General features: G+C 70.7%; 83 protein-coding genes, 2 tRNA genes and 2 pseudogenes (2 of these 87 cut by a window edge). 40 read left to right on the forward strand and 47 right to left on the reverse strand.

Annotated features, from left to right (window positions below; all coding sequences use genetic code 11):
* The 3 genes from acnA to AQJ67_RS47670 form a co-directional block, all read left to right on the forward strand.
* Window positions 1–2,347, forward strand: the 3' portion of a protein-coding gene (gene acnA / locus AQJ67_RS16825) for an aconitate hydratase AcnA (protein ID WP_062719576.1). The gene continues 371 nt to the left of window position 1, outside the view; 2,347 of the gene's 2,718 nt are visible here — the last part of the coding sequence; its start codon lies off the left edge, out of view; it ends in the stop codon at window positions 2,345–2,347.
* A gap of 349 nt (window positions 2,348–2,696) precedes the next feature.
* Window positions 2,697–2,897, forward strand: coding sequence for a DUF397 domain-containing protein (locus AQJ67_RS16830; RefSeq protein ID WP_062719577.1), 201 nt, complete (start codon window positions 2,697–2,699; stop codon window positions 2,895–2,897).
* A 389-nt stretch (window positions 2,898–3,286) separates the two neighbouring features.
* The gene (locus AQJ67_RS47670; RefSeq protein ID WP_159058777.1) at window positions 3,287–3,679 is read left to right on the forward strand and encodes a hypothetical protein; all 393 of its coding nucleotides are present in this window, start codon (window positions 3,287–3,289) and stop codon (window positions 3,677–3,679) included.
* Here the strand turns inward: AQJ67_RS47670 and AQJ67_RS16840 are convergent.
* Window positions 3,632–4,492 (reverse strand): helix-turn-helix domain-containing protein, encoded by an 861-nt coding sequence (locus tag AQJ67_RS16840; protein ID WP_062719579.1) that lies wholly within the window; start codon window positions 4,490–4,492, stop codon window positions 3,632–3,634. The two genes, AQJ67_RS47670 and AQJ67_RS16840, sit on opposite strands and share 48 nt — an antisense overlap.
* Window positions 4,493–4,988: 496 nt before the next feature.
* On the opposite strand from AQJ67_RS16840, the gene AQJ67_RS16845 reads away from it, so the two are divergent.
* Window positions 4,989–6,086, forward strand: coding sequence for a lytic polysaccharide monooxygenase auxiliary activity family 9 protein (locus AQJ67_RS16845; protein ID WP_062719580.1), 1,098 nt, complete (start codon window positions 4,989–4,991; stop codon window positions 6,084–6,086).
* A gap of 242 nt (window positions 6,087–6,328) precedes the next feature.
* On the opposite strand, the gene AQJ67_RS16850 is transcribed toward AQJ67_RS16845, so the two are convergent.
* Window positions 6,329–7,315 carry an acetylxylan esterase gene (locus tag AQJ67_RS16850; RefSeq protein ID WP_062720072.1) on the reverse strand — a complete coding sequence of 329 codons (987 nt, stop codon included), beginning with the start codon at window positions 7,313–7,315 and terminating at the stop codon, window positions 6,329–6,331.
* Window positions 7,316–7,500: 185 nt separating this feature from the next.
* Between AQJ67_RS16850 and AQJ67_RS16855 the strand changes: the two genes are divergently transcribed.
* From AQJ67_RS16855 to AQJ67_RS16875, 5 genes are read left to right on the forward strand one after another with little or no spacing between them, the layout of a single operon-like run.
* Window positions 7,501–8,493: an ABC transporter permease gene (locus AQJ67_RS16855; RefSeq protein ID WP_062719581.1), complete on the forward strand. Its 993-nt coding sequence runs from the start codon at window positions 7,501–7,503 to the stop codon at window positions 8,491–8,493.
* A complete protein-coding gene (locus AQJ67_RS16860) occupies window positions 8,487–9,359 on the forward strand; it encodes a carbohydrate ABC transporter permease (RefSeq protein ID WP_062719582.1) in 873 nt (290 codons plus the stop codon). Before AQJ67_RS16855 ends, AQJ67_RS16860 begins: the two co-directional genes overlap by 7 nt.
* A 36-nt stretch (window positions 9,360–9,395) precedes the next feature.
* The gene (locus AQJ67_RS16865; protein WP_062719583.1) at window positions 9,396–11,051 is read left to right on the forward strand and encodes an ABC transporter substrate-binding protein; all 1,656 of its coding nucleotides are present in this window, start codon (window positions 9,396–9,398) and stop codon (window positions 11,049–11,051) included.
* Window positions 11,048–11,734 carry a YesL family protein gene (locus AQJ67_RS16870; RefSeq protein WP_062719584.1) on the forward strand — a complete coding sequence of 229 codons (687 nt, stop codon included), beginning with the start codon at window positions 11,048–11,050 and terminating at the stop codon, window positions 11,732–11,734. Before AQJ67_RS16865 ends, AQJ67_RS16870 begins: the two co-directional genes overlap by 4 nt.
* On the forward strand, window positions 11,731–13,755 hold the full coding sequence (locus tag AQJ67_RS16875) for a beta-galactosidase (RefSeq protein ID WP_062719585.1): 2,025 nt from the start codon (window positions 11,731–11,733) through the stop codon (window positions 13,753–13,755). Before AQJ67_RS16870 ends, AQJ67_RS16875 begins: the two co-directional genes overlap by 4 nt.
* Here the strand turns inward: AQJ67_RS16875 and AQJ67_RS16880 are convergent.
* Both AQJ67_RS16880 and AQJ67_RS16885 read right to left on the reverse strand, forming a co-directional pair.
* The gene (locus tag AQJ67_RS16880; protein WP_062719586.1) at window positions 13,749–15,764 is read right to left on the reverse strand and encodes an alpha-glucuronidase; all 2,016 of its coding nucleotides are present in this window, start codon (window positions 15,762–15,764) and stop codon (window positions 13,749–13,751) included. The two genes, AQJ67_RS16875 and AQJ67_RS16880, sit on opposite strands and share 7 nt — an antisense overlap.
* A 19-nt stretch (window positions 15,765–15,783) precedes the next feature.
* A complete protein-coding gene (locus AQJ67_RS16885; RefSeq protein WP_079055997.1) occupies window positions 15,784–19,593 on the reverse strand; it encodes a GH92 family glycosyl hydrolase in 3,810 nt (1,269 codons plus the stop codon).
* 364 nt (window positions 19,594–19,957) lie between these two features.
* On the opposite strand from AQJ67_RS16885, the gene ngcE reads away from it, so the two are divergent.
* From ngcE to AQJ67_RS16930, 9 genes are all read left to right on the forward strand, one after another.
* Window positions 19,958–21,424 carry an N-acetylglucosamine/diacetylchitobiose ABC transporter substrate-binding protein gene (ngcE, locus tag AQJ67_RS16890; protein ID WP_062719587.1) on the forward strand — a complete coding sequence of 489 codons (1,467 nt, stop codon included), beginning with the start codon at window positions 19,958–19,960 and terminating at the stop codon, window positions 21,422–21,424.
* Between the two features lie 49 nt (window positions 21,425–21,473).
* Window positions 21,474–22,397, forward strand: coding sequence for a carbohydrate ABC transporter permease (locus AQJ67_RS16895; RefSeq protein WP_062719588.1), 924 nt, complete (start codon window positions 21,474–21,476; stop codon window positions 22,395–22,397).
* 200 nt (window positions 22,398–22,597) lie between these two features.
* Window positions 22,598–23,530, forward strand: a complete 933-nt coding sequence (locus AQJ67_RS16900) for a carbohydrate ABC transporter permease (protein WP_062719589.1) — start codon at window positions 22,598–22,600, stop codon at window positions 23,528–23,530.
* A 210-nt stretch (window positions 23,531–23,740) separates the two neighbouring features.
* Entirely contained in the window at window positions 23,741–24,940 is a 1,200-nt protein-coding gene (locus AQJ67_RS16905; protein WP_048583725.1) for an ROK family transcriptional regulator, read from the forward strand.
* Window positions 24,941–25,073: 133 nt separating this feature from the next.
* On the forward strand, window positions 25,074–26,171 hold the full coding sequence (locus AQJ67_RS16910) for a sugar ABC transporter substrate-binding protein (protein WP_062719590.1): 1,098 nt from the start codon (window positions 25,074–25,076) through the stop codon (window positions 26,169–26,171).
* Between the two features lie 178 nt (window positions 26,172–26,349).
* Window positions 26,350–27,141, forward strand: coding sequence for an ATP-binding cassette domain-containing protein (locus tag AQJ67_RS16915; RefSeq protein WP_062719591.1), 792 nt, complete (start codon window positions 26,350–26,352; stop codon window positions 27,139–27,141).
* Complete coding sequence (locus tag AQJ67_RS16920) at window positions 27,138–28,433, forward strand: sugar ABC transporter permease (protein ID WP_062719592.1); 1,296 nt, start codon at window positions 27,138–27,140, stop codon at window positions 28,431–28,433. The genes AQJ67_RS16915 and AQJ67_RS16920 overlap by 4 nt, the downstream gene beginning before the upstream one ends.
* Window positions 28,434–28,860: 427 nt before the next feature.
* Entirely contained in the window at window positions 28,861–30,789 is a 1,929-nt protein-coding gene (gene dxs, locus AQJ67_RS16925) for a 1-deoxy-D-xylulose-5-phosphate synthase (protein ID WP_062719593.1), read from the forward strand.
* A 147-nt stretch (window positions 30,790–30,936) separates the two neighbouring features.
* A complete protein-coding gene (locus AQJ67_RS16930; protein WP_062719594.1) occupies window positions 30,937–32,460 on the forward strand; it encodes an amino acid permease in 1,524 nt (507 codons plus the stop codon).
* 53 nt (window positions 32,461–32,513) lie between these two features.
* On the opposite strand, the gene AQJ67_RS16935 is transcribed toward AQJ67_RS16930, so the two are convergent.
* Together AQJ67_RS16935 and AQJ67_RS16940 are read right to left on the reverse strand one after the other, a co-directional pair.
* Complete coding sequence (locus AQJ67_RS16935) at window positions 32,514–32,885, reverse strand: PIN domain-containing protein (RefSeq protein WP_062719595.1); 372 nt, start codon at window positions 32,883–32,885, stop codon at window positions 32,514–32,516.
* 29 nt (window positions 32,886–32,914) lie between these two features.
* Complete coding sequence (locus AQJ67_RS16940; RefSeq protein WP_062719596.1) at window positions 32,915–33,799, reverse strand: NAD(P)-dependent oxidoreductase; 885 nt, start codon at window positions 33,797–33,799, stop codon at window positions 32,915–32,917.
* A 353-nt stretch (window positions 33,800–34,152) separates the two neighbouring features.
* On the opposite strand from AQJ67_RS16940, the gene AQJ67_RS16945 reads away from it, so the two are divergent.
* The 5 genes from AQJ67_RS16945 (at window position 34,153) to AQJ67_RS16960 (ending at window position 47,461) form a co-directional block, all read left to right on the forward strand.
* The gene (locus tag AQJ67_RS16945) at window positions 34,153–38,313 is read left to right on the forward strand and encodes a LamG-like jellyroll fold domain-containing protein (RefSeq protein WP_107122913.1); all 4,161 of its coding nucleotides are present in this window, start codon (window positions 34,153–34,155) and stop codon (window positions 38,311–38,313) included.
* Window positions 38,314–38,500: 187 nt separating this feature from the next.
* Entirely contained in the window at window positions 38,501–45,409 is a 6,909-nt protein-coding gene (locus AQJ67_RS16950; RefSeq protein ID WP_062719597.1) for a polymorphic toxin-type HINT domain-containing protein, read from the forward strand.
* Window positions 45,399–45,857 (forward strand): hypothetical protein, encoded by a 459-nt coding sequence (locus AQJ67_RS16955; RefSeq protein WP_159058778.1) that lies wholly within the window; start codon window positions 45,399–45,401, stop codon window positions 45,855–45,857. The genes AQJ67_RS16950 and AQJ67_RS16955 overlap by 11 nt, the downstream gene beginning before the upstream one ends.
* A 94-nt stretch (window positions 45,858–45,951) precedes the next feature.
* Window positions 45,952–46,368, forward strand: a complete 417-nt coding sequence (locus tag AQJ67_RS50690) for a DUF6188 family protein (protein ID WP_425264159.1) — start codon at window positions 45,952–45,954, stop codon at window positions 46,366–46,368.
* A 76-nt stretch (window positions 46,369–46,444) separates the two neighbouring features.
* Window positions 46,445–47,461 carry a PLL family lectin gene (locus tag AQJ67_RS16960; protein ID WP_062719599.1) on the forward strand — a complete coding sequence of 339 codons (1,017 nt, stop codon included), beginning with the start codon at window positions 46,445–46,447 and terminating at the stop codon, window positions 47,459–47,461.
* A gap of 280 nt (window positions 47,462–47,741) precedes the next feature.
* On the opposite strand, the gene AQJ67_RS16965 is transcribed toward AQJ67_RS16960, so the two are convergent.
* The 4 genes from AQJ67_RS16965 to AQJ67_RS16980 all read right to left on the reverse strand — a co-directional run bounded on the left by AQJ67_RS16965 (window position 47,742) and on the right by AQJ67_RS16980 (window position 54,713).
* Entirely contained in the window at window positions 47,742–49,868 is a 2,127-nt protein-coding gene (locus AQJ67_RS16965) for a 3-hydroxyacyl-CoA dehydrogenase NAD-binding domain-containing protein (RefSeq protein WP_062719600.1), read from the reverse strand.
* Complete coding sequence (locus tag AQJ67_RS16970; RefSeq protein WP_062719601.1) at window positions 49,865–51,091, reverse strand: thiolase family protein; 1,227 nt, start codon at window positions 51,089–51,091, stop codon at window positions 49,865–49,867. Before AQJ67_RS16970 ends, AQJ67_RS16965 begins: the two co-directional genes overlap by 4 nt.
* 221 nt (window positions 51,092–51,312) lie before the next feature.
* The gene (locus tag AQJ67_RS16975; RefSeq protein WP_062719602.1) at window positions 51,313–52,347 is read right to left on the reverse strand and encodes a LacI family DNA-binding transcriptional regulator; all 1,035 of its coding nucleotides are present in this window, start codon (window positions 52,345–52,347) and stop codon (window positions 51,313–51,315) included.
* The gene (locus tag AQJ67_RS16980) at window positions 52,344–54,713 is read right to left on the reverse strand and encodes a glycoside hydrolase family 2 protein (protein ID WP_062719603.1); all 2,370 of its coding nucleotides are present in this window, start codon (window positions 54,711–54,713) and stop codon (window positions 52,344–52,346) included. The genes AQJ67_RS16975 and AQJ67_RS16980 overlap by 4 nt, the downstream gene beginning before the upstream one ends.
* A gap of 150 nt (window positions 54,714–54,863) precedes the next feature.
* Here AQJ67_RS16980 and AQJ67_RS16985 point away from each other — a divergent pair, with 150 nt between their 5' ends.
* The 3 genes from AQJ67_RS16985 to AQJ67_RS16995 are packed head-to-tail and all read left to right on the forward strand — an operon-like array spanning window position 54,864 to window position 57,957.
* A complete protein-coding gene (locus AQJ67_RS16985; RefSeq protein ID WP_062719604.1) occupies window positions 54,864–56,174 on the forward strand; it encodes an ABC transporter substrate-binding protein in 1,311 nt (436 codons plus the stop codon).
* Window positions 56,174–57,130: a carbohydrate ABC transporter permease gene (locus tag AQJ67_RS16990; RefSeq protein ID WP_107122898.1), complete on the forward strand. Its 957-nt coding sequence runs from the start codon at window positions 56,174–56,176 to the stop codon at window positions 57,128–57,130. The genes AQJ67_RS16985 and AQJ67_RS16990 overlap by 1 nt, the downstream gene beginning before the upstream one ends.
* On the forward strand, window positions 57,127–57,957 hold the full coding sequence (locus AQJ67_RS16995; protein WP_062719605.1) for a carbohydrate ABC transporter permease: 831 nt from the start codon (window positions 57,127–57,129) through the stop codon (window positions 57,955–57,957). Before AQJ67_RS16990 ends, AQJ67_RS16995 begins: the two co-directional genes overlap by 4 nt.
* A gap of 81 nt (window positions 57,958–58,038) precedes the next feature.
* On the opposite strand, the gene AQJ67_RS17000 is transcribed toward AQJ67_RS16995, so the two are convergent.
* The 8 genes from AQJ67_RS17000 to AQJ67_RS17035 form a co-directional block, all read right to left on the reverse strand.
* Complete coding sequence (locus tag AQJ67_RS17000) at window positions 58,039–59,319, reverse strand: ribonuclease D (protein WP_079055998.1); 1,281 nt, start codon at window positions 59,317–59,319, stop codon at window positions 58,039–58,041.
* 288 nt (window positions 59,320–59,607) lie between these two features.
* The gene (locus AQJ67_RS17005) at window positions 59,608–60,129 is read right to left on the reverse strand and encodes a hypothetical protein (protein ID WP_062719607.1); all 522 of its coding nucleotides are present in this window, start codon (window positions 60,127–60,129) and stop codon (window positions 59,608–59,610) included.
* 131 nt (window positions 60,130–60,260) lie between these two features.
* Window positions 60,261–61,466, reverse strand: coding sequence for a putative T7SS-secreted protein (locus tag AQJ67_RS47675; protein WP_062719608.1), 1,206 nt, complete (start codon window positions 61,464–61,466; stop codon window positions 60,261–60,263).
* A 10-nt stretch (window positions 61,467–61,476) separates the two neighbouring features.
* Window positions 61,477–61,788: a WXG100 family type VII secretion target gene (locus AQJ67_RS17015; protein ID WP_062719609.1), complete on the reverse strand. Its 312-nt coding sequence runs from the start codon at window positions 61,786–61,788 to the stop codon at window positions 61,477–61,479.
* 174 nt (window positions 61,789–61,962) lie between these two features.
* Entirely contained in the window at window positions 61,963–62,670 is a 708-nt protein-coding gene (locus AQJ67_RS17020; protein WP_062719610.1) for a hypothetical protein, read from the reverse strand.
* 128 nt (window positions 62,671–62,798) lie between these two features.
* Window positions 62,799–63,119, reverse strand: a complete 321-nt coding sequence (locus tag AQJ67_RS17025) for a DUF4333 domain-containing protein (RefSeq protein WP_062719611.1) — start codon at window positions 63,117–63,119, stop codon at window positions 62,799–62,801.
* A gap of 354 nt (window positions 63,120–63,473) precedes the next feature.
* The gene (locus AQJ67_RS17030; protein ID WP_003997051.1) at window positions 63,474–64,136 is read right to left on the reverse strand and encodes a response regulator transcription factor; all 663 of its coding nucleotides are present in this window, start codon (window positions 64,134–64,136) and stop codon (window positions 63,474–63,476) included.
* Window positions 64,137–64,382: 246 nt separating this feature from the next.
* Window positions 64,383–65,060, reverse strand: a complete 678-nt coding sequence (locus tag AQJ67_RS17035) for a DUF3000 domain-containing protein (protein WP_079055999.1) — start codon at window positions 65,058–65,060, stop codon at window positions 64,383–64,385.
* 104 nt (window positions 65,061–65,164) lie between these two features.
* Between AQJ67_RS17035 and hemE the strand changes: the two genes are divergently transcribed.
* Window positions 65,165–66,220 carry a uroporphyrinogen decarboxylase gene (gene hemE / locus AQJ67_RS17040; protein WP_062719613.1) on the forward strand — a complete coding sequence of 352 codons (1,056 nt, stop codon included), beginning with the start codon at window positions 65,165–65,167 and terminating at the stop codon, window positions 66,218–66,220.
* 6 nt (window positions 66,221–66,226) lie between these two features.
* Here hemE and AQJ67_RS17045 read toward each other — a convergent pair whose 3' ends face one another.
* The gene (locus tag AQJ67_RS17045; protein WP_062719614.1) at window positions 66,227–67,048 is read right to left on the reverse strand and encodes a rhomboid family intramembrane serine protease; all 822 of its coding nucleotides are present in this window, start codon (window positions 67,046–67,048) and stop codon (window positions 66,227–66,229) included.
* A gap of 125 nt (window positions 67,049–67,173) precedes the next feature.
* Here AQJ67_RS17045 and AQJ67_RS17050 point away from each other — a divergent pair, with 125 nt between their 5' ends.
* Entirely contained in the window at window positions 67,174–67,509 is a 336-nt protein-coding gene (locus AQJ67_RS17050) for a hypothetical protein (protein ID WP_079056000.1), read from the forward strand.
* 120 nt (window positions 67,510–67,629) lie between these two features.
* On the opposite strand, the gene AQJ67_RS17055 is transcribed toward AQJ67_RS17050, so the two are convergent.
* Complete coding sequence (locus AQJ67_RS17055; protein ID WP_062719616.1) at window positions 67,630–69,039, reverse strand: FAD-dependent oxidoreductase; 1,410 nt, start codon at window positions 69,037–69,039, stop codon at window positions 67,630–67,632.
* Window positions 69,040–69,066: 27 nt separating this feature from the next.
* Window positions 69,067–70,089 (reverse strand): DUF4349 domain-containing protein, encoded by a 1,023-nt coding sequence (locus AQJ67_RS17060; protein WP_062719617.1) that lies wholly within the window; start codon window positions 70,087–70,089, stop codon window positions 69,067–69,069.
* A 161-nt stretch (window positions 70,090–70,250) separates the two neighbouring features.
* Here AQJ67_RS17060 and hemG point away from each other — a divergent pair, with 161 nt between their 5' ends.
* A complete protein-coding gene (hemG, locus tag AQJ67_RS17065; protein ID WP_062719618.1) occupies window positions 70,251–71,711 on the forward strand; it encodes a protoporphyrinogen oxidase in 1,461 nt (486 codons plus the stop codon).
* Between the two features lie 4 nt (window positions 71,712–71,715).
* Entirely contained in the window at window positions 71,716–72,447 is a 732-nt protein-coding gene (hemQ, locus tag AQJ67_RS17070) for a hydrogen peroxide-dependent heme synthase (RefSeq protein ID WP_062719619.1), read from the forward strand.
* A 95-nt stretch (window positions 72,448–72,542) separates the two neighbouring features.
* Here hemQ and AQJ67_RS17075 read toward each other — a convergent pair whose 3' ends face one another.
* The 5 genes from AQJ67_RS17075 to AQJ67_RS17095 all read right to left on the reverse strand — a co-directional run bounded on the left by AQJ67_RS17075 (window position 72,543) and on the right by AQJ67_RS17095 (window position 78,582).
* Window positions 72,543–74,192: an alpha/beta hydrolase gene (locus tag AQJ67_RS17075; protein ID WP_062719620.1), complete on the reverse strand. Its 1,650-nt coding sequence runs from the start codon at window positions 74,190–74,192 to the stop codon at window positions 72,543–72,545.
* Between the two features lie 97 nt (window positions 74,193–74,289).
* Window positions 74,290–75,102, reverse strand: a complete 813-nt coding sequence (locus AQJ67_RS17080; RefSeq protein WP_062719621.1) for a TIGR04222 domain-containing membrane protein — start codon at window positions 75,100–75,102, stop codon at window positions 74,290–74,292.
* 100 nt (window positions 75,103–75,202) lie between these two features.
* A complete protein-coding gene (locus tag AQJ67_RS17085) occupies window positions 75,203–76,024 on the reverse strand; it encodes a DUF4142 domain-containing protein (protein ID WP_062719622.1) in 822 nt (273 codons plus the stop codon).
* Between the two features lie 283 nt (window positions 76,025–76,307).
* Window positions 76,308–77,675 carry an MbnB/TglH/ChrH family RiPP precursor modification enzyme gene (locus tag AQJ67_RS17090; RefSeq protein WP_062719623.1) on the reverse strand — a complete coding sequence of 456 codons (1,368 nt, stop codon included), beginning with the start codon at window positions 77,673–77,675 and terminating at the stop codon, window positions 76,308–76,310.
* A 190-nt stretch (window positions 77,676–77,865) separates the two neighbouring features.
* Complete coding sequence (locus AQJ67_RS17095; RefSeq protein WP_062719624.1) at window positions 77,866–78,582, reverse strand: aminoacyl-tRNA hydrolase; 717 nt, start codon at window positions 78,580–78,582, stop codon at window positions 77,866–77,868.
* A 38-nt stretch (window positions 78,583–78,620) separates the two neighbouring features.
* Between AQJ67_RS17095 and AQJ67_RS17100 the strand changes: the two genes are divergently transcribed.
* Window positions 78,621–79,514 (forward strand): ABC transporter ATP-binding protein, encoded by an 894-nt coding sequence (locus AQJ67_RS17100; protein WP_062720076.1) that lies wholly within the window; start codon window positions 78,621–78,623, stop codon window positions 79,512–79,514.
* Window positions 79,511–80,182 carry a hypothetical protein gene (locus tag AQJ67_RS17105; RefSeq protein ID WP_062719625.1) on the forward strand — a complete coding sequence of 224 codons (672 nt, stop codon included), beginning with the start codon at window positions 79,511–79,513 and terminating at the stop codon, window positions 80,180–80,182. The genes AQJ67_RS17100 and AQJ67_RS17105 overlap by 4 nt, the downstream gene beginning before the upstream one ends.
* Before the next feature lie 8 nt (window positions 80,183–80,190).
* On the opposite strand, the gene AQJ67_RS17110 is transcribed toward AQJ67_RS17105, so the two are convergent.
* The 8 genes and pseudogenes from AQJ67_RS17110 to zapE all read right to left on the reverse strand — a co-directional run bounded on the left by AQJ67_RS17110 (window position 80,191) and on the right by zapE (window position 89,150).
* On the reverse strand, window positions 80,191–80,382 hold the full coding sequence (locus tag AQJ67_RS17110; RefSeq protein WP_062719626.1) for a hypothetical protein: 192 nt from the start codon (window positions 80,380–80,382) through the stop codon (window positions 80,191–80,193).
* Window positions 80,383–80,400: 18 nt separating this feature from the next.
* Window positions 80,401–81,258 carry a polysaccharide deacetylase family protein gene (locus tag AQJ67_RS17115; RefSeq protein WP_062719627.1) on the reverse strand — a complete coding sequence of 286 codons (858 nt, stop codon included), beginning with the start codon at window positions 81,256–81,258 and terminating at the stop codon, window positions 80,401–80,403.
* Window positions 81,259–81,359: 101 nt separating this feature from the next.
* A pseudogene (locus AQJ67_RS17120) lies at window positions 81,360–82,825 on the reverse strand (serine/threonine-protein kinase).
* A 62-nt stretch (window positions 82,826–82,887) separates the two neighbouring features.
* Complete coding sequence (locus AQJ67_RS17125; protein ID WP_062719628.1) at window positions 82,888–84,276, reverse strand: PhoX family protein; 1,389 nt, start codon at window positions 84,274–84,276, stop codon at window positions 82,888–82,890.
* Between the two features lie 90 nt (window positions 84,277–84,366).
* On the reverse strand, window positions 84,367–85,212 hold the full coding sequence (locus tag AQJ67_RS17130) for a slipin family protein (protein WP_062719629.1): 846 nt from the start codon (window positions 85,210–85,212) through the stop codon (window positions 84,367–84,369).
* A 122-nt stretch (window positions 85,213–85,334) separates the two neighbouring features.
* The gene (locus AQJ67_RS17135; RefSeq protein ID WP_062720077.1) at window positions 85,335–86,789 is read right to left on the reverse strand and encodes a SulP family inorganic anion transporter; all 1,455 of its coding nucleotides are present in this window, start codon (window positions 86,787–86,789) and stop codon (window positions 85,335–85,337) included.
* Between the two features lie 8 nt (window positions 86,790–86,797).
* On the reverse strand, window positions 86,798–87,376 hold the full coding sequence (locus AQJ67_RS17140; protein WP_062719630.1) for a carbonic anhydrase: 579 nt from the start codon (window positions 87,374–87,376) through the stop codon (window positions 86,798–86,800).
* Window positions 87,377–88,040: 664 nt separating this feature from the next.
* Window positions 88,041–89,150 carry a cell division protein ZapE gene (gene zapE, locus AQJ67_RS17145; protein WP_062719631.1) on the reverse strand — a complete coding sequence of 370 codons (1,110 nt, stop codon included), beginning with the start codon at window positions 89,148–89,150 and terminating at the stop codon, window positions 88,041–88,043.
* Between the two features lie 37 nt (window positions 89,151–89,187).
* Here zapE and AQJ67_RS17150 point away from each other — a divergent pair, with 37 nt between their 5' ends.
* From AQJ67_RS17150 to AQJ67_RS17170, 5 genes are all read left to right on the forward strand, one after another.
* Window positions 89,188–90,006, forward strand: a complete 819-nt coding sequence (locus AQJ67_RS17150) for a pyrimidine reductase family protein (protein WP_062719632.1) — start codon at window positions 89,188–89,190, stop codon at window positions 90,004–90,006.
* Between the two features lie 149 nt (window positions 90,007–90,155).
* Entirely contained in the window at window positions 90,156–90,629 is a 474-nt protein-coding gene (locus tag AQJ67_RS17155; RefSeq protein WP_208614985.1) for an indole-3-glycerol phosphate synthase, read from the forward strand.
* A gap of 170 nt (window positions 90,630–90,799) precedes the next feature.
* Complete coding sequence (gene murC / locus AQJ67_RS17160) at window positions 90,800–92,191, forward strand: UDP-N-acetylmuramate--L-alanine ligase (RefSeq protein WP_062719633.1); 1,392 nt, start codon at window positions 90,800–90,802, stop codon at window positions 92,189–92,191.
* Between the two features lie 13 nt (window positions 92,192–92,204).
* A complete protein-coding gene (gene msrB / locus AQJ67_RS17165) occupies window positions 92,205–92,612 on the forward strand; it encodes a peptide-methionine (R)-S-oxide reductase MsrB (RefSeq protein WP_062719634.1) in 408 nt (135 codons plus the stop codon).
* Window positions 92,613–92,713: 101 nt separating this feature from the next.
* On the forward strand, window positions 92,714–93,460 hold the full coding sequence (locus AQJ67_RS17170; RefSeq protein ID WP_062719635.1) for a PP2C family protein-serine/threonine phosphatase: 747 nt from the start codon (window positions 92,714–92,716) through the stop codon (window positions 93,458–93,460).
* A 314-nt stretch (window positions 93,461–93,774) separates the two neighbouring features.
* On the opposite strand, the gene AQJ67_RS17175 is transcribed toward AQJ67_RS17170, so the two are convergent.
* The 7 genes from AQJ67_RS17175 to AQJ67_RS17205 all read right to left on the reverse strand — a co-directional run bounded on the left by AQJ67_RS17175 (window position 93,775) and on the right by AQJ67_RS17205 (window position 101,718).
* Complete coding sequence (locus AQJ67_RS17175) at window positions 93,775–94,788, reverse strand: lysylphosphatidylglycerol synthase transmembrane domain-containing protein (RefSeq protein ID WP_062719636.1); 1,014 nt, start codon at window positions 94,786–94,788, stop codon at window positions 93,775–93,777.
* Between the two features lie 287 nt (window positions 94,789–95,075).
* The gene (locus tag AQJ67_RS17180) at window positions 95,076–97,376 is read right to left on the reverse strand and encodes a coiled-coil domain-containing protein (RefSeq protein ID WP_062719637.1); all 2,301 of its coding nucleotides are present in this window, start codon (window positions 97,374–97,376) and stop codon (window positions 95,076–95,078) included.
* Between the two features lie 3 nt (window positions 97,377–97,379).
* Window positions 97,380–97,451: transfer RNA gene (locus AQJ67_RS17185), tRNA-Pro, on the reverse strand.
* 3 nt (window positions 97,452–97,454) lie between these two features.
* Window positions 97,455–97,526, reverse strand: a tRNA-Tyr gene (locus AQJ67_RS17190).
* Window positions 97,527–97,644: 118 nt separating this feature from the next.
* Window positions 97,645–98,148 carry a hypothetical protein gene (locus tag AQJ67_RS17195; RefSeq protein ID WP_062719638.1) on the reverse strand — a complete coding sequence of 168 codons (504 nt, stop codon included), beginning with the start codon at window positions 98,146–98,148 and terminating at the stop codon, window positions 97,645–97,647.
* Window positions 98,076–101,339: a S1 family peptidase gene (locus AQJ67_RS17200; RefSeq protein WP_107122899.1), complete on the reverse strand. Its 3,264-nt coding sequence runs from the start codon at window positions 101,337–101,339 to the stop codon at window positions 98,076–98,078. The genes AQJ67_RS17195 and AQJ67_RS17200 overlap by 73 nt, the downstream gene beginning before the upstream one ends.
* A 37-nt stretch (window positions 101,340–101,376) precedes the next feature.
* The gene (locus tag AQJ67_RS17205) at window positions 101,377–101,718 is read right to left on the reverse strand and encodes a CU044_2847 family protein (RefSeq protein ID WP_159058779.1); all 342 of its coding nucleotides are present in this window, start codon (window positions 101,716–101,718) and stop codon (window positions 101,377–101,379) included.
* Window positions 101,719–101,848: 130 nt separating this feature from the next.
* On the opposite strand from AQJ67_RS17205, the gene AQJ67_RS17210 reads away from it, so the two are divergent.
* Window positions 101,849–103,345 carry a glycoside hydrolase family 3 N-terminal domain-containing protein gene (locus AQJ67_RS17210; RefSeq protein WP_062719641.1) on the forward strand — a complete coding sequence of 499 codons (1,497 nt, stop codon included), beginning with the start codon at window positions 101,849–101,851 and terminating at the stop codon, window positions 103,343–103,345.
* A gap of 24 nt (window positions 103,346–103,369) precedes the next feature.
* Here AQJ67_RS17210 and AQJ67_RS17215 read toward each other — a convergent pair.
* Window positions 103,370–104,694, reverse strand: a pseudogene (locus AQJ67_RS17215) (glycoside hydrolase 5 family protein).
* An 8-nt stretch (window positions 104,695–104,702) separates the two neighbouring features.
* Between AQJ67_RS17215 and AQJ67_RS17220 the strand changes: the two are divergent.
* Together AQJ67_RS17220 and AQJ67_RS17225 are read left to right on the forward strand one after the other, a co-directional pair.
* The gene (locus AQJ67_RS17220) at window positions 104,703–105,737 is read left to right on the forward strand and encodes an N-acetylglucosamine kinase (RefSeq protein WP_062719643.1); all 1,035 of its coding nucleotides are present in this window, start codon (window positions 104,703–104,705) and stop codon (window positions 105,735–105,737) included.
* A complete protein-coding gene (locus AQJ67_RS17225) occupies window positions 105,734–107,977 on the forward strand; it encodes a glycoside hydrolase family 3 N-terminal domain-containing protein (RefSeq protein WP_062719644.1) in 2,244 nt (747 codons plus the stop codon). Before AQJ67_RS17220 ends, AQJ67_RS17225 begins: the two co-directional genes overlap by 4 nt.
* Here the strand turns inward: AQJ67_RS17225 and AQJ67_RS17230 are convergent.
* The 5 genes from AQJ67_RS17230 to AQJ67_RS17250 all read right to left on the reverse strand — a co-directional run.
* Window positions 107,941–108,819: a carbohydrate ABC transporter permease gene (locus AQJ67_RS17230; RefSeq protein ID WP_062719645.1), complete on the reverse strand. Its 879-nt coding sequence runs from the start codon at window positions 108,817–108,819 to the stop codon at window positions 107,941–107,943. The two genes, AQJ67_RS17225 and AQJ67_RS17230, sit on opposite strands and share 37 nt — an antisense overlap.
* Window positions 108,816–109,847, reverse strand: a complete 1,032-nt coding sequence (locus AQJ67_RS17235) for a carbohydrate ABC transporter permease (RefSeq protein ID WP_062719646.1) — start codon at window positions 109,845–109,847, stop codon at window positions 108,816–108,818. The genes AQJ67_RS17230 and AQJ67_RS17235 overlap by 4 nt, the downstream gene beginning before the upstream one ends.
* A gap of 2 nt (window positions 109,848–109,849) precedes the next feature.
* Entirely contained in the window at window positions 109,850–111,220 is a 1,371-nt protein-coding gene (locus AQJ67_RS17240; protein WP_062719647.1) for an extracellular solute-binding protein, read from the reverse strand.
* 146 nt (window positions 111,221–111,366) lie between these two features.
* Window positions 111,367–112,104, reverse strand: coding sequence for a hypothetical protein (locus AQJ67_RS17245; RefSeq protein WP_062719648.1), 738 nt, complete (start codon window positions 112,102–112,104; stop codon window positions 111,367–111,369).
* Window positions 112,101–115,343, reverse strand: partial view of a glycoside hydrolase family 38 N-terminal domain-containing protein gene (locus tag AQJ67_RS17250; RefSeq protein WP_062719649.1) — the 3' portion only. It continues 999 nt past the right edge of the window; only the last 3,243 of its 4,242 coding nucleotides appear in the window; its start codon lies beyond the right edge, outside the window; its stop codon occupies window positions 112,101–112,103. The genes AQJ67_RS17245 and AQJ67_RS17250 overlap by 4 nt, the downstream gene beginning before the upstream one ends.

A 115,343-nucleotide genomic window follows, 5' to 3' on the forward strand; every position in this document is an offset into this window, starting at 1 on the left:
CTCCGTCATCGCCGACAAGTTCGGCACCTCGGACGCCTTCAAGCAGAACGTCGACCTGGAGTACGGCCGCAACAAGGAGCGCTACCAGTTCCTGCGCTGGGGCCAGACCGCCTTCGACGACTTCAAGGTCGTCCCGCCGGGCACCGGCATCGTCCACCAGGTGAACATCGAGCACCTGGCCCGGACGGTCATGGTCCGCAACGGCCAGGCCTACCCCGACACCCTCGTCGGCACCGACTCGCACACCACCATGGTCAACGGCCTCGGCGTCCTCGGCTGGGGCGTCGGCGGCATCGAGGCCGAGGCCGCGATGCTCGGCCAGCCGGTCTCCATGCTGATCCCGCGCGTCGTCGGCTTCAAGCTGACCGGTGAGCTCACCCCGGGCACCACCGCCACCGACCTCGTGCTGACCATCACCGAGATGCTCCGCAAGCACGGTGTCGTCGGCAAGTTCGTCGAGTTCTACGGTGAGGGCGTCGCCGCGACCTCCCTCGCCAACCGCGCCACCATCGGCAACATGTCGCCGGAGTTCGGCTCCACCGCCGCGATCTTCCCGATCGACGACGAGACCATCAAGTACCTGAAGCTCACCGGCCGTTCCGAGCAGCAGCTCGCGCTCGTCGAGGCGTATGCCAAGGAGCAGGGCCTCTGGCTGGACCCGAAGGCCGAGCCGGACTTCTCCGAGAAGCTGGAGCTCGACCTCTCCACGGTCGTCCCCTCCATCGCCGGCCCGAAGCGCCCGCAGGACCGCATCGTCCTCGCCAACGCCGCCGAGCAGTTCAAGCTCGACGTCCGCAACTACGTCGACGTCGTCGACGAGGCGGGCCAGGAGTCCTTCCCGGCCTCCGACGCCCCGGCCGTCGCCCCGAACGGCGCCCCGTCCAACCCGGTCACCGTGACCGCCCCCGACGGCTCGACGTACGAGATCGACCACGGTGCGGTGACGGTCGCGGCCATCACCTCCTGCACCAACACCTCCAACCCGTACGTCATGGTCGCCGCCGCGCTCGTCGCGAAGAAGGCCGTGGAGAAGGGCCTGACCCGCAAGCCGTGGGTCAAGACCACCCTCGCCCCGGGTTCGAAGGTCGTCACCGACTACTTCGACAAGGCCGGTCTGACGCCGTACCTCGACAAGGTCGGCTTCAACCTCGTCGGCTACGGCTGCACCACCTGCATCGGCAACTCCGGCCCGCTGCCGGAGGAGGTCTCCAAGGCCGTCAACGACCACGACCTCGCGGTCACCTCGGTCCTCTCCGGCAACCGGAACTTCGAGGGCCGGATCAACCCCGACGTCAAGATGAACTACCTGGCCTCCCCGCCGCTGGTCGTCGCGTACGCCATCGCGGGCTCCATGAAGGTGGACATCACCCGTGACGCCCTGGGCGCCGACCAGGACGGCAACCCGGTCTTCCTGAAGGACATCTGGCCCTCCGAGGCCGAGGTCAACGACGTCGTCGCCAACGCCATCGGCGAGGACATGTTCTCCAAGTCGTACGAGGACGTGTTCGCCGGTGACGCCCAGTGGCAGGCGCTGTCGATCCCGACCGGCGACACCTTCGAGTGGGACGCCGAGTCGACCTACGTCCGCAAGCCCCCGTACTTCGAGGGCATGACGATGGAGACCACCCCGGTCTCCGACATCTCCGGCGCCCGCGTCCTCGCCAAGCTCGGCGACTCGGTCACCACCGACCACATCTCGCCCGCCGGCGCCATCAAGGCCGACACCCCGGCCGGCAAGTACCTCACCGAGCACGGTGTGGAGCGTCGTGACTTCAACTCCTACGGCTCCCGCCGAGGCAACCACGAGGTCATGATCCGCGGCACGTTCGCCAACATCCGCCTGCGCAACCAGATCGCGCCGGGCACCGAGGGCGGCTACACCCGCGACTTCACGCAGGAGGGCGGCCCGGTCTCCTTCATCTACGACGCGTCGCAGAACTACCAGGCCGCCGGCACCCCGCTGGTCATCCTGGGCGGCAAGGAGTACGGCTCCGGCTCGTCCCGTGACTGGGCGGCCAAGGGCACGGCCCTCCTCGGCGTCAAGGCCGTCATCACCGAGTCGTACGAGCGCATCCACCGCTCGAACCTCATCGGCATGGGCGTCCTGCCGCTGCAGTTCCCGGCCGGCCAGAACGCCGACTCGCTCGGCCTGACCGGCGAGGAGACCTTCTCCATCAGCGGCGTGACCGAGCTGAACAACGGCACCACCCCGAGCACGGTCAAGGTCACCACCGACACGGGCGTCGAGTTCGACGCGGTCGTCCGCATCGACACCCCCGGTGAGGCCGACTACTACCGCAACGGCGGCATCATGCAGTACGTGCTGCGCAACCTGATCCGCAACTGATGTGCCCCTTGGCGTGAGCGCCTAGGGTTCTGGCCGTCGCTCTTCACGGGGCGGCGGCCAGTTTTGATCCCAGGCGGTGGCCAACCTGCCTGCCCTCGGGCCTCGCGTGCGTGAACTCCCCTTGACACCATGGCACTTGGGCCAACTGCGCCACAATCAGGTTCTCTGGAAGCCAACTTGGGAATGCAGTCAGTGGGCCATCGGGCCTGCGGATGCCGTGTGTCATCGCTCGGGCGCCGTGTGCGGTTCCCAGCCCTGGCGCAGGGGTATTCACCTGCGGTAGTGCACAAACGTCCACTAACATGGATGAGCACCGTTTCAGGCGCATCGGGGGAGCAGGAGGGCCGAGGTGGCGCATAAGGGGAAACCCTTGTGGCGCAAGAGCAGCTTATGCGGCAATGAGAACGAGTGCGTGGAGGTCGCCGTGGGGGAGGGCCGAGTGCTTGCGCGCGACTCCAAGAAGCCGAAGCGTGCGCCGCTGTGCTTCACCACCCCCGCCTGGACGGAGTTCCTACTTGCGTTGACGCAGGGGGAGCTGGACGGCCTGTGACGTTCTGGACAAGCCATCGGCGGTAGGTAGGGGGCCTCTATGGGTGCCGAGGCATCTTCAGTTCAATACTCGGGGAACGGTGGACGGAAGCGGTACGCGGGCGTGAGCGGAGCCGTCACCTTCTCCCTCAGCGCCGGCGCGCTGGCGACGCTAACCGCCGCTCTCGCGTCCCTGCTGGTCGACAGTGTCCTCGTCAAACGGGTGCTGTGGGTGGCCGTGGCGGTGGCCGTGGCCGTCGGGGCGGGAGTGTGGCGGGCCGGATGTGCCGCTATGACGTCACCTGATTCTGATCGCCGTCCGCAGGGTTCGCGGACGAGTTCTCCTGGGTAGCGCCCGCGGCCTGACGGCGCTTCAGTATCCGCTTCCACCACCAGGCAACCAAGCCAGTGATGCCGGACGTCACCAGGAATGTGGCGGCGATCGTGCCGATCCGCGACCAGGGCAACCTGAGCTCACCGGCTGCCTGGACGACGAGGACCACTGCCCCGACCACGACGATCAGCGCGACCAGGCCCAGCAGTCCGATTCCGGGGCACGAGCTGGATCTTTATGGCGCCGCGGGCGTTGTCTATCTCTATGAGCCTCCGTGTCTGCGCTTCGTCCTGTATGGCTTGCAATTTGACGTCTTCGTCACTGGTTGCCCCGGCGAGTACGTTCTGCAGGCCCTGCCATATCGACCTGAAGACCACTTTGGTCCTCCCCCTGGCTGCACCACCAGAAATGGCACCGCGGATCTAGCGGGCCGCGAGGTCTTGCTTGATGCGACCGATCAGGTCGAGTGACTCGGTCTCGCCGAGCGCCAGATGCGTGATCGTCTGGAAGCACTCCTGGTAACGGGCCAGCAGTTCCAGGTCTTCGCCGCCGGTCATGCTGCCCGCGGCGTGCTCCAGATACAGCAGATCGTCGTCGTCGGGGAAGCCCAACAGGACGAAGCTGCCCAGCGTGCTGTAGTGGGCCCCGGCCTCGAAAGGCAGGACGCGGATCGTGATCCCGTCCCGTGCGCCGAGGTCGAGCAACTGCTGCAACTGCTCGTTCAGTACCGCCTTTCCGCCGATCTGCCGCCGCACCGCCGCCTCGTCCAGGATGAAGGTGGCGTCGGGGCCGGCGGATCCGTCGAACATCCTCGTCCGCCGTTCCATCCTCAAGCCCACCACCCGCCCGATTCGTTTGGGGGTCAGGCCGTGCGGCTTGAGCAGCGCCTCGGCGTACCCGGGGGTCTGCAAATGCCCGGGGACGACGATGGGGTGATACGTCTGAAGTGACGTCGCCGCGCTCTCGTAGCCCAGGTACTGGGCGTACTGCGGTGTGACGACGTCGTGGTACTTGGACCACCAGCTGGGGCCCTTGCTCCCTCGGGCCGCCTCCTCGAGTTCGCGCACCGTGGACGGGTCGGTGACGCCGTACAGCGTCAGCAGCGCCCGCAAGTCGCTCACGGACACGCTGACGGTTCCGGTTTCCACCCGGATGAGCTTGGACTGCGACCACTCCACCCGCTCGGCGGCCTCACGCTGGGTCAGGCCGGTGGCTTCGCGCGCCTGCCGCAAGGCAAGGCGCAGCTTGCGCCGGTTGAGGCTGGGGTCCACAGGGGAAGTCATCGCCGCTCCTTCAACCGTGCACGTACCCTGGCTGACCGCGGGCGTTGTGCCGACGGTGTGCGGCCGGGCTGCCGGGCGGCGTGAGCTGCACCGCTGTCACGGTTCCCACTCATCGCATGAACGGTCGGGGCGGCGTTTGTGCTCCCGGGAGACGCTCTCCGGCGTCAGGTCGTGGAAGCAAGGGGGCTCAGTCGGCGCACGAAACCCGGTGGCGGCGCGTCAAATTGCGCCGGGCGCACGGAGCCTGGACTGCTCCTTGGTTCGCGCACCTCACCCCCCGGCATCGCCAGGGTCGTACCCGCCTGGTGGGGATCTTGTGCGTCAGGCGTTTACAACCACGCCCCTCGGCGCTACCTTCCGCAACAGACGGGGTGGGAGCGCTCCCACAGTGACGGACCGGAACCCGTCACCCCGGACCGTTCCCGCCCCGCGTATCCGTACGCACACCCACACAAGACCCGCACGGCCCGTGCCTGACGGAACGGACTCGACTGTCATGATCCTGACAAAGCAGGGGGCGACCGGGACCACCCCGCCCCGCCGATTAACCCTCCCCACCCGCGCCAGAGCCCTCTTCCTCGTCCTGGTCTCCCTGCTCGCGACCATCCCCGCCGTGGCCCTCGTCATGACCGCCGGCGGCGAGGCGGAGGCCCACGGCACCCCTATGAAGCCGGGCAGCCGTACCTTCCTGTGCTGGCAGGACGGGCTCACCGACACCGGTGAGATCAAGCCCGTCAACCCGGCCTGCAGGGCGGCCCAACAGGTCAGCGGCACCACGCCGTTCTACAACTGGTTCTCGGTGCTGCGCTCCGACGGCGCCGGTCGCACCCGCGGCTTCGTGCCCGACGGCGAGCTGTGCAGCGGCGGCAACACCAACTTCACCGGCTTCAACGCCCCGCGCGACGACTGGCCGCTCACCCATCTCACCTCGGGCGCGACCGTCGACTTCTCCTACAACGCCTGGGCCGCGCACCCGGGTTGGTTCTACGTCTACATCACCAAGGACGGCTTCGACCCGAAGCAGGCCCTCACCTGGGACGACATGGAGGAGCAGCCCTTCCTCTCGGTCGACCACCCGCCGCTCAACGGCTCCCCGGGCACGGTCGAGGCCAACTACTCCTGGTCGGGGCAGCTCCCGGCGAACAAGTCGGGCCGCCACATCGTCTACATGGTCTGGCAGCGCTCGGACAGCGCGGAGACCTTCTACTCCTGCTCCGACATCGTCTTCGACGGCGGCAACGGAGAGGTCACCGGCATCAAGGATCCCGGCAACCCGACCGACCCGGTGCCCGGCGAGTGCTCCGCCACCCGCCGCACGACCGGTACCTGGTCCGGCGGCTACCAGTCCGAGGTGACCGTCACCAACTCCGGCGACGTCCCGATGCTCGGCTGGATGGTCGACTGGACGCTGCCCACGGGACAGAAGGTCGAGAGCCTGTGGAGCGGCAACGCGACCTATACCGGGCAGGACGTGATGGTGCACAACGCCGACTGGAACGGCTCCCTCGATCCAGGTGAGAGTACGACCTTCGGCTACGTCGTCTCCGGCTCCGGCGGAGACATTACGAGCAGTCTGCCCTGCCGGGTGGGCTGAACCGCGGCTCGGGGCGGACCCGGTGGACGGTCATTCGGCGTCCACCGGGTCCGCGAGCCGGACGGGCCCGAGGGGGGGAGCGGGACCGTCCGGATGGTGCGTGGCGGGGGAGACCAAGGTCGGGCGACAACGTTGTCGGAATGGTCTGCGCATGACTCTATCGCCTCAACGGACAACGACGTCAAGCCAGTTGCTCTGCGCGCGCTCCCACCCCACGTCGCTGCTGCTCTGAAGGCCTCCTGTCACTCCAGCACTTCGGCCAGCCAGTCCAGTTGGCGGCGTACGTGCACCGCGTCGCCGCCCTCGTGGCCGTTGAACCGATAGGGGTGGATCTCCTTGCGCGGCTCGGTGCCCGACAGTTCCGCGTAGCGGTTGAAGGCGCCGTAGGCCCCGCTGGGCGGGCACACCGTGTCGCGCAGGCCGACGCCGAAGTGGGCCGGGGCGTGGGCGCGGCGGGCGAAGGAGATCCCCTCCAGGTAGGAGAGCGTGGTGTAAGCGGCCCGCTCCGCGTCCCGGTGCACCGAGAGGTACGCGGCGATCTCGCCGTACGGCGACGCGTCGGTGAGGTCGAGGGCGCGGCGGATGCCGCACAGGAACGGGGCGGTGGCCAGGAGTGCGGTGAGGCCGGGGACGAGCCCGGCGACGGCGAGCGCGAGTCCGCCGCCCTGGCTGTTGCCGACGGCCGCGACGCGGGTGCCGTCGACGCCGGGCAGGGCGCGGACCGCGTCGACCGCGCGTACCGCGTCGGTGATCAGCCGCCGGTAGTGGTGGTCCCGGGGTGAGAGCAGGCCGCGTACCGCAGGGCCGGGGCCGCCCGGTGCCGTGGCGTGCGGGTCGGGGGTGGCGCCGCCGTTGCCGTACTGGTCGCCCTGGCCCCTGTTGTCCATCAGCAGATGCGCGTACCCGGCGCTCACCCAGGTCAGCCGCTCATGCGGGAGACCGCGGCCCCGGCCGTAGCCGGCGTACTCGACGACGGCCGGCAGGGGTTCGCGTACCCCGGCTGGTCTGCTGAACCAGGCCCGCACCGGGTCGCCGGCGAACCCGCGGAAGGTCACGTCCCAGGTCTCGGTGAGCCGCAGGCCCGTCTCCACCGGTTCGCACGCCACCAACACCTCGTTCCGGTCCGCCTCCTTGAGGGTGTCGTGCCAGAACTCGTCGAAGTCGGCGGGCTCCTGGAGGTCGGGTCGGTAGCGCTCCAGGTCCGTCAACGGCAGGTCGAACGCGGGCAACATGGCCTCCGATTGTTGCGCTTCGTCATCAGAATGTTTCGTAACTTCCGGCTCGTCCCGGTACCGGCCTCCTCAACTGGCGTTCCCTGTCAGCCCCATTGACAGCCATTACACCCGCCCCTAACCTCGCCGCAAAGTTGCCGGTACGACTCCGAAACTTTCGGTGCCACCGGGAGGCCACCTGCATGAGCACGTCCACCAGATCGGCTCCACCGCCCGGCACCCAGGAGCCACCGCCGACCAAGGCACCACGCCGCCCCGGGCGGCGGACGCCACGCACCGGATGGCGGCGGGCGCTGCGCCGGGACTGGCAGCTGTACTCGCTCGCCGTGCTGCCGCTGCTGTTCTTCCTCGTCTTCCGCTATCTGCCGATGATCGGCAACGTGATCGCCTTCCGGCGCTTCGAACCGGGCGGCTCGATCTTCGGCGAGCAGTGGGTGGGCCTGCGCTATGTCGAGATGTTCCTCAGCGACCCCACCTTCTGGCAGGTCTTCCGCAACACCCTCTGGCTCGGCGGACTCACCCTCGTCTTCTGCTTCCCGATCCCGATCGTGCTCGCCCTGCTGCTGAACGAGGTGCGCAGGCGCTCACTGAAACGGTTCGTGCAGTCGGTGTCGTATCTGCCGCACTTCCTGTCGATCGTGATCGTCGCGGGCATCACCCTGCAGATGCTCGCCACGGACGGCCCGATCAACCACGCGCTGGGCTGGTTCGGCCACGACCCGATCCGGTTCATCCAGGAACCCGAGTGGTTCCGCACCGTCTACGTCGGCTCCGAGATCTGGCAGACCGCCGGCTGGGGCACGATCCTCTACCTCGCCGCGCTCACCACCATCGACGAGGACCTCTACGAGGCCGCCCGCATCGACGGCGCCAACCGCTGGCAGCAGATCTGGCACGTCACCCTGCCCGGCATCCGCCCCACCATGATCACGCTGCTGATCCTCAACATCGGCACCTTCATGGCCGTCGGCTTCGAGAAGGTCCTGCTGCTGTACAACCCGTTGACCTATCCGAAGGCCGACGTGATCTCGACCTACCTCTACCGCGCGGGCGTCGAGTCCAACAGCTTCAGCTACGCCGCCGCCATCGGCCTGTTCGAGGCGATCATCGGCCTGGTCCTCATCACGTCCGCCAACACGCTCTCGCGCCGCACAGTGGGGACCAGCCTGTGGTGAAGCCGAGCCGTTCCTACCGGGTCTTCCAGGGCGTCAACGGTGTCGTCCTCACCCTGGTCGTGATCGTCACCCTGTACCCGTTCGTCAACATCATCGCCCGCTCGTTCAGTGCCGAGCGGCAGATCAGGGCCGGTGAAGTGACCCTGTGGCCCGAGGGGTTCAACCTCACCACGTACAAGATCGTGTTCCAGGACGCCATGTTCTGGCGGAACTACGGCAACACCGTGCTGTACACCGTGGTCGCCACCGCCGTCGCCATGATCCTGACCACCTGTTACGCCTACGTCCTGTCGAAGAAGCAACTCAAGGGGCGCGGCGTCCTGGTCGGGGTCGCCGTCTTCACCATGTTCTTCACCGGCGGCCTGATCCCCAACTACGTCCTCGTCACGAGCCTCGGCCTGAAGAACAGCGTCTGGGCCATCGCGCTCCCCAACGCCATCAGCGTGTTCAACCTGCTGGTCATGAAGGCCTTCTTCGAGAGCCTGCCGACCGAACTGGAGGAGGCCGCGCAGATCGACGGCCTGAGCACGTACGGCATCCTGCTGCGGATCGTGCTCCCCCTGTCGAAGGCGGTCGTCGCGACGATGGTGCTGTTCTACTCGGTGTCGTTCTGGAACTCCTGGTTCAGCGCCTTCCTCTACATGGACAAGTCCGAGCTGATGCCGGTCACCGTCTATCTGCGCAACCTCATCTCCGGCGCGACCACGGGCGGCAACGCGGGCGCCGCCGACGCGCAGCTCAGCCAGGTCGGCGCGAACATCCAGGCGGTCACGATCGTGCTGACCTCGCTGCCCATCCTCTGTGTCTATCCGTTCGTCCAGCGCTACTTCGTCTCGGGCGTGATGCTCGGCGCGGTCAAGGGCTGACGGTCCAGGGCTACCAAGGGAGTAACCGTGTCATCCGTGCACAACGCAGGCCAGCTGTCACGGCGTCAGATCCTCGCCGCCGCCGGTTTCATCGGACTCGCCACCCTGACCGGATGCGGCAGCGGCGACGACGGCGGGGACTCCAAGGACCTGTCGAAGAAGAGAGACGGCGCCATGAAGGACTACCGCGTCGGCCAGCAGTTCAAGGCGACCAAGGCGCTCTCCTTCTCAATCCTGCACAACAACAACCCGGTCTACCCGATGAAGGACGGCTGGCTGTTCTGGAAGGAGCTCACCCGGCGCACCGGCGTCACCTTCGAGCCCGTCGCCGTGCCCCTGGTCGACTACGAGAAGAAGCGCAGCGTGCTGATCGGCTCGGGCGACGCCCCGTTCCTGATACCCAAGACGTACCACCCCGCCGAGGTCGCGTTCGTGTCGTCGGGCGCGGTCCTCCCGGTCAGCGACTACACGCACCTCATGCCCAACTTCCGGGATAAGGTCAAGCGTTGGAAGCTGGAGCCGGAGCTCGACTCCATCCGGCAGTCCGACGGCAAGTTCTATCTGCTGCCCGGCCTGCACGAGAAGCCCAGATCCGGCTACTCGCTGGCGCTGCGCACCGACGTCCTCGACCGGCTCGGACTGAGCCTGCCCACCACCTGGGACGAGGTGTACGAGGTCTTCAAGGCGATCAAGGCGGAGTACCCGGACCGCTACCCGTTCTCCGACCGCTGGAGCAAGAACACGCCCTACCCGGCCGCCGCCCTCTTCAGCTACCTCGGCCAGGCCTACGGCGTCCGCGCCGGATGGACGTACGACAACATCGACTGGGACGCGGACGCGGGGAAGTTCGTCTTCACCGGGGCGACGGACGCCTACCGGCAGCTGATCGAGTACGTGCGCAAGCTGGTCGCCGAGAAGCTGGTGGACCCGGAGAGCTTCACCCAGACCGACGACGAGGCCGCGCAGAAGCTGCTGGGCGAGAAGTCCTTCGCGATCAGCGCCAACCCGCAGGTCCTGGTGCAGGAGTACCGGTTCAACCTGGAGAAGCAGGTCAAGGGCGCCAAGATCGAGATGATCCCGGTGCCGCTCGGGCCCGCCGGTCCGGTGGTGCTGGGCGGAGTCCGGCTGGAGAACGGCATCATGATCTCCAGCGAGGCCCTCAAGAGCGACAGCTTCGTCGCGATGATGCAGTTCGTGGACTGGCTGTGGTACTCGGACGAGGGTCAGCGGTTCGCGCGCTGGGGCGTCGAGGGCGTCACCTACACCCACTCCGGCGACCAGTACCAGCCCAAGCCCGGCATCAGCCTCATGGGCTCCGACCCGGACGCCCCCAAGGACATGCAGAAGGACTACGGCTTCTACAACGGTGTCTTCACCTACGGCGGCAGCTGGGAACTCGTCTCCTCCATGTTCAGCCCCGACGAGAAGAAGTTCCAGGACGCCATGTCCCAGCGCGAACAGACACCCATCGCCCCGGCCCATCCGCTCCAGTCCTTCGAGCAGGAACAGGCGTCCCTGTGGGAGACCCCGCTCAGGGACCACGTCACCCAGAACACCCTCAAGTTCGTCCTCGGCAAACGCCCCCTGTCCGAATGGGACGCGTACGTCGCCGAGCTGAAGGCGAAGAACATGGAGAAGTTCGTCGACCTGCACAACGCGGCGTACGAACGCTTCAAGAAGGACAACGGGTGAGCAGCGGCGCGCCCACGGCCGACTTCGGCGCGGGAGCCCTCTCCCGCGCCGCCGCCCTGATCCACACCCTGGTCACCGTCGAGGCCTTGCTGCTCCTCGCCGCCGCACCCGGATTCGCCGGCCTGCTCCTGGTCGGCCCCGACCCGGCCAACCTGCCCCTGGCCGCCGTATGCCTGCTGCCGCTCGGCCCGGCCCTGTCCGCCGCCCTGTACGCCCTGCACCACCGCAGCCGGGACCTCACCGAACTGCACCCGGCCCGGACCTACGCACGCGGCTGGCGCCTCAACGCCCTGCCCGCGCTCAAGCTCTGGACGCCGCTGCTCGCCTGGCTGACGGTCATCGCCTTCACCCTCACCCACTTCTCCGCCACCGGCCTGCCCGGCTGGTGGGCGGTCCTGCTCGGTGTGATCGGCGTCGGCTCCCTGCTGTGGGGCGCGCACGCGTTGCTCCTCACCTCCCTGTTCACCTTCCGCACCCGTGACACCGCCCGCCTCGCCGCCTACTTCCTGGTCCGGCACGCCCGCACCACCCTCGCCGCCGCCTCCCTGCTCGTCCTGGTGGCCGCGTCGACCGCCCTGCTGACCGAGGCCCTGCCCGCCCTGCTGGCCGCCCCGCTGCTGCTCTCCCTGCTGCACAGCAGTCGCCCGGTGATCGCCGAGACCCAGGAGGACTTCACCGCATGACAGCGCCGCGCACCCCGAAGATCCCGTACGGCGGCGACTACAACCCCGAGCAGTGGCCCGAGCCGGTCTGGGACGACGACCACCGCCTGTTCACGCAGGCCGGCATCGACACCTTCACGGTCGGCGTCTTCTCCTGGTCCCTCACCCAACCCGCCCCCGACACCTACGACTTCACGGTCCTCGACCGCGTCCTGGACCGCGCGGCCACCGAGAACCGCCGGATCTGCCTGGCCACCGGCACCGCCGCCCTCCCGCCCTGGCTCGCCAAGCGGCACCCCGAGGTCAACCGCACCGACTTCGAGGGCCGCCGCCACCGCTACGGCCAGCGCCACAACTTCTGCCCCAGCTCACCGGCGTACCGCGACCACGCCACCGCCATGGCGGCCCGCCTCGCCGAACGCTACGCCGATCACCCCGCACTGCTGGCCTGGCACATCAACAACGAGTACGGCGGCGCCTGCTACTGCGACCTGTGCGCCGAGGCCTTCCGGGAGTGGCTCCAGCGCAGGTACGGCACCCTCGACGCCCTCAACGACGCCTGGTGGTCGACCTTCTGGTCCCACCGCTTCACCGACTTCGCGGAGATCGAGCCCCCGAGCGCCCTCACCGAGCACTGGCGCGGCCCCGACCACACCGCGTTCCAGGGCATCACCCTCGACTACTTCCGCTTCACCACCGACGCCCTCCTCGGCTGCTTCCTCGCCGAGAAGGAGGTGATCCGCGCCCACGACCAGGACACACCCGTCACCACCAACTTCATGGGCATGTTTCGCCCCCTCGACTACCACCGCTGGGCGCCCCACCTCGACTTCGCGTCCTGGGACAGCTACCCGCCCCTCGACGCCCCGCCGACCTGGCCCGCCCTCGCCCACGACCTGATGCGCGGCCTGAAGGACGGCGCGCCGTTCTGGCTGATGGAGCAGACCCCCTCCACCACGGCCTGCCGTGACGTCAACCCGCTCCGCCGACCGGGCGAGTTGCGGCTGGCCACCCTCCAGGCCGTCGCCCACGGCGCCGACGCCGCCCTCTACTTCCAGATGCGCGCCTCCCGCGGTGCCTGCGAGAAGTACCACGGCGCGGTGATCGGCCACGCGGGCCGGGACGACACCCGGGTCTTCCGTGAAGTGGCCGAACTGGGAAGGGAGTTGGAGGCTCTGGGTGACGCGACTCTCGGCGCCCGCACCCCGGCCCGCACCGCCCTGCTCTTCGACTGGGACAGCTGGTGGGCCCTGGAGATCTCCGACGGCCCCTCCCGGCTGGTCCGGTACCAGGAGGTGGTCCACGCCTACTACCGGGCCGCCCGCGAGGCCGGCGCGGACGTGGACGTCGTCCCGGTCACGGCCGACCTCACGGCGTACGACGTGCTCCTCGCCCCCGTCCTGCACATGGTCAAGGGCGACCTCGCGGAGCGTCTGGAGGCCGTCGCGGCGCGCGGCGGCACGGTCCTGACGACCTTCCTCTCAGGCCGCGTCGACGAACACGACCGCGCGTTCCCCACGGACGTGCCCGGCCCGCTCGCGCCTCTGATGGGCGTCCGTGTCGACGAGTGGGACTCCCGGGCACGGGACTTCGTGCAGCCCGTCCGGCTGGGGGAGCTGACCTGTGAGGCCCGCCTGCTCTTCGAGATCGTGCTGCCGCGCGGCGCCGAACCGGTCGGCACCTATGGCACCGACTTCTACGCCGGCACCCCGGCCGTGACCCGGAACCGCTTCGGCGGGAGCGGAGGCGAAGGCTGGTATGTCGCCACCGCCCTCGACCAGCCCGGCGTCGACTGGATCGTCCGCCGCATCCTGACCCGCCACGACCTGCTCGGCCCCTACGCCGACCACCCCGCCCTGGAGACCGCGACCCGGGTCGCCCCCGACGGCACCCGCCTCCACTTCCTCCTCAACCACGCCCCGGAGCCGGCCCACCTCACCGCCCACACCACCGCGACCGACCTGCTGACCGGCAAGCGGATCGAGGAGGGCGAGCCCCTGACCCTCGACCCGCTCGGCACAGTGATCCTCCGCGGTCAGTAGATGCGGCGCCCATGTGCGTCGGCCACACCTGACTTGCGGAAGAAGTAGCTGTTGACCTGATCGCGCCACTCGCGGGCACTGCGGAGCTGCTCCTCGAACCGCTCCGTCACCCGCGCATGGCGCGCCGGGTCCACGAGATCCACCAGCGAGGCCCACACCCCCAGCGCCGCCTCCACCTCCTCCACGCCCTCGAAGTGCGTGTCGTAGATGTGCTGGATCACCGTCTTGCCGCTGTGCAGCATGTGCTCGTACGACATGTGGTGGAAGAACAGCAGCAGCTCGTCGGGGCAGGTCTCCGGCGACTCGTACACCTCGGCCCACGGCTTGGCGTACTGCCCCGCGAACCCGGTTCCCGTCGCCACGCTCCGGTCGACGCCGATGCCGTCGCGGTCGGCGAAGTGGTAGGTGCCCCAAGGGCTGTACTCGTAGCCGTCCACGCTCGGCCCGTAGTGGTGGCCGGGCTGCACCATCCAGCCGACCCCGAGCGGCGCCGTGTACTTCTCGTACGTCCGCCAGGAGTGGGACAGCACCGCGTAGACGCCGGCCTCCAGCCGCGCGCTCTCCTCGGATCTCGTGGGTGTGTAGGTCAGCCTGATCCACTCGTCCAGGAGCCCGTAGGGATTCGCGTCCGGCTGCCAGGCCAGCCGCCCGAAGGTGTAGAGGTTCGCCTGGGCCAGCGGATGCCCGGTCCAGAACGGGTCGTCACCGACGTTCGACACGGCGACGAGCCCCCCGCGCGCCAACTCCCCGACCGTGGACTCCCCGTCCGCCCGGAACCGCAGCGCCTCGCTCCACATCGGCCCCAGCCAGCACACATGCCGCTGCTGCCCGGTGTACTCCTGCGTGGCCTGCACCTCCACCGCCAGCCGGGTACCCGGCATCGCGCCGATCAGCGGCGAGATGGGCTCCCGCACCTGGAAGTCCATCGGCCCGTGCTTCACCTGGAGCACGGCATTGGGGGCGAACTGCCCGTCCAGCGGAACGAAATGGTCGTACGCGGCACGCGCCCGGTCCGTCGTCCGGTCCCGCCAGTCCTGGCGGTGGTCGTAGACGAAGGCCCGCCAGTGCACCGTGCCGCCGGGCCCCGCGGCGGAGCCGCTATCGGATGCAGTCAGCGCTGCCGCCAGCATGTTCGCGCCGTCCGCGTGACTGCGGCCGTACGCGAACGGCCCCGGCTGGCCCTCGGAGTCGGCCTTGACCACGTACCCGCCGAAGTCGGGAATCGCCTCGTACACCCGCGAGGTCGTCTGCGCCCACCAGTCGCGCACGCCCTCGTCCAGCGGATCGGCCGTCGGCAGCCCGCCCAGCACCATGGGCGCCGCGAAGGTCACCGACAAGTGGACGCGGATGCCGTACGGCCGCAACGCGTCGGCGATGGCGGCGACTTCGCCGATCCGGTCGGTGAGCAGACGGGCCTCGACCGCGTGCACGTTGACGTTGTTCACGGCCACGGCGTTGATCCCGCAGGCCGCGAGCAGCCTGCCGTAGGCCCGCACCCGGCCCAGCAGCTCGCCGCGCGCCCGGCCGTCCGCCCAGAACAGCGAGCCGCCGGCGTATCCGCGCTCCACCTGGCCCATCACCGGGTGCACGGCCACGTTGTCCCAGTGGTCCAGCATCCGCAGCGCGACGGCGGGACGGTGGGCCTGCTTCTGCCGGTCCTGGGTGAACGCGCGCTCACCGAGCCGCACGACGTGGAACAGCCCGTACAGCAGCCCCGTCTGACCGAACGCGGTGACGTGTGTGACGCCGTTCTCGCGCCGGCAGGTGAACCCCTCGGAGCCGAGGCCCTCGGGGCCGGTCAGTTCGAGCACCAGGTCGTACGCCGTGCCGTCCGCGCCCGCGTCCGCGCCCGCGTCACGCACCACCCGCCCCCCGAACCGCCGGCAGGCCTCCGCCACCTCCCCGTGCACCGTGTCCACCAACGGACCCGCGCCACGGATCAGCGTCCGCCGGGTGCCGATCGGCCGGAACGCCCCGTCCGGCAGCCAGGCCGGATCGACACCCTGCATGAGACCCCAACTCCCTTTGTCAGCCGAGCAGTTCGACCTCTGCCAGCACCGCCTCGCCGTCGAGCACCAGGCGATACTTCCCGTACGTACCCGGTGACCCCACGGAGAACGCCCGTGTCTGCCGGTCCCAGGTGAAGGATGCCCCGGAGCGCCGGTCGAGGGTCCGCCACGTCGCCCCGTCGTCCTTCGCCCCCTGGAGGGTCCAGCCGGTCGGCGCCTTCGTCCGGTCCGACGGCGACGTCAGGGTGTACTGCACGGCCTTGGCACCGCCCTCGGACAACGGCAGCTCCACCGACGTGACGCTCGCCTCCGTCCCCGAGGTGTTGTCGAACAGTGCCCCGTCACCCTTCAGCACGTCCGCGCGGGGCGTCGGCACCTCGTCGTCCTTGGTGATGGAGACCGGCGCCGCGTTCTTGCCGGTGCCCCAGGACGAGGGGTTCGGCCCCATGTCGAACTCCAGGACCCCGCCCTTCGCGATCAGCGAGTGGGGGAGCGCAGTCGACCTCCAGGGAACGCCGTTGACCCTCAGGCCCTGGACGTACACGTTGCGGGCGCTGTTCCCGGGCGCCTTCACGACCAGCTTCCGGCCGTTCTCCAGCTGGACCGTCGCCTTGGTGAACAGGGGCGACCCGATGGCGTACTCGCCGCTGCCCATCACCAGCGGGTAGAAGCCCAGCGCGGAGAACAGGTACCAGGCCGACTGCTCGCCGTTGTCCTCGTCACCGTGGTAGCCCTGCCCGATCTCGCTGCCGACGTACAGCCGCGACAGCACCTCACGGACGTTCTTCTGCGTCTTCCAGGGCTGACCCGCCGCGTTGTACATGTAGTTCGCGTGATGGGCGACCTGGTTGGAGTGGCCGTACATGCCCATCCGGACGTCCCGCGCCTCCGTCATCTCATGGATGACGCCGCCGTAGGAGCCGACGAAGTCGGGCGAGGCCGTCTCCGGGGTGGCGAAGTACTCGTCGAGCTTGTCGGCGAGGCCGCCGCGGCCGCCGTAGAGGTTGGCGAGGCCCCGGCTGTCCTGCGGGGCGGTGAAGGCGTAGCCCCAGCCGTTGGTCTCCGTGTAGTCGTAGCCCCACACACGCGGGTCGTACTTCGAGGACTCGACGCGCCAGTCGCCCTTCGCGTCCCGGCCCTGGAAGAAGCCGGCCTCGGAGTCGAACAGGTTGACGTAGTCCCGGGCGCGGTTGAGGAAGTAAGCGGACTCCTCCTTGTACCGCCTGTCGCCGGTCTTCTTGTACAGGGCCTGGCCCATCCGCGCGATGCCGTAGTCGTTGAGGTAGCCCTCCAGCGCCCACGACAGGCCCTCGTGCGTCTCGGTGCTCGTGTAGCCGAGGAAGGGCGAGGTCTCCATGCCCTTGCGGCCCACACCGGACGACGGGGGCACCACGGTCGCGTTCTTCACGGCCGCGTCGTACGCCGACCTCGCGTCGAAGTCGACGCCCTTGACGTAGGCGTCCGCGAAGGCGACGTCCGAGGAGGTGCCGGTCATCAGGTCGGCGTAGCCGGGGGAGGACCAGCGGGAGGTCCAGCCGCCGTCCTTGTACTGCTGCACGAAGCCGTCGACCATCTCGCCCGCCTGGCTCGGCGTGAGCAGCGAGTACGCCGGCCAGGTGGTCCGGTAGGTGTCCCAGAAGCCGTTGTTGACGTACACCTTGCCGTCCACGATCTTCGCGCCGGTGTGCGTCGGCGTGTCCGGACCCGGCATCGGCGAGAACGGGGACGCGTACCGGTCCTTCCCGTCGACCTTCTCGAAGCCCGAGTTCGGGTACAGGTACAGCCGGTACAGGCTGGAGTACAGCGTCGTCAGCTGGTCCGGCGTCGCGCCCTCCACCTCGACCTTGCCGAGCAGCCGGTCCCACTGGCGCTGGGCGCGCGCCTTCACCGTCTCGAAGGAGGCGCCGTCGACCTCCTGACGCAGGTTGTCCTTCGCCTGGTCGACGCTGATGAGGGAGGTGGCGAGGCGGAGCGTGACCGTACGGTCGTCACCTGCGTCGAAACGCAGGTGGCCCTTCACCCCGCCGGCGGAACCGTCGGTCACCGGCTTGTCGAACTCGCCGTACACGAACAGCCGGGTCGCACCCGTCGACAGCCCGGACTTCACGTCCGAGTAGCCCGTGAACGTCCCGCTGTCCTTGTCGAGCGTGAGCCCCGCCTGGTCCGTCACGTTGTCGAAGAGCACGCTCGCGTCGTCACCCGGGTAGGTGAAGCGCAGCACCGCCGCGTGGTCGGTCGGCGCCATCTCCGCCTTGAGCCCGTTCTCGAACCGCACGCCGTAGTAGTACGGCCGCGCGGTCTCGTTCTCGTGCCGGAAGGCCAGCTCACGCGCCTCACGCCCGCTGTCCGGGGTGCCGGCGGCGGCCGACGGCATCACCTGGAAGGTCTGCCGGTCACCCATCCAGGGGCTCGGCTCATGGCTGGCGCTGAACGCCTGGATCGTCGGCAGGTTGTCGGCGTTGTTGGCCCGGGCGTAGTCGTACAGCCAGCTCAGCGAGCCCGCGTTCGTCACCGGCGTCCAGAAGTTGAAGCCGTGCGGCACGGCGGTCGCCGGGAAGTTGTTGCCGCGTGAGAAGCCGCCGCTGGAGAGGGTGCCACGGGTGGTGAGCGCGTAGTCGGACGGGTGCGCCTTCGGCTTCTCCGGCGCTACGGCCTTCAGCGCGATGTCGTCCAGCCAGCCCCGGAACTTCGCCGGGCCCGTGGGGGAGTCGTAGGCCACCAGGATCCGGTCGACGGTCTTGCCGGCCGCGACCGACCCGATGCGCGAGGCCACGTTGTTCCACTGGTTGACGTACAGGACCTTCGCCGCGCCCTGCCCGCGCGGCGACAGGGCGAAGCCGTGCTGGTCGGTGGCGCCGAGGTCGCTCAGATGGGTGCCGTCGGTGAAGGCGAGGTCGACGGAGACGTTCGTGGCGTCGTAGTCGCGGTCGCCGTCCGCCATCGCCGGGAAGATCCGGTAGGACAGGCGGGTTTCGCGGCCGACGGCCACGTTCACGTCGTAGACCTTGTTGTACGAGTACGCCTTCCCGTCCGCCGTATGCCGGCCGGCGTAGCGCAGCGCCCGCTTGCCGGTGAAGCCGGCGCCCGCCTTGGCGGTCGGCGAGCCGCTCGGGCCGCGGTCGACGAGGGAGAGCATGTCCTGCGGGACCGGGCCGTCGCCGCCGCCCGTGGAGAACTGGACGTCGGCGAGCTGGAGGATGCCGTCGGCGCCGTTGTTCCCGCCGACCTCCAGCCGGAAGTGCTGGTACTCGGCCGGCTCCGTGAGGTCGTACGTCTTCGTCTGGAACCGTTCGGCGAACGTCTCACCCGAGCGGGTGTCGAGGGTCTTCCAGTCCTTGCCGTCCGCGGAGCCCTTCAGGGTCCAGTCGCGCGGGTCCCGTTCGGCGTAGTCGTTGGCCGAGGTGAGGGCGTATTTCGCTATTCCCGCCGGTTTATCCAGGTCGAACTCGACCCACCCGGTGGGCTCGAAGACCAGCCATTTGCTGCTCGGCTCACCGTCGGTGAGATTCTCCTTCACCTCTCCGCCGCCGGTGTTCTCGCCGCTCGCCCGTACGTCCGTGACATGGTCGGTCACATTGCCCGGAATGCCGCTGCTGTAGCCGCCGTCGACGCCGGAGGCGCGCTTGGTGCCGTCCGGTGCGGTGTCGACGGTGTTGAGCCAGTCGGGTGCGGGATCGTCCGCCTCGAAGGAGGAGGTGAAACTCCGGTCGGCCGCCGCGGGAGCGGCGGGCAGGGCGACCGCCGCGCCCTGTGAGCCCACGGTCAAAGCGAAGGCGGCCGCCGACACGACCGCCGGTCCACCCCATCTGTGCCGAGCTCTCTGCTGCATAAGCGGGTACCCTCCCTGCGCACGGGACAACGTTGTCAACATCGCTGCGCAAGGAACAGTTGTGGCTCAAGTGCTCTGTCGTGTCAAGGGTGTTGGATGTGCCATTCGAGGGCAATGACAGGGATTTTTCCGCCAAGGAACACACAGGCCGCTCATATTTCCGGCAGGTCTCAACTCGGAAAAGACCACCGGGGAACCTTGCATTCGATCTTGCTCCGTTGGCGGGAAGTGGACTATACCTGTCGGCGATTCACACGATTCGCACTTCCTGCACGACCCAGCCTGCACGACCAGCTCGACCCGACCGCGGTGCCGGGAGGATCCGGTTCACCGCCTGAGTCCTGGAGAAGGCGAGGACTTGAGCATGGGATCCACTTCCGCCGAGAACCCTGAGAACAACGGCTCCGCAGGTGTGGGGCGCCGCGATCTGATCAGGCGGTCCGCCGCGCTCGGTCTGATCTCCGTTCCGACCATGGCCTTCCTGTCGGCGTGTGCCACCGGAGGTGGCGGCGGCAGCGACGAGGAGAGCAAGGCGCCCGGTGGCGCCAAGTCCGCCACCAACCCGCTCGGGGTCAAGGAGGGCACCGCGCTGGAGGCGTTCATCTTCAAGGGCGGTCTGGGCGACCAGTACGCCAAGGACGCCGAGGCCGATTACAAGGCCAAGTACAAGGCCGACGTCAAGCACACCGGCACCCAGCAGGTCGGCCCGAAGCTCACCCCGCGCTTCGCCGGCGGCAACCCCCCGGACGTCATCGACAACTCCGGCGCCGACCACCTCGACATGAACAAGCTGTCCACCCAGGGCCAGCTCCAGGACCTCAAGGCGCTGCTGGACGCGCCCTCGCTGGACGACGCGAGCAAGAAGATCTCGGACGTCATCCACCCGAGCACCATCGACAAGGGCAAGCACGGCGACACCTTCGACGTGCTCTACTACGCCTTCACCATCTACGGCACCTGGTACTCGCAGAAGGCCCTCGACGACAACGGCTGGGAATACCCCAAGTCCCTCGACGACATGGTCAAGCTCTGCGGCGAGATCAAGAAGAAGGGCATCGCGCCCTGGACGTACGCCGGAAAGTATCCGTACTACGTCCACTTCAACCTGTTCGCCCAGATCGCCAAGATCGGCGGCATGGACGGCTGGATCGCCATCGACAACCTGGAGCCGAACGCCTGGACCAGCAACGACGCCGTCAAGCAGGTCGTCGAGCACTACGAGGAGCTGGCCGCGAAGAAGTACTTCCTCGCGGGCAGCCAGGGCCTGACGCACATTCAGTCGCAGACCGCCTGGAACAAGGGCAAGGCCGTCTTCATCCCCAACGGCTCCTGGGTGGAGAACGAGGCCGCCCCGACCACGCCCAAGGACTTCCAGATGTCCGTCGGCGCCCTCTTCGACGGCTCCAGCGGCGACAAGCTGCCGCACGGCACCCTGCGTGCCGAGCCCAGCGAGCCGTACATCGTGTCCGCCAAGGGCAAGAACCCGGCCGGCGGCATGGAGCTGCTGCGCATCATGCTCTCCAAGAAGCACGCGCAGAACTTCGCCACCAAGGTCAAGTCGCTCACCTGTGTGGTCGACGCCACCGAGGGCATGACTCTCTCGCCGGGTCTGGCGTCGGCGAGCAAGGCGTTCAAGGACGCCGGCGACAACGTCATCAGCCTCCAGCTCCAGGAGTGGTACCCGTCGCTGACGGACGAGAAGATCGGCGGTCTCACGGGACAGCTGCTCGCCGGTGAGATGAAGGCCGCCGAGTGGATCAAGAGGACGCAGGAGTACTGCGACGCCGTGCGGAAGGACGACTCCGTCAAGAAGTTCCAGCGCGAGAAGTAAGAGTCCGGTCCGGCACAACGGCACTCAACGGGAAGGGCCGGGAAGCACCATGCAACACGGCAAATACCGATTCATCGTGGGCTTCCTGGCCCTGCCCGTCATCGTCTACGCGATCTTCGTGATCTCGCCGTTCGTCCAGGCGTTCCAGATCTCGATGACCGACTGGTCGGGGCTTGTCGGCACGGCGAAGTTCGTCGGATTCGAGAACTTCGAAAAGCTCTGGAACAACGAGGACTTCTGGAACGCGCTGCGGCACAACGTCTACATGCTGATCGCGGTGCCGTTCGTGACGCTGGGACTCGGCCTGTTCTTCGCCTTCATGCTCAATGTCGGCGGAAAGCGACGTAAGAACGAAGTCATCACCGGTGTCGCGGGTTCGAAGTTCTACCGGTTCGTCTTCTTCTTCCCGCAGGTCATCTCCATCACCATCATCGCCGTCATCTGGTTCAACATCTACAACCCGGACCCGCAGGACGGCATGCTCAACTCCCTGCTGGGCGCGGTCGGTCTGGACGGCTGGCAGAACGCCTGGCTGGGCGAGAAGAGCCTCGCCCTGCTGTGCATCATGGCGGTGATGATCTGGTCCCACGTCGGCTTCTACGTCGTGCTGTTCTCGGCGGCGATGGCGTCCATCCCGCGGGACATCTACGAGGCGGCGCTGCTGGACGGCGCGGGCCGCTTCCCCACCTTCTTCCGGATCACCCTGCCGCTGCTGTGGGACACCGTGCAGACCGGCTGGGTGTACATGGGCATCATCGCCCTGGACGGCTTCGCCCTGGTGCAGATCATGTCGGTCAACATGGGCGGCCCCGACGGCGCCACGGACGTCATGCCGCTGCGGCTGTATCTGACGGCGTTCCGCGACAGCCAGTTCGGCTACGCGTCCGCGATGGGCGTCGCGATGCTCATCGTCACCATGACGTTCGCAGTGCTCACCCTGCGCTTCGCGCGGCGTGAGCGGATCGAGTTCTAGGGCCTGTCCGGCGGGTCAGGCTGGAGGAAAGATGCGGAACCTCATGAACGCAGGTGAGCGGGGTCTGGTGCGTGCAGCTGCAAGGCGGAGGAGGGCGGCGACGCGGAGCGTCGGCAACCGACGACAACGCGGCAGATGTGCGTGCCAGACCCCGCGTCTCCAGCATGACCCGCTGGACAGGTCCTAGGGGGTACGGGGCGATGACGACCGACACGAACACCGGCACCGTCACCAAGGCGGACGAACCGGACCGCCCGAGCGTCAGCAAGAAGCTCGGCGCGACCGACGGCCGCAGCTCCGAGGGCGGTGTCCTGCACGTCTTCTCGCACGGCATGCTCGTCCTGTGGGCGCTGATGGTCGGCGTACCGCTGCTGTGGGTGCTGTGGAGCTCCTTCAAGACGAGCAACGGCATCCTCTCCGACCCGTGGGGGCTGCCGACCGCGCTGCACTTCGAGAACTGGGCCAACGCCTGGAACAAGGCGAACATGGGCCAGTACTTCGTCAACACCGCGATCGTGGTGGGCGGTTCGGTGATCGGCACCATGGTGCTGGGCTCGATGGCCGCCTATGTGCTGGCCCGGTTCACCTTCCCGGGCAACCGGTTCATCTACTTCATGTTCGTGGCCGGCATGTCCTTCCCGGTCTTCATGCTGGTCATCCCGCTCTTCTTCGTGCTGCGGGACTTCCCGGGCAGTTCACTGCTGGCGACCTACCAGGGGCTGATCCTGGTCTACATCGCCTATTCGCTGCCGTTCACGGTCTTCTTCATGACCGCCTTCTTCCGCACGCTGCCCACGTCGGTGGCGGAGGCCGCGCTGATCGACGGGGCGTCGCACACGCGAACGTTCTTCCAGGTGATGCTGCCGATGGCCAAGCCGGGCCTGATCAGCATCGGCATCTTCAACTTCCTGGGGCAGTGGAACCAGTACCTGCTGCCGATGGTGCTCAACCAGAACGAGGACAAGTACGTACTCACCCAGGGTCTGGCGATGATTGCCCTCCAGCAGGGCTACGAGAACGACTGGGGCGCCCTGATGGCCGGCATGATGATCGCGATGCTGCCGGTCCTGATCGTCTACTTCATCTTCCAGCGACAGGTGCAGGCGGGTCTGACGGCCGGTGCGCTGAAGTAAACGCTCTCTGTTCGCTCCAGGGTGAGCGCCGCATCACCCCACGTCACACGTGAGCCGCCCTACACCGGGGTGGCTCACGTGTGCGCGCACACACTCCCGGATCCGGTTCAACCTCTTGACGGGAGGCAACCCGAACGGCTCAGCTTAGAGTTCACTAGTTGGACACGTAACGGGGCCTCACCGAAGCGGCCCCGCGCGCAGGAGGTCGTCGTGGAGACTCCGGGGTCGCAGTCGTCGCTGCACCGAGCCAACCTGGAGCGGGTGGTCCGGGCCGTCCGGCTGGCCGGATCCCTCACCCAGGCGGAGATCGCCAGGACCACAGGGCTGTCCGCGGCGACGGTCTCCAACATCGTCCGGGAACTCAAGGACGGCGGAACGGTCGAGGTCACGCCCACATCGGCGGGTGGCCGCCGGGCCCGCAGCGTCTCGCTGAGCGGTGACGCCGGCATCGTCATAGGGGTCGACTTCGGCCATACGCATCTGCGCGTCGCGGTCGGGAACCTCGCCCACCAGGTGCTCGCCGAGGAGTCCGAACCGCTCGACGTGGACGCCTCCTCGACGCAGGGCTTCGACCGGGCCGAGGAGCTGGTCAACCGGCTGATCGAGGCGACCGGCGTCGACCGGTCCAAGATCGCCGGGGTCGGCCTCGGCGTGCCCGGCCCGATCGACGTCGAGTCCGGCACCCTCGGCTCGACCGCCATCCTGCCGGGCTGGACCGGCACCAAGCCCGCCGAGGAGCTGCGCGGCCGGCTCGGGGTGCCCGTGCACGTGGACAACGACGCCAACCTCGGCGCCCTAGGCGAGCTGGTCTGGGGCAGTGGACGGGGTGTGCGGGACCTGGCGTACATCAAGGTCGCCAGCGGTGTCGGCGCCGGTCTGGTGATCAGCGGCAAGATCTACCGGGGGCCCGGCGGCACGGCGGGAGAAATCGGGCATATTACCCTTGATGAATCCGGCCCGGTCTGCCGCTGCGGAAACCGGGGCTGTCTGGAGACCTTCGCGGCCGCGCGCTATGTGCTGCCGCTCCTCCAGTCCAGCCACGGCACGGATCTGACCATGGAGGGTGTCGTACGGCTGGCCAGGGACGGAGACCCGGGCTGTCGTCGGGTGATCGCCGACGTCGGCCGCCACATCGGCAGTGGAGTCGCGAACCTCTGCAATCTCCTGAACCCGAGCCGCGTGGTCCTCGGCGGTGATCTCGCCGAGGCCGGTGAGCTGGTCCTCGGGCCGATCCGGGAGTCCGTCGGCCGCTACGCCATCCCCAGCGCGGCGCGCCAACTGTCCGTTCTCCCCGGGGCACTTGGTGGTCGTGCGGAGGTGCTCGGAGCCCTCGCCCTCGCGCTCAGCGAGATGGGTGATTCAACCCTTTTGGACAGCACGCTGCACGCGGCCGCTCCTGCCTTCACTTAGAGAACGGATGGCACCGTTGCCAACCCGTTAAGGATTTACTTCTTGACGTCGCACGTGTGGCCGAGTTGACTTCCAGCCACCTCGGCCGCAACGACGCGGCCTCGTCAGGGAGGTTTCTGAAGTGAACACGCGTATGCGTCGTGCCGCTGTCGCCGTTGCCGCTGGTGCGATGGCCGTTTCGCTGGCTGCCTGTGGCAGCGCCGAGGAAGCGGGCGGCGGCAACGACTCCACCGCTTCCGCCGCCAAGGGCGACAACATCAAGGTCGGTCTCCTGCTCCCGGAGAACCAGACCGCCCGCTATGAGAAGTTCGACCGGCCGTTGATCGAGGAGAAGATCAAGGAGCTGACGAACAACAAGGCGACGATCGACTACAACAACGCCAAGCAGGACGCCAACCTGCAGGCGCAGCAGGTCGACACCATGATCACCAACAAGGTGGACGTCCTCATCCTGGACGCCGTCGACGCCAAGGCGATCAAGAACTCCGTGCAGAAGGCCGTGGACCAGGGCATCAAGGTCGTCGCCTACGACCGCCTGGCTGAGGGCCCGATCAGCGCCTACACGTCCTTCGACAACGTGTCGGTCGGCAAGACCCAGGGCGAGGCCCTGCTGACGGCCCTGGGCGACAAGGCCAAGGACGGCCAGATCGTCATGATGAACGGCTCCGTCACCGACCCGAACGCCGCCCAGTTCAAGGAGGGCGCGCACTCCGCCCTCGACGGCAAGGTGAAGATCGGCAAGGAGTACGACACCAAGGAGTGGAAGCCGGAGAACGCCAACGCCAACATGGAGGCGGCGATCTCGGCACTCGGCAAGGACAAGATCGTCGGCGTCTACTCCGCCAACGACGGCATGGCGGGCGGCATCATCACCGCCCTGAAGGCCGCCGGCATCGACGTCCCGGTCACCGGTCAGGACGCGGAGCTCGCCGCCGTGCAGCGCATCGTCGCCGGTGAGCAGTACATGAGCGTCTACAAGCCGTACGCCCCCGAGGCCACCGCCGCCGCCGAGATGGCCGTCGCGCTCGCCCAGGGCAAGTCGCTCGACTCCATCGCCAAGGACAAGGTCGACAGCGGCAGCGAGAAGGGCGTCCCGTCCGTGCTCGTCCCCGTCACCTCGCTGACGAAGGACAACATCAACGACACCGTCATCAAGGACGGCGTCTACACCGCCGCCGAGATCTGCACCGGCAAGTACAAGGCCGCGTGCACGGAACTCAAGATCGGCTGAGTCAGGTCCCTTTCCAGGTGCGGGAATTCGTCCTTGAATTCCCGCACGGGACATGACCGCACAAAGACTCCTCCGGTGCCCCGCGCATACGTCAGCCCCGCAAGCTCGGCGCGGGGCGCCGGACGGATCCTCTCTCACTCTTCTGCACTACCTTCCGCCGGGTCAGGCGGCGAAGGAGATGGTTCACGTGTCCGCTACGCCCGTGCTGGCGTTGCGCGGGGTCTCCAAGCGATTCGGTGCCGTCCAGGCGCTCACCGACGTAGAGCTTGAGGTCCACGCCGGTGAAGTGGTCGCCCTGGTGGGCGACAACGGAGCCGGAAAGTCCACGCTGGTCAAGACGATCGCCGGCGTGCACCCCATCGATGAGGGCGTCATCGAATGGGAGGGCAAGGCCGTTTCGATCAACCGGCCGCACGACGCCCAGAGCCTGGGCATCGCGACGGTCTACCAGGACCTCGCGCTGTGCGACAACATCGACGTCGTCGGCAACCTGTACCTGGGCCGTGAGGTCCGCAAGTGGGGTGTCCTCGACGAGGTCGAGATGGAGCGCCGCTCGCGCGAGCTGCTCCAGACGCTGTCGATCCGCATCCCCAGCGTGCGTATCCCGATCGCCTCGCTCTCCGGCGGTCAGCGCCAGACCGTGGCCATCGCCCGCTCCATGCTCGGCGAGCCCAAGCTGGTCATCCTCGACGAGCCCACCGCCGCCCTCGGCGTCGAGCAGACCGCCCAGGTCCTCGACCTGGTCGAGCGGCTGCGCGAGCGGGGTCACGCCGTGATCCTCATCAGCCACAACATGGCCGACGTCAAGGCCGTGGCGGACAAGGTCGCCGTACTGCGCCTGGGTCAGAACAACGGCGTCTTCGAGGTCAAGACGACCTCGCAGGAGGAGATCATCTCCGCCATCACCGGCGCCACCGACAACGCCGTGACCCGCCGTGCGGCGCGCACGAACGGGGAGGTTTCCAAGTGAGCATCGACAAGACCTCCACGACGCCGCAGGACGAGCACGAGGTTCTCAACACCGAGGCCGCCGCGGCCGCGGTGACCGCGGTCGACCCCCGCCTGCTGGTGCAGGAGCAGGGTCTGGCCGGCTATGTGACCGAGTTCCGGCGCAAGATCAAGGCCGGTGAACTCGGCTCCCTGCCGGTCATCCTCGGGCTGGTCGCCATCTGCGTCATCTTCCAGAGCCTGAACTCCGCGTTCCTGTCCGCGCAGAACATCAGTGACATCACCGTCACGATGGTCGGCACCGGCATGATCTCCGTCGGCATCGTCTTCGTGCTGCTGCTCGGCGAGATCGACCTGTCCGTCGGTTCGGTCAGCGGTGCCTCCAGCGCCATCGCCGCCGTCCTCGCGGTCAACCAGGGCTGGCCCGAGTGGGCGGCCGTGCTGTTCGCCATCGCGGCCGGTGCCGTGATCGGCGCCGCGCACGGGTTCTTCTTCGCGGTGCTGGGCGCCCCCGCCTTCGCGGTGACGCTGGCCGGCCTGCTGTTCTGGCTCGGCTTCATGCTCCAGACGCTGGGCGAGAACGGCACGATCAACCTCGACAGCGACGGGCTGATCGGCAAGCTCACGACGTACTTCTTCACGGACGTGGCGGCCGCGTACGGTCTGGCGGCCGTGGTGACCGCGCTGTTCTTCGTCACCTCCTTCCTCAGCAACCGACGTCGTGAGGCCGCGGGGATCCCGTTCCGGCCGCTGACCGACACGGTCCTGCGGACGGTGCTGCTGGGCGTGGTCTCCTTCGCCGCGGCGATCATGTACAACCAGTACAAGGGCCTGCCGCTGGCCACGGTGATCTTCCTGGTGTTCCTGTTCGCCACGGACTTCCTGCTGCGCAGGACGTCGTACGGACGCAAGATCTTCGCGCTCGGTGGCAGTGTCGAGGCCTCGCGCCGTGCCGGTATCAACGTGACCGCGGTGCGGATCTCCGTGTTCGCGATCTCGGGCGGGTTCGCGGCGATCGGTGGTCTGTTCCTGGCCTCGAAGATCGCGTCGGCCAACCAGAGCGCCGGTACGGGTGACCTGCTGATGAACGCCATCGCCGCGGCGGTCATCGGTGGTACGTCGCTGTTCGGTGGGCGTGGGCGGACGTGGAACGCGCTGCTCGGTGTGCTGGTGATCGTGTCGATCCAGTACGGGCTCCAGCTGGAGTCGATCGCCGAGCCGGTGAAGTACATGATCACCGCGGGTGTGCTGTTGACCACGGTCGTGATCGACTCGATCACTCGTAAGACGCAGAAGACCGCAGGTCGCGCGTAGCGCTCCGCGCGGAACGGTGGGGCGCCGTAGGGGCGTGGGTGAGATTGCGGGTGCCGGTCCGTTGTGGCTGGTCGCGCAGTTCCCCGCGCTCCTTTGCGGCGTTGTGCGTCGTGCCCGCGCGGCGGTGGCCGCAGGTAGACATAGCCCCGCGCTCCTTTGCGGCGTTGTGCGTCGTGCCCGCGCGGCGGTGGCCGCAGGTAGACACAGTCCCGCGCTCCTTTGCGGCGTTGTGCGTCGTGCCCGCGCGGCGGTGGCCGCAGATGGACACAGTCCCGCGCTCCTTTGCGGCGTGGTAACGCAGGGCGTTACCGGGTAGGTCCGTTTGCGTGACCATGGAGAGGTGGGCCGGGAACCTTCCGGCTGGGCGGAACATTAGACTCGACAAGCCCGGCAACAGCTCGAAAAGCTCTACTGCAAGGAGGCACGGGTGCCGCTGCTGACCCGCATCACGGGACCGCGCGATCTGGACCGGCTCAGCCCTGAGCAGCTGGACCAGCTGGCAGAGGAGATCCGGACCTTCCTCGTCGAGGCGGTTGCCAAGACCGGCGGCCACCTCGGCCCCAACCTCGGTGTGGTGGAGCTGACCATCGCCCTGCACCGGGTCTTCGACTCGCCCAGGGACAAGGTGCTGTGGGACACCGGTCACCAGTCCTACGTGCACAAGCTGCTCACCGGCCGCCAGGACTTCAGCAAGCTCAAGATGAAGGGCGGCCTGTCCGGCTACCCCTCGCAGGCCGAGTCCGAGCACGACGTCATCGAGAACAGCCACGCCTCGACCGTCCTCGGCTGGGCCGACGGCCTCGCGAAAGCCAACCAGCTGCGCAAACGCGACGACCATGTCGTGGCCGTCATCGGTGACGGCGCGCTGACCGGCGGTATGGCCTGGGAGGCGCTGAACAACATCGCCGAGGCCAAGGACCGCCCCCTCGTCATCGTCGTCAACGACAACGAGCGGTCGTACGCGCCCACCATCGGCGGTCTCGCCAACCACCTGGCGACCCTGCGCACGACCGACGGCTACGAGCGCTTCCTCACCCGCACCAAGGAGATCCTCGACCGCACCCCGGTCGTCGGCAGGCCCCTCTACGAGACCCTGCACGGGGCCAAGAAGGGCCTCAAGGACTTCATCGCGCCGCAGGGCATGTTCGAGGACCTCGGCCTGAAGTACGTCGGCCCGATCGACGGCCACGACATCGAGGCCCTGGAGTCGGCCCTCGCGCGCGCGAAGCGCTTCGGCGGCCCCGTCATCGTGCACTGCCTCACCGAGAAGGGCCGCGGCTACCAGCCCGCCCTCCAGGACGAGGCCGACCGCTTCCACGGCATCGGCCCCATCCACCCCGACACCGGCCTGCCGATCAAGGCCTCGGGCGCCGACTGGACGTCCGTCTTCGGCGACGAGATGGTCAAGCTCGGCAAGGAGCGCGAGGACATCGTCGCCATCACGGCCGCGATGCTGCAGCCCGTCGGCCTGAAGAAGTTCGCGGACACCTTCCCGGACCGCATCTACGACGTCGGCATCGCCGAGCAGCACGGCGCCGTGTCCGCGGCCGGCCTCGCGACCGGCGGCGTGCACCCCGTCTTCGCCGTCTACGCCACCTTCCTCAACCGCGCCTTCGACCAGGTCCTCATGGACGTGGCGCTGCACAAGTGCGGCGTCACCTTCGTGCTCGACCGGGCCGGCGTCACCGGCACCGACGGCGCCTCCCACAACGGCATGTGGGACATGTCGATCCTCCAGGTCGTGCCCGGCCTCAGGCTCGCTGCCCCGCGCGACGCCGACCAGGTCCGGGCCCAGCTGCGCGAGGCCGTCCAGGTCAAGGACGCGCCGACCGTCGTCCGCTTCTCCAAGGGCGCCGTCGGCCCCGCCGTGCCCGCCGTGGGCCGGGTGGGCGGCATGGACGTCCTGCGCGAGCCGGGCACGGACAGGCCCGACGTGCTGCTCGTCTCCGTCGGCGCCCTCGCCCCCATGTGCCTGGAGATCGCCGGCCTGCTCGACAAGCAGGGCATCACCACCACCGTCGTCGACCCGCGCTGGGTCAAGCCCGTCGACGAGGCCATGGCCCCGCTCGCCGAGCGGCACCGCGTGGTCGTCACCGTCGAGGACAACTCCCGGGTCGGCGGCGTCGGCTCGGCGGTCGCCCAGGCCCTGCGCGACGCGGGCGTCGACCTCCCGCTGCGGGACTTCGGCATCCCGCCGCGCTTCCTCGACCACGCCTCCCGCGCCGAGGTGATGGCGGAGATCGGCCTCACCGCCCCGGACATCGCCCGCCAGGTCACCGGGCTGGTCGCCAAGCTGGACGGCCGGTTCGACCGTACGGCGGCCGAGGTCGACTCGGTGGAGCCCGCGCGCGACTGACGTCGACTCACAGGGCCGCAGGGGCCGGTTTCGCCACCGTGAAGGGTGGTGAAACCGGCCCATCTGTGTGAATCCGCCCGCGTCGGGGCATGCGTACCACGCCCCCTCTCGATCATGTCGAGGACGACAAGCGTGGGAGGTACGACCGTGAGCAGCACACTCTTCCGGACGAAGAGAGTCGAGCAGTCCATCCTCGACACCGAGGAGCCAGAGCACGCGCTCAAGAAGTCCTTGTCCGCGTTGGATCTGACCGTCTTCGGCGTCGGCGTCATCATCGGCACCGGCATCTTCGTGCTCACCGGCACCGTCGCGAAGAACAACGCCGGGCCCGCGGTGGCCCTGGCGTTCGTCGCGGCCGGTGTCGCCTGCGCGCTGGCCGCCCTCTGTTACGCGGAGTTCGCCTCCACGGTCCCGGTCGCCGGGTCCGCGTACACCTTCTCGTACGCCTCACTGGGTGAACTGCCCGCCTGGATCATCGGCTGGGACCTGGTCCTGGAGTTCGCGCTCGGGACGGCGGTGGTGGCCGTCGGCTGGTCGGGCTACATCCAGTCGCTGATGGACACCGCCGGCTGGTCGATGCCCGAGGCCCTCGGCAGTCGGGAGGGCGCCGACACCTTCGGCTTCGACATCCTCGCGGCCGTCCTCGTCCTCATCCTCACCTGCATCCTCGTGGTCGGCATGAAGCTGTCCGCGCGGATCACGTCCCTGGTCGTCGCCATCAAGGTGACCGTCGTCCTCGTCGTGATCATCGCGGGTGCGTTCCTGATCGACGGTGACAACTACGACCCGTTCATCCCGAAGGCCCAGACGGTGGACGCCGGCAGCAGTCTCGACGCCCCGCTGATCCAGCTCATGTTCGGCTGGGCCCCCTCCAACTACGGCGTGATGGGCATCTTCACCGCCGCCTCGGTCGTGTTCTTCGCCTTCATCGGCTTCGACGTCGTGGCGACCGCCGCCGAGGAGACCAAGAACCCGCAGCGTGACATGCCGCGCGGCATCATCGGTTCCCTCATCATCTGCACCACGCTGTACGTCGCCGTGTCGATCGTCGTCACCGGCATGCAGCACTACAGCCAGTTGTCCGTGGACGCCCCGCTCGCCGACGCCTTCAAGGCCACCGGGCATCCCTGGTTCGCGGGCTTCATCAGCTTCGGAGCGGCGGTCGGCCTGACGACGGTCTGCATGATCCTTCTGCTCGGCCAGACCCGCGTCTTCTTCGCGATGAGCCGGGACGGACTGCTGCCCCGGTTCTTCTCCCACGTCCACCCGCGGTTCAAGACCCCGCACCGCCCGACCATCCTGCTCGGCGTGATCATCGCGATCCTCGCCGGCTTCACCCCGCTGAACGAACTCGCCGCCCTGGTGAACATCGGCACCCTGTTCGCCTTCGTGGTCGTCGCCATCGGCGTGATCATCCTCCGCAGGACCCGCCCCGACCTGCACCGGGCCTTCCGCACCCCGTGGGTGCCGGTCGTCCCGATCCTGTCGGTGTGCGCCTCGCTGTGGCTGATGATCAACCTGCCCGCCGAGACATGGGTCCGCTTCGGGATCTGGATGGCCGCGGGTTTCGTCGTCTACTTCCTCTACGGCCGCTCCCACAGCCGTCTCGCACTGCACGAGGAGACGACCGTGGCCGAGGTGGAGAAGGGGCACGGCAAGGACACCGAGTAGCCGAACCCGACGCCGGCTCGACCCGACGCCACGGGGCCGCGTACGACAGCCGGCTACGGCCGGACCGTACGCGGCCCCGTCACATCCGCCCCCAACTCCGTGACCCTGCGCCGCAGTTCCCGGTCCGCCGTCACCACCAGGCAGGCCCGGCCGCCCGCCCGTTCCACCAGCTCGACCATGTGGTCGTCCCCGCTCCCGGCAGCGGACTCCACCCGCACGCCCGGCACGGACTCCACGCCCCGGGCCGCCCCCTCCACCACCAGCACGATCTCCACGGGCCCCGCACGCCCCGGCACCCCGTCCGCGGCCAGCCGGTCCCGCAGCCGCTCCGCGGCCCCCCGTCGGTCCCGCCACCAGCCGTCCGGCACCGACCCGACGACATTCGCGGCGTCGACGATCACGAGCAGGGGAGCGTCCTCATCCATGGGGGCAAGGGTCGCACGCCAGCCGGGCCCTACTTCCGCTCCTCGAAGCTGGCGAAGTACGCCGCCGCCATGTCCTCGTCCCCGTGCCCCTGCGCAGCCGCCCGCTCGAACCGCTCCGCGCTCGCCGCGGCCACGTCCAGACGGGCGCCGTACCGCTCACCCGCCTCCACGATCAGCCGCGCGTCCTTCGCCGCCGTGCGCACCGCGAAGGCGGCCGGGGACAGCCCGTCGTTCAGCACGAGCCCGGTCTTGGCGCGCAGGTACCCCATGTCGAGCGGACCGCCGTCGATCACCTCGAAGAACCGCTGGGGATCCACGTCCAGGGCCTTGGACAGCGCCAGCACCTCACCGGCCGCGTTCGTCACCGCCAGCACCCAGCTGTTGGCGACCAGCTTCAGGCGGGTCGCGGTGCCCGCCCCGCCGTCCTCCCCGGTCCACACCGTCCGGGCACCCACGGCGTCGAACACCGGCGTCACCGTCGGCCGGCCCTCGACCGGCCCCGCCGCCAGCACGGTGAGCTGCCCGGCCTCGGCGGGCTGGCGGGTGCCGAGCATCGGGGCGTCGTAGAAGACGAGGTTGTGCTCGCGCGCGAAGTCGGCCAGGTGGGCGATCCCTTCGATGCCGGCGGTCGTCGACTGCACCCAGGCGGCACCTGGGCGCAGGGCGGGCGCGGCCTCGCGCATGACGTCCAGCGTCGCGGGACCGTCGTGCAGCATCGTCAGGACGACGTCGGCGCCCCGGACCGCCTCGGCCGGTGTGCCGGCGACGACGGCGCCGTCGTCGGCCAGGGGCTCGGCCTTGGCGCGGGTGCGGTTCCAGGCGCGGACGGTGTGCCCGGCCCGGGCGAGGTTGCGGGCCATCGCGGCGCCCATGATGCCGGTGCCCAGGACGCTCACGGTGAGCTTGTCGGTCATGACGTCGAATTCCTGTTCTCGTACGGACGTTGCTATCAGTGATGTGATCAAGATCATGGCCACCCGCGTGAGGCGGTTTCCGTATGCCCTGATTCTCCTCTCGATCACCACGCGTGCGCCGGAGTACAGTCCGTCAGCTTGTTCTCATCAAATCTTCATATAGGGGGGTGAGGTGTGTGAGCACCGAAGGGAAGTCACGAAGACGCGTCGTGGGCGGCGCGCTGTCCGTGGCACTGGGACTGGGTCTCGTGGTGGCACTGCCACCTGCGGCGACCACCAGCGCATCGGCCGCGACACCGCGGCAGACGTCCGGACAGGGCACGGGCAACGAGACCCTGTCGGAAGCCGAAGCGATGGCCAAGGCCAAGCGGACCGGCACGGATGTGGAGATCGTGTCGCTGCGCGGCGAGAGCAGCGAGGTGTATGCGACACCGGACGGCAAGCTTGAGGCGCGGGAGCACCTGCGCCCCGTACGCGCCCGGGTCGACGGCGCGTGGCAGCCGATCGACACCGGCCTCGCGAAGCAAGCCGACGGCACGGTCGCGCCCGGGGCGACCACGGTACGGCTGGAGTTCTCCGGCGGCGGCGACAAGCCCCTGGTGCGCATGGAGCGCGCCGGACGTGAGCTTGCCCTGTCCTGGCCGACGAAACTCCCGGCACCGGAACTCGACGGGGACACCGCGACCTACCGAAACGTTCTTCCGGACGTTGACCTGCGCATGGGCGCGCAGGAGGACGGTTTCACCCAGCTGCTCGTCGTCAAGTCCGCCGCGGCGGCGGCCAGTCCGGAGCTCAAGGAGCTGCGGCTGAAGCTGTCCGCCCAGGACCTGGACGTACGCGAGACGGCCACGGGCGGTCTGGAAGCCGTCGACGAGGCCGCGGGCAGCACGGTGTTCGAGGCGCCCAGGCCCGTCATGTGGGACTCCAGCCCGGGGAAGAGCGCGACCGCCGCCAAGTCGACCGCCGCCGCCAAGCCGGCTGGCGGAGCCGAGCGTGCCAAGGCCACCGTCGCGGCCGGGGACGCCAAGGCCGGCCCGACGGGCGGCAGCGGCGCCGGGGCCGACGCCGGTGAGTCAGGGAAGCTCGCGCCCGTCGGCGTGGAACTGCCCACCACCGGCCGTGAGCTGGTGCTCAAGCCGGACTCGGACGTGCTGAAGGGCCCGGACACCAAGTACCCGGTCTACATCGACCCGCAGTGGTACTCGCCCAAGCGGTCCGCGTGGACGATGGTGTCCAAGTACTGGGCGTCGTCACCGCAGTGGAAGTTCAACGGCGAGTCGACCGCCGGCATGGGCTACTGCGGCTGGCACTACTGCCAGCCGTACGACACCAAGCGGCTCTTCTACCGCATCCCCGTCTCCAAGTTCGCGGGCCGCAGCATCCTGTCCGCCGAGTTCGTGGTGCGCAACACCTGGTCGGCGTCGTGCTCGGACCGCGGGGTGCAGCTGTGGCGCACCAAGGGCATCAGCTCGTCGACCACCTGGAACTCCCAGAACGACTCGGACTTCTGGATCGACCACCTCAAGACGGAGAGCTTCGCCTACGGCTACGACGGCTGCTCCGCCAAGGACGCGGAGTTCGACGTGCGCTCCGCCGTCCAGACGGCCGCGAATGGCAAGTGGTCGACGATGACCTTCGGTCTGCGGGCGTCCAGCGAGACGGACGAATACGGCTGGAAGCGCTTCTCGGACGACGCGTTCCTGCGGGTCAAGTACAACCGCCCGCCGTCCCAGATCAAGATGTCGCAGCTGACGGCGGAGTACGGCGGCACCTGCAAGAAGCCCACCTCCCCGGCCCGCGTGCGCACGCTGGGCAAGGTCTACGCGAACAACGTCACCGACCCCGACGGGGACAACATCGCCGTCCAGTTCCAGGCCAAGTGGGACTCGGGTGACGGCAAGGGCCTCATCGCCCGGTGGAAGCCGGCGCTGACCTCGTACAAGAAGTCGGGTTCCGACTTCTCCATCACGCTGCCCTCGGTCACCGCGAACAAGACGGTCCACTGGTACACGCGTTCCTACGACGGCGGCCAGTACTCGCCGTGGTCGTACACCGGTGACCCCACGGGCTGCTACTTCGTCTACGACACCAAGGTGCCCAAGGCCCCGACGATCGCGTCCGGCGAGTACCCGGCCTCCGACCCGGAGAACCCCGAGGACCCGTGGTACGACGGCGTCGGCAAGTACGGCTTCTTCGACATCGACTCGCCCGAGACCGATGTGACGAAGTACTGGTTCGGCATCAACGGCGACCCGACCTCGAAGAACACCCTGAGTACGTCCTCCGGTGCGCTGAGGACGGCCGACGTGCTGCCCGCCAAGCCCGGGCTCAACTTCATCACCGCGCAGGCGTTCGACTCGGCGGGCAACGACAGCGAGATCCGTACCTACCAGTTCCGGGTCAAGGCCGGACAGCCGGAGCGGGCGACCTGGCAGCTGGACGAGGGTGCCGGAGCGAGCGCGGCCCAGGGCTCGGCGCCGCAGCGCACCGCCGAACTGCGCGGCGGTGTCACCCTCGGCGTGGCCGGGGCCAAGGGGAGCGCGGCGTCGTTCGACGGCGTCGACGACTACGCGGTCACCGACATCCCCACGGTGGACACCTCGACCGGCTTCTCGGTCTCGGCCTGGGCGAAGCTGTCGGCGATGCCGGACCACGCGGCGATCATCGCGGCGCAGCCCGGCAACCACTCCCCGGGATTCGAGCTGTACTACTCGAAGACCTACGACCGGTGGGCGTTCAACCAGTACACCTCCGACACCGCGAGCGCGGGCATCGTACGGGCCATGCAGGCGTCGCCGGGCGGCGTCAAGGCCGGTGAATGGACCCACCTGGTGGGCTCCTACAGCTCGACCAGCGACGAGATGAACCTGTACGTCAACGGACAGCTGGCCGGAACCACGACGTACGACTCGCCGTGGGACGCTCGGCGCGGGCTCCAGATCGGCGCCGGCTCCTACAGCGGGCAGCCGGGGTCGTTCTTCCCCGGGGCGATCGACGAGTTGCAGATCTTCGACAAGCCCGTGTCGTCCGGGGAGGTGACCCGGCTGTACGGCAAGGACTCGCTCATCTCGGGCCGCAGCGCACGGGCGGTGTTCCCGCTGGACGAGCAGGCCACGGACAGCGCGGGCAACGCCACGACCGTCCTGACCGGTGCCGCGGAGGTCGCGTCCGCGACGTTCTCCGGAGGCGTGACGCCGGGGCAGACCGGCATCGCGGGCAAGGCCCTGACCCTCGACGGGACCGACGACTACGCCTCCACCGGGCGGCCGCTGCTGAACAACCAGCGCAGCTTCGCGGTCTCCGCCTGGGCCAAGCTGCCCAAGACCAAGCCCGACCACGCCGCGGTCGTCGTGACCCAGGCGGGCACCCACCGGCCCGGCCTTGAGCTGTACTACTCCAAGACGTACGACCGGTGGGCGGTCAACCAGTACTCGGCGGACACCTCGACCGCCACCCCGATCCGGGCGATGCAGGCCGACGGGCAGACCGCCTACGGCGACACCTGGACCCACCTGGTGGGCGTGCACGACACCGTCGCGAACAAGCTCACCCTGTACGTCAACGGCGTCAAGGCGGGCGAGACGGACATCCAGGCCGGCTGGTACGCGGGCGGCGCGGTGCAGATCGGCGCCGGTTCCTACGACGGCGCGCCCGGCTCGTTCTTCGCCGGCCAGATCGACGAGGTGAGCCTGTTCGACCGGCCCGTCTCCGCCGACGAGGTCCGGCAGATGTTCCGGCAGCGGCCGCTGGTCAAGGGCCGCTGGCTGCTCGACACGGTGGCCACCGGCACCCCGGCCACCAGCCCCGACGCCTCCGCCGACAACCGGGCGCTGACCGTGGGCGGCGGCGCGCAGATCGGGAACGCCTGGGTCGACGACGGCGCCCTCCAGCTGGACGGAGTCGACGACCACGCCGCGACCGCCACGCCCGTCCTCGACACGACGGCCAGCTTCACGGTGATGGGCTGGGCCACCGCGGCCGGTGCCCCGACCCGCAGCGCCGCGGTCCTCAGCGCACCGGGCACGTCCAACAGCGCCTTCGCGATCCGGCACGTACCGGCCGCCGAGGGTGAGGCGGGCGCCGGGCGCTGGCAGATCTCGCTGCCGGACTCCGACGCGGCGGGCGCCAACGTCGTACGCACCGAGAACCAGCAGTTCTACGACGCACGGGACTGGAACCATCTGGCGCTCGTCTACGACGGCTTCGCCAAGGAGGCCCGGCTCTATGTGAACGGGCAGCTGGAGGAGGTCGCCTGCGCGGACGACGACGGTGACGGCGAGTCCGACGACACCACCTGCGCCGACCGTCTGTCGTGGTCCGAGAACGTCCTGACGTACAAGGCGACGGGCGGACTCCAGATCGGCCGCGCCCGCACGGCGGGGGCGTGGGGCGAGTACTGGCCCGGAGCCATCGACGACGTCTGGGCCTTCCAGGGGACGCTGAGCGACTCCCAGATCGCCCATCTGTCACTGGGCATGCCGGGTGTCGCCACCGAGGTACCCGGCACCGACTGACCGGAAGCGGTGCCGGCCCGTCGCCCTGTGCCGACGGGCCGGCACCGCGCCGCCGCCCGGGTCCCGCCCGGGCCGCCACCGGCTTCACACGAGCTGTCACACATCAAGGGGAACGATGAGGGATACGGGACGACCGGGCCGCGCGGCCCGATGGAGACGGAAGACCGCACTGGCTTCCGGAATAGTCATGATCGCCACGGTGCTCCAGGGCATCACCGCGCCCGCGAACTCGGGAGCCGTGGCGGACGACGGACGGGGCCGCCCGGCCCTGCCCAAGGCGGAGCGGCCCGTGGCCGGTTCCGCGGCGAAGATGAAGCCCCGCACGGTGGAGCGCGGCCCGCGCACCCCGCGGACCGCGCCCAAGGCCGAGTGGCCCGGGGCGGGTTCGGGCCGGGTGACACTCACCGGGACGCCGACGGGAGCGAAGGCCTCGGCAGGCGCGAAGGGCTCGGCGAGCGCCAAGGGTGGGAAGGGTGCGAAGGGCGCGGCTCAGGCTCCGGTCAGGGCCGGCAAGCTGCCCGTCTCCGTCGGCGCCGCCAAGGCGCGCGGCGCCGCCGGTGCGGTGCGGGTCGAGCTGGCCGGGCGGGGGCAGACCAAGAAGGCCGCGATCGACGGGCTGCTCGTGACGCTCGCCCCCGAGCGCACGAACTTCACCGACGGCGCCGCCCAGGTGCGCGTCGACTACCGCGACCTCGCCCAGGCCTACGGCGGCGGCTACGGCGCCCGGCTGCGCCTGGTGCAGCTGCCCGCCTGCGTCCTGAAGACGCCGGAGCGGGCCAAGTGCCGTACCCAGAAGCCCGTCGAGACCGTGAACGACACGGAAAGCGGCGCACTCACCGCCCCGTCCGTGCGGCTCGCCTCCGCCCAGTCGACCGTGCTCGCCGCCGTCGCGGACGACAGCGCGGCCACCGGCGACTACAAGGCGACCACGCTCGCGCCGTCCGCGACCTGGCAGACCAACCTCAACACCGGTGACTTCGCCTGGTCCTACGACATGGGCGTCCCCGAGGTGCCCGGCGGGCTGAAGCCGAGCATCGGTCTCGGCTACTCCTCCGGCTCGGTCGACGGCCGCACCACCGAGACCAACAACCAGTCCTCCTGGATCGGCAGCGGCTTCGACATGTGGCCGGGCTACATAGAGCGCCGCTACAAGCCGTGCGCCGAGGACGGTGTCGAGAACAGCGACGGCATGAAGCCCGGCGACCTGTGCTGGGGCTACGACAACGCCTTCATCAGCTTCAACGGCAAGGGCGGCGAGCTCGTCCCCACCGGCACCGACGGCGAGTTCAAGCTCCGCCAGGACGACGGCACCCGGATCGCCCGGCTGACGTCCACCAGCCGCGGCAACGGCGACGACAACGGCGAGTACTGGCGGCTCACCGACCCCGACGGCGTGCGCTACTACTTCGGCTACCACCGGCTGCCCGGCTGGGCCGACGGCAAGAAGACCACGAACTCCACGTGGACCGCGCCCGTCTTCGGCGACGACACGGGCGAGGCCTGCCACGCCGCCGCCTTCGCCGACTCCTGGTGCCAGCAGGCCTGGCGCTGGAACCTCGACTACGTCGTCGACCCACGCGCCAACGCCATCGCGTACTACTACACCCAGGAGAAGAACTCCTACGGCCGCAACCTGAAGGCCGCCGACGACACCCGCTACACCCGCGGCGGCTACCTCGACGAGATCCAGTACGGCCTCAAGTCGTCCTCGATGTACGGCACTCCGGCGCTCGCGAAGGTCACCTTCACCAACGCCGAACGCTGCCTGCCCGACGCGCAGACCACCTGCTCGTCCATCACCAGCGACTCCGCCTACTGGTACGACACGCCCTGGGACCTCAACTGCGACGAGGGCAAGGACTGCGACAACGGGCGCCTCTCGCCCACGTTCTGGACGCGCAAGCGCCTCAGCGAGGTGACCACGCAGGTCATCGACGCCGCCGGCGCCTACCAGAAGGTCGACTCCTGGAAGCTGGCCCACCGCTGGGGCATGGCCGACATCGACTACCAGCTGCTGCTCGACTCGATCCAGCACACCGGCCACACCGCCACACCCACGATCACCCTGCCGAAGACCACCTTCAGCTACACCCAGCTGGAGAACCGGCTCGACAAGACCGGTGACGGCTTCGCCCCGTTCATCAAGTCGCGCCTGTCGACGATCGCCGACGAGTACGGCGGCCAGATCGACGTCAACTACTCGGCGCCGGCCTGCGACTTCGCCGCGCTGCCCACCCCGCAGACCAACACCACCCGCTGCTTCCCGCAGTACATCGGCGGCAGCTCCACGGAGGACCCCGAGCGGCACTGGTTCAACAAGTACGTCGTCACCTCCGTCACCGCCACCGACCGCACCGGCGGGGCGCCCGACCAGGTCACCCGGTACGAGTACATGGGGCCGGCCGCCTGGCACTACGACGATGACGACGGCCTGACCAAGGAGAAGTCCAAGACCTGGTCCCAGTGGCGCGGCTACGGACACGTGCGCGTCAAGACCGGCGGCCAGGGCGGCGACGCGGCGATGAAGTCGCAGTCCGACTCCTACTTCCTGCGCGGCATGGACGGCGACCGCGAGTCCCCGACCGGCGGCACCAAGAACGTCAGCGTCCCCCTCGGCGAAGGCGAGGGCGACCCCATCACCGACCACGAGGCGCTCGCCGGCACCACCTACAAGACGGTCGGCTACTCCGGCAACGGCGGCAAGGTCCTCACCAAGACCGTGAACCGCCCCTGGTACCACCAGACCGCGAAGAAGACCCGCGACTGGGGCACGGTCACCGCCAACTTCACCGGCATCGCCAGCTCCAAGACCTGGACCTCCCTGGACGACGGGGCGGGCACGTCCTGGCGGACCACCTCCACCGCCACCTCGTACGACACGGTGGCCGGACGGGTCACCCAGGTCGACGACTTCGGCGACAACACCACCGCAGCGGACAACCGCTGCACCCGCACCACGTACGCCACCAACAGCACCGACAACATCCTGGGCCTGCCCGACCGCGTCGAGACCGTCGCGAAGTCCTGCGCCGACCCCGTCGACCGCTCCAAGGAGGTCATCTCCGACGTCCGCTCCGCCTACGACGGCGGCGCCTACGGCGCGGCCCCGACCAAGGGCGACGTCACGGCCACGGCCCTGCTGAAGAAGCACGACGGCACCACGGCCACCTACCTGGAGTCCGGGGCGACCTTCGACTCCTACGGCCGGGTCCTCACCAGCACCGACCTGACGGCGAACGTCACGGTCACGGGCACGGGCGCCCCCGTACGCACCGCGCGCACGGACGGCCGTACCACCACCACCGACCGCACGCCGAGCACCGGGTTCGTCACGAAGACGACCACGACCACGCCACCGGCGAAGGCCGGCGACGCCACCACCGCCCTGGTCAGCTACGCCACCCACGACCTGCGCCGCGGCCTGCCGCTGACCCAGACCGACGCCAACGGCAAGATCACGACCTTCACCTACGACGCGCTCGGCCGCTCCTCGAAGGTGTGGCTGGCCGACCGGCAGACCACACTGACGCCGACGTACGAGTTCGACTACCTGGTCACGGAGGGGCAGCCGGTCGCGGTCTCCACCAAGGCGCTGGGCACGAACGGCAGCCAGGTCGCCGCGTACAGCCTGTACGACGGTTTCCTGCGCCAGCGTCAGACACAGAAGCCGGGCCCGGACGGCGGGCGGCTGCTCTCCGACGTCTTCTACGACGAACGCGGGCTGACCGCCAAGACCTTCGAGACGTACTACGCCACCGGGGCCCCCTCACGGACCCTGTTCAAGCCCGCGGACGCGCTCTCGGTCGAGACCCAGACCCGCACCACGTTCGACGGCATGGGCCGGCCGACCGTGAGCGAGCAGGTCGCGGGCAACGGCGACGGCGGCACGGTGCTCGGCACCACCCGGACGATCTACGGCGGTGACCGCACCACGGTCATCCCGCCGGAGGGCGGAACCGCCACCACGAGCGTCACTGACGCCCGCGGGCGCACCACGGAGCTGCGCCAGCACCACACCCGCTCCGAGCAGGCCGCGTTCGACACCACCCGCTATACGTACACCCCACGCGGCGAGCTGGAGACGCTGACCGACCCGGCCGGCAATGTCTGGCGATACACCTACGACCTGCTCGGCAACCTCAAGACGACCGTCGACCCGGACCGGGGCCCCAGCTCCACCGAGTACGACGACCGCGGCCAGGTCCTGTCCATCTCCGACGACCGGTCCACCGACCTGTACTACGTCCACGACGGGCTCGGCCGGCAGACCGAGCTGCGCGAGAACAGCGCCACGGGCAAGCTGCGCGCCAAGTGGGTCTACGACACCATCAGCGGCGCGAAGGGCCACCTGGCCGAGTCCACCCGCTACGTCGGCTCCGAGGCGTACACCAACAAGGTCGTCGCCTACGACCGCCTGTACCGCGTGCTGCGCTCGACCGTGACGATCCCCGCGAGTGAAGGAGCGCTCGCCGGTACCTATCTGTCGGCCACCGCGTACAACGTGGACGGTTCGGTGCGCACGACCGGCTCCCCGGCTGCCGGCGCCCTGCCCGCCACCACGGTGGCGTTCACCTACGAGGACCAGACCCAGCGGCCGATCGCGCTCAGCGGCAGCCAGGGCATCGACGTCGCCACCAGCTACAGCCTCACCGGCAGGCCGCTGCAGTTCGAACTGTCCAACAACGGCGGCAAGAAGACCTGGGTCACCAACACCTACGAGTGGGGCACCGAGCGTCTGGCCACCTCCCGGGTGGACCGCCAGGACGTGGCGGGCGTCGACCGTCACAACACCTACGGCTACGACCAGATGGGCAACATCCTGTCCGTCTCGGACGTCTCCCGTTCCGGCACGGACACGCAGTGCTTCGACTACGACTACCTGCGCCGCATGACCACGGCCTGGACCCAGTCCACGACCACCTGCGCTACGGCACCCAGCGGACAGACAGTCGGCGGCCCCGCGCCGTACTGGCACTCCTACACCTACGACAAGGTGGGCAACCGGGAGACCGAGACCCTGCACGACGTCACCGGTGACACGGCGAAGAACACCGTACGCACCTACGACTACCCGGACCCGGGCAAGCCGCGTCCGCACGCCGTGAACACGGTGACCCAGACCGGGCCCGGCGGCACCGCGCAGGACTCCTACGGCTACGACGAAGTCGGTAACACCGACACCCGCACCCTCGCGGGCACCACCCAGGACCTCGACTGGGACGCCGAAGGCCATCTGGTCAAGGTGACCAAGCCGGTCGAGGGTCAGCCCGACGACGTCACCGAGTACGTCTACGACGCGGCCGGCAACCGCCTCATCGCCCGCACCTCGAAGGAGAACACGCTCTACCTCGGCGCCACCCGGATCACCGTGGCCAAGGGGAGCACCACTGCCAAGGCCACGCGCACGCTGGACCTCGGCAGCGGGCACCAGGCCGTGCTCGACAACGACGGCTCGGTCTCGTTCACGGTCGCCGACCACCTCGGCACGGGGCAGCTGGCGGTCGACGCGGGAAGTCAGCAGCTGACGCAGCGTCGCATGCTGCCCTTCGGCGGAACCCGCGGCACCGAGCCGAGCAACTGGCCCGGAGTCCAGGGCTTCGTCGGCGGCGTGGACGACACCGATTCCACCGGGTTGCAGCACCTCGGCGCCCGCGAGTACGACCCGGCGACCGGCCGGTTCCTCTCGGTCGACCCGCTGCTCACCCCGGGCGACCCGCAGGCGCTGAACGCGTACGCCTACAGCAACAACAGCCCGCTCACCTTCAGCGACCCCGACGGCCTCGGCTGCATCCACGGTGCGCCCGGCGGTGGAGCGGACGGAATCTGCGCGGGCGTCGAAGGCGACACCGACGGCGTCATCAACGGCACCTCCAACAACTGTCAGCGGACGCAGTCCTGCTACGACACCGCGGTCAAGATGTCGCAGGAGGCCAGGCGGAACGGCACGTACGGCAAGAAGCCGATCATCATCGCGCCCAAGGGTGACTCGATCACCATTCAGGGCGTCTACATCCCGACCCAGGCGGAGCTCGCCGAGCACTTCCCGTACTACCACGAGCGCCTGGACTACCAGCACAACCTCCAGAACTGGGCGCGAGCACGGTGCTCGGGTCTGAATGTCGCGGGCTCGGAGTTCTGCTCCGCCGTGGGCAAGCTCGGCTGGTTCGGCGACCAGAACGGGCCGGGGATCCTTGAGGTCCTCGGCGTCGACGACTACATCGGCTGCATCCAGGGCTCCGGCAGCGCCTGCAAGGCCGCGGCGATCGACGCCGGCATCGCGGTGGGCACCGGACTGCTCGGCAAGGGCGCCAAGGTCGTCTTCAAGGGCTTCAAGGCGGCCCTGAAGAAGACGGACAACATTCCCATCCAGTGCCTCGTCGGAGGCGGCCGGCACAGCTTCACGCCCGGCACACACGTGCTGATGTCCGACGGGTCCAGCAAGCCCATAGAGGACGTCCGGCTCGGCGACAAGATCGTGGTCACCGACCCGGAGAGCGGTCTGACCACGACACGGACCGTCGTCGCCACCATCATCACCAAGGACGACAAGCACTTCGTCGACCTCACGGTCGCCCGCGAGGGCACCCGGGGCACGCAGTCACTGACGTCCACGACGACGCACCCGTTCTGGTCGCCCTCCGAGGGCACCTGGATCGACGCCGGCCACCTCGTCCCGGGCATGACGCTGCGCACCGTCGACGGCGGCACGGTCCGGGTCGAGAAGACCCGCGAGTACCACAAGCTCCAGCGCACGCACGACCTCACCATCGACGACATCCACACGTACTACGTCGTCGCCGGTACGACCGCGCTCCTCGTGCACAACGACGACGGCGGGTTCGACTGGGAGAAGGGTCTGTCGGAGATCAAGGAGACCTGGGACGGCGGTGACCTCGACGACGACGGCAAGCACTCCCCGCGCGGCAACCAGGCCGAGAACAAGGAGTTCAGGGACGCGGTGAAGAAGATCGAGGGCGAACTCAAACGCGACATCACCCCCGCGGAGCGCCGCATGCTGCACGACCGGATCACCGGCCAGGGCTACGGCTACCATCGCATCGTCGAGGAAGGCAGGGGGCTGTTCGGTGGCTGCTGAGCTGAGGGTGGACGAGATCACCCGAATCCTGACGGGTACCGTCGTCCACTCGGTCGGCCGGGCTGTGGACATGGGCGTCGTCGAGTTCCACGGCCCTGACGGCGAGGAGATCATGGTCCATATGCAGTGCCCGTTCCGGATCGTGCACGACTCGCGGATCGTCCTGGGATCCGCGGACATGCGGTATGCGCAGAAGGGCGCGGGTGAGCAGGCCTTCGACGAGTTCCGCATGATCTACGATGCTCGCGCCACGAAGATCAACAAAATTCTCGGCCAGCTTCACCCGTCCGTCACCGGCGTGACCGGGGGCGAGTCGGGTGAGCTCACCGTGGCCTGGGAGCAGGGCTTCCGGCTCGAGGTGTTCCCGGACTGCTCCGGGAACATCGAGGCATGGCGGGCCTTCGTCCGTGGTGACGCCCACTACGGATTCCCGCCGGAGACCATCTGACGCGGTCCGGCATCACCACTCGGCCCCCTGCTCCCGGTACTCGGGAGCAGGGGGCCGCTTTTCGAGCACTGACAATTCCGGAAGGGTTCTGGAGATGAATCCATGTCAGGAGTTCCGGCCCGACCCGTCCTCGTGGATCCTGGGGCTGCGAGGTCTCCCGGTCACCGCGGTCCGGCACACAGGGGATCCTCCCCGGCGAGTACTGGCCCTGGCCGCCGGCGCGGAGCTGACATTCGACGCAGCGGCGGATCTGACGCACGGGTCGGCATCCGCCCCAGGTGCCGTATCGGTCCCTGCCGAGCAATGGGCAGAACTGGTGGGTGCGACCGTGCTGTCGGCGGTGGCGTTCACGTCCGGCGGGCTGCGCGTCGTATTCGATAGCGGGCACCATCTGAACGTCCGTGGAGGTGACCCCGAGCTGGTGGTCCGCGTTCGAAAGCCGGGCGACTTCGACTGGGCGTATCGGGGCGGAATCGGCGTTATGACGCACCACGGCGCTGACGGTCCCTGAGGAGAGAACGGACGCCGTGCGCCGAGAAGCCTGGGGCGCCCCCCGACCGCACACCCGCCCCGCATATGGTGATCCGGTGAACGGCGACTGGCTCATCCGCGGCCGCGACGGCCGCCTCAGCGTCTATCTGCCGGCCGGCGAGGCCATCCTGTGCAGGGCGGAACTCGGGCCCGGCGGCCCCTGGGAACCCCCGCGCAAGGTCGGCGGCGACCAGAAGCTGCGCCCCGGTCCCGCGGTCGGCCAGGGCACCGACGCCTACGCCCATCTGGCGGCCTGGCGTCCCACCAAGGCCGGCGAGGCAGGCCTCGTCCACTCCACGCACTTCCGTCCGCGCCTGGCCGCCCTGGACTGGATCTCCATCGGCCACCCGAACCAGACCGGCGACCGCACCGGCACCCCCGCCGTCACGGTCGACGCGCAGGGCCGGGCCCATGTCTTCGTCCGGAACGGGGGCGGCGGCGTCAGCATGCGCGGCCAGAAGGAGGCCGGCGGCTGGGGCCCCTGGCGTGACCTCAAGGGGCGTGACGTACAGGACGACTTGGCCGCCGTGACCGGCGAGTCCGGGCTCGTGGAGCTGTATGCCGCCGTCCCCGGAGCCCTCCTGCACTGGCAGCAGGAGAAGCCGGGCGCCGTACCCGTCCTGGAGGAGGCGATGGAGACCCCGGTCCGCCCGGGCACCCTGCACGCCCTGGCCACCTCCGCGGAGCACACCACCCTCTTCTTCGCCGACGACTCCGGCGACCTGCGCGCCTGGCGACCCGGCACCAAGCCGGTGCCCCTGCTGGCCTCCGCGGGCCCCGGCCCGGTCTCCGCGATCCGCTGCCAACTCGACGGCCACGACTGCACGTTGCTCGCCCAGCGCTCGGCGAGCGGCCGCGTCGCCTTCGCCGCGTATCCGACGGAGCAGGAGTCGGCCGGGGCATGGTGGACCGAGTCGGGGCCGCAGTTGCCCGCCGACGCGGTAGTGGCGCTGGCGGTGGACGAGGACGAGCGGGTGGTGGCGGCCACGATGTCACCGTCGACGGGCCATGTGCTGATCACCCGGCGCAAGGACGAACCGGGGCTGGCGCTGGAGGCGTGGCGGGAGATCTGAGGCGCCCGAGAGGGGGCTTGTGTACGGCGGCTGCGGGCCGTATGCGGTTGCTCGCGCGGCTCCCCGCGCCCCTGGGGCGGTCGGCGGGCTGTCGCCTTGAAGGCGCTTCCGGCGATTTCCGAGCGCCGGTCCCGCTGAACTCAGCCCGTCCCGCGTTTGAGGACGAGGCCGTCAGGCCGAGACGGGGGTCTGGGGGCGGAGCCCCAAGTGACCTGCCGACAACACCGGTGCCCCGCACGCCAACCAGGCATGCGGGGCACCGGCGTTCACAGCGGAGCGCCTACGCCGGAACCGACGCCACGCCCGGCGCCAGGAACTTCTTGCCGTTCACGCGCTCGGAGACACCCTCGCGGTCCAGGTACGGCGTGATGCCGCCCAGGTGGAAGGGCCAGCCGGCGCCCGTGATCAGGCAGAGGTCGATGTCCTGGGCCTCGGCGACGACGCCCTCGTCGAGCATGAGCCCGATCTCCTGGGCGACGGCGTCGAGGACACGGTCACGGACCTGCTCCTCGGTCAGGACGGAGTCGCCCTGCTTCAGCAGCGCGGCGACCTCCGGGTCCAGCTCCGGCTTGCCGGAGTCGTAGACGTAGAAGCCGCGCTTGCCCGCCTTGACGACGGCCGCGAGGTTCGGGGAGACCGTGAAGCGGTCCGGGAAGGCCCGGTTGAGGGTCTCCGAGACGTGCAGACCGATCGCGGGACCGACCAGCTCAAGGAGGACGAGAGGAGACATCGGCAGGCCCAGGGGCTCCACCGCCTTCTCCGCCACCTCGACCGGCGTGCCCTCGTCGATGACGTTCTGGATCTCGCCCATGAAGCGGGTGAGGATGCGGTTCACGACGAACGCCGGGGCGTCCTTCGTCAGCACCGCGGTCTTCTTCAGCTTCTTGGCGACGGCGAACGCCGTGGCCAGCGAGGCGTCGTCCGTCTGCTCGCCGCGGACGATCTCCAGCAGCGGCAGGACCGCGACCGGGTTGAAGAAGTGGAAGCCGACGACCCGCTCGGGGTTCTTCAGCTTCGACGCCATCTCGGAGACCGAGAGGGAGGAGGTGTTTGTCGCGAAGATGGCGTGCGCCGGGGCGACCGCCTCGACCTCCGCGAACACCTGCTGCTTGACGCCGATCTCCTCGAAGACGGCCTCGATGACGAAGTCGGCGTCCGCGAAGCCCTCGGCCTTGTCCAGGATACCGCTCACCAGCGCCTTGAGGCGGTTGGCCTTGTCCTGGTTGATACGGCCCTTGCCGAGCAGCTTCTCGATCTCGGCGTGGACGTAGCCCACACCCTTGTCGACGCGCTCCTGGTCGATGTCCGTGAGGACGACCGGGACCTCCAGGCGGCGCAGGAAGAGCAGCGCCAGCTGCGAGGCCATCAGGCCCGCGCCGACCACGCCGACCTTGGTGACCGGACGGGCCAGGTTCTTGTCCGGGGCGCCGGCCGGGCGCTTGCCGCGCTTCTGCACCAGGTTGAACGCGTAGATACCGGACCGCAGTTCGCCACCCATGATCAGGTCGGCGAGCGCCTTGTCCTCGGCGTCGTAGCCCTGCTGGAGGTCGCCGTTCTTGGCGGCGGCGATGATGTCGAGGGCGCGGTAGGCGGCCGGAGCGGCCCCGTGCACCTTCGAGTCCGCGATGAAACGGCCCTTGGCGACGGCCTGGTCCCAGGCCTCGCCGCGGTCGATCACCGGACGGTCGACCTCGACGTCGCCCTTCAGCACCTGGGCGGTCCAGATCAGCGACTGCTCCAGGAAGTCGGCGCCCTCGAAGATGGCGTCGGCGATGCCCAGGTCGAAGACCTGCTGGCCCTTGAGCTGCTTGTTCTGGTTGAGGCTGTTCTCGATGATCACCGAGACGGCCTTGTCGGCGCCGATCAGGTTCGGCAGGATCGTGCAGCCGCCCCAGCCGGGCACCAGGCCGAGGAACACCTCGGGCAGCGAGAAGGCCGGGAGGGCCTTGCTGACGGTCCGGTACTTGCAGTGCAGACCGACCTCGACGCCACCGCCCATCGCGGCACCGTTGTAGTACGCGAAGGTCGGCACGGCGAGGCCCGCGAGGCGCTTGAAGACCTCGTGGCCGCCCTTGCCGATGGCGAGCGCGTCCTTGTGCTCCTTCAGCAGCTCGACGCCCTTGAGGTCGGCGCCGACCGCGAAGATGAACGGCTTGCCGGTGATGCCGACACCGACGATGTCACCGGCGGCGGCCTCGGCCTCGACCTGGTCGATGGCGATGTCGAGGTTCGCCAGCGACTGCGGGCCGAAGGTGGTCGGCTTGGTGTGGTCGAAGCCGTTGTCCAGCGTGATGAGCGCGAAGCGCCCGGCGCCGTACGGCAGGTCGAGGTGGCGTACGTGCGCGGACGTCACGACCTCGTCGGGGAACAGCTCGGCCGCTCCCTTGAGAAGCTCAGCGGTGCTCACTTGTCGCCTCCGGCGTCCTTGTGGTGCGGGTTCTCCCAGATCACCGTGGCGCCCATGCCGAAGCCGACGCACATGGTGGTGAGGCCGTAGCGGACCTCCGGCTGCTCCTCGAACTGGCGGGCCAGCTGCGTCATCAGCCGGACGCCGGAGGAGGCCAGCGGGTGGCCGTAGGCGATGGCGCCGCCGTACTGGTTGACGCGGGCGTCGTCGTCGGCGATGCCGTAGTGCTCCAGGAAGGCGAGGACCTGGACCGCGAAGGCCTCGTTGATCTCGAAGAGGTTGATGTCCTCGATGGACAGGCCCGCCTTGGCGAGGGCCTTCTCGGTGGCCGGGATCGGGCCGTAGCCCATGACCTCCGGCTCGACGCCCGCGAAGGCGTAGGAGACGAGACGCATCTTGACCGGCAGGTTGTTCTCGCGGGCGAAGTCCTCGCTCGCGATCATCGACGCGGTGGCGCCGTCGTTCAGACCGGCCGCGTTACCGGCGGTGACCCGGCCGTGGACGCGGAACGGGGTCTTCAGGCCGGACAGGCTGTCCAGCGTGGTGCCCGGGCGCATCGGCTCGTCGGCGGTGACCAGGCCCCAGCCCGTCTCACCGGCCTCGGCGTTGGTGCGGCGCACCGAGACCGGCACCAGGTCCTGCTGGATCTTGCCGTTGGCGTACGCCTTGGCGGCCTTCTCCTGCGAACGCACCGCGTACTCGTCGGCGCGCAGCTTGGTGATGGTCGGGTAGCGGTCGTGCAGGTTCTCGGCGGTCATGCCCATGAACAGGGCGGACTCGTCGACCAGCTTCTCGCTGACGAAGCGCGGGTTCGGGTCCACGCCCTCGCCCATCGGGTGGCGGCCCATGTGCTCGACACCACCGGCGATGACGGCGTCGTAGGCACCGAAGGCGATCGAACCGGCGACGGACGTCACGGCGGTCAGGGCGCCGGCGCACATGCGGTCGATGGAGTAGCCGGGCACCGACTGGGGGAGACCGGCGAGGATGCCGGCCGTGCGGCCCAGGGTCAGGCCCTGGTCACCGATCTGCGTGGTCGCGGCGATGGCGACCTCGTCGATCTGCTTCGGGTCGAGCCCGGGGTTGCGACGCAGCAGCTCCCGGATCGCCTTCACGACGAGGTCGTCGGCGCGGGTCTCGTGGTAGATGCCCTTCGGGCCCGCCTTGCCGAACGGGGTGCGGACGCCGTCTACGAAGACGACGTCCCTGACGGTACGAGGCACGATGGCTCTCCTCCAGGGTGCGGGATGGCACTACTGCTGCGCGGCACGCTGAGCGCGCGCTCAGGCCCATGCTACTTACGGGTAACGTAGCTGCACAGTCCTGGGGGCGGGAGCGGCGAACGTCACATACAAACTCCGGTGGTGGGGAGCTGGGAGCGCCCCTTCAGGGGCGCGGGGAACTGCGCGAGCAACCCACCACAACCCGCAGCCCCGTACGCACCTCACCGAGGCGGCGCTGTGGACCCCCGAGGAGTCAGCACAGGCGTAGCCACCGGATGCGACCCCACCCCACCCCCCATGATCACCCCGAACAAGGTCCGAGCCACCTCCGCCCCGAACCCGTGCACGTCATGACTCATCGCCGACAGCGTCGGATGCGTCAGCCGGCACAACTGCGAGTCGTCCCACGCCAGCAGCGACACGTCCTCCGGCACCCGCAACCCCATCTCGGCCGCCACCGACAAACCGGCCACGGCCATGATGTCGTTGTCGTACACGATCGCCGTCGGCCGGTCCGCCCCGGACGCGGCGAGCAGCGACCGGGTCGCCCGCGCCCCCGCGTCGCCCGAGAAGTCCGTCGCCACCTGCCACGCGCCGGCCAGCGCCAGCGCCCCCGCCGCCTCGTCGAAGGCCGCCGTACGGATGGACGTGTGCCCGAGGGCCGCCGCACCGCCCACCCGGGCGATCCGCCGGTGCCCCAGCGCGGCCAGATACCGCACCGCCTCCGTCACGGCGGTGGCGTCGTCGGTCCACACCGACGTCAGCCCGCCCGTGAGCGACGGGTGCCCGACCGCGACGACGGGCATGCCGACCCGCTGCGCCATCGCCACACGCGGGTCGTCCGCGCGGAAGTCGACCAGGATCGACCCGCCGATCTGCCGCCCCCGCCACCACGACTCCTGCAGTCCGGTCTCCTCCTCCACGGTCCGCACGAGCCGCAGCAGCAGCGAGCAGGAGTGCTCGGTCAGGACGCTCTCCACGCCCGAGACGAACTCCATGTAGAACGGTTCGAGACCGAGCAGCCGGGCAGGCCGGCAGATCGCCAGACCCACCACGTCCACCCGCGACCCGGCCAGTGTCCGCGCGGTGAGGTTGGGCGCCCAGCCCAGTTCCCGCGCGGCCCGGAAGATACGGTCCCGGGTCGCCTCCGACAGTCCCGGCTTGTGGTTGAAGGCGAGGGACACTGCCCCCTTGGACACGCCCGCGCGCGCGGCGACGTCCTTGATGGTGACGCGGGGGGTCGGCGTTGCCGTCATCGGCTGGGCTCCATGCAGTACAGGGCCGATCGTGCGGCCTCGGCGTCAGGAGTCTCCCAGTGACGCACACCGATGGTCACCTGTTCGCCGGGCAGCAACGTGACCAGTCCCCGGTCGGCCACCGCGTCCGGATCCAGCCGGTCGGCCTGGAGGAGCAGATCGCGGACGAGGGTACGGGCCGTCACCGTGACCCCGCCCGGCGCGAGCGCCACGTCGAACTCCGGGAAGGGGTACGGCACTTCACGGTCGAGCGCGGCGAAGTGCACGGCCCTCAGCCCGCCCGCGTCCGCGACCAGGAACTCCTTCGGCCCGCCCGGCTCCAGCTCCCTCGGCACCCCCACCCGGGCCACCGCCCGCGCCCCGGCGGCGAACTCCAGGTTCGCCTCGCCGACCACCACCCCCTCGACGGACATCCGCCGCAGCCGCACCGCACCCGCCCACTCCTGCGCGGCCTGGTTGACGAAAGCCAACTCCAGCTCACCGTCCCGTACTTGAAGGGTCAGCAGTCGGTCCGCGTACAGCCGCCGCAGCTCGTGGTACAGCGGCTTCTCCCGCCCGTCCCCGTCGATCGCGGCCCAGGACGTCACCGGCCAGCAGTCGTTCAGCTGCCACACGACCGTGCCCGCGCAGACCGGCCAGTGCGACCGCCAGTGCTCGATCCCGGCCGCGACGGCCCGCGCCTGGTTGACCTGGGTGAGGTAGTGCCAGCGGTCGAAGTCCCCTTCGGGGAAGCCGAAATGCCGCTCAAGGCCCCGCCTCAGCTTTCCGTTCCCGTCGTCCGCCTTCTGGTGGTGCAGCATGCCGGGGGAGTCCGGCGCGAGCTCCTCACCCGGCAGCGCCCGCCGCAGCGTGGCGTACGCGGGCGGCGCCTGCCAGCCGAACTCGGCCACGAAGCGCGGCACGCTCAGCCGGTAGTCGGCGTAGTCCTCCCGGTTCCACACTTCCCAGGAGTGGTGCGTGCCGTGCGCCGGGGCGTTCGGGTGGTGGTCCCACGAGCCGGACCACGGACTGCCCGCCGTGTACGGCCGCGTCGGATCCAGCTCGGCCACCACCCGCGGCAGTACGCCCAGGTAGTACCCCTCGCCCCAGGACTCCCCGGCCAGCCGGGGCTCCCACTCCCAGTCCCGGAACCCCCACAGGTTCTCGTTGTTGCCGTTCCACAGCACCAGCGACGGGTGCGGCATCAGCCGTACGACGTTCTCCCGCGCCTCGGCCTCCACCTCCCCGCGCAGCGGCTGCTCCTCCGGATAGGCCGCGCACGCGAAGGGGAAGTCCTGCCAGACCAGCAGCCCCAGCTCGTCGCAGGCGTCGTAGAAGTCCTCGCTCTCGTAGATCCCGCCACCCCAGATCCGTACGAGGTCCACGCCCGCGCCGGCCGCCTGCTCCAGCCGCCCGCGGTACCGCTCCCGGGTCACCCGGGACGGGAACACGTCGTCCGGGATCCAGTTGACGCCCCGCGCGAAGAGCCGCTCGCCGTTGACGACGAGGGTGAAGCCGGTGCCGTGCGCGTCGGGCCGGCGGTCCAGCTCGACGGTCCGGAAGCCGATCCGCCGGCGCCACACGTCCAGCACGTCGTCGCCGTGCAGCAGCGTCAACTCGACGTCGTACAAGGGCTGTTCGCCGTAGCCGCGCGGCCACCACAGTTCCACGTCCGGCACGGTCAGCCGTACGGCACCGCCCGTGCCCACGACCTCGGCCCGCGCCCGCACCCCGCCGACCGTCGCCTCGACGGTGAGCGGCGCCTCGACCCGGGTCCGCTCGACGTCGACGGCCAACTCGACCCGCCCCGTGTCCTCTTCGACGGTCACCAGGGGCCGCACCCGGGCGATCCGGGCCGTCGACCACTGCTCGATCCGCACCGGCCGCCAGATCCCGGCCGTCACCAGCGTCGGCCCCCAGTCCCAGCCGAAGGAGCAGGCCATCTTGCGCAGGTACTGGTACGGCTCGGCATAGGCGGCCGGCCGTTCGCCCAGCTTGCCGCGGACCGCCTCCGCCTCGGCGTACGCGGAGGCGAAACGCACCGCGAGCCGTCCGCTCAGCCCCGTCACGTCGAAGCGGTACGAGCGGTGCATGTTCCGTACCCGGCCCAGCAGCCGGCCGTCGAGCGAGATCTCGGCGACGGTGTCGAGCCCGTCGAAGACGAGGTCGGTCTGCTCGTGACGGGACGGAACGGCGAGGTCGGTCTCATAGGTCCAGTCCCGCCGCCCCACCCACGCCACCTCGGTCTCGTCCCGCCCGAGAAAGGGATCCGGGATCACCCCGGCCGCCAGCAGATCGGTGTGCACACAGCCCGGCACGGCGGCGGGGAGCGCGGCTCCCTCGTGCCGCAGGGTCCATCCGTCGGTGAGCGGTGTGGCCTGAAGCATCCGCACTCCTAAACCGATTCATCCCAGTGCTGGGACGGAATTTGGCATCGTTGGCGAGATACGGACTTTACCGGTTAAGAAAACGTTGTCAGAGTACGGAACCAGCCAACCCGCTCGTGCTCTTCCGTCCCCAGAACGGAGCTGACGCACATGAACCGCCGTACAGTCCTCGCCGCCGCCACGGGTGCCCTGCTGCTCTCGGCGTGCACCGGCACCGGAGGAAGCTCACAGGGCGCCGACGCCAAGGCGGCCGACGACCCGTCGAAGGTGAGCGGCACCATCACCGTCCTCACCCATCGCACCGACCTCGTGCAGGACGGCACGATGAAGAAGTACGCCGCCGAGTTCAACAAGACGTATCCCAAGGTGAAGGTCGAGTTCGACGCCATCACCGACTACGAGGGCGAAGTCAAGATCCGTATGAACACGGAGAACTACGGCGACGTCCTCATGATCCCCGCGGTGATCGAGAAGAAGGACTACCCCAAGTTCTTCGCGGCGCTCGGCACTCAGGCCGAGCGGAGCAAGGAGTACCGCTTCACCGACTACACCACCGTGGACGGCAAGGTCTACGGCCAGAGCCCGCTCGGCGCGGTCCCCGGCTTCATCTACAACAAGAAGGTCTGGCAGGAGGCCGGAGTCACCGACTGGCCGACCACACCGGCGGAGTTCCTCGACGACCTGAAGGCGATCAGGTCGAGGACCGAGGCGATCCCGTACTACACCAACTTCAAGGACATGTGGCCGCTGACCCAGTGGACGCAGGTCAACGGCTCGGTCAGCTGCGACGAGCAGGCCACCACGAAGCTCGCCGAGGGCGACCCGTGGGCCCAGGGCGCCGACGTCCGGACCGCCGACACACTGCTCTACGACATCGTCCACGAGGGGCTCGTCGAGAAGGACCCGACGACCACCAACTGGGAGGCGTCCAAGCCCAAGCTGGCCAAGGGGGAGATCGCCACGATGTGGCTCGGCTCCTGGGCGGTCATCCAGATGCAGGCCGCGGCGAGGCAGGCCGGCACCGACCCGGACGACATCGGGCTCATGCCCTTCCCCGCCCAGAAGGACGGCACCTTCTGCGCGACGGCCCAGCCCGACTACAACCAGGCCGTCAACATCCACTCCGAGCACAAGGAGGCGGCCCGCGCCTGGCTCGACTGGTTCACCGACAAGTCCGGCTACGCGGCCGACAACCTCGCCCTGTCCCCGCTCAAGTCCGCGCCGCTGCCCACCATCATGAAGCCGTACGAGGAGGCGGGGGTGAAGATCCTCGACCTCGACGACACCAAGGGCGCCGTGGTGAAGTCCATCGACAACCAGTCCGAGATCGGCATCTACAAGCCCGACTACCGCCAGGACCTCGTCGACCTCGCCCGCGGCGCCACCAAGGGCGACCTGGACGGCTTCCTGAACGACCTCGGCGGGAAGTGGACCGAGACCCAGCAGTCACTGGGGTCCTGATGACGGACACGACGACCGAGAAGGGGGTCGTCAAGGCCCCCACGGGGGCGGTGGGCGCCGCCCTCGAACCAGCCCCCGCCCCGCGCCCGGCACGTCTGTGGCGCGGGGCCACGCCCTGGCTCTTCCTGCTCGCGCCGCTCGCCCTGCTGATCGTCTTCACCTACGCGCCGATCGCCAACATGGTCGCGTACAGCTTCACCGACTGGGACGGCGTCAGCCCCGAGCTGCACTACACGGGCGCCGAGAACTACGCCGAACTCTTCACCCGCTCCGACCTGTTCGAGGTCTTCTGGGTCAGCGGCTACTACCTGGCGGCCTCGGTCTTCCAGATCGTCGCCGCCCTCTACTTCGCCACGATCCTGAGCTTCAACGTCCGCTTCCGGAACTTCTTCAAGGGCGTGCTGTTCTTCCCGTACCTGATCAACGGAGTCGCGATCGGCTTCGTCTTCCTCTACTTCTTCCAGGACGGCGGCACCCTCGACTCGGTCCTCGGCCTCTTCGGCGTGGAGACGGACCGCGCCTGGCTCGGCACACCGGAGTCGGCGAACACCTCCCTCGCCGCCGTCTCCGTCTGGCGCTACCTGGGCCTGAACTTCGTCCTCTTCCTCGGCGCGATCCAGTCGATCCCGGGGGAGCTGTACGAGGCGGCCGAACTGGACGGCGCGAACCGCTGGCACCAGTTCCGCTACATCATCGCCCCCGGCATCAAGCCGGTCCTGAGCCTGACGGTGATCCTCTCGATCTCCGGCTCGCTCTCGGTCTTCGAGATCCCGTACATCATGACCGGCGGGGCGACCGGCACCGAGACCTTCGTGATCCAGACCGTGAAGCTGGCCTTCCAGTTCAACAAGACGGGGCTCGCCTCGGCTGCCGCGGTCGTCCTGCTGCTGATCGTCCTGGCGGTGACCTGGGTGCAGCGCCGCCTCGTCCCCGACGACAAGGTGGACCTCGCATGACCCGCCACGCGCTGGCCCGCACGCTGGTGTACCTGTCCCTGATCGCCGCGACGGTGGTGGTCCTGCTGCCCCTGGCAGCCGTGGTCCTGACCTCGCTGAAGTCCGAGCGGGAGATGGCGGACGACAGCGGAGCCCTGGCCCTCCCCGGCAACCCGCTGAACTTCCACAACTACGCGACGGCGTTCGAGGACGGCCGAATGCTCTCGGCCTTCGCCAACACGGCGGTCATCCTGCTCTTCGCCATCGGCGGCACGGTCCTCATCGGCTCGATGACGGCGTACGCCATCGACCGCTTCACGTTCCGCTTCAAGAAGCTGGTCGTGGCCCTGTTCCTGGTCGCCGCCCTGGTCCCCGGCGTCACCACCCAGGTGGCGACCTTCCAGATCGTCAACAGCTTCGGCATGTTCGACAGCCTCTGGGCGCCGATCGTCCTCTACATGGGCACGGACATCGTCTCGATCTACATCTTCCTGCAGTTCGTCCGCTCGATCCCGACGTCCCTGGACGAGGCGGCCCGCCTGGACGGCGCCAACGCGTTCACGATCTACCGCAGGATCATCTTCCCGCTCCTGAAACCGGCCGTCGCGACAGTGGTGATCGTCAAGGGCATCACCACCTACAACGACTTCTACATCCCGTTCCTCTACATGCCCTCGGAAGATCTTGGCGTGATCTCGACGTCCCTGTTCCGCTTCAAGGGCCCCTTCGGCGCCCACTGGGAAACGATCTCGGCAGGAGCGGTCCTGGTGATCCTGCCGACCTTGATCGTCTTCCTGCTGCTGCAACGATTCATCTACAACGGCTTCATGCAAGGTGCGACGAGGTGAGGTGCTTGTAGGGGCGCGGGGAACTGCGCGAGCAACCACAGCCGACCCGTAGTCGCCGTACGAGAGAACCTCCTACGGCGACTAGGCGCACAAGGCAGCAACCAAAACCGGCGTGACCTGCTCAACCTGCCAGGCCCGAGCACCGTAGCCAGCCAGCGCCTCCGCAACCGACCCGGCGTCGACAACCTTCGGCGGCTCCCAGCAAACCCGCCGCACCGTATCCGGCGTGATCAGGTTCTCCTGCGGCATATTGAGCTGCTCCGCCAACGCCGACACCGCAGCCCGAGCCGCGGAGAGCCGAGCCGCCGCAGCAGGATCCTTGTCGGCCCAGGCACGGGGCGGCGGCGGCCCGGTAACAGGCTGCCCCGGCGCCGGCAACTGCGCCTCGCTCAAAGCCTTCGCACGATCCACCGCGGCCTGCCACTGCTCCAGCTGCCGCCGGCCCATCCGATGCCCGAACCCGTTCAGCGCGGCCAGGGCATGCGCGTTCGCGGGCAGGGCGAGCGAGGCCTCCACGATCGCCGCGTCGGACAGCACCTTGCCCGGCGACACGTCCCGCTTCTGCGCGATCCGGTCCCGCGTCTGCCACAGCTCCCGCACCACGCCCAGCTGCCGACGCCGCCGCACCTTGTGCATGCCGGACGTGCGCCGCCAGGGGTCCTTGCGCGGTTCGGCAGGCGGCGCGGCCGCAATCGCGTCGAACTCCTGCTGCGCCCACTCCAGCTTGCCCTGCCGGTCCAGCTCCTTCTCCAGCGCGTCACGCAGATCGACGAGCAGCTCGACGTCCAGCGCCGCATACCGCAGCCAGGGCTCGGGCAGCGGGCGGGTCGACCAGTCGACGGCCGAGTGGCCCTTCTCCAGGACGAACCCGAGCACGCTCTCGACCATCGCGCCGAGGCCGACCCGGGGGAACCCGGCGAGCCGCCCGGCCAGCTCGGTGTCGAACAGCCGGCTCGGCAGCATGCCTATCTCCCGCAGACAGGGAAGATCCTGGGTGGCCGCGTGCAGCACCCACTCCACACCGGAGAGCGCCTCGCCGAGGCCCGAGAGGTCGGGGCAGGCGACGGGATCGATCAGCGCCGACCCCGCCCCCTCGCGGCGCAGCTGCACCAGATACGCGCGCTGGCCGTATCGGTAGCCGGACGCGCGTTCGGCGTCCACGGCGACGGGACCGGAGCCGGCGCTGAACTCGGCGATCACCTCGGCGAGCGCGGCCTCGTCCGCGATCACGGGCGGAATGCCCTCGCGGGGCTCCAGCAAAGGGATCGGCGCCTCCGTAACAGAAGATCCGCCGTCGTCCGGAGGGGCGCCTCCGGTGGTTCGCAGTGAACTGTCTGCTGCGGTGTCTTGGGCGTCGGTCACCTGTCAAGGGTATCCGCAAGGCTGACCGCCTGACCTGCGCCTTCTGGACACGTTGGCGCTGACCTGCGCAAACACCTCCGGCCGTGTCCCACGGCCCACCGATGCTTCTCGGCCACGTGGGGACTAGGGGGTGTTTTGAAAGTCCAGTGCGGTGCCTGCGGTGTCCGGTGCGTGCCCTCGGCGTGCCGGACGAAGGCCCTCGTAGCGGAGCTACTTGGGCCTTTGGCCGGTGCGGCGAGGGTGCGTGCCGGGCGCCGTGGGTGCTGTGCGGGACTTTCAAAACACCCCCTAGCCCTCCGAGGAGGGGGAGGCGGGGCGCAGGGTCGAGATGAAGGACTGGAAGTCCGTCAGGACGTCCTGGAGCTGGCTCGTCCGCGCGGTCAGGGCGATCTCGATCTCGGCGCGTTCGCCGCGCTGCCGCTCGCTCTGCAGCACCAGGAGGAACTGGCTCTGCGCGAGCTCCATCGGCTGCCCGTTGACGGTGGCCTGGATGCGCAGGTTCTGCACGATCCCCGGGGCGTCGATGAGGCCCGGCGCGGGCGAGGTGCCGACCTCGGTGCGCTTGACGACCTCGACGGCGCCGACGTTCTCGCGCAGCCGCCGTACCGACTCCTCGGCGAGGCCGTGCAGGCTCGACGAGCCGTCGAGGCGGTGGCCGGTGACGGTGATGTTCGGCACGAAGCCCTGGCCCCGGGAGGCCATGTGCAGGGCGACGAAGGCGGCGTGCGGGGCGCCGACCTCCTCCGGGGGCGCCGACTGCCAGCCTTGCGGGAGCTCGATTTCGAGCGGGACCGGAAGTGTGCCCGGCATGGTGGATCAACTCCTTGCGGTACGGGTTCCGACGGTACGGGAACGGGAAGCGAGGGGGACGTGGACGGAGGGGAGAGGAGACGGCGGGGCGCCCTCGGCGGGGACGCCCCCGGCGGGGTTCCCCGCGGCGGTCAGTCGAACCAGTCCCCGATCGCGTCGACCGCGTCTCCGGCCGCGTCGGTGACCTTGCCCGGGTCGATCTCGATCTGGGCGCCGAGCTTGCCGCCCACGCCCAGGCCGACACCGAGGTCGCCGCCGATGACGATCTTGCCGTCCTTCATCCCGGCGTCGAAGTGGGCCTCGGCGCCGGCCCCGGCCCACGCCTCCGCCGTGCCGCCGACGCCGACACCGGCGACGGAGGCGTGTCCCTCCGCGGTGGCCTTGGCACCGGCGAAGGCCTCGCCGCCGACGTGGACGCCGTCCGTGCCGATGGAGCCCTTGACGCCGGCCTCGGCGCCCACGTACGCCTCGCCCTTGCCGGACGCCTCGAAGACGCCGACCCCGTACTTGCCCTCGGCCGTGGCCTGGGCGAGATAGGCCTTGCCGGACGCCTGCGCGGTGGCGTTCCCGTCCACGAGGCCCACCCCGGCGGAGGCGTCGACGCCGAGGAGGTTGACGCCGGCCTTGCCGGAGACCTCGCCGCCCGCGAACTCACCGCGGCCCTTGGCCTCGGCGCCCCACACCTTGGCGTCGGCGGTGACGGACGGGCCGGCCACGGTGACGCCCGGACCCTTGCCCTCGCGCAGTGCCTCCCGCTCCGCCTGCGTCATGTTCTTGTGGTCGCCCCAGGCCCCGACGGGCCTTGTCTCGGGTGCCCGTTCCAGCTCGGCGCGCTGAATCTTCCTGGACGTCGCGCCGGTGTCGTCCTGCGTCGCCTCGGAGGCCCAGAAGAGCCAGTCGGGCGCGTTGTCGCCCTCGCCGCCCTGCGCCTTGAACTTCTCGGCCGCCGTGTCGCCCTCGGCCTCGACATGGGCGCGCGCCGACTCCAGCAGCTGCTCGCCGCCGCTCTCGTCGCCGCCGTCGTACAGCCGGATGGCCTCTTCCGCCTGCCCCTGGGCCCACGCGAGGGCCCTGGCGTAGCCCCGCAGTGCTTCCGCGGCCGTGCTGAGCGCATCCGAGCCGCGGTACCACTTCTGCTTCTGGCCCGAGAAGTCCTCCCAGAAGGCGTCGCTCGCCTGGCCGTGCCAGCTGGGAATGCGGACGGAGTCGAGCTCGTCCCCGATGCCGTCGAGGGTCTTCGCGTGGCCGTCGAGCTTGTCCGCGTCGTCCGTGAGCTTCGACGGGTTGCCCGGGATCAGTTCGCGCGGGTCTCGGGTGGACCCGAGTTGTGCCGCCATCGCTGCCCCGTCAGTAGCCCGGGCCGGCGACCGCGGGCCCGGTGAAGTGGTTCTGGGACTCCCGCTCGGAGCGCTCGTAGGACGCGGCGTTCTCGTCCAGCTTGGCCGACGAGCTCTCCCCGTCCTCCTTCATCGGGCTCTTGATGGCCTGCATCCAGGTGGCCATCAGTTGCCCGAACTCCTTGGCCGCGTCCCCGTGGCCGAAGTCCCCGCTCGCTTTGCCGAGTTCGTCCAGCTTCACCTTGTCGCTCTTGCCCACGGAGTCCTTGATCTTCTTGGAAGCCGACCGCAGTTCGGACGGCTCCACATCGAACTGGCCCATCCGCTCCCCCCTCTACGTCCATGCGGGCACGAACGCGCGTCCGTGCCCTGATTGTTGAGAACGCAAAGAGGGTCTCCCAATGGCAAAGGCCCAGCGGTACCGGCCCTGGACCTCACATGATTCCTACCAGGAAGCTTCATAGCGCGACCGCATGGTGCGCCTCGGGACGGCTGTCTACGGCGCCTGCGGAGGACGGGCGGGCGACAGGGATCCCAAATGGCCTGCGGCGTCGACGAGATACTCAAGGGGCTCGTCGAACGTCTCACCGCTCAGCCTGGTCCGCGAACGCGAGGTGATCAGCTGACCGTCGTGGAGCCGGAGCGGCAGCTCCAAGGCCCGAGGGTCGGAGGTGAGGAACTCCGCCAGGCCGCCGAGCACTACGGGACGGGCGCGCTCCTCGTCGCGGGAGACGATGTGGAAGTCCTTGTCGAGCCGGGGGATTCCGACCTCCATGGCCCGTCCCCGATAGAAGGTGTCGAACCAGCCGTCGCGGTAGATCCGCAGGTCCGGAACGTCCACGCCCAGGTTCAGGGCCCAGACGGAGTGGACGATGACCTGCGTCGTCTCCGAGTCGACGTCCTTGTTGTAATAGCGGTACTCGAACGCGCGGAAGCCGAATCCGCGGTACGTGCCGCTGACCACGTTGTCTCCCGTGACGTTGCTGGCCCTGTCCGGGAGCGGCTCGGCCCCCTCGTAGGCGTCGACGAGGCTCGGCACGCCCTCCTCGTAGGTCCACCCGCGGCTCTCGGCGAACGACCGCAGCAGCGCTGACGCCTCCTCGGACTGACGCCTCTTACGAGCCTTGCCCCGGCGGTCCCACACGACGAGAGCCACGACGCCGACACACGCCAGCAGGAACAGGACTGCTTCGATTCCACTCATGGCGCCAGCATCCCCCGTGGCCCCTCTGTGGGCCCGACCCCCCGGCGCTCCATCACAATCCGCACCTCGCGGTCACACATTTCCCCCGCGCCCGCCGCAACGGTCCAGCGGGCGGGGCCCGCTCCGGCTCAGGAGGCCGTCTCGTCGACCTTGATGTCGTAGTGGATCGTGCTGCCCTCGACGGAGGTGACCTTGACGGTGACGCCGAAGCTGGTGCCGTCGGTCGCGGTGAGCTTGCAGCGCAGCGAGGTGCCGACCTTGCCGGCGAGGTCCTCGGGGCAGGTGACGTCCGGCTTCGGCTGGCCCGTCTGCGCGGCGAGCTTCTCCGCCACCGAGTTCGCCACCTCGTCCTTGGCCAGCTTGGCCTCCGAGGAGCAGCCCACCAGCAGCGCGGCGGCGGCTGCGGCGGCGAGGCTCCACGAGGCCAAGGAAGAGAAGGACTTGGGCATGACGGCTCCGTTCGAGGCGGGAGGAGGGTGACGGCCGGAAGGCGAGGCTCGTCAGTGCGACTGTCTATCAGCCCTGGCCGCCCGCCTGGCGGATCTTCACATCCTCCCGCTCCGGCCCGCGAGTGATCTTCACCTGCCTTGGCCCCGGGCGGGTCGTTCCGGGTGCCGTACATGGACAGCGCCCGCCGACGGAACGTTCCGTCGGCGGGCGCCTGAAGGTCGTAAACCAGTCGGCCCAGTGAAGGATCCGGTCCACGACAGGTGAGGGACGCGGGCGGGATCGGCGGCCGATCCCGTGCACGTCGGTGGATGGTCGGGGTCAGGGAAGTGGTCGAGGCCGGTGGCTGACCGGCGTCAGTGGATGATGCCGGTCCGCAGGGCCACGGCGACCATGCCGGCGCGGTCACCGGTGCCGAGCTTGCGGGCGATGCGGGCGAGGTGGCTCTTGACGGTCAGTGCGGACAGGCCCATCGAGACGCCGATGGCCTTGTTCGACTGGCCCTCCGCCACCAGCCGCAGCACCTCGACCTCACGACCGGACAGCTCGCGGTAGCCGCCCGGGTGGCTCGGGGCACCCGGGTGGCGACGGTGCATACGGGCGGCGGCGGCGCCGATGGGGGCGGCACCGGGCCGGGTGGGGAGCCCGACGTTGGTGCGGGTGCCGGTGACGACGTAACCCTTCACGCCACCGGCGAGAGCGTTGCGTACGGCACCGATGTCGTCGGCCGCGGACAGGGCGAGGCCGTTCGGCCAGCCCGCGGCGCGGGTCTCGGACAGGAGGGTCAGGCCGGAGCCGTCGGGCAGATGGACGTCGGCGACACAGATGTCGCGGGGGTTGCCGATGCGGGGACGAGCCTCCGCGATGGACGAGGCCTCGATGACGTCGCGCACACCGAGCGCCCAGAGGTGCCGGGTGACGGTGGAGCGGACGCGTGGATCGGCCACGACCACCATGGCGGTCGGCTTGTTCGGGCGGTAGGCGACCAGGCTTGCGGGCTGCTCGAGGAGAACGGACACCAGGCCTCCTGGGTGCGGGGACGGCTTTCAAGGTCACAGTCGTCTTCGGCACCAAACCTCTGGCCCTTTAGGGAAAGATCACGATTTAGTGAGTAACAATCGGGGCAATTCGGACGCGTGGTCGATCGTTCGGCGAGCAAAACGGTTCGATCATGGACTGATTCCTGACCGAAAGTGGCCGTATCGACAAAGTGACGGTCAAGTCACCGTCACTGGTGTCACGTCGTCGACAGCTATGAGCAGCGGTCAGTGGGACTGCGGGTCACGGCGCTGCGGCAGCGTCACCACCGAGGCGTCCCCAGGACCCGCCGGCGGCAGCCCCGCGACCTGGGCGAGCAGATCGCACCAGGACGCCAGATGGGCCGCGGTGTCCGGCACGCCGCCCAGGCCCTCGCGCGGAGTCCAGGAGGCCCGGATCTCGATCTGCGAGGCCGCCGGGCGCTCGGAAAGACCGCCGAAGTAGTGGGAGCTCGCCCGCGTCACGGTGCCGCTCGGCTCCCCGTACGACAGCCCGCGCGCCTGGAGCGCACCGGTCAGCCAGGACCAGCACACGTCGGGCAGCAGCGGGTCGACGGCCATCTCCGGCTCCAGCTCCGCCCGCACCAGGGTCACCAGCCGGAAGGAGCCCCGCCAGGCGTCGTGGCCCGCCGGATCGTGCAGCAGCACCAGCCGGCCGTCGGCCAGGTCCTCGTCGCCGTCGACGACGGCCGCCTCCAGCGCGTACGCGTACGGAGCCAGCCGCTGGGGCGCCTTGGTCTGCTCGACCTCGATCTGCGGCCGCAGCCGGCTGCCGCGCAGGGCGTCGACCGCCGCACGGAACGCCGGCGGAGCCGTACTCTTCGAATGCCGGTCCGCCTCCCCGCTGTCCTTCGCGTCGTCCATCCCGCCAGTACCGTCCGACAGTCGTTCCTGAGCCGCAGCCATGCCGGGAAGATTAAGGGGAACCGGGCCTTCGTGCAGGGAGAGACACCCGGACAACACCCCAACCCCGGCGTCGGGCCCGATGCGGCCGTGCGAGACTTGGCCCCGTGAGTGCCAACCAGACGCCGCCGACCGCCACGTACGACTCCGCTTTCCTCAAGGCGTGCAGGCGCGAACCAGTGCCGCACACGCCGGTGTGGTTCATGCGGCAGGCCGGGCGCTCCCTGCCCGAGTACCGCAAGGTGCGCGAGGGCATCCCGATGCTCGAGTCCTGCATGCGGCCCGAGCTGGTCACCGAGATCACCCTCCAGCCCGTGCGCAGGCACGACGTGGACGCGGCGATCTACTTCAGCGACATCGTCGTCCCCCTCAAGGCCATCGGCATCGACCTCGACATCAAGCCCGGCGTCGGCCCGGTCGTCGAGAACCCGATCCGCACCCGCGCCGACCTCGCCCAGCTGCGCGACCTGACCCCCGAGGACGTCTCCTACGTCACCGAGGCCATCGGCCTGCTCACCCGCGAGCTCGGCGCCACCCCGCTCATCGGTTTCGCCGGCGCCCCTTTCACCCTCGCGAGTTACCTCGTCGAGGGCGGCCCGTCCCGCACGTACGAGAACTCCAAGGCCATGATGTACGGCGACCCGGAGCTCTGGGCCGACCTGCTCGACCGTCTCGCGGACATCACGGCCGCCTTCCTCAAGGTGCAGATCGAGGCCGGCGCCTCCGCCGTCCAGCTCTTCGACTCCTGGGTCGGCTCGCTCGCCCCCGCCGACTACCGGCGCTCGGTGATGCCGGCCTCGGCGAAGGTCTTCGAGGCCGTCGCCGGTTACGGCGTCCCGCGCATCCACTTCGGCGTCGGCACCGGCGAGCTTCTGAACCTCATGGGCGAGGCCGGCGCGGACGTCGTCGGCGTCGACTGGCGCGTCCCCCTCGACGAGGCCGCCCGCCGCGTCGGCCCCGGCAAGGCGCTCCAGGGCAACCTCGACCCGACCGTCCTGTTCGCCACCCCCGAGGCGGTCGAGGCCAAGACCCGCGAGGTCCTCGACGCGGCGGCGGGCCTGGAGGGCCACGTCTTCAACCTCGGCCACGGCGTCATGCCGTCCACCGACCCGGACGCGCTGACCCGGCTCGTCGAGTACGTCCACACGCAGACGGCTCGCTGACGACGCTCACCACGTGTGGGGCCGCGCCCTCCTGCCGAACAGCAGGCCGCGCGGCTCCGGTGGCGGCGGCGTCCCCGGCTTGAGAGGCCAGGCGAGCGCCATCCCGGCCAGGAAGCCCACGATGTGCGCCGCGTACGCCACGGTGCCCGCGTCGGAGACGCCCTCCCCGTTCGAGTACACCGCCTGCAGCACGAACCAGAAGCCCAGCACCAGCCAGGCCGGCAGCCGCAGCGGCAGGAAGACCAGGAACGGGACGAGGACCCACACCCTGGCCCTCGGATACAGCACGAGATAGGCGCCCAGTACGCCCGCGATGGCCCCTGAGGCGCCGATCAGCGGGTCGGCCGAGTCGTCGTTGAGGAACGCGAAGCCGTACGACGCCGCGTAGCCGCAGACGACGTAGAAGAGGAAGTACCGCACATGGCCCATGCGGTCCTCGATGTTGTTGCCGAAGATCAGCAGGAACAGCATGTTGCCCAGCAGATGCAGCCAACCGCCGTGCAGGAACAGGGCGGTGAAGACCGACAGCGCCGGGGACTTGTCGTAGTCAGGCGGGCCGACCACACAGCCGGGGCCGTGCGGTCCGACGGCGACGTCGCCGGTGGGGACCACGCCCGGCAGCTGGTCGTGGACCAACTCCCTCGGCACCGCCGCGTAATGGTCCAGGAACGCGTGCAGATGGCACGTCTGGGCGAGGCCGCTCTCACCGGCCACGGATCCGGCTATGCCGGGCGTGGACAGGAAGACGAGGACGTTCGCGGCGATCAGTGCGTATGTCACCCAAGGGGTGCGGCGCACCGGGTTCACATCATGGACGGGGATGACCACGAGGTTCTTCTGCCCTGGATACGTCCGGCGAACCGGTGAACGTCGCCGTCCGGGTGTGCGTATCTCCTCTCAACCGCCCGCGGCACGGGGAAGGCGGGTCGCGGGGTCTACGTGAGGAACAGGCGATGAACGACCGAGTTACTCCTGCGATGCACGCGTTGCCCGACGGGGAGGCCGAACTCTCGGTGGTGGTGCGGCTGCCGTGGGAAGACGTGGCCCGGCTGGGGCAGGAGGCGGGGCGGCTCGCCGCGCAGATGCAGCGGCCGGTGACGCTGGACGAGGCGGTGAGTCATCGGTTGCGGTCCGTGCGGGGGGCTGCGCATGCGAAGCCGGCGGGGGAGCAGCCGGCTGCGGCGGCCGCGATGCCGCCGAGTGTGAGCGCGTCGGTGTCGTCGTTGCCTTCGCGGCCGCCGGCTGAGCAGGCTCGGCAGGCCATTGAGAGGATCAACGGATCCGCCTAGTCGCCGTGGGGGTGTGGGGTGTTCGGCGGGTGCGGGCCGTGTGTGGCTTGTCGCGCCCGCGCGGCGGAGCCGCACATCGATACAGCCCCGCGCCCCTGAGGGGGGTGCCGGCGCCGCCCGTCATGAAGTGCCGGTGTTCACTGCCTTCGCCGCCCTGCGGGCTGCCACCAGTACCGGGTCCCAGACCGGGGAGAACGGTGGGGCGTATCCCAGGTCCAGGGACGTCATCTGTTCCACCGTCATGCCTGCTGTGAGGGCCACCGCCGCGATGTCCACCCTCTTTCCCGCGCCCTCCCTTCCCACGATCTGCACGCCCAGCAGGCGGCCTGTGCGGCGTTCGGCGAGCATCTTGACCGTCATGGGGGAGGAGTTCGGGTAGTAGCCCGCGCGGCTCGTGGACTCGATCGTGGCGGTGACGTACTGGAGGCCGGCCCGGCGGGCGTCCTTCTCGCGGAGGCCCGTGCGGGCGATCTCCAGGTCGCAGACCTTGCTGACGGCGGTGCCGACGACGCCGGGGAACGTGGCGTAGCCGCCTGCGGCGTTCGTGCCGATGACCTGGCCGTGTTTGTTGGCGTGGGTGCCGAGGGCGATGTGGCGTTCCCGGCCGGAGACCAGGTCGAGGACCTCCACGCAGTCGCCGCCCGCCCAGATGTTCTCGCGGCCGCGCACCCGCATGGCCAAGTCGGTCAGCAGACCGCCGTGGTCGCCGAGGGGGAGACCGGCCGCCCGCGCGAGGGACGTCTCCGGGCGGACGCCGATACCCAGGACGACGACGTCCGCGGGGTACTCGGCGTCCTGTGTGGCCACCGCACGGACCCGGCCGTTCTCGCCGGTCAGGACCTTGGTGACCTCGGTGTCGTTCACCATGGTGATGCCCAGGCCCTCCATGGCCTCGTGCACCAGGCGGCCCATGTCGGGGTCGAGCGTCGACATGGGTTCGCTGCCGCGGTTGACGACCGTCACCTCGTAGCCACGGTTGATGAGCGCCTCGGCCATCTCGACGCCGATGTAGCCGGCGCCGACCACCACCGCGCGGCGGCCACGCGTGCGTGTCAGCGTGTCGATGAGGGCCTGGCCGTCGTCGAGGGTCTGCACGCCGTGGACGCCGGGGGCGTCGGCGCCCGGCATGTCGGGGCGGATCGGACGGGCGCCGGTCGCGATGACGAGTTTGTCGTACGACGTCCAGTACTCGTCGCCGGACTCGACGTCACGCGCGCGTACCCGCCCGCCGGCCACGTCGATCTCCACGACCTCCGTCCGCATGCGCAGGTCGATGTCCCGCGCGCGGTGCTCCTCGGCCGTACGGGCGATCAGTCGGTCGCGGTCGTCGACGTCGCCGCCCACCCAGTACGGGATGCCGCAGGCCGAGAAGGAGGTGAAGTGGCCGCGTTCGAACGCCACGATCTCCAGCTCCTCGGCGCTCTTGAGGCGCCGCGCCTGCGACGCCGCGGACATCCCCGCGGCGTCCCCTCCGATCACGACCAGTCGTTCCCGCGTACCCGGCACACCCCTCACAGCGCTCATGTTCATGCGAACACGCTACGAGTGCCCCGCATTTCAGTCCTGCTCACCGCTCTGTTCGTCGCCCGCGCGCGTCGGACGCGGGGCCGGGCGGGCCGTCGGCAGCGGACCCAGGGCGGTCGTCACGGGCGCGGGCTCCGGGCGGCGCGGCAGCCGGGGCCGCAGGACCTTCAGCCACAGCAGCACGATCAGCGCCGCGACCGCCACGAACGGCAGCACGGCGCCGATCACGACCGCCAGCCAGCGCAGCATCGTCACGAACGCGTCCCAGCCGCCCGCCAGCGCGTCCAGGAAACCGGGGTCGTCGTCCTTCGCCACCGCCTTCTTCACCGGCGTCTCCGACAGGGAGAGGGTGATCGTGGCCAGGCTGGTGCGGTCCTTCAGGGACGCCTGCTGGGCCAGCAGCGACTCCAGGTCGGCCTGGCGGGAGCTCAGCTCGCCCTCCAGGGTCACCACGTCGCTGAGCCTGGTCGCCTGGTCCATCAGCTCACGGATCCGGGCGACGCTGGCCCGCTGCGACTTGATGCGGCTCTCCACGTCCACGACCTGGTCGGTGACGTCCTGCGCCTTGGCGCTGCGCTCGATCAGCTTGCCCGCGCCCTCCAGGTCCGCGAGGACCTCGGCGTACCGGTCGACGGGCACGCGCAGGACGACACGGGTCTGCTCATGGCCCTCATCGTCGCGGGTGGTGGTCTCGTTGCCGACGTAGCCGCCCGCGTTCTCGGCCGTGGTGCGGGCCTCGTCCAGGGCCTTCGGTACGTCCTTGACCTGCACGGTCAGGGAGGCGGTGCGGATGATGTGGCTCGCGGTGGCCTTGGGCGGGGCGGTCGCCCGGTCGGCGCCGGACGCGCTGCCCGGGGTGCCCTCCTTCGCACCCGCCTGGGAGTCCGCCTGTGCGGCCTCTCCTGCCGCCGCCTTGCTGTCGCCCGCCCCGGAGTCGTCCGAAGCGCTGCAGCCGGTGAGCGCGAGGGCCGCGGCCATCAGGACGGCGGCCAGGGCCGCAGCCGGTCGCACGGACGGTGCGGAACCAACGGATCGTGCGGAACGTCGTGTGCGCATGTGGGCGTACCCCCGAGGGTCGTCGTGGCGACTGATGCTTCTTCGACGCCGGGGTGCGGCGGAACGTTGGCGGTGATCGGTCCCGATGCGGTCACGGTCAGGACTCGTGAAGGACACCGGGGCGCGGAGGGATTGTCAGTGGGGTCTGAGAGGCTGTTGACATGCGCGAAGTGGAGAGTCGTACGGATGCGGGCCGGGTCGTCGTCATCGGGGGCGGGATCGCGGGACTCGCCGCGGCCCACCGGCTGCTGGACGCCGGCCGGCAGGTGACCGTCCTTGAGGCGTCGGACCGGGTCGGCGGCAAGCTGCTGCCGGGCCGGATCGCGGGCGTCCGGGTGGACTTCGGCGCCGAGTCGATGCTGGCCCGCCGCCCCGAGGCCGTCGCCCTGGCCCGGGAGGTGGGGCTCGACGAGCGCCTCCAGCCGCCCGCCACCGCCACCGCCTCGATCTGGACCCGCGGTGCCCTGCGCCCCATGCCCAAGGGGCACGTGATGGGAGTCCCCGGCACCGCGTCCGCGCTCTCCGGCGTCCTGTCCGACGAAGGCCTTGCCCGCATCGAGCGCGACGCCGACCTGCCCCGCACCGAGGTCGGGGACGACGTGGCGGTCGGGGAGTACGTGGCGGCACGCCTCGGCCGCGAGGTCGTCGACCGGCTGGTCGAGCCCCTGCTGGGCGGCGTGTACGCGGGCGACGCGTACCGCATCTCGATGCGCTCGGCCGTCCCGCAGCTCTACCAGGCCGCGCGCACCCACGACTCCCTCACCGAGGCGGTCCGCGAGATCCAGGCCAAGGCCGCGGCCAACCAGCAGACCGGGCCGGTGTTCATGGGCATCGAGGGCGGCGTGGGCCAACTCCCGCTCGCCGTCGCCGAGTCGGTGCGCGCACGGGGCGGCGAGATCGTCACCGGGGCGCCGGTGACCGAGCTGCGGCGCGAGGAGCCCACGGGGTGGCGCGTCGTCGCCGGTGACCGCGCGCTGCGGGCCGACGCCGTGGTCGTCGCCGTGCCCGCCCCGGCCGCCGCCGCCCTCCTGCGCGCCGAGGCCCCCGAGGCGGCCACCGAGCTGGACGGCATCGAGTACGCCTCGATGGCCCTGGTCACCCTCGCCTACCGCCGTGCCGACACCGGCCTCCCGGCGGGCAGCGGCTTCCTCGTGCCGCCGGTCGACGGGCGCACCATCAAGGCCTCGACGTTCGCCTCCCAGAAGTGGGGCTGGATCGCCGACGAGGACCCGGACGTGATCGTGCTGCGCACCTCCGTCGGGCGGTACGGCGAGACGGAGATCCTGGGGCGGGACGACGCCGGCCTCGTCGATGTCTCCCGGCACGATCTGAGGGCGGCGACCGGCCTCGACGCCAACCCTCTCGAAACCCGCGTCACCCGCTGGACCGACGGCCTGCCCCAGTACCCGGTCGGCCACCACGCGCGCGTGGCCCGCGTCCGCGAGCACGTCGCCAAGGTGCCGGGCCTCGCCGTCTGCGGCGCGCAGTACGACGGCGTGGGCATCCCGGCGTGCATCGCGAGCGCGTACGCCGCCGTGGACCAGCTGGACGGCGATCTGCGGGGTGTGGAGGAGCTCACCGCCGACCCGGTGCAGAGTCTGCACGGCGGAGCGGGAGAATAAGGGCATGAGTGACGACGCCCCCACCACCGAGTCCGGCAGGATCCCGAACAAGGGCAAGCTGGCCAAGGACCTCAACGAGGTCATCCGCTACACCCTCTGGTCCGTCTTCAAGCTGAAGGACGTGCTCCCCGAGGACCGCGCGGGCTACGCCGACGAGGTCCAGGAGCTGTTCGACCAGCTCGCCGCCAAGGACGTGACGATCCGCGGCACCTACGACGTGTCCGGGCTGCGCGCCGACGCCGATCTCATGATCTGGTGGCACGCCGAGACCGCCGACCAGCTCCAGGAGGCGTACAACCTCTTCCGCCGCACCAAGCTGGGCCGCGCTCTGGAGCCCGTCTGGTCGAACATGGCGCTGCACCGCCCGGCCGAGTTCAACCGCTCGCACATCCCGGCGTTCCTCGCCGACGAGACGCCGCGCAACTACGTCAGCGTGTACCCGTTCGTGCGCTCCTACGACTGGTACCTGCTGCCCGACGAGGACCGCCGCCGCATGCTCGCCGACCACGGCAAGATGGCCCGCGGCTACCCCGACGTCCGCGCCAACACGGTCGCCTCGTTCTCGCTGGGCGACTACGAGTGGCTGCTGGCCTTCGAGGCCGACGAGCTGTACCGCATCGTCGACCTCATGCGCCACCTGCGCGCTTCCGAGGCCCGGATGCACGTCCGCGAAGAGGTGCCGTTCTACACCGGGCGCCGCAAGTCCGTGGCCGAGCTGGTCGCCGGGCTCGCCTGACGCCGTGATGTGAGGCCGGGCGGAAACACGGCACCCGGCGTCGGTCGGCCGTGGCCACCGACGCCGGGCTTGCTTGATCAGAACGCGGTCGTGGACTACTGCGGTCGGCCGCCCGGCTTCGTCGCGCCCGCCCGGTCGCCCAGCTTCTCCTTCGCCTGCTCGTCGCCCGGGCGCTCCGGCTTGGGCTCGGGGTGCGCCTCGCAGGCCGCGCGCCGGTCCGGGAGGCGGCCCTCCAGCAGGTACGCGTCGACGTGGCCGTTGACGCAGGCGTTCGGGCCGTACGCGATGCCGTGCGTACCGGCGTCCCGCTCGGTCACCAGGACCGAGCCGGCCAGCCGCCGGTGCATCTCCAGCGCGCCCTCGTACGGGGTGGCGGCGTCGCGCTCGGCGGCCAGGATCAGCGTCGGCGGCAGCTCACCCTGTCCGGTCCGTACGTCGAGGGGCTTCTGCCGGGGAGCCTGCCAGTAGGCGCACGGCAGGTTCATCCACGCGTTGTCCCACGTCTCGAACGGCGCCACACGCGCGAGCCGCGTGTTGTCCCGGTCCCAGACGGCCCAGTCCGTCGGCCAAGGGGCGTCGTTGCACTCCACGGCCGTGTAGACCGCGCTGGAGTTCTCCTGCTCGGCCGCCGCCTCCCGTACCGGCGCGGCCAGCTCGACCAGCGCTTTCGGGTCGCCCTTCAGATACGCCGACAGCGCCTTCGCGCGTGAGGGCCAGTAGTCGTCGTAGTAGCCGGCCTGGAGGTACGCCTCCTGCAACTGCCCCGGCCCGACCTTTCCGCCCGCGGGCTCCTCGGCCAGTTGCTCCCGCACCTTCTCGTAGCTGAGCAGCACGTCCTCCGGGGTGTCCCCGAGCCCGTACACGTCGTCGTGCTCGGCGACCCACTCCCGGAAGTCCTCCCAGCGCCCCTCGAACGCGGCCGACTGGGCGAGGTTGTTGCGGTACCAGATCTGCGAGGGGTCGGGGTTCACCGCGGAGTCGAACACCATGCGCCGTACGTGCGAGGGGAAGAGGGTCGCGTACAGCGCGCCGAAGTAGGTGCCGTACGACGCGCCCATGAACGTCAGCTTCGACTCGCCCAGCGCGGCGCGCAGGACGTCCAGGTCCCGGGCGTTGTTGAGGGAGTTGTAGTGCCGCAGGGCACTGCCGGTGCGCTCGGCGCACCCGCGCGCGTAGGCCTTGGCCCGGGCGATGCGCTCCTTCTTGTACTCCTCCGAGGGGTGCGTCGGCGCCAGTGCCGGGCCCTGGACGAACTTCTTGGGCTCCTGGCAGGACAGCGGCGCGGACGGGGCCACTCCGCGCGGCGCGTAGCCGACGAGGTCGTACGCCGCCGCCAGCCGCTTCCACTCGGGCAGCAGGCCGATCAGCGGGAAGTGCAGTCCGGAAGCGCCCGGGCCGCCCGGGTTGTAGACGAGGGAGCCCTGCCCCGGTACCCGGCGCTTGCTGTTGTGCGGGTCCTTGTGCGTGGCCCGCACGCGGCTGACGGCGAGCTTGATCTGCTTGCCGTCGGGGCGGGAGTAGTCGAGCGGCACGGACACCGTGCCGCACTCCATCTTCCCCGGCAGGTCCTGCTCCTTGGCACATTCGCCGAAGGCGATCCCGGCCGCCCTGGCGCGCGCGGCGGCCACGCCGGTGCCGTGCTGCTCGGCCGTGCCCGGGGCGGCCCCGGTGCTGCCGGCCGGTGTGGCGGAGAGGGTCGTCAGGAGCAGAGCCCCCGTGGCCGAGTAGAGGGCGGCAGCTCTCATCGCGTATCCCTTCGCAGCACGGCAGCAACAAAAGGGATATTTCGTGCGTCTGTTGAGGAAGGCAAGCACCGCCCCGCCGGTGTCGCCTCAATGCCCCCTATGCGCCACCGGGCGCCTCGTCCGCCGGTCGTGCGGGACCGTGCGGGTCGCGGTGTGCGAAGGCCGCGCGAAGGTCCGGCTCGCCGATCGCGCGTACGCCCCGTACGGCGACGGAGGTGAGGTAGGTGCGGTCGTCCGCGCCCCGGGAGCGCCGGACCAGGGCGTTGAGCAGCCGCTGCCCGGCCGGGGAGGCCCACCGCGCGTACGGGTGGATCTCGATCCGGGCGATGGCGAGGCAGCTCAGGGTGAGCACGAGGGGGAGCGCGAACCAGAGCGCGACCAGGTGGGCCGGCATGTCCGACTGGGCGGGCGCCAGCAGGGCGACGGCCCCCAGCGCGAGGACGACGGCCGCGGCGAGCCGCACCTGCCGGATCGCGGCCGCGACCCCCGTGCGCGCCCCGTCGGGCACCGCGAGGCCGGCGCTGACCAGCCGGTCGGCGAGGCTGCCCACCGCGTCGGCGGCGGCCGCGGCGTCCCGCACCGGCTCGATCCGCGACTGTCCCTCGGGCCCGATGGCCCCTATCACCGAGCGCTCCATCTCGTCCCGCCCGCGCGGATCGACGACCGTCGCCCAGCCGGTGTGCGCGAGCAGCAGCCGGCGCTGCCGTGCCATGGAGACGAGGGTCAGATCGGCGACCCGCCGGGGTCCGCCGGACAGGAACGCGGCCTCGTACAACGTCAGATCGTGTTCCCGGCCCGCGGTCGCCTCTTTCGTGTCCCTGGCGGCGGCGTGCACGGCGGCCAGGCACAGCCGCGTGCACGCGGTGCCGGCGACGGCCCAGGCCAGCAGCAGGAGAAGGACCCAGAACATGCCGCGTTTCTATGCCAAAGGCCCTTGGGGCGCCATGCCTTGTTCACCATCCGGACGCAGAGTTGCCGGGATGTGACGTTCCGGATGGAGGCTCCGGCGGTCAGGACACCACGTATTCCTCGGGTTCTCCGATGTCCTCGGAGTCGTCCGCCCGGGGGCTGGTGGCGGCCGGCGGAAGGGTGTAGCTCGGTGACGGCAAGGGCGGCGGGGTCATCGGTATGGCGGGCGCCGGGTCCGCGGTCGGGCCGGGCGGGGCGGGGACGGGCGTCAGCGGTGGGGTGCTGTCGGCGACCATGTCGCGGGCCAGGGCGTCGAAGTCGACGTACCCGGTGGCCTCCAGGACCGTGATGTGGTCCAGCACCGTGGTGTTGGCGTCGTCGGCGAGCTTGCGGACGAGGGTGTTGCGCGTACTGGCCCGCACCTGGGCGACGACGGAGAACACCTTGCCGTGCGCCAGGCGCAGGATGTTGGCGAACTGCCGGTCGTACTCGACGCCTTCGGTCGCGTCCAGGGTCGCCAGCCACTCCTGCTGCTGCTCGGTGGGCTCGTTGGGCAGGGCCAGGCTGAGCTTGCCGGCGACGTCGCGCACCCGCTCGTCGAGGAACGCGTGCCCCTCGACGAGGTGCTGCCCCGCAGTCCGTACGGCGGGCGTCGCCCCCTTCTGCCGCGCCTGCTGACCGGCGGGCAGCTCCCACAGCCCCGCCAGCCGGACCTTGGTGACGAAGTCCCGGTCGAGCGCGGACAGCGGCCCGTACCCGGTCGAGACGGTCTCGGCGTTGAGCGTGTCCAGACCGGTCCCGGAGCGGTCGGCGTACGACCAGATCGGGAAGATCATCGCCAGCAGCGTCGCCGTCAGGCCCGTGATGATGAGCCCGGTGCCGCTGAAGATGCCTCGGCCGTTGATCGGGGGACGCGGTCGCATGGTGCCTCCTGTTGCGGCACCGCACGTTAGTGCGCTTCGGGGGTGGGGTTGGCATATTACTTCGGAGTACGTCGGGGTCTACGCCAACTGCCGTACGGGAGCGAATGGTTGCAACGGGGGTGGATACGGGCGAATGGGGGAGTAAGGGTGGGTGGCGTACGGCGGCAAAGGAGGAGGAAAGGGGTGAGTCGCCGGGTGTGCGGGCCGGGGTGTTAACCCCGGCACACTCGTCGGGGGCGGCCGCGTCCAGCGGGGGGACGGAGGCCGGCGTAGGCGATGCGGCTCATCGCCGCAGCAACACCCGCCGCGTGGCCCGGGCCAGCCGTACCCCCGGTCGCCGCGAGCGCGGCTTCGGCCCCGACCGCTCCAGCCACCACTCCCGCAACTCCGTGCGCACCCGGGCGTCTTCGAGCCGGCCCTCGGTCAGCAGGTGTCCGGCGAAGTCCAGGGCGTCACGGCGATAGCCGTCCGTCATCGGGTGCCCGTGGCTGTAGGCCAGGAAGGCCCGCCGGTATCCGTCCCCGAGGATCACCGGCAGCTCGGGCGCGACCTTCGCCACGACGTCCGCCCGCTTCCCGGCGAGGGCCCGTGCCTGCACGCCGAGCCGTACCCGGTCGAACCCCTCCGGCACCGGCGTACCGGCGACGAGCGCAGACAGCAGGGCGGCCTGGGCGAGGGCGAGGCGCTGACGGGCGGGGGCGAGGTCCGCGAGGCGTTCCGCGCGGTGCGGGGCGTCCCTCTCCGGGGCCGGTGCCGCTTCCCGGCCGGTTCCCTCGGCGGCCGCACCCAGCTCAGCCGCCCGGCTCCCGGCCGCCCGCCGCTCCGCCGCCCCCTTCTCCAGCGCCCCCCTGATCGACCCCAACTCCCGCTCCAGCTCCGCCGGTTCCGGGAAGTTCTCGTCCCTCTCCAGCAGCACCCCCGGCGGGGACACCCGGGACGCGAGGTCGGTCAGGACGTCCAGGACCGGCTGCGGGACGGGGTGGGCGTGGCTGTCGTGCCAGACGCCGTCGCGTTCGAAGCCGCCCGCGACATGGACGTACGCGATGGCCTCCAGCGGCAGTTCGGCGAGTGCCTTGGCCGGGTCCTCGCCCCGGTTGACGTGGTTGGTGTGCAGGTTGGCCACGTCGATCAGCAGCCGCACGCCCGTGCGGTCCGCGAGTTCGTACAGGAACTGGCCCTCGGTCATCTCCTCGCCCGGCCACGCGATCAGCGCGGCGATGTTCTCCACGGCGAGCGGCACGGGCAGCGCGTCCTGGGCGATGCGGACGTTCTCGCAGAGCACGTCGAGGGCGTCCCGGGTGCGCGGGACCGGCAGCAGGTGGCCCGCCTCCAGGCGCGGGGACGCGGTCAGTGACCCGCCCGCCCGGACGAACGCGATGTGCTCGGTGACCAGCGGCGATCCCAGTGCCTCGACCCGTTCGGCGAGCGCGGCCAGCCGCCCGGCGTCGGGCCGCTCCGCACCGCCGAGGCCGAGCGAGACGCCGTGCGGGACCACCGTCACGCCGCGCTCCCGCAGCCGTACCAGGGACTCCGGGAGATGCCCGGGGCAGACGTTCTCGGCGACGGCCTCGACCCAGTCGACGCCCGGCATGCGCTCCACCGCGTCCGCGATCTCCGGACGCCATCCGATGCCCGTACCCAGTCGCTCCATCGCCCCTCCTCGGCCTCTTCCCTGCCCGCTGGCCCGTCTCCTCGGACGTGTCGGTTCGTGACGGGGGTATGGCCCCGCCCGCCCCGCACGAACCGCTCGGAGGACACCTTCAGAGCAACATTTGAGGTTCGGATCACGCCCCGCCAGGTCGTACGAGCCGGACGCCGCGGATGTTCAAAGGCCGGCAGGCCTACCGCAGCGCCGGATGATCGGCGACGACGGTGCACGACCCGGGCGCGATCTCCGTGAACCCCGCGTCCCGCACCACCGGCAGCCCGCCCCCCGTCAGCTCACGCCAGCGCCCCGGCGCGGCGCTGCGCACCGCCAGCGGGAACCCCGCGTCGCGCCAGGCGGCGCGCTCCTCGTCCGACAGTTCCCACCAGGCGAGCTGCGCCGCGTGCCCGGTCTGCGCCATCGCCTTGCCGGCCGACATGTCGAGCTCGGGGTTCAGCCACAGCACGGGTGCAGCCGGATCGGCGGCCACGGGCGGCTCCGGATCGTCGAGATCGGTACCGGAGACCTGGAGCTTCGCCAGCTCCTTGGGCCAGCCGTCCAACGGCACCGGCGGGAAGACCCGCACCTCGGCCGACTTGCCGGTGACGGTGATGCCGGGCAGCCCTTCCGCGCGCCGCCACTCGGCGCCACGAGCCCGCCGCACGACCTTCCGGATCCGCGCGTCCTGCCAGTCCCGCATCGCCTGCGCCCACTCGCCCTCGCCGGCCGACCGCTCGTCGCTGAGGATCACCAGCACGGCGCGGGCGGCCGTTTCCAGGGCGTCGGTGCGGGCCGGGGGCGCGCTCTTCTCTATGCGGACGACCAGGGGCAGCACGAACTGCGGTGCCTGATCGCGGGCGCTCCGCTCGGAGCGGAACGGGCTGTCGGTCGCGGGGGTCGGATCGCTGTTCACGTCCTCAAGTGTGCCAACCCCGAGAGATGATGATCCCCATGCAACGCGATCTTCGTCTGGACAACGTGGGCCGCCGTTACGGCCTGCGCGGCCCCTGGGTCTTACGCGGCGTCCATCTCACCGTGACCCCCGGCGACCTCATCCGTGTGGAAGGCCCCAACGGCACCGGCAAGTCCACCCTGCTGCGCCTCGTGGCCGGCATAGACACCCCGACCGAGGGCCGTATCACCGGCCGCCCCCGCACCGCCTACGTCCCCGAACGCTTCCCCACGGCCCTCCCCTTCACCGCCCTCGGCTACCTCACCCACCTCGGCAAGGTCCACGGCCTCTCCCGCCCCGCGGCCGCCCGGGCCGCCCTGGAGTGGCTCGACCGCTTCGGCGCCGCCGCGCACGCCCGTACGCCCATGGCCCAGTTGTCGAAGGGCAGCAGCCAGAAAGTCGCCGTCGTGCAGGCCCTCCTCGCCGAACCGGAGCTGCTCGTCCTGGACGAGGCGTGGACCGGTCTCGACGCCGCCGCCCGCGAGGAGTTGGAGCGGGCCGTCGCCGAACGCACCGCGGACGGCACCGCCGTGGTCTTCGTGGACCACGACCCGAGCCGCCTGGCGGGCGCGCCGGACGCGACGTACACCGTGCGGGACGCGGGCCTCGACCTCCGTGCGGAACGGGCGGCCGCGCAACCCGTCGGCCCGCTCATGACCGTCGTCGTCCAGGGCACGCGCGGCGCGCAGCTCCCCGCCGACGCGGCCCGTACGGTCATATCGGCCGAGGAACCCGAGCCCGGCACCCACCGCGTCACCCTGCCCGCCTCCCACTCGGACGTCCTGCTCCGCGCCCTGCTGACGGCCCGCCCGCCCTGGCACGTGGTGAGCGTGAGCCAGGACCCGCCCGCGACGGAGCCGAGACCGACCCCCGACACCGAGAGCCGCCGATGACCGCCCTCCTCAGCTACCAGACCGCCCTGCTGGTCCGCTCGCAGCGCTGGCTGCCGCCGTTCATCCTGTACGCCGCGTTCCTCGGCATCGGCGTGCAGGGCGGCCAGCCGGTCCTCGACTCGCTGGGCTTCACGGCCGCGGGCCTGCTGCCCGTCGCCGCCTGGCTGGTGCGGATCTGCGTCACCAACGAGCCGCCCGCCGCCCGCAGTTGTGTCTCCGCGGCGGTCGGTCCCGGGCGGGCGCACCTCGCCGCGCTGCTGGTGGCGCTGTCCGTCGCGGCACTCGTCGGCACGGTCGCCACCGTCGTCGTGACGCTCATCAGCGACCCCGTGAGCGCGGACCACCAGACGCGCGTACCCCGGCTTCCGGCGGGCGCGGCCGGGCTGCTCGCCACGCTGGCCTGTGCCCTGCTCGGTACGGCTGTCGGTGCCCTCACCGCCTGGCCGCTGCTGCGCTCGACCGGCCGCGCGGTCCCCGCGATGCTGCTGGCGGCCCTGCTCGCCGTGGTGGTGACCGGCTCCCCGGCCCACGCGGCGGTCAGCGGCCTGGTCACCGGCTCCCGCTCGGGCACCGTCCCCCTGCCCCTGCTGCCCCTGGCGGCCGCGGCCCTGCTCACCGCGGCGGCGACCGCCGTGGCCTGCGCGCTCACGTCCCGAAGATCACCCTGAGCCGGGCGTCACCCCGAACACGCGGTCCGCTGTGCCTCCTGCCACTCGCACACCGGGCACATGGTGATCCCCTTGTACGACTCCGGGTACTCGGTCGGCTCCCGGCACAGCACGCACTCCGCGTACGGCGGACCGTCCGCCTTGGGCGGCCTGGTCGCATCGATCAGGCAGTAGTCGTTCGTGGGCTGGTCCTCGCTCATACGTCCAGCGTACGAGCCTCAGTCCCGCCCGCCCGCGGCCCCGATCAGCTCGGACACCTTCACGAACCGGAACCCCCTCGCGCGCAGCTCGGGCACGACACGCCGGACCACCCGCTCGGTCGTCGGGGCGGCACTGAGCGTGCAGTGCAGGACGACCACGGACCCCGGCCGCACCCCGTCCAGCACCTCCTGGGCGACCGCGCGGGCGTCCGTCGCGAACGCGTCCCCGCTCACCACGTCCCACTGCACGGCGGTGACACCGACCGCGGCGAGCGCCTTCAGAGCGCGCCGGTCGTAGCAGCCCCCGGGAAACCGGAAGTACGGCATCGCGTCACGGACCCCAACCTTCCGGAACGCGGCGTACGCCCGCTCCACGTCCGCCCGCATCCGCTCCTCGCCGACCGTCGGCAGCCCGTAGCAGTCCTCGGTGAAGGCGTAGTGGCTGTACGAGTGGTTGGCCACCTCGAAGAGCGGATCCCGCCCGATGGACCGGGCCTGCCGCGGATACTCCTCGGCCCACCGCCCCGTCATGAACACCGTCGCCGGCACCTTCAGCTCCCGCAGCGCCGCGACGAGCCCCGGATTGTCGAACCGCTCCCCGCGCGCCGCCCGTGCCCCCTGACCGGCGGTCATGTCGGCGTCGAAAGTGAGCGCGACCGTCTTGCCCCCCGTCTGCGGGCCGTGCTCGAAGACCGGGGTCAGCCCGGCGGGGCCGGGCGCGAGGGTCGGAGGTCTGGCCGAGGGCGAGGTGGTGACGGTGGCGCTGGACGCCGGGTGGGGAGCGCGGGTGTCCTCGGGCGCCCCGCAGGCGGCGAGTCCGCTCAGGGCCGCGCTCAGGGCACCGACCGCGGCGATATGTCGTACAAGTGTGATCACCGCATGAAGATATGGGGATCAGATGGTCATATCGGTACGGATGTGGGTGTGCCGGGCCCGTGTCACCCGCCCGGCGGGAGGCGGACTGCTCAGGGGACTTCTCAGTCGTCGCGTGTGCAGCGGCCCGTCGGTGCGGTCGCCGGAGGGCGGCACTGCAGAGCGGATTCGGTCGCGTCCGTGCTCACATAGCGGCCGATGCAGGTGTTCGGCGAGGTGCGGCCGCGATCAGCGCAGAAGGTCAGGGCGGCGTGGCCGTCGGCGAAGGGGCCGGGGGCGTAGAACACCCAGTAGCCGGGGCGCAGGACGGCGGTCTCGGGCACGGACTGGCGGAGGACGGCGAGCCGGCGGTCCCGGTTGGCGGTGCCGGCGGAGACGGGTTCGGAGTGGAGCTGGGCGATCCAGCGGCCGTCGGCCGGTGTGGGGGCGGGGGTGGCAGGGGTCGGTCGCTGCTTGGCCGGGACGGTGGTGGCGGTCGGCGTGGGTGTGGTGGCGCGGGCCTTGTCGTCGCCGCCCGTGTCGCCGAGGCGCAGGGTGAGGACGAGCGCCGCCGCCGTGGCGACGGCCAAGGCCGTGGCCGCGGCCACCATGAGGGGAGTGCGGCGACGGGGTCGGTTCACTCCCGCGGGAACGGCGGGAACCGCGGGCACCGTGGGGCTCGGGGTTTCCACCTGCGTGGGCGTCGGGTGCGGTGCCACGGAGATCACCGCGGGCCGGGCGGTCCGGTCCGGCATCGTTCCCGTCTCCACCTGGGCGAGCATCTCGTCCAGCCGGGCGGCGTCCGGGCGCGCCGCCGGGTCGCGGACCAGCAGGGATTCGAGCACCGGCGTCAGCGGACCCGAGCGGGTCGGCGGCGGGAGCGGGTCGTCGAGCACGGCGGCCAGGGTGGCGAGGGTGGTGGGCCGGCGCAGAGGGCTGACGCCCTCGACACACACGTACAGGACCAGGCCCAGCGACCAGAGGTCGGCCGCCGGACCGTCGTCGTGGCCCCGGATCCTCCCCCAGTGCCTTAAGGGCCTGGGGGGACCCCCATCGGCGCCATGTACTCGGGCGACCCGACGAACTCGCCCGTCGCCGTGAGGCCCGTCGTGCCCTGGAGGGCGGCGATGCCGAAGTCGGTGAGGACGGCGTCGCCGTCGGGGCGCAGAAGGATGTTGGCGGGCTTGACGTCCCGGTGCTGGATGCCGGCCGCGTGCGCGGCCCGCAGCGCGGCGAGTACCTGGCGGCCGAGCCGGGCCGCCGTCACTGGGGTCAACGCGCCGTCGTCCAGCCGCCGTTGCAGCGAGACACCCGGCACCAGCTCCATCACGATCCACGGATGCGGGTCGGCGTCCACGATCTGATGGTCCATCACCACATGCGGATGGCTGAGCCGGGCCAGCGCACGCGCCTCCCGCAGCACCCGCTCGCGCATCACGCCGACCGTGTCCGCGTCGGACCGCACCGCCTTGAGCGCGACCTCGCGGTGCAGCACCGTGTCGCGAGCCCGCCACACGGTGCCCATTCCGCCACTGCCGAGCCGTTCCACCAGCTCGAACCGGCCGTCGACGAGATCCCCCGGAGCGTTCATGCCGCTCAAGTCAGAGGACGGCCGGAGAGCGGCCCTCCGCATGGGGAGGTGTGACGCGACGGTTACCTGCGCCAGGGCCCCGTCACCGCGAACGTGGTGCCCGGCGTGTAGCAGTTCACGTACATCGTCCCGCCGTCCGGGGAGAACGTGACCCCGGCGAACTCGCCCCACTCCGGTGCCCCGGGCGTCCCGATGTTCTGGGCGTTGCGGGCCATCGCGTAGACCTCGCCGCGTCGCGTCACACCGAAGACGTGCTGGGCGCCGTTGCCGTCCTCGCACACCATGAGCCCGCCGCTGGGGGCGAGGCAGATGTTGTCCGGGGACTCGCCGGGCAGCTGGAGATCCGTGTCGGGGCCGAAGACGATCACCAGGGTGAGGCGGCGCTCGGCGGGGTCGTAGCGCCAGATCTGGCCGTAGTGGTCCGCCGCCGAGCCCTCCGCCCTGCGGGCGAAGGACGAGACGAAGTAGACGGAGCGGCCACCCCAGTAGCAGCCCTCCAGCTTCTGCGCGTGTGTGATGCCCTTCGGGCCGAAGTCCTGGTGGCGGATGGGGGTCCGGGTGGCCAGGGGGTCCGGTACGTCGACCCACTCGATGTTCTCGAAGCTCGCGCCCGTCTCCTGGATCGAGGAGAGGTCGGGGACGCCCGGCACCCGCATGGCCTGGAGGCGGCCGCCGGCGCGCAGGGTGCCCAGGCCGCCGTGCGGCTGGTGCGGCAGGAAGCGGTAGAAGAGACCGAACGGCTTCTCGAAGGCGTCCTCGGTCTCGTAGACGATGCCGCGTCGCGGGTCCACCGCGATGGCCTCGTGCTGGAAGCGGCCCATCGCGGTCAGCGGGACCGCGCCCGAGCGGTACGGGTTCGCCGGGTCGACCTCGAAGATGAAGCCGTGGTCCTTGGTGTAGCCGTTGGTGCCCGCCCGGTCCTCGGTCTCCTCGCAGGTCAGCCAGGTGCCCCAAGGCGTGGGACCGCCCGCGCAGTTGACGGCCGTACCGGCGATGGCGACCCGCTCGGAGAGGACCTTGTCGTGCCGGTCGAGGGTCAGGGCGGTACAGCCGCCCTTGCCGGCCGGGTCGTAGGTGAGGCCCTCGACCGTCGGGACGGGAACTCTGCCGTCGGCGCGGTTCTCGTGGTTGCGGACCAGATGGACGCGGCCGTGCCTGCCGCGCAGGGCCGTCATGCCGTCGTGGTTGGAGGGGACCAGGCCCTCACCGGAGCGCAGCCGGTCGCCCTCACGGGAGAGGACCCGGTAGCGGAAACCTTCCGGAAGATCGAGCAGGCCCTTCGGGTCGGGGACCAGCGGGCCGTATCCGGTGTGGCCGAGGTTCTGTGCGGCGGCCGTGCCCGCGAAGAGTTCGGTGAGATTGCCGGCGAAGGCGATCGAGACGCCCAACGTGCCGGTACGGGCGAGCAGTTGACGACGTGACGTACCGTCGGCGGTCGTGTTCTCGGACATGGGGAAACCTTCCTGCTGGCGGACAGGAACTGTGACCCCGCCGTGTCTATCACCTGCTGCGAGTCGCGTGAACCACGCGCGTAGCGTGTGTCACTTCTGAAGGGGCTGTCCGGGGGGCTCGGACTCCTCGACGGCGATGTGCTCGGCGGTGGGCTCGACCGCCTGCTCCGGTGCCGGCTGAGCGCCCCTCTCCAGGAAGCGCAGCAGCTCCACCGGGATCGGCAGCACCAGCGTGGAGTTCTTCTCCGCCGCCACCGCCATCACCGTCTGCAGCAGCCGCAGCTGGAGGGCGGACGGCGCGTCGGCCATCTGGTGCGCGGCCTCGGCCAGCTTCTTGGAGGCCTGGAGTTCGGCGTCGGCGTTGATGACCCGGGCCCGCCGCTCGCGGTCGGCCTCCGCCTGCCGGGCCATGGAGCGCTTCATCGACTCCGGCAGGGACACGTCCTTGATCTCGACGCGGTCGATCTGCACGCCCCAGCCCACGGCCGGGCTGTCGATCATCAGCTCCAGGCCCTGGTTGAGCTTCTCGCGGTCGGACAGCAGATCGTCCAGGTCGCTCTTGCCGATGATGGAGCGCAACGAGGTCTGTGCCATCTGCGAGACGGCGAAGCGGTAGTCCTCGACGTTGATGATCGCGGCCGTCGGGTCCACGACCTTGAAGTAGACGACCGCGTCGACCCGCACGGTCACGTTGTCGCGGGTGATGCCCTCCTGGGCGGGCACGGGCATCGTCACGATCTGCATGTTGACCTTGTGGAGCCGGTCCACGGCGGGGACGATCAGCGTGAACCCCGGGTCGCGCACCGTGCCCCGCAGCCGGCCGAGCCGCAGGATCACCCCGCGCTCGTACTGCTTGACGACCCGTGCCGCGGCCGCGACGTACACCGCTCCCGCCGCGCCGACGCCCAGGGCCACGCCCAGCAGCTCTTCGACCATGACGACCTCCTCGCGGAGAGGGCCGTTCCGTGTGCTCCCTGCAACGATATGCCCGGTGTCCGGTCCGGTGCCATGGACGGCCCCGGACCGGGGTTCATACCGCGTCAGAGGTCATACGGCGGTCAGGCGGCGGTGACCCGCACCGGTTCCGTGCCCACCGCGCTGTGCCGCTCGGCCCAGTTCTCCAGGGCCGTACGGAAGGCGTGGTCCAGGTGGTGCACCTCGGAGAGGTTGAGCTCCACCGGGCGGTCCTGGGGCAGCGACTCCAGGCTGTCGAGGATCTTCGGCAGCCGCAGGAAGGTCGCGTTGCCCGACAGGCACACCTGGATCGGTCCGGCGCCCTTGTCGACGATCTCCAGCTTCACGTGCGAGGCCTCCCAGGCGGTCTTGGCGACCGACAGGGCCAGACCGATCAGCACGCCCTCGAACATGTTCACCACGACGATCGAGACGGCGGTGACGACGAGTATCAGCGCCTCGCCCTTGTGGCTCCGCCACAGCGCCGCGAGCTCGCGGAACGGGATGAGCTTGAAGCCCGCGTGCACCAGGATGCCGGCCAGGGCGGGGATCGGGATCAGGGCCAGGGCCCACGGCATCGCGGCGGCGAACAGCAGCAGCCACACGCCGTGCAGCACACGGGACGCCTTGGTCTTCGCGCCCGCGTTGACATTGGCGGAGCTGCGCACGATCACCGCGGTCATGGGCAGCGCGCCGAGCAGTCCGCTCACCACGTTGCCCGCGCCCTGGGCGATCATCTCCTTGTTGTACTCGGTGCGCGGTCCGTCGTGCAGCCGGTCCACGGCCGCCGCGCTGAACAGCGACTCGGCGGACGCGATCAGCGCGAACGCGATGATCGTGCCCCAGATGGCCGGAGTGGCCAGCTCGCCGAAGGCCCCGGCGCCGGGCGGCTGGATGACACCGAGCAGACCCTCCACCTTGACGGTGGTGACCGGCAGGCTGAAGGCCAGCGAGGCGACCGTGGCCAGGACCACCGCCGCGAGGGCGCCCGGTACGGACTGCACGGCCTTCGGCAGCTTCTTCCACAGCACGATCACGGCGATGGTGCCCGCCCCGATCGCGAGCGAGGCCAGCGCCGAGGTGCTGCCGAACGCGTCGGCGAAGGCACCCGGAAGCCCCGCGATCTTGCCGAGGCCGCTCTCGGGGGCCTTCAGGCCCGCCGCCGCGTAGATCTGCCCGGCGATGATCACCAGACCGATACCGCACAGCATGCCTTCGACCACCGAGACGGATATCGCGCGGAACCAGCGCCCTATCCCGAAGAAGCCCATGGCGAGCTGGAGCAGACCGGCCATCAGCACGATCACACCGAGCGTGGCCACGCCGAACTCGCTGACAGCTTCGAAGACCAGTACGGTCAGGCCGGCGGCGGGACCTGACACCTGAAGGCTGCTGCCACGCATCAGCCCGGTGACGAGTCCGCCCACGATGCCGGTGATCAGGCCCAGTTCGGCCGGGACCCCGGAGGCGACGGCCACGCCGACACACAGCGGCACGGCGACCAGAAAGACGACGATGGAGGCGAGGAAGTCCTGCCGCAGGTAAGGGAACTTGGTCATCGCGGTGCTCACAGCGCCTCGAACGCGTCGGTCTCGGCGCTGTGGACGCGCACGGCGCCCTTGTGCACCTCGTAGTACCAGGCATGCAGGTTCAGTTGACGCTCCTTCAGCTTCTTCTCGATGAACGGGTACGAGCGCAGCCGCAGCAGCTGCGTCAGCACGTGGGCCTGGACTCCCTCGGCGACCTCGGGGTCCTCGACGGTGCCGGTCGGACGCGGCTCGGCCTGCGCGAGCCAGTCGCGCACCGCCGGTACGGCGTCCAGGTCGTCGCCGCGCACCAGCGCGCCGACGGCTCCGCAGTGGGAGTGGCCGCAGACCACGATGTCGCTGACGCCGAGGACCTCCACGGCGTACTCGATGGTGGCCGCCTCGCTGGTGGGGTGGGCGGAGGCGTACGGCGGGACGATGTTGCCCGCGGTGCGCAGCTCGAAGAGCTCGCCGGGACGGGCGCCCGTGATCAGTGCCGGTACGACCCGGGAGTCGGAGCAGGTGATGAAGAGGACCTGCGGGGACTGCCCTGCGGCCAGTTTGGCGAACTCCTCAGGGCGCTGTCCGAACGTACGGGCGTTGTCGATGAGGGGCTGCATGTGTGGTGACTCCTCCTGGCGCGCCGCGATGGCGCGTCGGTGTGGTTTTTCATGACAGAGGTGGGGGGGGGAACGCGCTGCTTCTCAGCAGCGGAAGACCTGGAGCCCCGCGGGGGTGTGGGACGTCGAGGATCTCGATGTGCGCTGATGCGCGCCGCCGGGTGTGCCCGGCTGGTGCGCGGACGCGGGGTCCCGGGTGAGCAACGGTCGGTCGGGTGCCTGGGGTCCGGTGTCAGCGAAACGCAGTTGGTCTCTGCTGTGCAGTGGTCCGGTCGGGTCACCTTGACCCGACGGCATGCAGTGGCGGGACGTGAGGGTCTCGTCGCGTAGCGCCTTGCCGGAGAGCTTGATTCCGGGCTGGGCTTTGGCCACTGCCTGACTGACCGTATGCGCGCGTGCGAAGGAAGCGCCGGGTGCGAAGAACTGGAGGGCGAGCAGAGTGGCGGCGAGGAGCGAAACCACGGTCCGTGCCGTCTTACCTCGAAACATGTGCCCCCCTCCAGACAGTCCGCACCTATGGCGCGCGCCAACGCTTGGTCAATCGTTGGTCAAGAAACACGTTAACCCGGCAAAGTTGTTTGCAGGGTTAACTTAACGTTTCGAGCTGAAGAGAGCCTGAAATGTGAGGGTGGCCTGGCCTGAACTGCCCCTTGACCAGGGGGAGTCAGTGAGTTACCAGGCTCTTGGCGTCGCGGGCCAGCGCGGTGAGTCGCGAGATGGCGCGGAAGTACTTCTTGCGGTACCCGCCCTTGAGCATCTCCTCGCTGAACAGCTGGTCGAACGGCTGTCCGGAGGCCAGGACCGGGACTTCACGGTCGTAGAGCCGGTCCGCGAGCACGACGAGCCGGAGCGCGGTGGACTGGTCGGGGATCGGCTGGACGTCGGTGAGACACACGGCCTTCAGGCCATCGGTCAACGCGCCATAACGGCTGGGGTGGACGCGGGCCAGGTGCTCCAGCAGATGCGGGAAGTCGTCGAGCGAGGCTCCCTCGGTGGCGTACGCCGCCTTGGTCACCTGTTCGTCGGAGTACGGCGCCGGCGCCTCGGGCAGACCGCGGTGGCGGTAGTCCTCGCCGTCGATGCGCAACGGACGGAAGTGCGCCGACAGGCCCTGGATCTCCCGCAGGAAGTCGGCCGCCGCGAACCGGCCCTCGCCGAGCTTCCCGGGCAGGGTGTTGGAGGTGGCGGCGAGTGCCACGCCCGCGTCGACGAGCTTGCCGAGCAGCGTCGAGACCAGGACGGTGTCGCCGGGGTCGTCGAGCTCGAACTCGTCGATGCACAGCAGGCGGTGACCGGAGAGGGTCTGCACCGTCTGCTGGAAACCGAGGGCGCCGACGAGGTTCGTCAGCTCCACGAACGTGCCGAAGGCCTTGAGGGACGGCTCGGCCGGGGTGGCGTGCCAGAGGGAGGCGAGCAGGTGGGTCTTGCCGACGCCGTAGCCGCCGTCGAGGTAGACACCGCGGGGGCCCGCCGGCACCTTGGGCGCCTTCGGCCTGCCGAACCCGAGGAAACCACGCCTGGCCTTCCCGGCACCGCTCGCGTGCGCCCCGCCGAGGCCGGCCGCGAAGGCCTCCAGGACGTCGACCGCCTCAATCTGGCTGGGCTGGTTCGGGTCCGGGATGTACGTGCTGAAGCGGACCGAGTCGAAGCGCGGCGGCGGCACCATCTCGGCGACCAGCCGGTCCGCCGGGACGTGCGGCTCACGGGCGCACAGGGACAGCGGGCTCGCTTCGGCTATCGGGCTCGACTGGGACGCGGCGGAGGAGGACGACACGGTTCACCATGCTAAGCGCCGTGCCACACTCCATGACATGCGACGCCTGTTCCCTGTGACCGACGAGACAGCGCCCAGGGCCTCCGGCGGTCCGGCCGGGCTTCCCACCGGTGGTGATCCGGGTGACCGGGAGTGGAGCCTGGCCGAGCTCGCCGCCGCCTATGCCTATCCGGAGCCCGGGCCCGGGGAGCCGGTGCCCTGGCTGCGGGCCAACATGGTGTCCACGCTGGACGGGGCCGCCCAGCACGACGGACGTTCGCAGCCCATCTCCACCGCGACCGACATGCGGATCTTCGGCACGCTGCGGGCGCTGGCCGACGTCGTGGTCGTCGGAGCCGAAACGGTACGCCAGGAGGGGTACCGTCCGGCACGCGCGCGTGAGGAGTTCGCCGAGGCGCGCGAGGCGGCCGGGCAGGGGCCCGCGCCCGCCATCGCGGTGGTCAGCGCCGGCCTGGAGCTCGACTACAGCCTGCCGCTCTTCACCTCCCCCCTGGTGCCCACCCTGATCCTGACCGGCGCCGCCGCCGCGCCGGACCGGGTCGCCGCGGCCGAGAAGGCGGGCGCCCAGGTCGTGATCGCCGGTGACGGCGTCGGCGTGGACCCGGTACGCGCCGTCCAGGCGCTCGCCGAGCTCGGTCACACCCGGCTGCTGACGGAGGGCGGGCCACGGTTGCTCGGGCAGCTCGTGGCCGCCGGAGTGCTCGACGAGCTCTGTCTGACGATCTCCCCGATGCTCACCGCCGGAGACGCCCAGCGCATCGCCGGAGGGCCCTCGGTGGCCGTGCCCAAACGGTTCGAGCTGGTGTCCCTGCTGCAGGAGGACGGCTTCCTGTTCAGCCGGTACCGGCGGACGTGAGGTTAGGTCGGTTCGAAAAGGGGTTCTATGAACGCCGTGGTCCCGAAACGGCGGAATCCACCGTTCCGTTTAGCTTCCGCCGGGCACACTAAAACTCGCAGTCCCCGTCCGAGTACGGGGCAGGATGGTTTCCGCAGAAGGGGCGCCCGGTGTTCACAAGCGTTTTGATGATCGAGAAGGCCCTGACGTCCGCCGACGTGGAGTTCGTCACCACCTTGCACGGGGACGAAGAGGTCTCGTTCCATGTGCTGCTCCAGCCGCGTGGCGAGCAGGCCGACAGGTTGTTGCGCGCCATCGACGACATCGCGCTCGGCGAGCTGGACGAGGCCGTACGGGAGGGGAGTACTCCGGAGGGCGAGGAGGCGCTCAGTACGGGGGAGCGGGCGCTGGAGGTGTCGCTCACGGCATTGCGCTCCGCCGGGGCCGCGGCGGAGGGGCGGCTGTTGGAGGATCATCCGCTGGACGCGCTGCGGGCTGTGGTGGACGAGGTGGGGGCGGACGAGGTGATCGTGCTGACGGATCCCCACTACGTGGAGGAGTTCTTTCATCGGGACTGGGCGTCTCGGGCTCGGCACAAGGTGGGGGTGCCGGTGTTGAAGCTGTTCTCGCACAGCAAGGCCTAGTCGCCGTTGGGGGTGGGGTTCGTTGGCGGCCGCGGGTGGGTGTGTGGCTGGTCGCGCAGTTCCCCGCGCCCCTAGGTGGGTGCTGTCGCCTGCGTCCCAGGCGCGAGGGCGGCCTCCGTACCCAATAGGCTGAGGGCTCATCGTCGTATCGCGATCCTGGGAGAACACGCATGGCACCCGGCATTCCCACCGCCATGGACCGACCGCACTTCATCGGCATCGGCGGGGCCGGGATGTCCGGGATCGCGAAGATTCTCGCGCAGCGTGGGGCCAAGGTGGCGGGCAGTGACGCCAGGGAGTCGGCGACCGCCGAGGCGCTGCGGGCGCTGGGGGCGACCGTGCACATCGGGCACGCTGCGGAGCACCTCGCGGACGACGCCAGCTGTGTCGTCGTGTCGTCGGCGATCCGGCAGGACAACCCCGAGCTGGCCCGCGCCGCCGAGCTGGGCGTTCCGGTGGTGCACCGCTCCGACGCGCTCGCCTCGCTGATGCAGGGGCTGCGGCCGATCGCCGTCGCCGGTACGCACGGCAAGACCACCACGACGTCGATGCTGGCCGTCTCCCTGAGCGAGCTGGGCCTGCGGCCCTCGTACGCCATCGGCGGCGACCTGGACGCGCCCGGCTCGAACGCCCTGCACGGCGAGGGCGACATCTTCGTCGCCGAGGCGGACGAATCGGACCGCAGCTTCCACAAGTACGCGCCCGATGTCGCCATCGTCCTGAACGTGGAACTCGACCACCACGCCAACTACGCCTCGATGGACGAGATCTACGAGTCCTTCGTGACCTTCACCGACCGCATCACCGAAGGCGGCACCCTGGTGATCTCGGCCGACCAGGACGGGGCGCGGGAGCTGACCCGGCGGGTCGCGGGCGGTGCTGTGCGGGTGGTGACGTACGGCGAGGCGGAGGACGCCGACGTGCGGGTCCTGTCCGTGCGGGCGCAGGGGCTGAAGAGCCAGGTCACCGTGGTGCTGGACGGTCAGGAGCTCGACTTCACCGTCTCCGTCCCCGGCCGGCACTACGCGCTCAACGCCGTGGCCGCCCTCGCTGCGGGCGCGGCGCTCGGCGTCCCGGCCGCCGAGCTGGCCCCGGCACTGGCGGCCTACACGGGCGTCAAGCGGCGCCTTCAGCTGAAGGGCGAGGCCGCGGGCGTCCAGGTCATCGACTCCTACGCCCACCACCCGACCGAGATGACCGCCGACCTGGAGGCCATGCGCGCGGCCGCCGGGGACGCCCGGATCCTGGTCGTCTACCAGCCCCACCTGTTCTCCCGCACGCAGGAGCTCGGCAAGGAGATGGGCGACGCCCTCGCCCTCGCGGACTCCTCGCTGGTCCTGGACATCTACCCGGCCCGCGAGGACCCGGTCCCCGGGGTCACCAGCGAGCTGGTCCTCGACGCGGCCCGCGCGGCCGGCGCCGAGGTCACCCCGGTGCACGACAAGAGCGAGGTGCCCGCCCTGGTCGCGGGAATGGCGAAGCCCGGTGATCTCGTTCTCACCATGGGCGCGGGCGATGTCACCGACCTCGGCCCGCTCATCCTGGACCGCCTGTCGAAGTGAGGGGCACGCACTCATGTCGTACGACGTCGAAAAGCCGGACGAGCAGTGGCGCACGGAGCTGACCCCGGCGGAGTACGCCGTGCTGCGCCAGGCCGCCACGGAGCCCGCCTTCACCGGTGAGTACACCAACACCAAGGCGACGGGCGTCTACTCCTGCCGCGCCTGCGGCGCCGAACTGTTCACCTCCACCACGAAGTTCGAGTCCCACTGCGGCTGGCCGTCCTTCTACGACCCGAAGGACACCGACGCGGTCGAGCTCGTCGAGGACCGCACGCACGGGATGGTCCGCACCGAGGTGCGGTGCGCGCGGTGCGGGTCGCATCTCGGGCATGTCTTCGAGGGCGAGGGGTATCCGACGCCCACGGACCAGCGGTACTGCATCAACTCGATCTCGCTGCGGCTGACGCCGGACGAGGCCTGACCGGGGGCCGGGCGTGGGTGTGCCGCACTGCGCTGGCACGCCCGATGCCGGTGTTCCTAGACTCGTAGGGGACGTCCGGTGCGGGAAGGCGGTGGCGCTGCATGCCGTACGTCGCGGTGAGTGCGATCAGCCATCCCGGACTGCTGCGTGAACGGAACGAGGACAGTCTCGTCGTCGGACCGTGGACGCTGTGCGCCACCGTCACCGAGAATCCGCAGACCCTGATCTTCCCGCTGGGCACGCCCCTCGTCGTGGCCGTCGCCGACGGGCTCGGCGGGCATCCCGGTGGTGACCTGGCCAGCGCCCTGGTGGCCCGCCGGATCGCCTCGCTCGGGCCGGCGCTGACCGGCGAGGTCGCCGTCCGGGACGCCCTGAACGCCTGCAACCGCGCCGTGTACCAGGCGGCCGGGGGCGACCGGGGCGGCGAGCTCAGCGCCATGGGAACGACCATCGCCGGAGTCGTCGTGCAGCCCGACTCGCTCCTGGCGTTCAACGTGGGCGACAGCCGGGTCTTCGCCGCGTCGGACGACGGGCTGCGCCAGCTGAGCGTCGACGACAGCCCGCCGCACCCGCCGGGGCGCACCACGTCGCTCGTCACCCAGTGCCTGGGCGGATCGCCCACCTACCGCGCCGTTCATCCCCATGTCACGGCCGAGCCGCTGACGCCCGGCGAGCGCTATCTCGTCTGCTCGGACGGGCTGACGGACCCGCTGCCCGCGGAGGCGTTGGAGGAGGTGCTGCGGGAGCACGACGACGGCCGGGCGGCCTTCGAGCTGTGGAAGGCCGCCATCGAGGCGGGCGGGCCCGACAACATCACGGTGGCGGTGGTACGGGTCGGGCAGGAGTGAGTGGGCCGCGGTCGGTTCGCCGGCCACCTGGTCGGGCGGGTCGGGCGGGTCTGGTGGGTCTGGCGGGTTGGGCCCGTCGGGCGGGTCAGGCCGGTCGGGCGGGTTAGGCCGGTCGGGCAGGAGTGAGTGGGCCGCGGTCGGTTCGCCGGCCACCTGGTCGGGCGGGTCGGGCCGGTCGGGTCAGGCGGGCCTGGCGGGTTAGGCCCGTCGGGTGGTTAGGCCGGTCGGGCAGGAGTGAGTGGGCCGCGGTCGGTTCGCCGACCACCTGGTCAGGCGGGTCAGACCGGTCGGGCGGGGCAAACCGGTCAGGCCGGTCACAGGATTTTGTGCTGGACCATGATCGAGAGCACCAGCGCGCCCGGCAGCAGCGGTACCCAGACCGTCAGGACGCGGTAGCCGATGACGGTGGCCGCGGCCAGGCCCGTCGGGGCGCCGAAGGTCACCATCGTGAACACGAGGGCCGCGTCCACGGGGCCGATGCCGCCCGGCGCGGGCACGGCGCCGGCCGCCGTGCTGGCGAGGAGGGAGGCGAGCACCACCTGCGTCCAGGACAGCGGCAGCCCGAGCGCGAAGCCGACCGAGGCGATCACGCTCGCCTGGAGCAGCGGGGTGGCGGCGGCCCCGCCCCAGAGGGCGAGGACGCGGCTGGGCCGGGTGTGCAGGATCCGCGCGTCGGTCAGGGCGGTGCGCAGGAAGCACAGGAGGGGGCGCCGCAGTGGCCGTACGGCTGTCACGAACACGCCTGCCGTGCCGAGGCCGAGCGCCACGCCTCCGGCGACCATGAGCAACGTCCGCTCGTCCGGGACGAGTTCGCCGAGGTGCAGCAGCTCGGGGAAGGCCGCGAGGAAGGCGAGCAGCACCGCTGTCTTCGCGATCGGTTTGACCAGCGAGTACAGGGCGAGTGACGCGGTGGCCCGGGCCAGGGGGATGCCGCGGTTCTGCAGGAAGCGCAGGGTGACGGCATGGGCGCCCAGCCCGGCCGGGAGGACCTGGTTGGCGGCGCCGGCCGCGAACTGCGACGCCAGCAGCAGGCCCGGCGGGAGCCGCTCCGGCAGGGCGCCCTGGCGCACGACCGCGGCGATCACCCAGCCCATGCAGGTGAAGAACAGGCCGGCCAGCAGCCAGCCCGGGTCGGCGGAGGCGAGCCGGGCGGCGCCGTCGCGGACGGTGGGCCAGTCGGTCACCGCCCATGCCCCGATCAGCAGGAGCGGGAGCAGCGTCAGGGCGTGGCGGGCGAGCCGGGCGGGGGAGAGGCGGGAACAGGCGGGAGCGGGGACGGAGCGGGCGGGCAGCGACTGGGGGAGGTCGCTGAGCGGGAGCGAGGACACGGCGCGGTCGTCCTTCCGCGTCCTGACCGCGCGGAGGCGGGGCGGACGGCTAGGGCCTGGCGGGCGAGGCAGGAGGGGACGACGGAAACGTGCCCGTCCGGTATGACGTCGCGGTGTCCGGAAACCGAAGCGACGTCGGCGGGCGGGCGACGTGACCGGGATTTGGTCTATGCCCGATCCGCTCGGCCCCGAACCCCGGTTCGGTTACCGCGCCGCCCGCTCCGCGTTCCTGCCCTGCCCCTCACCGCATCCAGCGCCCGTCCCTCACCGCATCCAGCGCCCGTCCCTCACCGCATCCAGTGCCCCGTCGTACTCCACCCCAGGAACCGGCGTGCGCGTCCGCCGTCCGCCGTTCCGTCGTCGTCGAAGGCGCCGCCCTCGGCCGTCAGGGCCAGGCCCGCCAAGGCAGGGGCCAGCCGGGTCGCCACGTGGGCGGGGTGGCGGGCCGTCTCCTCGGCGAGTCCGGCGAGGAAGCGGCGCTGTTCGGCGGGCGGGCACAGGGACAGGTGGAACAGCATCTGGCGCCAGGCGTAGGCCGCGTCCTTGATGGTGGGCAGCGGGCGCCGGTTGTTCTGCACCCGGGCCGTCAGCCGGCACACGGCGGCGAAGCAGCGGTGCGCCAGGTCGGCGAAGCCCGGCTGTGGGGCGATCTCCACCCGGTTGACCAGCGTGGCCAGGTTGTGCGTGGTGAGGATCTGCGCCTGCTCGATCACCGTGCCGTTCGCCGCCACGGACCAGGACCGGGACGAGGCCGCCCCGGCCCGCTCCGCGCACAGCCGCGCGAAACCGGCAGAGGTCCGGGCGCCGTGGGAACGGCTCAGCGCGGCGCCCCTCTCGGTGATCGCGAGGTTGCGGATCGCCCCGTAGTCGATGCCGTAGTAGCGCTCGTACAGCGTGCCGCCGAGCAACTCGCCCGCGATCCGCGCCGCGGTGAGGAACTTCGGGCTGAACGTGCCCATGAAGATGTCGGCGGCCAGCTCCTCCACGAACGGCGCGCCCAGGTCGCACTGGCGGGCGAGCACGCCGAGCTCGCGGACGAGGGGGTTGGGCAGGATCGTGCCCGGGAAGGCCTGCACGGCCAGCTCGCCCAGCTGCCGCAGCACGGTGAGCGCGCCTTCCTCGTCCGTCTTGCCGATGACGGCGGACCGCTGCCCGGACACCGCCCGCACCCAGGGCAACTCCTCCACGCGCACCTGACGTTCCAGGTTGACCAGGAGCAGGGAGCGGCGGTTGCCGAAGGCCCGGTAGTTCGCGGCCATCAGGGCCCGCAGCGCCTCGTCGCGGTACGCCCGCGCGGTCGTGGCGGCGACCAGCTGCGGGACCAGCTCGGCCATGACCTCGGCGGACGGGACGACACCCCGCTCCACGAGCGTGCCGAGCGGCGCGCTCAGCGCGGCCTCGACGACCTGCCGGAGCACCGGCGGGACCTGAGCCCCGGCGGGCAACCCCGTCTCCTGCCCCTCCCGCTGCGTGACGGGCGTCAGCAGCGGCGGGACGTCGGTGATGCCCGTGTCCTGGGGCAGCTCGGCGAGCCGGCGCAGCATCAGCTGGGCCAGCGCGTGATGGGAGGGGAGCGCCGCCTGGCGTGTCTGCTGCCGGCGCAGGGCCGTGTGCGGCGCGGAGCCGGGCAGGCCGCGGCGGCGCACCATGGACTGAACCGCGTGCCGCAGCAGACCGAGCCGGCGCGCGTCCAGCGGCCGTCCGGCGACGGTCTCCTCCAGCGCGCCGCGCAGAATGCCCAGGTTGTGCTTGGGGCTGCGGTGCTTGGTGCAGCGGGTGTGCTCCGCGGCCAGCAGCCGGTAGCGGGCCAGCAGGTCGGCGCCGCGCGCCAACCAGTCGGCGTCCGGGGCGAGTTCGAGCACCCGGCCGTCCCGCGCCGTCCGCAGCCAGTGCACGAGCAGCTCGTCGCCGAACGGCTGCCATACGGAGAGCGCCTCGCGCTGGGCCTCGACGGCCGCGTTGGGGCGTCGCCGTACGAGGGTGTCGACGGCGTCGGAGACGGTGTTGCGGTGCACGGCGACGGGGTCCGGCGCGGGGCCGTCCGCCGGGCGGGGCAGGAAGCGCAGCCGGTCGGCGAACGGCTCCAGTTCCGCCGCGAGATCCAGCGCCGCGCCCGTCGCCCCGTGCCGCACCAGCCAGGCCACGGTGAGCAGCGCGGCCTCCTCGGGCAGGCCGACCGTGTAGTGGCCGTCGTCCAGCCGCGCCCACAGCCAGGCGAGCCCCGCTTCGGTCAGACCGTGGGCGAAGAGCGCGCGCCGCTCGGCGGGCACCCCGAAGCTCCGGGCCGCCTCGGTCTCGTACGGCTGGAGGGGCCCGCCCGCGCCGGGCGTCCCGGTCGCGAAGCCGCCCCGGATCACCTCGGGCGTCACCCAGGCCGGCAGCCCGACCACCGGGGTGCGCGAACCGACCCTCAGCCGGCCGGCGGCCATCCCCGCGAGAACCGCACGCCAGCGCTGCCCGCGCTCCTCGGCCCGGCGCCGGGTGGCGGGGTCGTGGTGGGTCAGCGCGGTCGTGAAGGCCTTGGCCAGCTGGGCCGCCAGGTAGGACGGGGCCGCGACGAGGGGCTGCTGCTCAGCGTTGTCGTTCATAAGCCGACGTGGCAGGTTCCGCCCCCGCGCCCTCCGGGTCCCGAGCCCGGTGCTCTGCTGCTGAGCTACACGTCGAGGCCGACGTGGCAGGTGCTGCCCCTGCGCCCTCCGGGATTACAGCCCGGTGCTCTGCTGTTGAGCTACACGTCGACGAAGACCGACGGTAGACGTCGGTGCGATCACCTTACAAACGGGTTTTCCGTCGGTCGCCGCGTGTGAGTCGACACCCTGCGCGCGGCCGCCGTGGCCAACAAGGGGCTGAAGGTGGTCAAGCGTCCAGCGCCCGGTGCTCGGGAGCCACCTCGCCCAGGCGCTCGTACACCCAGGGGTCGTCACGGGGGGCCAGATTGCGGGTGTGTGCGGTGAGCAGGGAACGGACCTTCCGCCGGGCTTCGAGGACAGTGAGGTCGCCCGTCCGGTGGCGGTTCAGGATGCCGTGGACCCTGGCCAGTTCGTCGTCCTTCCCCACGTCCGACAGCACGTCCGACAGCACGGAGGCGTCCTTGTCCACGGCGTCTGCCCGCGACACCTCGCTTCCGGACGCGACGCCGGAGAAGAGGCGGGCCGCCGCCCCGCGGACGAGGACTTCGCAGCGCAGGAGGGCGGGGGCCGCCGAGGCGGCGCCCAGGGCGAGGCGTTCGGCGCGGGCGAGCACCAGCGCGGTCTGCTGGTGGGAGTCCTCGCCGGCGTACACGGCGCTCAGGTCGACGAGGGCCTCCAGGGCTCTGGGATGGTTCCCGGCCCGCTGGAACAGTTCGGCGGCATGCTGCAACAGGTGGACCGCGGTGGCCGGATCGTCGAGCCGCTGGGCCCGGTAGGCGGCGTTGGCGTGGTCGCGTGCCGCGTTGCCGTGGTCGCCGATCGCTTCCCACAAGGCTGCCGCTCGGCGGTAGAGATCGAGCGCCGTCCTGTCGTTGCCCGCGTCCTCCTCGGCCAGGCCCCGTGCGTTGAGCGCCATGGCGCGCACCTTGGGCGTGCTCCGGTGTTCTGCCAGGTCCGCCGCCATGCGACCCCACCGCAAGGCGCCGGCGATGTCCTCCGCCCGGCGGGCCGTACGGCAGTTGTTGATCGCGACGGGCACGGCCGCCGCCGGCTGCCCCGTGGAGGTGAGCACGTGATCGCCCTTTCCCCCGCCGCGAGCGACTCGGCCCACTTCTCCTCGTCCCACAGGATGAGGCTGAGCATGAACTCCGCGTCGGCGACCCGGTCGGTCAGGCCGTACTCCCGGGCGATTCCGGCGGCCTGCCGCGCGGCGTCCGCCGCCTGGGCCGCCGCTCCGGCCGAGCGCAGGGTGTCGCCGTTGAGCAGGCACGCCTTCACGGCCTCCGCGGGCCGGTTCTGTCGCAGCTGCAGCGCGATGCGGTCGTCGTTGACTCCGACGATGGCGTCCAGTTCGCCGCGCGCGGTGTAGAGGACGTGCAGGCCGATCGCCAGGTCGGTGGCCAGGTCCAGCCACTCGTTCTCCTGCGCGAGGCGCTGGGCGGCATGGAAGCGGGTGGGATCGAGCTCGCCGGACAGCTGCGCCCCGTGCTCCAGGTTGGTGATCTCCGTCAGCCGGGCGGACAGATACGACACGGAGGAGCGCTGGAACTCGCGTACGACGTCCGGCGGTTCGTCCTCCTCCAGTCGCTCCAGCGCGAACAGCCGCACCAGGTCGAACAGCCGGAACGTCGCGAGCAACTCCCCGGCCGGCATGCGGACCAGGTCCCGGAGGGCGAGGCTGCGGTCCACCAGCCGGTTGAGCAGGAGCTCCTGGGGCAGGGCGGGAGCGCTGAGACAGTGTCCGAGTTCGGCCCCGGTCACCGCCGCCCCGGGAGCCGCGGTGACCAGACGCAGGATCCGGCGCGCCGCGGGGTCCAGGGCGTCGTGGCTGAGCCGGATCGCGAGCCGGACGGCACGATCCCCGTAGGCGAGGGCGTCGAGTCGCGCCGACTCCTCCTCCAGGAGCTGGACGAGGTACGAAGGCTGCGGCCCCGAAGGCTGCGAGAGGCGCGCGCCGACGATGCGCAGCGCCAGGGGCAGGTCCGCGCACAGATGAGCCAGCAGGTGCAGCGCGGCCATGTGCCCGTCGTCGTCGGCCGAGTGGTCGCCCCCTTCCGAGCAGCGCGCGAGGACCTCGACCGACGCGGCCCGTTCCAGCGGCCCGACCTCGAACGCGAGCCCTCGATCCGCGTAGTCCTGGGCGCGGTCGCGTGAGGTGACGATGACGCCGCAGCCCGCCGGAGCCTTGACGAACGGCCTTACGTGGGCGGCGTCCCGGGCGTTGTCCAGAAGGAGCAGGACGCGTCGGTCGCGCAGGTGCGCGGTGAGCGAGGCGACCAGGCGGACGTCGTCCATGGCCTCCGCGCCCAGATCGACACCCAGGGCCTCGGAGACCACCCGGACCACCGTCCGGGCGTTCAGACAGGAGCCCGGGACCAAGCCGTGGAGGTCCACATGGAGGACCCCGCCGGGGAAGGCCGGGGTGAGGACGCGGGCCGCCTCGACGGCGACGACGGAGGTGCCCACCCCGGGCTGCCCGCACAGAAACGCGGTCGCCGTGCCGTGCCGCGTCATGTGCCGGTCGACAGCGGCGGCGACGTCCGCGACGAACCGCTCGCGTCCCGCGAGGCACGGGTCGACCGCCGGCAGTCGGCACATCTGACGGGCCACGGCGGAGAGTTCGGGGCGCCCCGGAACCGGTCCGGCAGGGGAGAAGACCCGGTCTCCGCCGTCCTCGTGCTCTTCGCCGGTACGCGCCGCGACGGCCGCGGGGTCGAGTGGTACGGGTTCGACCGACGCGGAGCGCAGGGGGGTCAGGTGGTCCGACAGGGCGTGCAGGAAGCCGGACAGGGGGATCCTGTTCCCGTCCGTCAGGGCCTCGTGTAGAAAGGTACGGCAGGAGGCGGAGAGCTCGGCGAGGACGCCGTCCTCGATCTCCTCGGCGAGAGTCCGACGCAGGCGGGACAGGAAGGCGCGAGCCGCGTGGACCGAGACCTCGTGGCCGGGGTCCGTGCCGGGCAGCGGTGCCGACCAGCGGTGCACGGCCTCCTCGTGGTCGGGAAGGCGCGGCAGCAGCACCCTGGGCTCCACACCGCGCAGGCGGAGTCTTCGGCGCAGCCCTTCGAGCTGACGCCCCTCCCAACCGGTGCCGCACGCACGGGACACGAGATGCGTTACGGCCTCGTCGAGTGCGCCCACGCCTCGACACGATTCGTCGAGGGCCGTGAGGACGAGGCGCGCCTCATGGGCCGCTTCCACGGGGCCGACCGCTCCCGACGGGATGCGCCCGACGGGCAGCACGGCGACACTGCCCGCGGACCGGACGACGCCGACCCGGTCGCCGAGCGTGAGCCGACGCCGTACGGGGACCACCGCGCAGTCCTCGAGCAGCCGGGTGAGGTCCTCGGTCCTGGCGATCCAGACCGAGTTCCGCAGCCAGTCGTCGGCGCTGTTGTAGCGCGCGGAGACCACTCCGAGGACGAGCCCGTCGTCCCGGCCGTACACCGGCGCGCCGCTCATGCCGCGCATCACGTCGGGGGAGGCCAGCCTGCCCAGGGCCACGCCGTCGCGCACCGTCCAGCCCCGCCACTCGCCGAGGGCGTACAGGTACGCGTAGTGGTGCCCGGGGTCGTCCACTTCGGCGACGCCGTTGATCACGACCTTGGAGTACAGACCCACCGCGTCCGTCGCGGCCCATCCGGCGACCGACTCCCGCAGGGGTTCGGCGCGGCGCAGCACCGCCAGATCGTGTACGGCGTCGACGGCCACCACCTGCGAGGGAACGGCAGCCGCCGAACCGTCGAGGGCGTCCGTCAGCACCTCGGAGCCGACTCGGTCACCGCCGAGATCCGCGACCACGTGCCAGGCCGTGACGAGCACCCGGGGCGCCACCTGGAAGCAGGTGCCCGCGGGCGTGCCGTCGTGCGCGAGGACCCGCCCCAGACTCCCCGGGACGGGCGGGTGGCCGGGCGAAAGACTCATCCCACGCCCCCCGGGTCAGGACTCGGTCCCGCGGCTGCTACGGCCGCGTGCTCTCGGTCGGCGCCCGGTAGGTCATGCGCACCAGCAGCGAGGCCTCCCCTGAGGCGCCGGCCACGATGACATTCCCCTGAGCCGAAAACTTCAACCCGAACTCGACCTCGACCTGCTCGGGTGCGGCTGCCCGCTCCCTGAGCCGCGCCACGGCCTGTGCCGCGGAGGTCGCGATCTCCACGACGGCGTCCCGGGCGTGGTCGAAGGAGTCCACGACCTGCCGTCCCGCCTCCCGCAGTCTCGAGGTGGGCTCCGAGCCGGGCACGGCCACCGTCTCGACCAGCAGTTCGATCTCGCCCACGCGAACGGGGAGCAACCGGTTCGTCATGGGCACAACCTGCCACACGCGCCGAGGCGCTGTCCGCGGATCAGGAATTCCCCGCGGGCCGGAAGGGTGGTGAATGGTCAAGCCGTAGGGAGTGTTGACTTTCGGCTGATCGAGCCAGAACATTGCGGAGGTGAGCCACGTCGAGCATGTCCCCCTCGGGTCGACCACCGCACTCCCCGCCGACCTGGACGAAGCCGCCCACCGCTGTCTCGTCGCCGGGTTCGACGGTGTCACGAGCGTGCCGGACACCCTCAAGGAACTCATCGACCGCGGCCTCGGCGGGGTCATCCTCTTCACCCGCAACATCCGCGACGCCCGGCAGGTGCGCCGCCTGACCGACGAACTGCGCGCGCTACGCCCGGACCTCGTCGTCGCCATCGACAACGAGGGCGGCGGCATCGGCCACCTGGTCGCCGCGGGCGCCCCCGACGTCCCCGGCTCCTACGCCCTCGGCGTCGTCGACGACCCGAACCTCACCGCCCGCTGCGCCGACGCCCTCGCCGCTCATCTGGCCGGCCTCGGCATCACCGCCTCCTACGCCCCCGTGGCCGACCTCCAGCACCGGCCGGACAACCCGATCGTGCGCACCCGCTCCTTCGGCGCCGACCCCGAACTCGCCGCCCGCCATCTGCGCGCCTGGATCACCGCCACCGAGGCCCGCTCCATAGCCTCCTGCGCCAAGCACTTCCCCGGCCACGGCGGCACCGTCACCGACAGCCACCACGGCCTCGCCGTCGACCCACGGCCGTACGACGAACTCCGCGCCGACCTCGAACCGTTCCGCGCGGCCATCGACGCCGGTGTGCCGATGCTGATGAGCGCCCATGTCGTCTTTCCGGCCCTGGACCCCGGCCGCCCCGCCACGCTCAGCCGCCGCGTCCTCGGCGACCTGCTCCGCCACGACCTGGGCTTCGACGGCGTCCTCGTCAGCGACGCCCTGGAGATGAAGGCGATAGCCGACCAGTACGGCGAGGCGGCCGGCGCGCGGATCGCACTGGCCGCCGGCGCGGACCAGGTGATCGTCGCCGTGGGGGACCTGAACGTCACCCTGGACTGCCGGGACGCCGTCCTCGACGCGCTGCGCACCGGAGTGCTCGCACAGGAGCGGATCCTGGAGTCGGCGGCGCGGGTACGGCGGCTCGCCGAGCGGTACGCGACCCCCGCGTCCACGGTCGCCGGCTGGGACGAGGGCGCCGGACCGGAGGCCGCGCGCCGGGCCGTTCGGAGCCGGGGGGTGCCGCCCGCCGTGCGCGGCGCCCATGTCGTCGACCTGTTCCCGCCGCCGCACCCCGCGCTCAACTGGGGCGGCGAGGACCTGCTGACCGAGATACGCGCCGTCGATCCCACGTCCACGGGCACGGCGGTCACCGGAGACGCGGCCGACCCCGCCGAACTCGTCGACGGCATCCTGCGCCGCTGCGGGTCCGCTCCGCTGGTCGTGGCCACCTGCGACGCCGGACTGCACCCCTGGCAGGCCCGGTTGCGCGACGCCCTGCTCGCGCGGCGGCCGGACGCGGTACGGGTGGACACCGGGCTGCCGGAGGGCGGCGCGCTGTGCTCGTACGGGCGGGGGCGGGTCAACCTGCGGGCGGTGGCCGAGGTTGTGGCGGGCGTCGGCGCCGGCTGACGCCCGCCGGTCGACCGGAGCGGCTCAGGACGGGCGTACGACCTCCTTGATCCCCCTGGCCGCCAGGTACTCGCCGTCCTGCGCCCGCGCGGCCAGCACCACCGCCGGGCGCAGCCCCTGCGCCCGCATCCGCATCCACGCCTCGAAGTACGCGCCGCCCGGACCGGACACCGACCGGGTGCCCGGCGCGCAGTCCAGGAGCAGGGCGGTGGTGCGCGGTCGAGCCGGGGCCGGGGTCTCGCGCAGGTCGGTGATCGTGTCGGCGAGGGCCTCGGCGATCGGCTTCGCGCGGCCCGTCGAGTCGAACAGGCCCAGCGTGTACTCCAGTTCCGGGAAGTCGGCCAGCGACCGGTCCACGTCGTGCGAGCACCACCAGGTCACGCCCCACAGCCCCGCGCACTCGGCCGCGTTGCGTACGGTGGCGCGTGCGAAGTCGGGGGCGTCGGCGGCCGGGATGTGGGGCGCGGGGGCGCCGGTCTCCTGGACCCAGACGGGGCGATCGGGGTCGGTGGCGTACGCCTTGGCCAGCTCGGTGCCGTACTCGGCGAGGTGCCGGACCTGCGGGGAGCGCGGGCCGTAGCGGCGGGCGCAGTCGCCGGAGAACACCCACGGGTGGACGGTGGTCAGATCGCCCTTGCGGGCCGAGGCCTCGGGGGTGAAGGGGTGGTCGTCGCCGTACCAGGCGGCGTCGTAGGCGGAGTGCGTGACCAGGCCGCCGTCCGGGCCGAGTCCGTCGCGGGCCGCCGCCAGCAGGGTGTCGAGGTAGTGGTCCACCTCGTCGGCCGTCACCGGATTGTGCTCGACCAGGTTGTTGAGCTCGTTGCCGAGCTGGAGACCGATGAGGTTCGGGCGGCCGGCGAGCGCGCGGCCCAGGGTGCGCAGGAGGTCGGCCTGGGCCGCGATGGCCTCCGGGTCCGTGAAGACGTTGCGGTGGTGCCAGCTGCGGGTCCACTCCGGGTAGAAGTCGAAGCTCGACAGATGGCCCTGGACGCCGTCCACCATGACGTCCAGACCGGCCTCGTCGGCCAGGTCGACGAGGTGCGCCAGCTGGTCGACCGCCGCGGGGCGGACGAGGGTGCGGTTGGGCTGGAGCAGCGGCCAGAGGTGGAAGACGCGGACGTGGTCGAGGCCGAGACCGGCGATCCGGTCGAGGTCCTCACGCGCGCGCGGCGGGTCGAAGTCGTGCCAGGAGTGGAACCAGCCGTGGCGGGGCGTGTAGTTGACGCCGAAGCGGAGCGGGTGGATGGGATCCTCCTCGGGCCGGCCCCGCGCGGGGCTTGGCTGCCGTCTGTCTCTAGTCCGTTGTCTCTTGTCCGTCTCTTGTCTGCCGCGAATGTATCAACCACCATGGGCGACGATGAATAGTGATTTGAACCAAACCTCGGCCGGTCGGGCACCGGCGTACGTCGTCGGCCTCGACGCCGGCGGCACCCGCACGCGTGCCGTCCTGGCACCCGCGCACGGCGGCGCCCCCGAGGGCGAGGGCGTCTCCGGGCCGGGCAACGCCCTGACCGTGCCCGGCGCGCAGCTCACCGAGCACCTCGCCGAGGCCCTCGCGCAGGCCGTGCCGGAGGCGCTGCGCGGCCGTGTCGTCGCGGTGGCCGGCGGATTCGCGGGCGCCTCACGGACCGCCCCGGACGAGCCGGGCCGGGTCAAGGCGCACGCCGCCCTCACCGTCGCCCTGGGCCGGCTCGGCATCGACGCCCACTCGATCGAGATCCACAGCGACATCGAGGCCGCCTTCGCCTCCGCGCCCGGCCACCCCGCCGACGGACTCGCCCTGGTGGCCGGCACGGGCGCGGTCGCGATGCGCATCACCGCACGCGCGTGCACCGCGACCGCGGGCGGTGACGGCTGGCTGCTCGGCGACGACGGCGGTGGCTTCTGGATCGGGCGCGAGGCGGTACGGCGGGCGCTGCGCATGGCCGACGGGCGGGGCGGACCGACGGCGCTGGCCGCGTCGGTGGGGCGGGCGTTGGACGTGCCGGAGGACGTGCTGCCGGCGGAGCCCGCGGGCCCGTACGACACCGGCGCCTGGACCCGGGCCCGGCGCGAGGCCTACCGCATGCACCTGCTCCCCGCCGTGCTGGACCGGCCCCCGGTCCAACTGGCCCAGCTCGCCCCGCTCGTCGCCGAAGCCGCCGACCGGCACAAGGACCCGGTCGCCGAGGGGATCCTCGAAACGGCCGCCGACCACCTCGCCGACACCGTCCGCGCCCTCGAACCGCGCTCCGGCGAGCGGATCGTCGCGACCGGGGGCCTGCTCGGCCCCGACGGACCACTGACCGCACCCCTCACCGCCCGGCTCCACCCCCTCGGCCTCACCCTCGACTGGGTGGCCGACGGCTCCCGGGGGGCCGTCGCCCTCGCCCGCCTGGGGTACGACGGATGAGCGCCGCCGACGCGCGGCGGTACCGCGACCCCACCGCCCCCGTCGACACCCGGGTCCGCGACCTCCTCTCCCGTATGACACTGCGCGAGAAGGTCGGCCAGCTCAACCAGCGGATGTACGGCTGGGACGCCTACCGACGCACCCCCGACGGCGGCTTCGAACTCACCGACGCGCTGTACGCCGAGACCGACCGCTTCGAGGGGCTCGGCGCCCTCTACGGCCTCCAGCGCGCCGACGCCTGGTCCGGGGTGGACCACACGAACGGGCCCGGCGCCGAGGACGGTGCGGCGCTCGCCGAGCTGGTGCAGCGGCATGTCGTCGAGCGCAGCCGGCTCGGGATTCCCGCGCTGTTCGTCGAGGAGGTGCCGCACGGGCACATGGCGCTGGACGGCACGGTCCTGCCGGTCAATCTGGCGGTCGGCGCCACCTGGGACCCCGGGCTGTACGAGCGCGCCGCCGCCCACGCCGCCGCCGAACTGCGGTCCCGCGGCGGCCACGTGGCCCTCGTCTCGGCGCTCGACATCGCCCGCGACCCCCGCTGGGGCCGCACCGAGGAGTGCTTCGGGGAGGACCCGTACCTCGCCGCCCGGTTCACGGAGGCCGTCGTACGCGGCATGCAGGGCCCGCCCGCCGAGTACTTCGCCGCCGACAAGGCCCCGGTCGTCCTCAAGCACTTCGCCGGACAGGGCGCCACCGTCGGCGGCCGCAACTCCGCCGAGTCCGAGCTGGGCCCGCGCGAACTGCACGAGATCCACCTCCCGGCGGCCCGCGCCGGCGTGCGCGCCGGGGCCGCCGCCGTCATGGCCGCCTACAACGAGGTGGACGGGATGCCCTGCTCCGGGAACAGGGAGCTGCTCACCGAACTCCTCAGAGAACGCTGGGGGTTCGAGGGCCTGGTCATGGCCGACGGCCTCGCGGTGGACCGGCTGGCCAGGATCACCGGCGACAAAATGTCCGCGGGAGCCCTGGCGCTCGGCGCCGGTGTCGATCTGAGCCTCTGGGACGAGGGCTTCACACATCTGGAGGAGGCCGTCGAGCGGGGACTGGTGAGCGAGGAGGCCCTGGACACCGCGGTCGCCCGCGTGCTGCGGCTCAAGTTCCGGCTGGGGCTGTTCGATCAGCGGGACGGCACGGTTCCCTTCCCCGCTCAGGGCAGGGAGCTGAGCACCGCAGTCGCCCGAGGCGCGGTCACCCTCCTGCGCAACGACGGCGGGATCCTGCCCCTGACGGCGTCCGTCTCCCGGGTCGCCGTCCTCGGACCCCAGTCCGCCACCGCCGCCCACCAGTCGGGCGACTACACCGCGCCGCAACGCCCCGGCACCGGAGCGAGCCTGCTCGACGGGCTACGACGTCTCGCCCCGCCCGGCCTCGACATCCGCCACGCCCCCGGCTGCGCCCTCACCGGCGACGACCTCTCCGGCATCCCCGAGGCGGTCGCCGCTGCCGCCGCGTCCGACCTGGCCGTGCTGGTGCTGGGCGGCAGCAGCGCACGTACGCCCGGCACGCAGTTCGACGCCAACGGGGCCGCGCGGACCGTCGTGTCCGAGATGACCTGCGGCGAGGGCGTCGACCTGGCCGGGCTGCGGCTCGGGACGGCCCAGAACGCGCTGCTGGAGGCCGTCGTCGCGACCGGGACGCCGACCGCGGTCGTACTGGTCCAGGGCCGGCCGCACGTCGTCCCCGCCGCCGGAGCCGCCGCCCTGCTCACCGCCTGGTACCCCGGCCCGTGGGGCGGCGACGCGCTCGCCGAGGTGCTGCTCGGGCTCGCCGAACCCGTCGGCCGGCTGCCGGTCTCGGTGCCGCGCTCCGCCGCCCAGCTCCCCGTCTACTACAACCACAAGGACACCGAGTACGGCGGCTACGCGGACGAGGACGCCGAGCCGCTCTACCCGTTCGGCCACGGGCTCTCGTACACGAGCTTCGCCTACGGCCCGCCGCGGCTGTCCGGGCACACCGTCGAGGCCGACATCACCAACACCGGGGAGCGCCAGGGCCGTTCCGTGGCCCAGCTGTACCTGCGGCGGCTGCGGACCCCGGTATGGCCGCGCACGCTGGAGCTGTGCGGCTTCCGGGCCGTCGACCTGGCGCCGGGCGAGACCCGCACGGTGGCGTTCCCGCTCGGCGCCGAGCTGCCCGGCAGGGGCACGGTGGTCGAGTTCCGGGTCGCCCAGTCGGCGCGGGCGGCCCTGGCCGCCGTACCGACTCAGAGCTTCACGGCCCCCGACGAGACCCCCTTGTAGAACCACCGCTGGGTGATCACGAACAGCACCAGCACCGGGACCACCGAGATCACCGAGCCCGCCATCACCAGCCGCTGGTCGTAGCCGAACGACGACGTCTGCAGCCGGGCCAAGCCCAGCGTCAGCGTGAACTGCTCCTCGGAGCGCAGCACGATCAGCGGCCAGAGGAAGTCGTCCCAGGCGCTGATGAAGGTGTTGATGGTGACGACCAGGATCGCGCCGTACGCGGACGGCAGGTACAGATGGCGGAACCGCTTCCACTCGCCGGCGCCGTCCAGCATCGCCGCGTCCTCGATCTCACGCGGGACGGCGAGGAACGCGGCCCGCATGATGAGGACGTTGATCGCGGCGACGAAGCCGGGCAGCCAGACACCGACGAGGTGGTCGACAAGCCCCATGTCGCGGACGCTCAGGAACAGCGACACCATGATCGACTCGAAGGGGAACATCATGGACGCCATCAGCAGCACCCAGACCAGCCCCCGGCCCTTCCAGGCGGGTTTGGACAGCATGTAGCCGGCCATCGTGGAGAAGACCAGCTGGCTGGTGATGGAGATGACCGCCACGAACAGGCTGTTCCTGATGTACGTCCACACCGGGACCTGGGCGAAGACCTGCTCGTAGGCCCGCAGCGTCGGGTGGTGCGGGACGAGGGAGGCGCCCGCGCCGAAGACGTCCTCGCCGGCGCCCTTCAGGGACGACAGCACCTGCCACAGCAGCGGGCCGACCGTGATGAACAGGACGAAGACCAGCAGCAGGTAACGGACGACGAGTTCACGAGGGCGGCCGTAGTCCCGCCAGCGCGGCATCAGGCGCCTGCGCTTGTCCACAGCCGTGGTCATGCCTCGTCCTCCTTCGTCAGGCGCTGCGCGAGCAGCGTGAGGCCCAGCGTGAGTGCGAACAGGGCGACGCTGACCGCCGCGCCGTAGCCGGCGTTGCCGGTGAGCGGGTCGAGGCCGACGTCCCGGATGTAGAAGGGGAGGGTGCGGTCGGCTCCGCCGGGGCCGCCGGTGGCGCCGCCGAGCATGTAGATCTCGGTGAACACACGCAGCGAGCCGATGCCCGTGAGGGTGCCGACCAGCATCATCGACTGGCGTACGCCGGGCACGGTGACATGCCAGAAGCGGCGCACCGCACCGGCGCCGTCCACGGCGGCCGCCTCGTGGAGTTCGCGGGGCACGTTCCCGAGGGCGGCCAGGTAGAAGATCATGTACCAGCCGAGGCCCTTCCACAGCGTCAGGCCCATCGCCGACAGCAGGATCAGCCACGAGTCCGACAGGAAGGGGATGGCGCCGCGGATGAGGTGCGCCTTCTCCAGCCAGGTGTTGACCAGGCCCTGGTCGCTCAGCAGCCACTGCCAGCTCAGCCCGACGACCACCGACGAGGCGAGGACCGGGGTGTAGAACGCGGAGCGGAAGAAGCCGATGCCCGGGAGGTTCTTCTCCACCAGGACCGCGAGCAGCAGCGGCAGCAGGACCATCAGCGGGACGACGATCAGCGCGTACAGGACGCTGTTGCGGGTCGCCAGCCAGAAGTCCGCATCCCCCAGCATCCGCGTGTAGTTGTCCAGGCCCACCAGGTTGTACGCGCCGCCGAGCGGCTTGGCGTCGGTGAAGGACACCAGGATCGTGTTGAGGAACGGGAACACGCCGAAGACCGTCGTGCCGGCGATCGCCGGGAGCATCCACAGCCAGGGCAGCCACCAGCGGCGGTAGAGCGCCGCGCCCCCCGCGTCCGCCGTGGGGCCGGGCGTGACGGCGCGGAGGGCGCGGCGCAGGCGCCCCGGCGGTTTTGGTACGGAGCCGGGGCGGGGGGCGCCCGCCCCGAGGGGAGCGGGAACGGGCGCCTGGTCCACGGTGTGCTGAGCCATCGTCAGCTGCCCTGCTTGATCAGTTCGTTGCCCTTGGACTGGGCGTCCTTGAGGGCGTCCTCGGCGCTCTTCTTGCCCTGCATGGCCAGCTGGATCTGGGCCGAGAAGGCGTTCAGCTCGCCGGGTGTGAGGGCGATCTCGTCGGCCGTCGCGGTCTTGCGGTCACTGGCGACGATCTTCCGGGCCTCGGCGAAGGGATCGTCGCCCTTGACCGACTGGAAGAACGGGTCGTCCAGTGAGGCCGTCGTCGACGGGAAGATGACCACGTTCGGGTCCTTCGCCCACTCCAGCTGGTTCTTGGCGTTGGTCAGGAACCGCGCGAAGGCGACTGCGGTCACCGCGTTCTTGCTGGTGGCGGAGGTGCCGATGTACTGCGGAGCGCCGACGGTGTGGCCGAGGTCGTCCAGCATGTAGCGGCCGACGCCGGTCTTCTTGTAGACGGTCGGGTTGTTCTGCTGGATGAACCGCAGGAAGTTGGGGTTGGTCGGGCCGTAGACCAGCTTGCCCTGGCCGAAGACGTTGGCCGGGTCCTGGGTGGAGGAGAGGGAGTCCCGGGGCATCCCGCCGGCCTTGTAGAGCTTGGTCATGGCCTCGACCCACTGGGCCGTCCTCGGGTCGTCGGCGAAGGTGAACGACTTGCCGTCGGCGGAGAAGATCTTGATGCCCATCTGCTGCCAGTCGGCCGGGATGCGCAGCTGCGGGTTGGCGAGGAGAGCGTGGTACTTGCCGCCCGAGGCCTTGGCCACCTTCTCCGCGTCGGCGAACAGTCCGAGGACGGTCGTCGGAGGTTTGGCCGGGTCCAGGCCCGCCTTCTTCATCAGCTCGGTGTTGAAGGTCTGCACGATGCCGCCGGAGTACCAGGGCAGCACGCTGTGCACCTCGGTGCCCGAGGCGTCGGCGTAGAGGCTCGACTTCCACAGCGCGGGGACGAACGGCTCGCCCGCGTCCGGCGCCTTCTTGTCCAGGTCGATCAGATAGCCGTTCTTGGTGAGGGCGATGGCCGTGTTGACGTTGATGTTCACCACGTCCGGCAGCGTGCAGCCCTGCGCGTCCGCGACCAGGCGCTGGGTGAAGGTGGCGTCGCCCGGGTCGTCGATCCACTTGACCTTCGTGCCCGGGTGCTCCTTCTCGAAGGCCGCGATGACGCCGTTGAAGTAGCCGCCGAAGTCTTTCTTCAAGTTGGTCGTCTGGAAGGTGATGTCGCCCTTCACGTCCCCCGTGAGCGCTCCCGACCCGACGTTCGCCTTGTCGACCTTGCAGCCGCCGGCCGTGGCCTCGCCGTCGCCGGAGCCGCCGGAGAGGCCGCAGCCGGCGGCCGTGAGTGCCAGGGCGAGGAAACATGCCAGGGATCCGGGAAGTCTGCTTGCGCGCATGGGTGCCCTCCTGCGGCCGGCCGAGCCGACTGGTTCGCTGGTGTTCGCTGGTTCAAATCACCAACTTGGACTCTGCTTGATGAAAAGGTGGACCAGAATTCATCGGAGGTCAATGGGTTGCCGGGTTGCTTTTACGTTCCGTTCGGTCAGTGCCGGTGCTCGTGGTCCGGGTGGGACGGGTCGCCGGGGTGCTCGTGGCCCGGGGCGTACTCCACGCCGGTGCGGGCCTGGTCCAGCCAGCCGAAGAACGCCCAGCGGGCTGCCGCGCGGCGTAGTTCGCCCTGGATGTCCTCACGGGCGCGGTCATATGGCAGGAAGTCCGCCGGTACGGCCGCCTGGTCGTAGGGGTTGACGCCGCGTCTGAGCGCGCCGGGGGTCAGGAAGCGGTCGCGGTTGCGGTCGTAGTAGTCCCGGATCGCCGCCTCGGGGATGTGCTGCTCGGATTCCAGGTGGGCCAGCAGGGTGCGGGCGGCGGGGGAGTGGGAGAGGGCGACGGCGATGATGCTGCCCAGGTCGGCTACGGTGCGCTCCGCGGGTGGGGCGGTGGGGGGTGCGTTTTCGGGTGCGGCGCCGTTGTGGCTGGTCGCGCCCCGCGGCGGAGCCGCATATCGATACAGCCCCGCGCCCCTGGAGGGGGTTGCAGGGCCGTCGGCGCATTCGTGCGGGGCGCTATGTCTTGGAACCAGCCCCTGCTCGGCGCATGCCTGTTGGGCCAGTTCGTCGATCACCAGGACCTGGGTTGCCCAGCGTCGCCGCTGGCGTTCGGCCCTGGCGAGGGACTCGGGGCGGGTCTCGGGGTCGCGGGCCGGGACTGCTTCGAGGAAGGCGTCCACGTGGGCCTTGGGGACCGGCCGGCCGTGGACGAGGGCGGCGTGGTTCGTCATTCCGTCACCTCCAGTACGACGGCCTCCGTGTAGGCGACGCACCCGTGCCAGCCGACCTTGGCCATCAGCCAGTACGAACCCGGCGGTACCGCGCTGCCGTCCACCTCGACGGCGTGGTCGAGTTGCCCGCCGGCCGGGACGGTGAAGCCCTGGCAGCCGGGGGTCACGCCCGCCCAGGTCCCCCATGAGGAGACCGCCCAGAGTGTGCCGCTGACCGGACCTCGGGTCGGATTGCGCAGGGTCACCGGGACACGGGTCCGTTCGCCGCGGCGTACGCTGACGCGCTCGACTCCCAGCTCTGTCAGGAGAGTTGGCCCCTTGTGCCCGTCCGGCACATCCAGTGCCACCACGTCCTCGTACGTCTGCCCGCCGTACGACAGCCGGGCGGCGAGCCAGTGGCGGCCCGGCTCGGGGTCGGGTGGTGGTGTCACCGTGGCCTCGGTGAGGGTGAACCCGCCGGGGGCGAGCGCGTACGGAAGCTCGGCGGGCTCGGCGGACCAGCCGGGCGGGACGTGCAGGGTCACGGTGCCCGAGACGGGGGTGTCGGTCAGCTCGGAGGAGATCCGGAGCGTGGCCGTGACCGGTCCGTCGGAGACGGTGAGGGTGGCCGGGGAGACGTACACCGCGACCGGCATGTTGCCGCGTGGGGCGGGGCCGGAGTTGTGGAGCCAGTAGCGGGTGGGGACGGGCTGGGCGGGCTCGTGGGCGGCGACGCCCTGGCCGGGTGCCGTCGTCGCGTCCGTCGTGGCCAGGACGGTCGCCACTTCGAAGCCGGTCAGGTCCAGGTCGAGGGCCCCCTGATCGGCGGGTTGCAGTGGCTCCCCGCGCCTCTCCAGTACGTCCGCCCGCGCCCCGTCCGTCCACTCCCGCGGCCCGCGCACCCGCGCCCGCACGGGCCGCCCGTTCACCTCGTGCATCCGGATGACGACCCCGCGTCCGGGGTCCGCCGCAGCCACGCTTCCCCGGGCGAGCGGCGACCCGGCCGGCTTGAGCGCGTCGAGCAGCACCTCCCCGGCCGGCTCCAGGCCCAGCAGCGCCGTCTTCCTCGGCAGTGCGGCGTCCTCGGCCGCCGTCCGCCTCAGCCGGGCCGTCAGGGGGTGGTTGAAGGCGTGTCCCGCCTGCGGCAGCCGCAGCTCGCGCCAGTCGCCCGGGCCCGCGACCACGGCGTACTCGAAGGTGTGGGACCAGCGCTGGAGTTGGAAGGCGGAGCCGTCGGGCGCCGTGCGGCGGGGCGGGTCGACCCAGATGCCGGACGGCCAGCCCGTGCAGGAGCGCATGAGGGACATGTAGAGGTCGCCGGAGGAGGTCACCACACAGCCGGGCGTGCCACGGTTCAGGACCGCGAAGCTACGGCCGTCCCAGGCGTCCCCCGGTGGCAGCGCCTCCCCGCCGCCCGCCGCCGTGGCGCCCAGGACCGCGTCGTCCAGGTCGGCGATCAGCGCGTCCACGGCCTTGGCGTCGTCCTCGGGCCGGGCGCCCGCCACCACGAGCAGCGGCAGCCGCTCCAGGTCGCGCAGGTCGGCGCCGGGCACCCACTCCTCCCGCAGCGAGGCGCGCGGCGCGACCCAGACGGCCGCCACTCCCCGTTCGGCGAGCTGTCGGCGCAGTTCCCGGCCGGCCGCCGGGTCCCAGCCGAGGGCCTCCGCGACCAGCGCGTTGCGCTCGGGGGCACCCACCGCGATCCGGATGTCGGGCAGGTTGGAGTCGACCTCAAGGTCGCCGTAGCGCGGGCCCCCGGCGATCGTCGAGGTCGCCGTCACGCCCACGCGCACCAGGGCCGCCGCGAGCGCCGTGCCCAGCTCACCGGCGTCGTCCCAGGACGCGTACACCAACTCGGCGACCCCGATGGACCGTTCGCCGAGCGGCCGGCCGGAGCCGTCCTCGACCGCGACCCGGGCGGTGGAGCCGAGCCCGAACCAGGTGTTGGCCGGGTTGTCGAGCGTCCACGGGAACTCCTCGCTGTCCACCTCCACGAACCCGAACCCGCGCCCGATCACCGCGTCGGCCACCTCGTGGACCGGCAGCCCGCCACGCACGTCGGAGGGCCAGCGGACCCGGATCAGGCGGTCGGCGCCGTCGTAGCCGTCGACGGTCGTCGTGAGGTCGAGGCGGTCGACGCCCTTCCAGAGCGTCAGGCGCTGGGTGTAGCGGAAGAGGCCGAGGTCGGCGCGGACGGTGATCCGGGAGCCGGCGGGGGAGTGCTCGACGTGGACGTCCGCCGTGACGTCCCGGCCGCGGGCGGCGGTCGTGCCGGTCGGCGTGAGGTGCCAGGGGCCCTCGCCGAAGCGCGGGTGCCTCGGGTACTCCTCCTGGACGACCAGCTCGTTGCCGATGTCACCGGGGCGCAGGAGCTCCCGGCCGCCCTCCGTCAGGGCCCGCAGGCCGCTGACGGCGCCGCCGCGCGCGGGATCGACCGTTACCTCGTAGAACTCGTTGCGGATCGTCGTGCCCTCGCCGCGCGTCCACCCGGGGACCGTCCCGTCGGTGAGCGGGAGCGCCTTGAGACCCATGCCGGGCACCTCCGGGACGACGACCCGGAGTTCGCCGTCCTCCCGTACGGCGGGCAGGGGCAGACCGGTGTCGTCCAGCGGGACGAGACCGGGGTCCGCCACCGCCAGCACGTCCCGGCGCTCCCAGGTCGCCGCGTTGAAGACCACCAAGTCCGGTGTGCCGCCCGGAAGTTGGGCGACCCTGCTCGCCAGGGCGTCGGTCGCGTCGGCGTGTACCGTCCCGGCCAGGTCGTACAGCTCCCGCCAGCCGGTGAGCAGGTCGATGTAGACCTGGTCGGACTCCGAGCCGGTGATGGCGTCGTGGTGGGCGCCGTAGATCAGCTGCCGCCACGCCTTGTCGAGCGCCGCGTCGGGATACGGGTGCCCGGTCACCAGCGAGGCGAGCGTCGCCCAGGCCTCCGCGTCGGCGAGGAGCGTCTCGCCGTGGCGCTGGGCCTGCTTGGTGTCGATGTAGGAGACGTCCTTGCCGGTGTAGACCGGGTTCATGTCCCGCGTCTGCGGGGAGGCCATGCGGCCTTCGGCGTCCAGCTCGGCGCGCACGGCGGCGAAGAAGTCCCTCGGGATTCCGCTGACGAAGCGCGGCCAGACGTAACGGTCGTTCCAGTCCCGGTGGATGCCCATCACCCAGCGGCACGGCGGCGCGTAGTCACCACCGACGGGCAGCAGGACGTTACGGGTGAGCGCGACCTGCTTGAGCCCCTTGAACAGCTTGAACGCGGCCGCCTCCGC

Origin of the sequence: Streptomyces caeruleatus (assembly GCF_001514235.1) — a bacterium.
Taxonomy (GTDB): Bacteria; Actinomycetota; Actinomycetes; order Streptomycetales; family Streptomycetaceae; genus Streptomyces; species Streptomyces caeruleatus.

What these genes read in the sequence shown, in the direction of transcription:
- AQJ67_RS17015 (WP_062719609.1), bottom strand. Translation starts at nt 61,788, where the DNA reads ATGGGCCAGTTCGATGTGGAGCCGTCCGAACTGCGGTCGGCTTCCAAG.
- AQJ67_RS16885 (WP_079055997.1), bottom strand. Translation starts at nt 19,593, where the DNA reads ATGCAGCAGAGAGCTCGGCACAGATGGGGTGGACCGGCGGTCGTGTCG.
- AQJ67_RS16985 (WP_062719604.1), top strand. Translation starts at nt 54,864, where the DNA reads ATGAACCGCCGTACAGTCCTCGCCGCCGCCACGGGTGCCCTGCTGCTC.
- AQJ67_RS16845 (WP_062719580.1), top strand. Translation starts at nt 4,989, where the DNA reads ATGATCCTGACAAAGCAGGGGGCGACCGGGACCACCCCGCCCCGCCGA.
- AQJ67_RS17020 (WP_062719610.1), bottom strand. Translation starts at nt 62,670, where the DNA reads ATGAGTGGAATCGAAGCAGTCCTGTTCCTGCTGGCGTGTGTCGGCGTC.
- hemQ (WP_062719619.1), top strand. Translation starts at nt 71,716, where the DNA reads ATGAGTGACGACGCCCCCACCACCGAGTCCGGCAGGATCCCGAACAAG.
- AQJ67_RS50690 (WP_425264159.1), top strand. Translation starts at nt 45,952, where the DNA reads ATGAATCCATGTCAGGAGTTCCGGCCCGACCCGTCCTCGTGGATCCTG.
- AQJ67_RS17035 (WP_079055999.1), bottom strand. Translation starts at nt 65,060, where the DNA reads ATGGCTGCGGCTCAGGAACGACTGTCGGACGGTACTGGCGGGATGGAC.
- AQJ67_RS17150 (WP_062719632.1), top strand. Translation starts at nt 89,188, where the DNA reads ATGCGACGCCTGTTCCCTGTGACCGACGAGACAGCGCCCAGGGCCTCC.
- AQJ67_RS16880 (WP_062719586.1), bottom strand. Translation starts at nt 15,764, where the DNA reads ATGCAGGGTGTCGATCCGGCCTGGCTGCCGGACGGGGCGTTCCGGCCG.
- AQJ67_RS47675 (WP_062719608.1), bottom strand. Translation starts at nt 61,466, where the DNA reads ATGGCGGCACAACTCGGGTCCACCCGAGACCCGCGCGAACTGATCCCG.
- AQJ67_RS17230 (WP_062719645.1), bottom strand. Translation starts at nt 108,819, where the DNA reads ATGACCACGGCTGTGGACAAGCGCAGGCGCCTGATGCCGCGCTGGCGG.
- AQJ67_RS16995 (WP_062719605.1), top strand. Translation starts at nt 57,127, where the DNA reads ATGACCCGCCACGCGCTGGCCCGCACGCTGGTGTACCTGTCCCTGATC.
- AQJ67_RS17085 (WP_062719622.1), bottom strand. Translation starts at nt 76,024, where the DNA reads ATGCGACCGCGTCCCCCGATCAACGGCCGAGGCATCTTCAGCGGCACC.
- AQJ67_RS17075 (WP_062719620.1), bottom strand. Translation starts at nt 74,192, where the DNA reads ATGAGAGCTGCCGCCCTCTACTCGGCCACGGGGGCTCTGCTCCTGACG.
- AQJ67_RS16975 (WP_062719602.1), bottom strand. Translation starts at nt 52,347, where the DNA reads ATGACGGCAACGCCGACCCCCCGCGTCACCATCAAGGACGTCGCCGCG.
- AQJ67_RS17105 (WP_062719625.1), top strand. Translation starts at nt 79,511, where the DNA reads ATGACCGCCCTCCTCAGCTACCAGACCGCCCTGCTGGTCCGCTCGCAG.
- AQJ67_RS17055 (WP_062719616.1), bottom strand. Translation starts at nt 69,039, where the DNA reads ATGAACATGAGCGCTGTGAGGGGTGTGCCGGGTACGCGGGAACGACTG.
- AQJ67_RS16910 (WP_062719590.1), top strand. Translation starts at nt 25,074, where the DNA reads ATGCGTCGTGCCGCTGTCGCCGTTGCCGCTGGTGCGATGGCCGTTTCG.
- AQJ67_RS17080 (WP_062719621.1), bottom strand. Translation starts at nt 75,102, where the DNA reads ATGTTCTGGGTCCTTCTCCTGCTGCTGGCCTGGGCCGTCGCCGGCACC.
- AQJ67_RS17205 (WP_159058779.1), bottom strand. Translation starts at nt 101,718, where the DNA reads ATGACGAACCGGTTGCTCCCCGTTCGCGTGGGCGAGATCGAACTGCTG.
- AQJ67_RS17220 (WP_062719643.1), top strand. Translation starts at nt 104,703, where the DNA reads ATGAATAGTGATTTGAACCAAACCTCGGCCGGTCGGGCACCGGCGTAC.
- AQJ67_RS17090 (WP_062719623.1), bottom strand. Translation starts at nt 77,675, where the DNA reads ATGGAGCGACTGGGTACGGGCATCGGATGGCGTCCGGAGATCGCGGAC.
- murC (WP_062719633.1), top strand. Translation starts at nt 90,800, where the DNA reads ATGGCACCCGGCATTCCCACCGCCATGGACCGACCGCACTTCATCGGC.
- AQJ67_RS16900 (WP_062719589.1), top strand. Translation starts at nt 22,598, where the DNA reads ATGACGACCGACACGAACACCGGCACCGTCACCAAGGCGGACGAACCG.
- AQJ67_RS16840 (WP_062719579.1), bottom strand. Translation starts at nt 4,492, where the DNA reads ATGACTTCCCCTGTGGACCCCAGCCTCAACCGGCGCAAGCTGCGCCTT.
- AQJ67_RS17245 (WP_062719648.1), bottom strand. Translation starts at nt 112,104, where the DNA reads ATGACGAACCACGCCGCCCTCGTCCACGGCCGGCCGGTCCCCAAGGCC.
- AQJ67_RS17100 (WP_062720076.1), top strand. Translation starts at nt 78,621, where the DNA reads ATGCAACGCGATCTTCGTCTGGACAACGTGGGCCGCCGTTACGGCCTG.
- AQJ67_RS17135 (WP_062720077.1), bottom strand. Translation starts at nt 86,789, where the DNA reads ATGACCAAGTTCCCTTACCTGCGGCAGGACTTCCTCGCCTCCATCGTC.
- AQJ67_RS17170 (WP_062719635.1), top strand. Translation starts at nt 92,714, where the DNA reads ATGCCGTACGTCGCGGTGAGTGCGATCAGCCATCCCGGACTGCTGCGT.
- AQJ67_RS16950 (WP_062719597.1), top strand. Translation starts at nt 38,501, where the DNA reads ATGATCGCCACGGTGCTCCAGGGCATCACCGCGCCCGCGAACTCGGGA.
- msrB (WP_062719634.1), top strand. Translation starts at nt 92,205, where the DNA reads ATGTCGTACGACGTCGAAAAGCCGGACGAGCAGTGGCGCACGGAGCTG.
- AQJ67_RS16935 (WP_062719595.1), bottom strand. Translation starts at nt 32,885, where the DNA reads ATGGATGAGGACGCTCCCCTGCTCGTGATCGTCGACGCCGCGAATGTC.
- ngcE (WP_062719587.1), top strand. Translation starts at nt 19,958, where the DNA reads ATGGGATCCACTTCCGCCGAGAACCCTGAGAACAACGGCTCCGCAGGT.
- AQJ67_RS17050 (WP_079056000.1), top strand. Translation starts at nt 67,174, where the DNA reads ATGAACGACCGAGTTACTCCTGCGATGCACGCGTTGCCCGACGGGGAG.
- AQJ67_RS16945 (WP_107122913.1), top strand. Translation starts at nt 34,153, where the DNA reads ATGGCCAAGGCCAAGCGGACCGGCACGGATGTGGAGATCGTGTCGCTG.
- AQJ67_RS17235 (WP_062719646.1), bottom strand. Translation starts at nt 109,847, where the DNA reads ATGGCTCAGCACACCGTGGACCAGGCGCCCGTTCCCGCTCCCCTCGGG.
- AQJ67_RS17110 (WP_062719626.1), bottom strand. Translation starts at nt 80,382, where the DNA reads ATGAGCGAGGACCAGCCCACGAACGACTACTGCCTGATCGATGCGACC.
- AQJ67_RS17025 (WP_062719611.1), bottom strand. Translation starts at nt 63,119, where the DNA reads ATGCCCAAGTCCTTCTCTTCCTTGGCCTCGTGGAGCCTCGCCGCCGCA.
- AQJ67_RS16895 (WP_062719588.1), top strand. Translation starts at nt 21,474, where the DNA reads ATGCAACACGGCAAATACCGATTCATCGTGGGCTTCCTGGCCCTGCCC.
- AQJ67_RS17240 (WP_062719647.1), bottom strand. Translation starts at nt 111,220, where the DNA reads ATGCGCGCAAGCAGACTTCCCGGATCCCTGGCATGTTTCCTCGCCCTG.
- AQJ67_RS17060 (WP_062719617.1), bottom strand. Translation starts at nt 70,089, where the DNA reads ATGCGCACACGACGTTCCGCACGATCCGTTGGTTCCGCACCGTCCGTG.
- AQJ67_RS47670 (WP_159058777.1), top strand. Translation starts at nt 3,287, where the DNA reads ATGCCGGACGTCACCAGGAATGTGGCGGCGATCGTGCCGATCCGCGAC.
- AQJ67_RS16915 (WP_062719591.1), top strand. Translation starts at nt 26,350, where the DNA reads ATGGTTCACGTGTCCGCTACGCCCGTGCTGGCGTTGCGCGGGGTCTCC.
- AQJ67_RS16980 (WP_062719603.1), bottom strand. Translation starts at nt 54,713, where the DNA reads ATGCTTCAGGCCACACCGCTCACCGACGGATGGACCCTGCGGCACGAG.
- hemG (WP_062719618.1), top strand. Translation starts at nt 70,251, where the DNA reads ATGCGCGAAGTGGAGAGTCGTACGGATGCGGGCCGGGTCGTCGTCATC.
- AQJ67_RS16940 (WP_062719596.1), bottom strand. Translation starts at nt 33,799, where the DNA reads ATGACCGACAAGCTCACCGTGAGCGTCCTGGGCACCGGCATCATGGGC.
- AQJ67_RS17225 (WP_062719644.1), top strand. Translation starts at nt 105,734, where the DNA reads ATGAGCGCCGCCGACGCGCGGCGGTACCGCGACCCCACCGCCCCCGTC.
- AQJ67_RS16990 (WP_107122898.1), top strand. Translation starts at nt 56,174, where the DNA reads ATGACGGACACGACGACCGAGAAGGGGGTCGTCAAGGCCCCCACGGGG.
- AQJ67_RS17130 (WP_062719629.1), bottom strand. Translation starts at nt 85,212, where the DNA reads ATGGTCGAAGAGCTGCTGGGCGTGGCCCTGGGCGTCGGCGCGGCGGGA.
- AQJ67_RS17005 (WP_062719607.1), bottom strand. Translation starts at nt 60,129, where the DNA reads ATGCCGGGCACACTTCCGGTCCCGCTCGAAATCGAGCTCCCGCAAGGC.
- AQJ67_RS17200 (WP_107122899.1), bottom strand. Translation starts at nt 101,339, where the DNA reads ATGAGTCTTTCGCCCGGCCACCCGCCCGTCCCGGGGAGTCTGGGGCGG.
- AQJ67_RS17125 (WP_062719628.1), bottom strand. Translation starts at nt 84,276, where the DNA reads ATGTCCGAGAACACGACCGCCGACGGTACGTCACGTCGTCAACTGCTC.
- AQJ67_RS17180 (WP_062719637.1), bottom strand. Translation starts at nt 97,376, where the DNA reads ATGAACGACAACGCTGAGCAGCAGCCCCTCGTCGCGGCCCCGTCCTAC.
- AQJ67_RS16875 (WP_062719585.1), top strand. Translation starts at nt 11,731, where the DNA reads ATGACAGCGCCGCGCACCCCGAAGATCCCGTACGGCGGCGACTACAAC.
- AQJ67_RS16855 (WP_062719581.1), top strand. Translation starts at nt 7,501, where the DNA reads ATGAGCACGTCCACCAGATCGGCTCCACCGCCCGGCACCCAGGAGCCA.
- AQJ67_RS17140 (WP_062719630.1), bottom strand. Translation starts at nt 87,376, where the DNA reads ATGCAGCCCCTCATCGACAACGCCCGTACGTTCGGACAGCGCCCTGAG.